Origin of the sequence: Haloferax marinum (assembly GCF_009674625.1) — an archaeon.
Lineage (GTDB): Archaea > Halobacteriota > Halobacteria > Halobacteriales > Haloferacaceae > Haloferax > Haloferax marinum.
This window is the reverse complement of sequence record NZ_WKJQ01000002.1, coordinates 111,236-213,762: the sequence shown is the minus strand read 5'-3', so window position 1 is coordinate 213,762 and position 102,527 is coordinate 111,236. Positions and strand designations below refer to the sequence as shown.

Annotated in this window: 79 protein-coding genes and 1 pseudogene (1 of these 80 cut by a window edge); 45 read left to right on the top strand and 35 right to left on the bottom strand. The window is 58.5% G+C overall.

Annotated elements, in window-relative coordinates; genetic code table 11:
- Positions 1–180: 180 nt before the first annotated feature.
- Complete coding sequence (locus tag GJR99_RS16525; RefSeq protein WP_151114157.1) at positions 181–750, top strand: hypothetical protein; 570 nt, start codon at positions 181–183, stop codon at positions 748–750.
- A gap of 164 nt (positions 751–914) precedes the next feature.
- Here GJR99_RS16525 and GJR99_RS16520 read toward each other — a convergent pair whose 3' ends face one another.
- The 5 genes from GJR99_RS16520 to GJR99_RS16500 all read right to left on the bottom strand — a co-directional run bounded on the left by GJR99_RS16520 (position 915) and on the right by GJR99_RS16500 (position 6,270).
- Positions 915–2,501 carry an ABC1 kinase family protein gene (locus GJR99_RS16520; protein WP_151114156.1) on the bottom strand — a complete coding sequence of 529 codons (1,587 nt, stop codon included), beginning with the start codon at positions 2,499–2,501 and terminating at the stop codon, positions 915–917.
- Positions 2,502–2,564: 63 nt separating this feature from the next.
- Positions 2,565–3,929, bottom strand: coding sequence for a TIGR00341 family protein (locus tag GJR99_RS16515; protein WP_151114155.1), 1,365 nt, complete (start codon positions 3,927–3,929; stop codon positions 2,565–2,567).
- Between the two features lie 260 nt (positions 3,930–4,189).
- Positions 4,190–4,363: a hypothetical protein gene (locus tag GJR99_RS16510; RefSeq protein ID WP_154326127.1), complete on the bottom strand. Its 174-nt coding sequence runs from the start codon at positions 4,361–4,363 to the stop codon at positions 4,190–4,192.
- A gap of 131 nt (positions 4,364–4,494) precedes the next feature.
- The gene (locus GJR99_RS16505; RefSeq protein WP_151114154.1) at positions 4,495–5,736 is read right to left on the bottom strand and encodes an AI-2E family transporter; all 1,242 of its coding nucleotides are present in this window, start codon (positions 5,734–5,736) and stop codon (positions 4,495–4,497) included.
- A 69-nt stretch (positions 5,737–5,805) separates the two neighbouring features.
- Positions 5,806–6,270: a DUF1269 domain-containing protein gene (locus tag GJR99_RS16500; RefSeq protein WP_191967167.1), complete on the bottom strand. Its 465-nt coding sequence runs from the start codon at positions 6,268–6,270 to the stop codon at positions 5,806–5,808.
- A gap of 379 nt (positions 6,271–6,649) precedes the next feature.
- On the opposite strand from GJR99_RS16500, the gene GJR99_RS16495 reads away from it, so the two are divergent.
- A complete protein-coding gene (locus tag GJR99_RS16495; protein WP_225317675.1) occupies positions 6,650–7,273 on the top strand; it encodes an HdeD family acid-resistance protein in 624 nt (207 codons plus the stop codon).
- Positions 7,274–7,390: 117 nt separating this feature from the next.
- Here GJR99_RS16495 and GJR99_RS16490 read toward each other — a convergent pair whose 3' ends face one another.
- Positions 7,391–8,692 carry a prenyltransferase/squalene oxidase repeat-containing protein gene (locus GJR99_RS16490; protein ID WP_151114152.1) on the bottom strand — a complete coding sequence of 434 codons (1,302 nt, stop codon included), beginning with the start codon at positions 8,690–8,692 and terminating at the stop codon, positions 7,391–7,393.
- 270 nt (positions 8,693–8,962) lie between these two features.
- Between GJR99_RS16490 and GJR99_RS16485 the strand changes: the two genes are divergently transcribed.
- Complete coding sequence (locus GJR99_RS16485) at positions 8,963–10,567, top strand: alkaline phosphatase family protein (protein ID WP_225317674.1); 1,605 nt, start codon at positions 8,963–8,965, stop codon at positions 10,565–10,567.
- Positions 10,568–10,896: 329 nt separating this feature from the next.
- Here the strand turns inward: GJR99_RS16485 and GJR99_RS16480 are convergent, their stop codons facing one another.
- A complete protein-coding gene (locus GJR99_RS16480; RefSeq protein WP_151114150.1) occupies positions 10,897–11,832 on the bottom strand; it encodes an alkaline phosphatase family protein in 936 nt (311 codons plus the stop codon).
- A 307-nt stretch (positions 11,833–12,139) separates the two neighbouring features.
- On the opposite strand from GJR99_RS16480, the gene GJR99_RS16475 reads away from it, so the two are divergent.
- Both GJR99_RS16475 and GJR99_RS16470 read left to right on the top strand, forming a co-directional pair.
- Positions 12,140–13,627 carry a right-handed parallel beta-helix repeat-containing protein gene (locus GJR99_RS16475; RefSeq protein ID WP_151114148.1) on the top strand — a complete coding sequence of 496 codons (1,488 nt, stop codon included), beginning with the start codon at positions 12,140–12,142 and terminating at the stop codon, positions 13,625–13,627.
- A gap of 141 nt (positions 13,628–13,768) precedes the next feature.
- Positions 13,769–14,839 (top strand): Gfo/Idh/MocA family protein, encoded by a 1,071-nt coding sequence (locus tag GJR99_RS16470; protein ID WP_151114147.1) that lies wholly within the window; start codon positions 13,769–13,771, stop codon positions 14,837–14,839.
- Positions 14,840–15,113: 274 nt separating this feature from the next.
- Here the strand turns inward: GJR99_RS16470 and GJR99_RS16465 are convergent, their stop codons facing one another.
- The 4 genes from GJR99_RS16465 to GJR99_RS16450 all read right to left on the bottom strand — a co-directional run bounded on the left by GJR99_RS16465 (position 15,114) and on the right by GJR99_RS16450 (position 22,752).
- Positions 15,114–16,580 (bottom strand): flippase, encoded by a 1,467-nt coding sequence (locus GJR99_RS16465; RefSeq protein WP_151114146.1) that lies wholly within the window; start codon positions 16,578–16,580, stop codon positions 15,114–15,116.
- Between the two features lie 288 nt (positions 16,581–16,868).
- Positions 16,869–19,232 (bottom strand): hypothetical protein, encoded by a 2,364-nt coding sequence (locus tag GJR99_RS16460; RefSeq protein ID WP_151114145.1) that lies wholly within the window; start codon positions 19,230–19,232, stop codon positions 16,869–16,871.
- A 461-nt stretch (positions 19,233–19,693) separates the two neighbouring features.
- Complete coding sequence (locus GJR99_RS16455; RefSeq protein WP_151114144.1) at positions 19,694–21,106, bottom strand: sulfatase; 1,413 nt, start codon at positions 21,104–21,106, stop codon at positions 19,694–19,696.
- Between the two features lie 59 nt (positions 21,107–21,165).
- Positions 21,166–22,752, bottom strand: a complete 1,587-nt coding sequence (locus GJR99_RS16450; protein WP_151114143.1) for a hypothetical protein — start codon at positions 22,750–22,752, stop codon at positions 21,166–21,168.
- A 538-nt stretch (positions 22,753–23,290) separates the two neighbouring features.
- Between GJR99_RS16450 and GJR99_RS16445 the strand changes: the two genes are divergently transcribed.
- The gene (locus tag GJR99_RS16445; RefSeq protein WP_151114142.1) at positions 23,291–24,310 is read left to right on the top strand and encodes a lipid II:glycine glycyltransferase FemX; all 1,020 of its coding nucleotides are present in this window, start codon (positions 23,291–23,293) and stop codon (positions 24,308–24,310) included.
- A gap of 205 nt (positions 24,311–24,515) precedes the next feature.
- On the opposite strand, the gene GJR99_RS16440 is transcribed toward GJR99_RS16445, so the two are convergent.
- The 3 genes from GJR99_RS16440 to GJR99_RS16430 all read right to left on the bottom strand — a co-directional run bounded on the left by GJR99_RS16440 (position 24,516) and on the right by GJR99_RS16430 (position 27,680).
- On the bottom strand, positions 24,516–25,487 hold the full coding sequence (locus tag GJR99_RS16440; protein ID WP_191967165.1) for a DUF1616 domain-containing protein: 972 nt from the start codon (positions 25,485–25,487) through the stop codon (positions 24,516–24,518).
- A gap of 182 nt (positions 25,488–25,669) precedes the next feature.
- Positions 25,670–25,981 carry a winged helix-turn-helix domain-containing protein gene (locus GJR99_RS16435; RefSeq protein WP_151114140.1) on the bottom strand — a complete coding sequence of 104 codons (312 nt, stop codon included), beginning with the start codon at positions 25,979–25,981 and terminating at the stop codon, positions 25,670–25,672.
- A gap of 886 nt (positions 25,982–26,867) precedes the next feature.
- On the bottom strand, positions 26,868–27,680 hold the full coding sequence (locus GJR99_RS16430; protein ID WP_151114139.1) for an enoyl-CoA hydratase/isomerase family protein: 813 nt from the start codon (positions 27,678–27,680) through the stop codon (positions 26,868–26,870).
- Positions 27,681–27,866: 186 nt separating this feature from the next.
- On the opposite strand from GJR99_RS16430, the gene GJR99_RS16425 reads away from it, so the two are divergent.
- On the top strand, positions 27,867–28,463 hold the full coding sequence (locus tag GJR99_RS16425; RefSeq protein ID WP_151114138.1) for a SprT-like domain-containing protein: 597 nt from the start codon (positions 27,867–27,869) through the stop codon (positions 28,461–28,463).
- A 354-nt stretch (positions 28,464–28,817) separates the two neighbouring features.
- Positions 28,818–29,507: a DUF1028 domain-containing protein gene (locus GJR99_RS16420; RefSeq protein WP_151114137.1), complete on the top strand. Its 690-nt coding sequence runs from the start codon at positions 28,818–28,820 to the stop codon at positions 29,505–29,507.
- Between the two features lie 60 nt (positions 29,508–29,567).
- On the opposite strand, the gene GJR99_RS16415 is transcribed toward GJR99_RS16420, so the two are convergent.
- From GJR99_RS16415 to GJR99_RS16400, 4 genes are read right to left on the bottom strand one after another with little or no spacing between them, the layout of a single operon-like run.
- Positions 29,568–31,721: an ABC transporter ATP-binding protein gene (locus tag GJR99_RS16415; RefSeq protein ID WP_151114136.1), complete on the bottom strand. Its 2,154-nt coding sequence runs from the start codon at positions 31,719–31,721 to the stop codon at positions 29,568–29,570.
- Positions 31,718–32,617, bottom strand: a complete 900-nt coding sequence (locus tag GJR99_RS16410) for an ABC transporter permease (protein ID WP_151114135.1) — start codon at positions 32,615–32,617, stop codon at positions 31,718–31,720. The genes GJR99_RS16415 and GJR99_RS16410 overlap by 4 nt, the downstream gene beginning before the upstream one ends.
- Complete coding sequence (locus GJR99_RS16405; RefSeq protein ID WP_151114134.1) at positions 32,617–33,576, bottom strand: ABC transporter permease; 960 nt, start codon at positions 33,574–33,576, stop codon at positions 32,617–32,619. Before GJR99_RS16405 ends, GJR99_RS16410 begins: the two co-directional genes overlap by 1 nt.
- 40 nt (positions 33,577–33,616) lie before the next feature.
- Complete coding sequence (locus GJR99_RS16400; protein WP_151114133.1) at positions 33,617–35,308, bottom strand: ABC transporter substrate-binding protein; 1,692 nt, start codon at positions 35,306–35,308, stop codon at positions 33,617–33,619.
- 329 nt (positions 35,309–35,637) lie between these two features.
- On the opposite strand from GJR99_RS16400, the gene GJR99_RS16395 reads away from it, so the two are divergent.
- On the top strand, positions 35,638–36,885 hold the full coding sequence (locus GJR99_RS16395) for a Zn-dependent hydrolase (RefSeq protein WP_151114132.1): 1,248 nt from the start codon (positions 35,638–35,640) through the stop codon (positions 36,883–36,885).
- Positions 36,886–37,211: 326 nt separating this feature from the next.
- Positions 37,212–38,027 carry an IclR family transcriptional regulator gene (locus tag GJR99_RS16390; RefSeq protein WP_151114131.1) on the top strand — a complete coding sequence of 272 codons (816 nt, stop codon included), beginning with the start codon at positions 37,212–37,214 and terminating at the stop codon, positions 38,025–38,027.
- Between the two features lie 367 nt (positions 38,028–38,394).
- Here the strand turns inward: GJR99_RS16390 and GJR99_RS16385 are convergent, their stop codons facing one another.
- A complete protein-coding gene (locus GJR99_RS16385) occupies positions 38,395–40,314 on the bottom strand; it encodes an archaea-specific SMC-related protein (RefSeq protein ID WP_151114130.1) in 1,920 nt (639 codons plus the stop codon).
- Positions 40,315–40,416: 102 nt separating this feature from the next.
- Between GJR99_RS16385 and rdfA the strand changes: the two genes are divergently transcribed.
- The gene (gene rdfA / locus GJR99_RS16380) at positions 40,417–41,010 is read left to right on the top strand and encodes a rod-determining factor RdfA (protein WP_151114129.1); all 594 of its coding nucleotides are present in this window, start codon (positions 40,417–40,419) and stop codon (positions 41,008–41,010) included.
- Between the two features lie 282 nt (positions 41,011–41,292).
- Here rdfA and GJR99_RS16375 read toward each other — a convergent pair whose 3' ends face one another.
- Both GJR99_RS16375 and GJR99_RS16370 read right to left on the bottom strand, forming a co-directional pair.
- Positions 41,293–42,042, bottom strand: a complete 750-nt coding sequence (locus GJR99_RS16375) for a universal stress protein (RefSeq protein WP_151114128.1) — start codon at positions 42,040–42,042, stop codon at positions 41,293–41,295.
- Positions 42,035–43,501: an APC family permease gene (locus GJR99_RS16370; protein WP_151114127.1), complete on the bottom strand. Its 1,467-nt coding sequence runs from the start codon at positions 43,499–43,501 to the stop codon at positions 42,035–42,037. Before GJR99_RS16370 ends, GJR99_RS16375 begins: the two co-directional genes overlap by 8 nt.
- A gap of 1,063 nt (positions 43,502–44,564) precedes the next feature.
- On the opposite strand from GJR99_RS16370, the gene GJR99_RS16365 reads away from it, so the two are divergent.
- The 8 genes from GJR99_RS16365 (at position 44,565) to GJR99_RS16330 (ending at position 55,975) form a co-directional block, all read left to right on the top strand.
- Positions 44,565–45,356 carry an IclR family transcriptional regulator gene (locus GJR99_RS16365; RefSeq protein ID WP_151114126.1) on the top strand — a complete coding sequence of 264 codons (792 nt, stop codon included), beginning with the start codon at positions 44,565–44,567 and terminating at the stop codon, positions 45,354–45,356.
- A gap of 88 nt (positions 45,357–45,444) precedes the next feature.
- Complete coding sequence (locus GJR99_RS16360) at positions 45,445–46,254, top strand: enoyl-CoA hydratase/isomerase family protein (RefSeq protein WP_191967164.1); 810 nt, start codon at positions 45,445–45,447, stop codon at positions 46,252–46,254.
- A 97-nt stretch (positions 46,255–46,351) separates the two neighbouring features.
- Positions 46,352–48,526: an acetate--CoA ligase family protein gene (locus GJR99_RS16355; RefSeq protein WP_151114124.1), complete on the top strand. Its 2,175-nt coding sequence runs from the start codon at positions 46,352–46,354 to the stop codon at positions 48,524–48,526.
- Positions 48,527–48,583: 57 nt separating this feature from the next.
- Complete coding sequence (locus GJR99_RS16350) at positions 48,584–48,994, top strand: EamA family transporter (RefSeq protein ID WP_151114123.1); 411 nt, start codon at positions 48,584–48,586, stop codon at positions 48,992–48,994.
- 53 nt (positions 48,995–49,047) lie between these two features.
- Entirely contained in the window at positions 49,048–50,148 is a 1,101-nt protein-coding gene (locus GJR99_RS16345) for an aromatic ring-hydroxylating oxygenase subunit alpha (RefSeq protein WP_151114122.1), read from the top strand.
- An 89-nt stretch (positions 50,149–50,237) separates the two neighbouring features.
- Positions 50,238–52,142, top strand: coding sequence for a zinc-binding dehydrogenase (locus tag GJR99_RS16340; RefSeq protein WP_151114121.1), 1,905 nt, complete (start codon positions 50,238–50,240; stop codon positions 52,140–52,142).
- Positions 52,143–52,418: 276 nt separating this feature from the next.
- On the top strand, positions 52,419–54,020 hold the full coding sequence (locus GJR99_RS16335) for a BCCT family transporter (RefSeq protein ID WP_151114120.1): 1,602 nt from the start codon (positions 52,419–52,421) through the stop codon (positions 54,018–54,020).
- A 710-nt stretch (positions 54,021–54,730) separates the two neighbouring features.
- Positions 54,731–55,975, top strand: a complete 1,245-nt coding sequence (locus GJR99_RS16330; protein WP_151114119.1) for a tyrosine-type recombinase/integrase — start codon at positions 54,731–54,733, stop codon at positions 55,973–55,975.
- A 52-nt stretch (positions 55,976–56,027) separates the two neighbouring features.
- On the opposite strand, the pseudogene GJR99_RS16325 reads toward GJR99_RS16330, so the two are convergent.
- From GJR99_RS16325 to GJR99_RS16300, 6 genes and pseudogenes are all read right to left on the bottom strand, one after another.
- Positions 56,028–57,615: pseudogene (locus GJR99_RS16325) on the bottom strand (hydantoinase B/oxoprolinase family protein).
- 62 nt (positions 57,616–57,677) lie between these two features.
- Entirely contained in the window at positions 57,678–59,687 is a 2,010-nt protein-coding gene (locus GJR99_RS16320; protein WP_151114118.1) for a hydantoinase/oxoprolinase family protein, read from the bottom strand.
- 276 nt (positions 59,688–59,963) lie between these two features.
- Complete coding sequence (locus tag GJR99_RS16315; protein ID WP_151114117.1) at positions 59,964–61,040, bottom strand: 2,3-butanediol dehydrogenase; 1,077 nt, start codon at positions 61,038–61,040, stop codon at positions 59,964–59,966.
- Between the two features lie 285 nt (positions 61,041–61,325).
- The gene (locus tag GJR99_RS16310) at positions 61,326–62,327 is read right to left on the bottom strand and encodes a hypothetical protein (RefSeq protein WP_151114116.1); all 1,002 of its coding nucleotides are present in this window, start codon (positions 62,325–62,327) and stop codon (positions 61,326–61,328) included.
- A gap of 154 nt (positions 62,328–62,481) precedes the next feature.
- Entirely contained in the window at positions 62,482–63,153 is a 672-nt protein-coding gene (locus tag GJR99_RS16305) for a hypothetical protein (protein ID WP_151114115.1), read from the bottom strand.
- A 72-nt stretch (positions 63,154–63,225) separates the two neighbouring features.
- On the bottom strand, positions 63,226–63,846 hold the full coding sequence (locus GJR99_RS16300; protein ID WP_151114114.1) for a hypothetical protein: 621 nt from the start codon (positions 63,844–63,846) through the stop codon (positions 63,226–63,228).
- A 206-nt stretch (positions 63,847–64,052) separates the two neighbouring features.
- Here GJR99_RS16300 and GJR99_RS16295 point away from each other — a divergent pair, with 206 nt between their 5' ends.
- The 5 genes from GJR99_RS16295 to GJR99_RS17875 all read left to right on the top strand — a co-directional run bounded on the left by GJR99_RS16295 (position 64,053) and on the right by GJR99_RS17875 (position 70,425).
- Entirely contained in the window at positions 64,053–64,292 is a 240-nt protein-coding gene (locus GJR99_RS16295) for a DUF7120 family protein (protein WP_151114113.1), read from the top strand.
- A 363-nt stretch (positions 64,293–64,655) separates the two neighbouring features.
- Positions 64,656–65,915, top strand: a complete 1,260-nt coding sequence (locus tag GJR99_RS16290; protein ID WP_191967163.1) for a carboxylate--amine ligase — start codon at positions 64,656–64,658, stop codon at positions 65,913–65,915.
- A 537-nt stretch (positions 65,916–66,452) separates the two neighbouring features.
- Positions 66,453–67,559, top strand: coding sequence for a glycosyltransferase family 2 protein (locus GJR99_RS16285; protein ID WP_225317672.1), 1,107 nt, complete (start codon positions 66,453–66,455; stop codon positions 67,557–67,559).
- Positions 67,560–67,948: 389 nt separating this feature from the next.
- A complete protein-coding gene (locus GJR99_RS16280) occupies positions 67,949–69,793 on the top strand; it encodes an asparagine synthase-related protein (RefSeq protein WP_151114112.1) in 1,845 nt (614 codons plus the stop codon).
- A gap of 182 nt (positions 69,794–69,975) precedes the next feature.
- Positions 69,976–70,425 carry an ester cyclase gene (locus GJR99_RS17875; RefSeq protein ID WP_154326126.1) on the top strand — a complete coding sequence of 150 codons (450 nt, stop codon included), beginning with the start codon at positions 69,976–69,978 and terminating at the stop codon, positions 70,423–70,425.
- A 272-nt stretch (positions 70,426–70,697) separates the two neighbouring features.
- Here GJR99_RS17875 and GJR99_RS16270 read toward each other — a convergent pair whose 3' ends face one another.
- Together GJR99_RS16270 and GJR99_RS16265 are read right to left on the bottom strand one after the other, a co-directional pair.
- Positions 70,698–71,777, bottom strand: coding sequence for a glycosyltransferase family 4 protein (locus GJR99_RS16270; RefSeq protein WP_151114110.1), 1,080 nt, complete (start codon positions 71,775–71,777; stop codon positions 70,698–70,700).
- 168 nt (positions 71,778–71,945) lie between these two features.
- Entirely contained in the window at positions 71,946–73,025 is a 1,080-nt protein-coding gene (locus tag GJR99_RS16265) for a DUF354 domain-containing protein (RefSeq protein WP_151114109.1), read from the bottom strand.
- Between the two features lie 353 nt (positions 73,026–73,378).
- Between GJR99_RS16265 and GJR99_RS16260 the strand changes: the two genes are divergently transcribed.
- The 10 genes from GJR99_RS16260 to GJR99_RS16215 all read left to right on the top strand — a co-directional run bounded on the left by GJR99_RS16260 (position 73,379) and on the right by GJR99_RS16215 (position 84,286).
- On the top strand, positions 73,379–73,966 hold the full coding sequence (locus GJR99_RS16260) for a metal-dependent hydrolase (protein ID WP_151114108.1): 588 nt from the start codon (positions 73,379–73,381) through the stop codon (positions 73,964–73,966).
- Between the two features lie 183 nt (positions 73,967–74,149).
- Positions 74,150–74,725, top strand: a complete 576-nt coding sequence (locus GJR99_RS16255; protein WP_151114107.1) for an N-acetyltransferase — start codon at positions 74,150–74,152, stop codon at positions 74,723–74,725.
- Positions 74,722–75,825: a DegT/DnrJ/EryC1/StrS family aminotransferase gene (locus tag GJR99_RS16250; RefSeq protein WP_151114106.1), complete on the top strand. Its 1,104-nt coding sequence runs from the start codon at positions 74,722–74,724 to the stop codon at positions 75,823–75,825. Before GJR99_RS16255 ends, GJR99_RS16250 begins: the two co-directional genes overlap by 4 nt.
- Complete coding sequence (locus GJR99_RS16245; RefSeq protein ID WP_225317671.1) at positions 75,822–76,805, top strand: Gfo/Idh/MocA family protein; 984 nt, start codon at positions 75,822–75,824, stop codon at positions 76,803–76,805. The genes GJR99_RS16250 and GJR99_RS16245 overlap by 4 nt, the downstream gene beginning before the upstream one ends.
- Entirely contained in the window at positions 76,802–78,163 is a 1,362-nt protein-coding gene (locus GJR99_RS16240; protein ID WP_151114105.1) for a nucleotide sugar dehydrogenase, read from the top strand. The genes GJR99_RS16245 and GJR99_RS16240 overlap by 4 nt, the downstream gene beginning before the upstream one ends.
- Positions 78,160–79,293, top strand: coding sequence for a non-hydrolyzing UDP-N-acetylglucosamine 2-epimerase (gene wecB / locus GJR99_RS16235; protein WP_151114104.1), 1,134 nt, complete (start codon positions 78,160–78,162; stop codon positions 79,291–79,293). The genes GJR99_RS16240 and wecB overlap by 4 nt, the downstream gene beginning before the upstream one ends.
- Positions 79,286–80,305 (top strand): polysaccharide deacetylase family protein, encoded by a 1,020-nt coding sequence (locus GJR99_RS16230; protein ID WP_151114103.1) that lies wholly within the window; start codon positions 79,286–79,288, stop codon positions 80,303–80,305. Before wecB ends, GJR99_RS16230 begins: the two co-directional genes overlap by 8 nt.
- Positions 80,306–80,550: 245 nt before the next feature.
- Complete coding sequence (locus tag GJR99_RS16225) at positions 80,551–81,849, top strand: antibiotic ABC transporter permease (RefSeq protein WP_151114102.1); 1,299 nt, start codon at positions 80,551–80,553, stop codon at positions 81,847–81,849.
- Between the two features lie 239 nt (positions 81,850–82,088).
- A complete protein-coding gene (locus GJR99_RS16220; protein ID WP_151114101.1) occupies positions 82,089–83,249 on the top strand; it encodes a lipid II:glycine glycyltransferase FemX in 1,161 nt (386 codons plus the stop codon).
- Positions 83,246–84,286 carry a GNAT family N-acetyltransferase gene (locus GJR99_RS16215; RefSeq protein WP_151114100.1) on the top strand — a complete coding sequence of 347 codons (1,041 nt, stop codon included), beginning with the start codon at positions 83,246–83,248 and terminating at the stop codon, positions 84,284–84,286. Before GJR99_RS16220 ends, GJR99_RS16215 begins: the two co-directional genes overlap by 4 nt.
- A 98-nt stretch (positions 84,287–84,384) precedes the next feature.
- Here GJR99_RS16215 and GJR99_RS16210 read toward each other — a convergent pair whose 3' ends face one another.
- Positions 84,385–84,684 carry a winged helix-turn-helix domain-containing protein gene (locus GJR99_RS16210; protein ID WP_151114099.1) on the bottom strand — a complete coding sequence of 100 codons (300 nt, stop codon included), beginning with the start codon at positions 84,682–84,684 and terminating at the stop codon, positions 84,385–84,387.
- Positions 84,685–85,316: 632 nt separating this feature from the next.
- Here GJR99_RS16210 and surE point away from each other — a divergent pair.
- From surE to GJR99_RS16195, 3 genes are all read left to right on the top strand, one after another.
- The gene (surE, locus tag GJR99_RS16205; protein WP_151114098.1) at positions 85,317–86,192 is read left to right on the top strand and encodes a 5'/3'-nucleotidase SurE; all 876 of its coding nucleotides are present in this window, start codon (positions 85,317–85,319) and stop codon (positions 86,190–86,192) included.
- Between the two features lie 134 nt (positions 86,193–86,326).
- Positions 86,327–88,084: a COG1361 family protein gene (locus GJR99_RS16200; protein ID WP_225317670.1), complete on the top strand. Its 1,758-nt coding sequence runs from the start codon at positions 86,327–86,329 to the stop codon at positions 88,082–88,084.
- On the top strand, positions 88,081–89,259 hold the full coding sequence (locus GJR99_RS16195) for an ABC transporter permease (protein ID WP_151114097.1): 1,179 nt from the start codon (positions 88,081–88,083) through the stop codon (positions 89,257–89,259). The genes GJR99_RS16200 and GJR99_RS16195 overlap by 4 nt, the downstream gene beginning before the upstream one ends.
- Positions 89,260–89,330: 71 nt before the next feature.
- On the opposite strand, the gene GJR99_RS16190 is transcribed toward GJR99_RS16195, so the two are convergent.
- On the bottom strand, positions 89,331–89,735 hold the full coding sequence (locus GJR99_RS16190; RefSeq protein WP_151114096.1) for a CBS domain-containing protein: 405 nt from the start codon (positions 89,733–89,735) through the stop codon (positions 89,331–89,333).
- Positions 89,736–89,961: 226 nt separating this feature from the next.
- Here GJR99_RS16190 and msrA point away from each other — a divergent pair, with 226 nt between their 5' ends.
- The 3 genes from msrA (at position 89,962) to GJR99_RS16175 (ending at position 92,676) form a co-directional block, all read left to right on the top strand.
- Entirely contained in the window at positions 89,962–90,495 is a 534-nt protein-coding gene (gene msrA / locus GJR99_RS16185; RefSeq protein WP_151114095.1) for a peptide-methionine (S)-S-oxide reductase MsrA, read from the top strand.
- A gap of 800 nt (positions 90,496–91,295) precedes the next feature.
- Positions 91,296–92,120 (top strand): ParA family protein, encoded by an 825-nt coding sequence (locus GJR99_RS16180; protein ID WP_151114094.1) that lies wholly within the window; start codon positions 91,296–91,298, stop codon positions 92,118–92,120.
- Positions 92,113–92,676 (top strand): hypothetical protein, encoded by a 564-nt coding sequence (locus GJR99_RS16175; RefSeq protein WP_151114093.1) that lies wholly within the window; start codon positions 92,113–92,115, stop codon positions 92,674–92,676. Before GJR99_RS16180 ends, GJR99_RS16175 begins: the two co-directional genes overlap by 8 nt.
- A 176-nt stretch (positions 92,677–92,852) precedes the next feature.
- Here the strand turns inward: GJR99_RS16175 and GJR99_RS16170 are convergent, their stop codons facing one another.
- Positions 92,853–93,116, bottom strand: a complete 264-nt coding sequence (locus GJR99_RS16170) for a hypothetical protein (RefSeq protein ID WP_151114092.1) — start codon at positions 93,114–93,116, stop codon at positions 92,853–92,855.
- A gap of 464 nt (positions 93,117–93,580) precedes the next feature.
- Between GJR99_RS16170 and GJR99_RS16165 the strand changes: the two genes are divergently transcribed.
- From GJR99_RS16165 to GJR99_RS16145, 5 genes are all read left to right on the top strand, one after another.
- Positions 93,581–94,831, top strand: a complete 1,251-nt coding sequence (locus GJR99_RS16165) for an orc1/cdc6 family replication initiation protein (RefSeq protein ID WP_151114091.1) — start codon at positions 93,581–93,583, stop codon at positions 94,829–94,831.
- A 938-nt stretch (positions 94,832–95,769) separates the two neighbouring features.
- Positions 95,770–96,054, top strand: a complete 285-nt coding sequence (gene eif1A / locus GJR99_RS16160) for a translation initiation factor eIF-1A (protein WP_013035036.1) — start codon at positions 95,770–95,772, stop codon at positions 96,052–96,054.
- Positions 96,055–96,453: 399 nt separating this feature from the next.
- Positions 96,454–97,929, top strand: a complete 1,476-nt coding sequence (locus GJR99_RS16155) for an ATPase domain-containing protein (protein WP_151114090.1) — start codon at positions 96,454–96,456, stop codon at positions 97,927–97,929.
- Positions 97,930–98,025: 96 nt separating this feature from the next.
- Positions 98,026–99,030, top strand: a complete 1,005-nt coding sequence (locus GJR99_RS16150; protein WP_151114089.1) for a sensor histidine kinase — start codon at positions 98,026–98,028, stop codon at positions 99,028–99,030.
- An 80-nt stretch (positions 99,031–99,110) separates the two neighbouring features.
- Complete coding sequence (locus GJR99_RS16145; RefSeq protein ID WP_151114088.1) at positions 99,111–100,322, top strand: threonine synthase; 1,212 nt, start codon at positions 99,111–99,113, stop codon at positions 100,320–100,322.
- 97 nt (positions 100,323–100,419) lie between these two features.
- Here the strand turns inward: GJR99_RS16145 and GJR99_RS16140 are convergent, their stop codons facing one another.
- The 3 genes from GJR99_RS16140 to GJR99_RS16130 all read right to left on the bottom strand — a co-directional run.
- Positions 100,420–100,896 carry a YbaK/EbsC family protein gene (locus GJR99_RS16140; RefSeq protein ID WP_151114087.1) on the bottom strand — a complete coding sequence of 159 codons (477 nt, stop codon included), beginning with the start codon at positions 100,894–100,896 and terminating at the stop codon, positions 100,420–100,422.
- Between the two features lie 114 nt (positions 100,897–101,010).
- Entirely contained in the window at positions 101,011–102,126 is a 1,116-nt protein-coding gene (locus GJR99_RS16135; RefSeq protein WP_151114086.1) for an aminotransferase class V-fold PLP-dependent enzyme, read from the bottom strand.
- Positions 102,123–102,527: the final stretch of a M20 family metallopeptidase gene (locus GJR99_RS16130; RefSeq protein WP_151114085.1), read on the bottom strand. The gene runs 939 nt beyond the window's last position; 405 of the gene's 1,344 nt are visible here — the last part of the coding sequence; its start codon lies off the right edge, out of view — the gene reads right to left on this strand; its stop codon occupies positions 102,123–102,125. Before GJR99_RS16130 ends, GJR99_RS16135 begins: the two co-directional genes overlap by 4 nt.

Sequence of the window (102,527 nt, the reverse complement as noted above, 5' to 3'; positions counted from 1 at the left end):
CGGTCGCACCCCAAACACTGACGTCGAGTCGTCGTACGCATTAATACAACTCTAATTTCGCTACCCAAATTTGTGTTGGGTCAGACCGTGTCAGAGTCGCCGGGTGAACGAGACTTCAGCAGCGTTCAGTCTGTCAATATCTTTATCATAGTACTTCGAAAACTAGGCGGAAGAATACGTGTGACTGACTCAACCCAACATCCTGGCGTGAAAAATGTAGAGCACGGAGTTAGAGGTGCTATTGTGCTCGTCTTTCTCGTCGGAATTCGTCGACGGAATCCAGGCGCCGTCGTCAACGCCATCTTCTCACTCGCCGGGACCTACATTCCAGCGACGCTCGAACGAGTACTCGGCGTCGAATTTCACCCGTGGCAGCGTGTCTACATCGAAACCGCGATGCTGACGCATTCAGTGGGGATGCTCGGCCCGTACGACGACGTCTGGTGGTGGGACCACGTCACGCACACGCACTCGGCGTCTGTCCTCGGTGGAATCGTCCACGTCGTCTCACATCGCCGTGGTCACAACCCTCGGTCACGAGTGCTCGGCATAGTTGTCTGCTTCGGCATTCTCTGGGAGCTCATCGAATACGGCATCCACTTCGCCGCAAAACGACTCGGTATCGAACCGATTCTCGTCCAATATGGACGTGAGGATACAGTGTTCGACTTACTGTTCAATCTCGTCGGTGCACTGCTCGTCGTCGTCTTCGGAGACCGACTGTTAGATAACTTCACAGACGAACCCTGACGGGTAACCAGCAACCGCTGTTCTATGCCGACGGTGGGACCAAGCAACCCCTATTCTATCCCGACGGGAGACCACGCAACCGCTGTTCTGTCCAATGTCTTCGACCGTATCGCCCTCACGATGCCAGACTGTTTCACGAGTGGGCCGTCTGCGGACCTGCCCGTCTACTCGTTCGACCTGGCGTTGTGGAGCGCGACCAAGAACAAGAGCGTCATGACTGCCGCGATGCCCCAGCCAATCGCACCGAACGTCGGGCGAATGTTGGTCAATATCGCAGACCCGATGACCCACGATGCCGTTATCAGAGCGTATGCGAGTACTCGACCGATTGCTGTGAGGGGTCGTTCTAACTGCATGCCCTCGATCTGAAGCTGTCCATCGAGAACCATGTCGAGGACCCGTTCGAGTTTCTCAGGAACACGAACTGTCGAGCGAACCGAGGCTGTCGCATCGTCACTCATACCCTTGAACCACGCTTCCGCACCTCGCCGACGGTAGCCGTGTTCGACGAGGAACTCCTGTGCGGCAGTGAGGAAGTCGAAGTTCGGGTCTAACTGTCGGAGGACACCTTCGCTGACGGTCCCTACTCGGATGACGAGCATGAGGTCCGGTGGAATTCGGAACGGGAACGAGTGTAGAATTTCGTTCACCTCGGTGATGAGCGCACGCCAATCGGAGAGTCCAGAGCCCTCTAAGTCCTGAATCGCTAACTCCAGGACTTTGTTCATCGACGTGCGATTGACGTCGCTGTCGAGTACGCCGAGGTCGATGAGAACGTCGATGATATCTTCAGTATCGCGTGCCGCTGCGGCGAGGTACAGACGAACGATCGCGTCCTGCATCTCGGGAGTGAATCGCCCCGACATCCCGAAGTCGTAGAAGACGATTCGTCCCCTATCGTCGACACCGATATTCCCAGGGTGCGGGTCGCCGTGGAAAACTCCATCGACGATGCCCATCTTGTAATACGCGTTAGCGATATCGTGGGCGATTTCGACGGGGTCGAAGCCACTCGCCACCAGTGCGTCCATATCGTTTATCTTTGTACTGTCGACGAACTCCATCGTGAGCACGCGTTCGGAGCAGGCCTCTGGGTACTGTTTGGGAATTATCACATCGTCTTCGTCTGAGAAGTTGTCCCGCGTCTCCGTCATCATTCGACCCTCGCGGACGAAGTCGAGTTCCTGCATGATGACGCGCTCGAAGTCGTCCGCGAGGTTCCGAAGCGAGAAGTGGTGTCGTTTTGGAGCGATAGCGATGACGATTGGGAGAAGTCGACGAACGACTCTGAGGTCGATTTCGATAACATCGACGACGTTCGGTCGGCGGACTTTCACCGCAACTCGGTTGCCTCGGTACCGTGCTTCGTGCACCTGTGCGAGCGACCCACCGGCGAGCGCCTCGGACTCGAACGAGTCGAACACGTCCATTCCCACGTCTGCTTCGACAATCCGCTCGATTTCCACGAACGGACCAGGTGGGACGGTGTCCTGGAGTGTTATCAACTCCTTGGCGTACACTGCAGGGACGATATCAGGCCGTGTCGAGAGCACCTGCCCGATTTTGATGAACGTCGGTCCGAGGTCAACCAGGGTATCTCGTAGCCGCTGGGCGCGCCGTTGATGCACTTCGGTTGAAACGACTCGAGCGCGTCCGAACAGAATGAACCGATGTCGGTCACGAAGACTCGCCAGGAGGAACGGAAGAAACCGGAGTGCAATCTGGACCAGACGACGGGGATACTGTAACATTCGGTTCCTCGTGTCAATTGTACAACTTCAGTGAGCAAAAAGGAGACGTACCGAGTCACCAGGTTAGACGGGAAGTACGTAACGCCCGGAAACCACCTGAGGTGAAACCGATGGCCATCCAAGGGGTGGGTTGGGTTCTTCTCGCTCCGATAGCTGTGCTTCGACAAATCCGACCCGAACGTAGACGTCACGGTCGAACGTGGCAGTGATTTCGTCGTCCCATCGCTGGGCAAGGTCGGGTGGAATCTCTTGATCACGAGGGACTGCGATGAGAACGTTGACCTCAGGCTCGTTCCCAAGAACGATATCGATTGGTTCGTAATCGACGGTTACACTGACGAGTTCGACACCTGGTAGGTTGGCTTCGTCGAACCCCTGTTGGAAATCAGATTGCACTTGCTTCTCGAACGACTCCGTCTGGAAGGTGGTGAGGGTAACCAGACCAAGGACGATGGAAAGGACGGCGATACCGACTGCGATGATGGCGATACGCGAGAACAACGACGATTTGACGCCCTCGTATGTCCCCGCTTCGAGTGGTTTGAACCCGGCCAGGTAGAAGAGGACGAGTGCCGAGAGGTTGATTGCGAGCAGGTTGACGACGACGAGCACTGCAGCTGCAATCGCGACACCGGGCAATCCAAACGCGAGTCCGAGTCCAGACGTTGCTGCTGGAGGAACGAGTGCCACTGCGATGGCGACACCGACGAGTGTCGACCCTGAACCCCGCATGATGCTGATACTCCCTGCGAACCCCGAACCGAGGGCGAGGAAGAGCGACAAAAAGTTCGGACTCGTTCGTTCTGCGACTTGTGGAATGGACGTGATGTCGAGTTGCGGTGGGATGAGAATCGTTTGCTGGAGGAGTACACCCATGATTGCGGCCGTCGCGATGGCAGCGAGGAGGCCAGTCACCTGCAGGATTACCCCACGTCGGGTCATCTTCGGGTCGTCGAGAATCGTCCCAACACTCGCGGAGATAGCTGGACCCATCAGCGGTGCGACGACCATCGCACCGATAATCGTCGCCGCAGAATCGAGCAAGAGACCCGTAGTGGCGATAATCGTGCTTAAAACCAGAAATGCAAAGAACGTCGAGTTCGCGGGAGCCAAGTCTTGTGCGCGAGCGTACAGTTCTTCACGGGCGATTCGAAGACCAGGGAACCGTTCGACCAGGGCGGAGAGTCGTTGAGAGACGACAGTTTCTGTCGGGAGGACTATGGTGTACGAATCCTCTTGGACACCGGCCTCGGTCAGTACATCCATCATTGACTCGACCCCACTGGGAGGCACGGGGAACTGGACCATCGCCTCGAAATCACCGCGACCAACCTCGTCGAAGACGGCGTAATCGATACCTTGTTCGTCGAGAGCGGTGAGAACGCTCTCTCGTGTACCTTCTGGTATCAATACCTGAACTAGACGCATGCAATACATACACTCCCTGAGATATTAAACGTGGGAGCAAGGTGACACTAAACGATATTCTGGCAATCGCTGGGTTCACGTCCGAACGCGTTACGAAGTCGGTCCAGACAGGCGTCTCGGCCCGAATTCGAGACAACGTTCGCTAGTTCGTCACTTACCAATTACAGTGATACACGTGTAATCCTGACTGTCAACTTCGTGTACATTCTGGGTCGAACCATCTCGTCGAGCAGTACGTTCAGTTGCCTACCGCCGGACGCTCAGTTCCGAATCTCGATATGGATTTCGTGGTCCTGGTCTTCGTCGGTCCGGTGACCACAGAAGGGACAGTATTCGTAGTAATGAGCACCCGCTTTGACGTTGTATCCCTCTGTCCGGTCACACTGAATACGCGTCTCGGCACGTGGGGAGTTTGGGGGTGCTTGTCTTGACATAGTAGACCTGTGGCATGGACTCCCACATATACCTATTCATCAGTTGGTCGTATGGCGATTTCGTTGACAAGACCTGTGAATCACGACGGTATCGAAAGACCGGGTCAACGAATTTGAGCCGACAACGTGTCTCAATCGGACGCGACAGACCCATCGTGGTCGTCTTCGGGCGGCCGCTGTCGTGTCGTGTCCACAGTCTCGCCTTCGGTTTTTACTGCATGGTCTTCCCCTGCGGCAGTTGGGTCACTGTCGTCGGGGGGCGGCCCTTCGGTCGGCGGCACCCCACCGACGAGACCGGGAACAACGTGTCTGGCGCACTCGACGACTACCACGAGGAGGAGTGGCCCGAGGAAGACACCGTACCACCCGAAGAGAAGTGGGCCAATCGTATACGCGAGCATGACTGCACCGACGTGGAGTGACCGTCCCGAGACGTACGGCCGAAGGAGTTGGTCAGGAACCGTATCGACGATGACGACAGAGACGATTGCGAACAAGACGACGAACCAGAGTGCCGACGGGTCGGTGATGAGGGCGTCGGCGAGGAGTACCAACGCGAGCGGGACCCAGACGATTTTGATGCCGATGACCGGAATCAGACTCCCGACACCGGTCAAGAGACCGAACAGTGCAGGTTCGGGGATTCGAACAGTTTCCGGTGCAACGAGGTTGAGGAGGGTGTAGGTCACCGCACCCAGAGCGCCAGTGAGCACGGCGTTGAGAATGTTCCCGAAGTAGACCTGATTGAGGTCACGGTCGACAGCCTCGAGGAACGACTCGATGACGCTTCCGTCTCCGATAAAGGTCGAACGGCCCCAGGCAGCGATTCGGTAGTCGTCGCGGAGCAAGAAGAACACCACGATGAGTCCGATAAACAGGTGAATGCCGACATTGACCACCACCGCAAGCGACCCGGAGAGAGCCTCGACGGCAACGACGATACGGTCTCCGAAACCGTCGGCCAGCAATCCTGCGGGGTCGGTAAGGAGTCCGCGTACCGTCGTTTCAGCGAAGACGATGACGTCTGGAGCTTGTGGAATCGCGTCGAGTCCGGGAATCGGTTGGGCCGTGGGGTCGGTTCCGAGGAGGTCACGAAGCCCCCGAATCGCGACGGAAATCGTCCATACGACGAGGAACAACACGGGCAGTGCGACACTCACCAATGCCAACATCACCGACAACGTCCGTGAATGAACGCGCTGACTGATACGGGCGTGAACCGGGCGTGTCACGTAGTAGAGGAACAACCCGAGTACGAACGTTCCGACGTACCGCCACGTGACGTACACGACGAGCGCGAAGAGGACGAGCGTGAGCGACCAGAGCCCTGCCTGTTCACGAGAGAGTCGTAAGTCCACCACTCGTCGAGTCATTGGCCGTTCCACCCAGTGAGTACAGTTGACACAAATATAATTGGGATGTGAAAACGCGCTGTACTACGTTCAGGCAGGAGTACCTTCAGCACCGAACGCTTCGCGAAGGGCGTCTTCCTGTTGTGGCGAGAGGTTCGTCCGAATAACGTTGGGTGCGAACGATTCGAGTTCGTCGATTACACGCTCTGTCTGCACGTCGCGGACGAGTAAGAACAACGCAGAGTGACCGGGTTCGATGGTGTCACCAACCTCTTTGATGAAGTCGTCGTCGATGCCGAAGTCGGCAAACTTCCCAGAGAGGGCACCTGTCACAGCACCGATCGCCATTCCAAGCCACGGTGCGAGGAAGAGAAGTCCGATAAGCATCCCCCAGAACGCGCCACCGAGAGCACCAGTCCCGACGAGACTCACGGCTTGGTCGACTTTCACTTTCCCGTCTTCTTTGCGAACGACAACTGCAGCGTCGTCGAGTGTGAGCAACTCCTGTTTCTGTAGGTCGTACAACTTATCGCGAGCGTCTTTCGCGCCGGTCATTGTTTCGAACGCTAGTACTACCAAACTACTCATTACGAGAGATAGATCAACCTGATTGAATATCAACATTTTTACGCATTTTGTGAAAATCGCCAGGAGAGAACTATCTCGAGGCACGGAACAGTCAGTAATTACAACCCATGTTGTTCCAGGCGGATAGATTGCTCGATGGCTGTTATCGCCCACGACGACTGCTCCCTTCGGTCGAGAGCGTCACGAATACGACCGATTCTGTGCCTGAAACACGTGGGTGATACGCGGCCGATAGCCGTTCATCTGGGCCAGAAATTACACTAGAACCGTACAGTTTCGATACCATGATTATTCGGGAGATAGTGCAAATTGTTTAATCTCTCATACAACCATTCTGTAAGTTGTAATGAGTTCACCATCAACAGACACCGGAATGCCTATCGAAGCAGATTCGATGTCGGATTCCCTACAAGCTAACTGGCGGTGGTTAGCAATCGCAGGCGTCATCATCGGAATCATCGGACTCTTGGCGATCCTCGCTCCGTTCGTCACCGGGTTATCGATATCCCTCCTCGTCGGTCTCTTCCTCATTGCGTCGGGGATACTCAACTTCATAGGGGTCTTCTCAGCGAGAAGTTGGGGCGGCGCAATCTGGCAAATCCTCCTCGGCGGCATCAGCATCGGTGCAGGTGTCATCCTCTTCGTCAACCCAGTGGCCGGGCTCGCGACGCTGACGATTCTCGTCATCGCGTACCTGCTCGTCAGTGGTGTGGTCGAAATCGTGATGGGGCTGAGCCTTCGCGGTGAGCCAAACTGGTTCTTCGCCGTCGTCAGTGGGTCGATCGGTGTCCTCCTGGCCATCATGCTTTGGGCAGGGTTCCCGGCGAGTGCAGCGTGGGCAGTCGGTGTCCTGTTTGGTGCCAACCTCCTCGTGAGTGGAAGCATGATGGTCATTTTCGCCTACAGCGCACGGAGAGTCTCCAAAGCGCTGGAGATGGACCAGGGTGCAGACATCGGTGGCGCTGCCTGAAGATCACCACCCTCCGTTTCAAAATTGGCCAGCGGGTCATCCCCCTGGACGGCAGACGGACGTGACGCACGAAACGGGTGTTACAGGAGACGAGACGTGAAGTCCGGTTTTACCGTGTTATCGAGACGAGTTGGGGTCGACCATCCAATTCTCTAGGTCGTGGTCGATGTCACTTTCGCGCGCAACTGCGAGAAGATACTCAGACATCGCGTAGGCCATCCACGCTTGTGCCCACCGCATCAACGTCGTGCGGACGGTGAAGAACTTGTGCTTTCGGTAGTAGAACCGACCGTTTCCTGCGTAGAGGTTTTCGAGCGTCCAGCGAAGGATTCGTCCGGCCATCTCGAGGTCACCGGCAGCACTGAACACTGCGATTGCCGTCGCTGCTGCGTGAATGTCACGAGGATACGATTTCGACTCGTCCCAGTTGGGCGCACCGTCGGGTTCGAACAGCGTCGAACGGAAGAACGTCAATCCGCGCTCTATCGTGTCGTCGAACCGGTCAGAGCCGGAGACTGCTCTGTATCGAAGGAACGCGTCGAGTATGAACCCGTTGTGGTGGTTATCCATCGACAGATGTGAACTCGACTTCGGAACCCGGTAGGTCCATCCACCGATGTCCGCCTGGTGACTGGCGATGAAGTCGAGAATTGCAGTCGCCCGCTCTAAATCGATATCGTCACCGAAGTGGTCGTAGAGGTCGACGAAGAGCCGAGCGCCGAGCGCACCCGAATTGAGCGTGTAGTACGTATCCGGGTGGTTCATGTGGTAGTTGACTTTCGCTCCACCCTCCACTTCTCGGTAGTCGAGGTCCTCGACGACGAAGTCGGACGCGGTTCGTGCAATTGGTGCGTAGATTGGGTCGTATGGAGACGCTTCGAGAAGTGCTTTCACCGCGAACGACGTCGAAACGACGTCGGGGTCGTTCGGGACACCTTTCTGTTCGAGGTGCTGTATCTCGTGTTTGTGACCGCCACAGAACCCGTGATAGCCGATGCTCCGGTTCTCGACTAGCCAATCAGCGAGTTGTCTGGCTTCCTCGAGGTAATCGACAGTAGTCGGTTCGCCGTTCGCTTCCGCGTAGTGGTGGTAGTTCAGATTCGCTATCGTGAACAGTGCAGTTCCCTTGTAGTTTCGACGTTTCTCGACGAGGAACAGCGGTCGGACGTTTATCGGTGGGCGCTTGACCAACTCCTGTACGACGAGGTTCACCCATTTGTTTTCGAACGGGAGTGTTTTCAACAGGCGACTGCTCATTCCGTCGCCGTAATCCCATCCGATGTAGTCGCGTTCACGTGCGTATTCGAGCGTCTCAGCGAGAATCTCGGAAACGTGTTGGCCGTCGAACTCGAGAGGCGGACGACGCTCACCGTTCGACGCTTGAGCAAGAGTGGAAAGAAGTGGGCCATTCTGCGACATACTACTGCGTGGAAAGACAAACTTCGAGGGCTTTGTTACGAGTGTCCTATGCAGATGAGTTGGCCACTGGGTGACTGTTATTGATATCATACGGCTGGACGACAGGACACAGTACTGCTGTGTCGAAGCAGACAGTCGTTCGAAGTGTAACGGTATCGGAGTCGGTGCTGCGTGACACTGTTAATCTGCTTCGGCGACCCGCTAAGCCCGCGTATAACAAAACGCTCTACTCACGACGTTTGGAGTATGAACAACAGTCGGATAGGGGAGATGAATACACTACTCGTCGGCCTCGATGCGGCATGCTTCCCGGTTTTAGAACCTCTCTTCGACGACGGAGAGCTCCCAACGCTCCACAAGATTTTTTCAGCTGGTGTCGCCGCGCCTCTCGAATCACAGATTCCGCCGTGGACTGCCAGTGCGTGGCCATCACTCTACACGGGGATGAACCCCGGTAAGCACGGTGTGTTCGACTTCCTAACGTTCGATGGCTACGATTGGACCGTCATCAACGGAAGCCACATCCGTGAACGAACGTTGTGGGAACTCCTCGACTATCACGGATACTCGAGTGTCGTCGTCAACACACCGGTAACACACCCCTGCCGAGCATTCGATGGTGCCCTCATTCCGGGATACACGGCACCAGAGAATCCAAAGTGCCACCCGGAGGGAATCTTGGACGACGTCCGTGAGGCAATCGGAGAGTACAGAGTCTACCCACGCGACCCGTCGCCAGACGATTCGGCAGCGAGTGAGACCTACTGTGAGTTGATTCGAATGCGTGGCGAAGCGTTCCGCTATCTCGTCGACCGCTTCGAACCAGACTTCGGGTTTATCCAGTTCCAACAGACAGACACCGTCTTCCACGAACGCCCCGGCGACCTCGACTCGGTCAGAGACATCTACGTCGAAGTCGACAAACAGCTCGAGGCGATTCTCGACGCGTACCAGCCCAAGAACGTCCTGGTCGTGAGCGACCACGGAATCGGTGAATACACGGGATACGATTTCCGAGTCAACGAATATCTCCGTCGGCATGGGTTCGTCAAGAGTGTAAACGGTGGGAAGGGGATGCCGACGTGGGCCTCGGTCCGAGATTCGAAGCTCAGAGCCGGAATCGAGTCGGAGTCGGTCGAACCGACAGTCGGCGTCAAACTGATGCAACTGGTCGCTCGGACTGGCCTCACGAGCCAACGTCTCGGTGCACTTCTTCGCAGGCTCGGACTCGACGAGTTCGTCACGAGTCGAATCAGTTCGGAGATAATCAGTGCAGGGACCCAACAGGTCGACTTCGAGAACTCCCTCGCCTACATGCGCTCGCGCACCGAACTCGGTATCAGAATCAATCTCGAAGGGCGAGAACCACACGGCGTCGTCTCCGAGTCTGAGTACGAGTCGGTTCGTCAGGAACTCATCAAACTGCTCAGTAGTGCCACCGACCCCGACGGAAACCCTGTTTTCGACGAGGTGTCACCACGGGAGACGTACTTCGACGGTCCCAAAGAGAGCGACGCGGTCGATGTCGTGACGATTCCACGAGACTTCGACCAGTTCCTCTCCGCGGTACTCACTGAAACCGTATTCGGAGAACCAACCGAGCCATGGAACCACAAACTTCACGGCATCGTCGCCGCGGTCGGGGAAGACATCGACACTGAGGCTCATCTCGAAGACGCGCACCTCTTCGATATCGCACCGACGGTCCTCGCGACGTTCGGCCTCGAAGCAGACGAGCGAATGGACGGAACGGTCCTCCCAATCGTCGAGTCAGTCGGAACCGCCGCCTATCCCGCACTAGACCCAGCCGAAGTCACCATGACGACAGACAGCAACGTGGAAGAACGCTTAGCGAACCTCGGATACATCGAGTAGCACGGTACCGAATTCGATTTCGTCTCTCCTCAGCGAAGTTCGTCGACTGAAATCGCTTGGCGTTAGTTTGTGTATAACCGAGACAGAATCGGCTCACAGTCGTATTTTCGAGGGACATCGAGACGAGTGTCGACATCGACGACCCGATGCGGAGGTTCGTATTAGTCGAGGAGGGTGTCGGTAGGAATGGGTAGACAGACTGTGAAGCGCCGTGGGAGGAAAGGGTCAGAGAGTCCACGAGATGGGATGGATAATCAGTCAGAGGGTCTACGGGAGGAGAGGGATGGAGGAGTAGGTATTCGGCGGTCGGCGGGGCCGACGTGTTGTGGCTACTCGACGTACCCAAGGTGTTCGAGACGTTCGCTGACAACGTCCGAAGACACGTCGTCTTCCATCGCCACCGACTCACCGGCGACGATCTCCTTTCTGTCACCGTTGTCGTAGACCAACCAGGGTACTGTGACGAGTTCCCGAGTGTAGATACCCGGTGGGTGACCCCACTCTCGTATCGGAATCGGAGCAGAACGTTCGCCAATCATGTTCCCGTGGTCAGACGTGACGACGGTCCGTCCGAGAAGCGTCTGCATCAGTTCCTCGACCGCTGGGAGTGCGATACGCAGATTGTCACTGTACGCCTCCCACACAGTTTCGGGAGCGACAGTTCGCTTTTTCTCCATCAACTCACCCCAGATGTCTGCTTTCGAATGGACGTCCTCGTACGGGTTCCGTGGGTTCAGTTCGGGGGCGTTGATGAACGGATAGTGTGGTTGGAGATAGTGGACGATGAGGCGCTTGTCTGGATACTGCTCGCTGGCTTCGATTGCGCGTCTGGTCATCGTCTCCGGGAGGACCGTCCCCACCGACTCGTCCCACCCGTCTTCTATCCAGACGTTGACGACGTCGAAGAACATCGCGTCGAGTTGCTCGCGCTGAGCGTAGAACTGTGGGCTGGCCGTGATGTACACCGTATCTTGCATGTCGCGGTTCGCGAAATTGCCCTGGAGAAACTCGACCGTATGAGAACCGCGAGAGATGCGTCTTTCTAGCTGCCCAGAGAGCGTGTTGTTCTGTTCGAACAGGTCGTACCGGCAAGCGTCCAAGATGAGCAGGTTGTCCCAGTCTTCTGAGAGAACGTCGATACCGTCGGGGTTGTAACTTCGCCGGTCGAGACGGCTGTAGTAGAGACGATTCAATTCGCGGCCAAAGATAGCAGGATTCGAACGACCAATTTTCAGTCCCTTTCGAACCTGTGACAGAGAGTACATCAGGTATGATGGTGGGTTACAAAATCACATTGTAAATTCGGAACTAACGGAGTCCGACGACGCTAACGGTGGTCTCAGAACACCGAGAATCACGAGAGAGATGGCGTGAATCGCTGGACTAAGCCCCATAATTATATTCCTATGACGCCAACTGAAGACTAGTTTTACAGTGATAGACAGACGGGCATATCTCGGGTTGGTTGGAGTCGCCGCTGCGGCATTAGCTGGCTGTACGACGCGCCAAGAACCCGAACCACCGACGCCCACACCAACTCCCACTCCACCACCAGCACCGACACCGACACCAATGCCAGAACCCACCGAGCTAGTGCAGGTAAACGTCGTCGACGATTTGGGGTGTGACCCAACTGGGAACGACCCCTGCGCTTCGAAACTTCAGGGAGGACTCGAAGACGGAGTCGCACTCGTATTTCCGAGTGGGACCTATCGGGTAGAAGACCGACTCGACATATCCGGATTCGAAGCGATCGGTCTCGTTGGAGACGGGGCCGTGAAACTCGTCCCACCGAACGGCTACAACAACTTCCTCATCGACGTCGGCGAAGTAGGCCAGTTCTTCCTCCGTGGAATCGACATCGACATCACCGCGAACGACACCACCGCCGGTGTGCGAGTCATCTGCCGTGATTCGTTCGAGATAGCCGACGTGGAGTACCTTGGAAGGGGGAATCACCCCGACAACAGGGTCGTTCACTCGATGATTCTCGGGCTCACTACCGAGTCCGGTCGCGGTCTCATCCGGGACTTTCGTGCGCTGCAAGGGTCTGCAATCGGTCACTACAAGAACGGTGACGGGCGAGCTGGCATCTCTATCGGCCCGTGGAACTTCGGGACCGTTCGTATCGAAAATTGCCACCTCGAAGAGTTCGGTAACAACGGAATCTACGCCAGTCGCACCTCGGGAAACGTCGAAGTCGTCGGTGGACTGTTCCGCAATAACAACGTCGCCAGTATCCGAATCTCCGGCAACGGGAGTTTCGTCAGCGGAGCGACTGTCGAGGTCGACATGGGCGAGTACACCGGTCCGTTGACTCAACTCGACTCTCAGTTCAACACACGCGGTATCGCAATCGAGCAAGGGCCTGCCGACAAACAGAACGGTGCACTGGTACGTGACTGCACGATTCGAATCAAAGAGACGCCCCGGTCCAAAGGCGGAATCAACCTTTTTCCAACAGGGCGTACCGTCACGGTACAAAATACGACAATCGAAATAGACGCCGACGGGGTGCCCGCAGTGTACAGAAGTCCACTCGAACCACAGGGACGGTTCGAACCGGCGACTGGACCACACTGGGTCAACTTAGAGAACGTTCGAATCACCGGCAAAGCGGGTGGACTCGCAGGCGTGATGCTGTACGACGCACCGAACTCGGTCGTGAGAAACTGCACTATCGACCAATCTGGCCCCGACCGTGATGGAATCTTCATGGTGAACTCGGTTTCCACACTCATAGACGGTGGCTCTGTCACGACGACACGCTACCCGTTCGTCGTCGGGGTGAACGGGCAAGCAGAGACGAATGCGTGTCTACTGCAGTTCGAATCCAACCCGCAGGTACAACCATCGTCGAGGTCGAGTGGCCCGATTCGTACTGGAAGTACCGTCGTCATCGACGAAAGCGAGTATCGTGTCGACGGTGGGGGCGTACTGGGTATGGATAACTGCGTCGCGACCGCTGACCTCGTTCGACTGGCGAACAAAGAGAACACACTCGCAATCACCGGGACAAACAACGGCCAACTGGAGTGGCTCCGATTCGTCGCACAGTGACATGTCGAACGAGTGAACGCAGCAGAACGTACAGACACTCGATGTTTGGCCCCTCGCTCGACTTCGAACCGTCGTTAGCAACTACACTCCAGCGGTCATTGAGCGTATAACAATACACTTCTCAATCATATCGCCTCACGTATGACACTCAACGCAGCAGTCGTCGGTGCAGGTGTTGTCTCCGGTACTCATCTCTCTGCGCTCGAACGAAACCCCCAAACCAACCTCGTCGCAATCTGTGATATCGACGAAGGCAGAGCGAGCGACGTCGCGACCAAGTACGGCATCACGGCGTACACAGACATCGACGAGATGCTCGAATCAGAGGACCTCGACTGGGTCCACATCTGTACGTCGGTCCAGACCCACGTGGCGCTGGCGAAGAAAGTGATCGACAAGGGAATTCCAGTACAGATAGAAAAGCCGATCACCACGACCCTCGAGGAGTTCCGCGAACTACAGGAGTACGCCGACGAACGTGGAGTTCGTTTCTCCGAAGTCCACCAACACGTGTTCGACCCGGCGATGCGCGCAGTCACCCAGCAGATGAAACGCGGTGACCTCGGCAGAGTCCGCAGCGTCGAAGTCATCTTCACGGGACTGACGCCGCCGGATACCGAACGTCGGGGAGCGTGGGCCTTCGAACTCGAAGGCGGTGAGTTCGAAGAAGGCTTGCCCCACCCACTGTATCTCGCGTTGGCCACAGGTGGCTACCCAGAAGACGAAGAGGCCATCTCTGCGGTTACGAGCCTCGCAAACGAATACGAGATGGATTTCACGTACGACAACGCCGCCGTCCAATACCGGACGAACGGCGGGTGCATGGTTAGTGTGAAGATGATATCGGGGGCAATCTCCCAGCGACTCGTCGTTGTCCACGGAGAAAAGCGGTCGTTGATGGCCGACCTCGTCTCACAGACAGTGATGAAGGTATCTCACGACCCAACGAGCACGTCGCTCTCGAAAGTCCGATACAACGTCGAGCGGTCCGCTGACCTCATCGGTGGTGTCGTCGGAAACGCCAGCACCGTCCTCAAGACGAAGTACGACGACGGGTGGGAGACCGCCAAACAGACCAACCCCCACTACTACCAAATCGACCTCGAAGCCAAGGCAATCGCCACGGGACGCCCGATGCCCGTTCCCGTCGAAGAGTCGATGTGGACGATGGTCCTCCTCGAAGCGGTTCGCGAGGCAGCGCGACAAGCCTGACGGGAAATCTACTTCTCTTTTCTACAGACCGTTCGTGTAACGGTGCCCTCGGAATCACCTGTTTCTGCCAGCTCAGTACTCAGTGACGCAATAGCTTCGACTGGGCAACCTGTCTACGCGAGTACGTATACTGAAGTCGAACGAGCGCACCGCCGTCGAGCGTGTCGTACGCCCGGAGTTCACGGTCCATAGGGTCCATAATCACAGAACGTGTCGACAACGAGTTACCACTGAACGTATGGCACTGAGTTGCCGCTGAACGTGTGGCACTGAGTTACCGAAGCATCCCGACCACACGCCTGAAACTGAGCAGTCCACTCACAGAGACGAGAACAGACCACATCACGATTCCCAGGACGATCGCCGCACCAAGCGTCACGAGACCGGAGATGAACGGTTCGAACGCGAGAACAGGCAGGGCAACACCGAGGGTGACGAGACAGACGATTGCTGTCGTGCGCGCGAGGCGAGTGAGCGAGAGTGAGAACTCGGTGTAGATGAGATACACTTCGAACCCGACGAGGAAGACGTACGTGATGACCGTCGCGAGGGCAGCACCGACGACTCCTAGCGTCGGGATGAGTGCGATGTTGAGCGCAAAGTTCGCGACTGCGGTTGCCGACTTCGCGTAGGCACGTGCACCGGCCCGACCGATGAAGTCCAGGCTGTCGTTGGTTATCTTGTCGATCGCGCGCAGGAGGACGTACAGGCTGAACACCTGCACGACTGGAACCGCACCGAGATACTCCGCTCCAAAGATGAGTCGAACAGTTGGTTCAGCGAGGATGGCCATTCCCACGGCGGCGGGAACGTACAGCGTGACAACGTACTCGAACGTCGTCTCGTAGAGATTCGCCGCGCGCTCGAGTTTGTTCGTCACCTTCTGTTCGCCGTACGTCGGTGAAATCGAAAACCCAATCGTAGTCGCAGGGGCGATGACGAAGTCCGTTATCTGCTTTCCCAACATGTAGTAGCCGACAGCGAGTGGGTTCAGGAAGTATCCGACCAGAATCGCGTCCACACGACTGTCGAGCATCACCGCACCACGTGTCACTGCCAGTGGGATGCTGTACCGGAGGATTCGTTTAGAGAGACCGCTTTCCTGCGGGACTCCCTCGTCGAGCGGTCGGTAGAATTTGACGTACAGAATGACGAAGCCCACGGCGACAGCGAGGGCAAAGCCGACCGTGTATCCAAGAATCGCCCCGAGTGGGCCGAGACCCAACAGGAGGAAACCAACGATGAAGACGATGAGGCTGACGTTGGCGACGATATCGGTCTTCGCGCTCCAGTCGACGCTGTTCAGTCCCTGAAACGAGAGCGAAACGAACGTCTTCAGCGAACTGAACGCGATGTAACCGACACCGCCGACGAGGAGTGGTGCCACACGAGGTTCGTCGAGCAGCTGAGAGACGGGTTCGCTAAACGAGACGACTGCAGCAGAGACCACGAGAATCATCACGAGGTTGTACTTCAGTGTCGACCAGAGGATGTGCGGCACTTGCGCCGGTTCGGTCCGCCGGTATTCGGCCAGATATCTCGCGGCGGACTTCGCGAGTCCGAGGTTCGCAAAGAGGAGTGCGACCGAAAGTATCGAGATCGCGAAGAAGAGCAAGCCGTACTCTTCGGCGGTGAGGAAGTACCGGGTGAGAAGGATGATCAGCAGTCCCTTCGAGAGAAGCGAGATGCTCTGTGCTGCAAACATCGCCTTCAGCCCTCGGATTATCGAACTCGTCACCATGAATTGAACTCCCTGCCGTCGAATCGGACTCGAGTCGCGCGGCGGGTGCGGCACGGACCGGCGGCCGTTCAGTCTCACGATTGGGGACTGCCGTGGCCGTCTCAGTCTGCCGACGTATTCGTGAAAATGAGGGAGTCCTCAGGGCTTTGTTATGGGTGACATACCCACCAGACAGGCCACAGAGACTCCGCTGTCGGTCGGTTTCTATCGTGTGGTGTCGAAAAAAAGTGGTGGAGGGAGGACGTACGGCAGAAGGAGCGGGGGGTTGGTTAGTTCAGTGGGGTCGCGTTACCCGAGCGTGTCGGGGTCGACCTTCGTGTCGTCGAGGTAGACACGGGCCGGACCCTTGAGCGCGAACGAGGTAATCTGACCGGTGAACTCGAACTCGTCGATGCCGCGGCGGGTCGCGCCTCTGACCTTGTTCTTGACGACGGTGTCTTCGCCAGGGTCGTCGACCTGCTTGACAGAGCCACTGACACTGAAGCGGTAGTGAGCCAGGTCGTCGGTGCCCATCCCGTCGATGGTGAGCTTGCTGACCGTTTCGACCGTCTGGTCGGAGTCGCTGGACGAGTCCGTCGAGCCGTCGAGCGTGGCCGGGTCGACTTCCTGCCCGTCGACGGTAACCTTCGCAGGTCCGTCGATGCTGAACGAGGTAATCTCACCCGTGTAGTCGAAGCTGTCGAGGCCACCACCGACTGCACCGGTGACCGAGCTTCCACTGACGTTGTCCTCGCCGGGGTCGTCGGTCTGCTCGACAGAGCCACTGACAGTGAACTCGTAGTTCGTCAGGTCAGAACGGCCCTCACCGTCGATGACGAGTTCGTGCGTCGTGGTCGAGTCGGTAGACGAATCCGTGCTGGAGTCCGTCGTCGAGTCGTCGGTCGAGTCGGTAGACGAGTCCGTGCTGGAGTCCGTCGTCGAGTCGTCGGTCGAATCCGTCGAACCGCCGAGCGAGGCCGGGTCGACCTGCGAGCCGTCGACGTAAATCTTCGCAGGGCCGTCGATGGTGAACGCGGTGATTTCACCCGTGTAGTCGAAGCTGTCGAGGCCGGCGGCGACAGCGCCCGAGACGGTGCTGCCGACGACGTTGTCCTCGCCGGGGTCGTCAGTCTGCTCGACAGAGCCACTGACAGTGAACTCGTAGTTCGTCAGCTGCGAACTGCCATCACCGTCGATGACGAGTTCGTGCGTGTTGGAGTCAGACGTCGAATCCGTCGTCGAGTCGTCCGTCGAGTCGGTGGACGAATCAGTCGTCGAATCCGTCGTCGAGTCGTCCGTCGAATCAGTCGTCGAATCCGTACCCGAGTCGGTGGACGAATCCGTCGTCGAGTCCGTACCCGAGTCGACGGTGAGCGAACAGCTACCGGACGTTTGGATATCGGTGGTCTGAACGTTCACGTCCACTTCGTTGACGGGCTGGCCAGCGACGTTGATGGTCGAGTTACCGACGAAACAGTCAGGCGCGTCGACGACGGTCACACCGTCACGGCCCGACGCAGTCTGCTGGATACAGACGTTCTCGACGGACGAACTTGGACGGCCGACGACCTTGACGCTCTCGCGGTTTGCCGCAGTGCCCTTGACGGTACAGTTCGTGACCTTGAGGTCCCACGGCTTGGGGGCCTTCGGGTAGTTCGACGCCTTGTCCGTCGGTTTGTACCCTGTGATGGCGCGCGAACCGTCGCGGTCGATGATGAAGTCACAGTTTTCGACTTCGAGCCAACCACCGGTCTCGTCGAGGTCGATCGCCTCGATGGTGTTAGGCGAGTCACGAACGATGAGGGTGCTGTTGCGCACGTAGCCACCGTTCTTCGTTCCGTCGAACTTGGACTGCTTCGTCTCTATCCAGACACCACGCATCTTCCGCGGGGTTCCGGGGTTGTTGGCCTTGCTCATGTCGATCTCGATGAGCGCACCGTCGACGTACGAGTTCGGCCCCATGAAGCGGACCTGCGAGACGTCGTTGTTACGGTAGACACCGCCTTCGATCTGGATGTTACCGTCGTTACGCGTGGCGTAGATTGCACTGTTCGACATCTCCTCGATGTGACAGTCGATTATCTTCAGCGTCCCGTGGTGGGCGGGAGTCGCCTGAATGCCACCCGCACTGTTGCGGTACTCGCCGAGGACACCACCGTCTTTCGCCACGAACCGCTCGATGACGGAGGTACCATTGGGGTCGTGGACGTCACAGAGGATGTGCTGGTCGAGGCGGTGGTCTGCCGCAGGTGCGCGTCCGACGATCTCGATGTCGCGAATCTGTGCGTTTCTCTCACACAGGAACTTCATGTTCGCGAATGCGCCACTGGCAGTCTGGTCGATGGTGAATCCCTCGAAGAGGACGTTGCGGCCGCCCTTGTTGAGGAACACCGTCGGTTCCGTGTTTGCCGGAATCTTGAGCGTCGCACCGTCTTCGGCGATCATCCCGACGTTGGATGGACCACCTGGGTAGATGGAGTTCGCAATCTTGTACGTTCCCTTGGGGAACTTGATGAGCGTACCACTGTTCAGACGGCTCTCGATTGCGCCGGAACAGTCGGAGTTACCCGAGGTGTCACAGAAGTCGGCTGCGTTCAGTACTCTATCGAACGTTATTCCACGAACGGTCTGAGCAGCAGCGGCATTCTCGACGACGGCACTGGTTGCACCCACACTGCCGAGTGCAACACCGGCCAATCGCAGATACGATCTGCGGTCGAAGTTTGTAATGCTGGAAGGCTGGTCGTTAGGTTGGTTATTCTGGTCGGGGTCCTTCTGCATACTCGGTCCAAAGAAACTTGGACAAATAACAGATTTGACCACATCTGAAGCAGATATTCCAAATTTATGATTCGCTTAAGTGAATTTAGTGTACGAATGTTCACCAGAAGGCTATAATTAGGATGTGCGATGGTCGCCAGTTAGTTATCAGGTGCTCCGGCTGGCCCCCACAGAAGTATGAATGTTAGTGACTATATGGGTTTCCGACTAGTGAATTGTCGTGAATGTCCGTCTAATCTGGAGATAGTGAAATTATCTCTGATTGACCCAGAAAACCGAACGTCGGGTGTTACAAATTGGAAGAATTAGACGCAAATTAGTTTGAAATACGCACGTTGGCCGAGATAATTCGGTCAGTCGATTAGATAACCGAGGTCAGCGAGCTGTTCGCGCATCTCGTCGGTGAATCGCCCCACCTGCGGTTGTTTTGCCACAGGTGCCCCAATCATCCCCCACCATTTGACGAGTAACGTGTCGAAGTCGGCTGCGACGTCCGGATACAGTTCGGATACGTCGGACGATTCGTCCGGGAGCAAGTAGAGTTCGGCCCCGTCGTCGCTGTGTTGGTACTTGAACTCCGAAGTAAACAGTGCCGTGAGCGTAGACTCCGAGAATCTCGACGTGTCGAAGTTCGGGTTGAGCTCGGTCAGTTTGTCCACGTTCTGCTGATACCGGTCCGCACCGCGCTGGACGACGACGAAGTCACGGTGTTCGGTTCGAAGGTCGATTCCCTGCGTTCCGTCGGTCGGGGCGCCAACCATCGCCAACAGCGTCGTCATGACGTCTGCGTGCTGTACTAGTTCTCCTTCGTACGCGAGCGCGACGTCCAGCCCGTGAGTGACGAGTGGAACGTGAGAGACTGCTTCGTTCGTGACGAGTTGGTGAGCGAGGAGTCCGCTCTCTCCGAACAGTTCTCCGTGGTCCGAAGTGATGACGAAGATGGTGTGGCCGATGTCGAGTGACTGAACCGTGTCGAACAGTTCACCGACGAATTCGTCGACGTGCGCGATTTCACCGTCGTAGAGTGCTGCGAGTGCCTCCCACTCTTCGGCAGTGAACGGGCTACTTTCGGCCATGTGTTCGTAGAGGTTATCGTGGTGGTCTAATCCGATCTCTTTGATCTCGTCCAACGAGAGGTTGCTGTCGCTAGCAAACTCCTCGAGGAAGCGGTCTGGTGGGTGGTACGGGTGGTGTGGTCCACCGTAGTGGAGGTACAGGAACAGCGGAGCCTCCTCCGTCTGTCGGTCTTTGAGCCATCGGAGCGCCAGCTTGTTGAGCATATAATCAGTGCTGTGTCTCCGGGTGTCGAGCGTCAACCCTCCACCGTGGGTCTGGATATTACGAACGTACGAGAGAACGGTCTGGAGACCAACAGACTTCCGAAGCGTCGATTTACTGAGCCAGACGAACTCGTCGAACCCTCTGTCCAGTCCAGTCGCAGAGCTGAGGTGTGAGTTCGGAGAGATGCACGCTGTGTCGTATCCAACCTCTTTGAACCGTTCTGCCACAGTCGGGAGGGCAGCAGGAATGGCGTCGCCGGTCATCCCCGCTCCGTGGTACGAAGGATACGTCGCCGTGAGGATAGAGGCAGAAGAAGCGAGCGTCCAGATTCCATGGGAGTAGCATTCCGAGAAGTACCGACCCGCGTCGCTGTCTGCGATTCTCTGTACGTTCGGCGTCGTCTCGCGGCCGTAGCCACCCATCGTAGTGTGGTCTGCCCTCGTACTTTCAAGCGTAATCCAGACGATATTCGGACGCTCAGTCATAACTCTGAGGCCACATTCGTTCGTTTACTGGATAGTTATAATTCGCATACTGTCTGGCGTCAGCCAGTCTCGTCTACGTCTTCGAAGTTAAGGGCACGTTCTTCGACGAAATAAAGCGTGAACCCACCGTTCGAAACCACTTGGTTGACTCCTGGGCGCGCGTCGAGCGAATCGAACTCTGCTTGGCTGTATCGGAGTTCCTTGTACGCTCGTATCTCACGTTCGCGGTCGTGTTCGGTCACCGCGAGATAGCCTTCGGCCGCGAACGTCGAATTGAGCGTGTCTAGCTCCCGAGTTGGGACCGACCGGTCGTAGGCGTCACGAGGTGTCTCGTCTGTCCCGAAGACGGCGTCGTTGTATCGCCACGGACCTTGCCGAACGGCTGCGACTTCGAGCGCCTCGTCGTGTAGTTCGAACGCCTGCCCGTAGCCGTCGAGTTCCGTCTGAGTGACGTGCTGATTCGGCTGATAGATGTACGGAGAGGGGAATGCTGCAGCCAATGCAGTAGGCAGTAACAACAGCAACAACAACGCGACAGCGACGTGTGTCGTACGAGTTCCGACGCTAGAGGCGAGTCGTGGTAAGCCTAAGACGATGGTCACAGAGCCGACCGCCGTCGCTATCAGCATGAGATAGCCAAGGAGCCTGAAGTGAAGCTCACCGATATCGCCGAGGATGAAGACGACCACGAACGGCAACGTTCCCACAGCACCGAGTGTGAGATACCGAACTTTTGCATCAGTCTCCGGGAGGTCGTCGAGGCGGTGCAGGATTACCGCCAAGACGAGGATTCCCATGAGGCCGACGTAGACGAAGCTCACGAGGAACACCTTCGCAAATATCTCTGGGAGTCCTGCTCCGATTGCCTGCAGGGACGCCCCTTGTGCCACGGTACTCCCTGCTGCAGTCGGGGGCGCCCCACTGAGATAGCCTTCGGCCGCCCTGACAACTGCGTCGAGCGTAATCCAGAACGCGTCACGCCGACTCGTCCACGCGAGGAAAGCGATTCCGAGCACACCGGTCTGTACGTACATCGTCTTGTGGTCTCGAATCGCACTGTCCCAGTCACGCCAGCGCGCCAACACCTGAAGGACCGACGCCGCGAACAACAAGACGAACAAGTTGAGCGCTTGCATCGGGTGATACAACACTGTCGCCACCCCGACGACGACCAACAACGCCCCGAACGACGAGACTCGAAGTCTCGATTTGCCTGGGTCGGCCCGTGTCAGGTAGAGGAGGAACAAGTAAATTCCGAGGGACGAGAAGAGCATCGCTTGACTGAACGTGTGCGGAGCCAGATGCGTGCTGATGGTGTTGATCGGGAGTAAGAGGAACCCCGAAAACGCCGCGATGACGATCGTGTCCTCACGGGGGAGGAGTTCGAACGCGATCAACGGGACGAGTACGAACGCGAGTGCAACGAACGATAGGACCACCAGCATCAACGACCGTTCCGGAGAGTAGCCAGTGACGTCTGAGAGAAGAATCGCGAAGGAGTGTATTCCGGGGTACAACAGTTCGTCGATGACAGTCTCGCCGTCGACGACGTCTCGGACCCACCCGAGGTGCGTGAGTGAGTCACCGGTTCCGATGAAGTAGTACCCCCGAATGACGGGGAGTGCAACGATAGAAAAGACGCTCATCCCGCCGAGGAGAAGTGACAGTGGTCGAAAATCTCTCTCACCGAGGACAGACACGACCAGAGCACAGCCGACAGCAACGGCAACCAAGGCCCAGAAGGCCAGTGGCGTACCTAGATACAAAGAAAGTTCGTAAGAGGTTGCAGGGTTCACGTACGCCGACCCAATCGCTAGGAAGAACGCAGCGAACCCCACGATTAGACCCCACTGACTTCTGGTTCCGGAATTAGAGGCCATAACTGGTGGTTCAAACGGTATCCTGGAGTATTGTTATTGGTTACCAACTCCTCGCTGAACAGCCTGACGAACAGATAATGGAGGCCAACCAGTCGATGTAGTGATTCCGAGTACCGACTGGAAGGGACCCTCGGTCTAAGAGTCGAACATCTCTCGACGTTGTGGCTCCAAGCAGGCTTTTCGAGAGGTTCGACACTCTCGAATTGCGTCCGCTGAGTGGTTCTAACCGGGCGAAAACAGACGTCCAGACGGATAAGAAGATTATAACAAAGCGGCCAGGGTGTGGACTTTAAACCTACTGACAATGAGCATCGAGATTAGGTACGCGACCGATGAGGACATCAACAGTTGGGACGACTACGTCGAGCAGTCGCCACAGGGAAACTTGTTTCACCAGTATGCGGCGCTGGAGATTCAAGCGAAGCACTCCAATTCAGAGCTGTACCCACTTATCGGATTCAAAGGACAGGAAGTGGTCGGCCTCTTTCCAGTGTTCAAAATCACGAAAGGACCGATACCGACCGTCTTCTCACCACCGCCCGAACTTCGGGTCGCCTACCTCGGTCCAGTCCTTCTCAACATGGACCATATGAAACAGCGCAAACGTGAGAGTCGCCAACACGAGTTCATCGACCGCTGTTTCGAGTGGATTCAAAACGAGATTCGACCACAGTATTCACACATTCGTCTAGACGGTTCCCACGGCGATCTTCGACCGTTCACCTGGAACGACTTCTCCATCTCTCCGTCGTACACCTATCACGTCGACCTCACACAGGGTGAAGACGACGTTCTGATGAGTTTCAGTAGCGACGCTCGAGCGAACATTCGAAACGCTCCAGAGGGTTCGTTCACCATCGAAGAAGGCGGTATTCGAGAGATAGAACTCATCATCGAACAGGTGACTGACCGGTACGAAAATCAGGGGATTTCGTTCCGTACCTCGGCCGAGTTCGTCAAAGACCTCTATACGAACCTTCCGGAGGGACAGATTCGTCCGTACGTCCTCCGTATCGACGGCGATTTCATCGGCGGAATCCTGGCGACGGACTACAAAGGGACCGTATCACGATGGCAAGGTGGGGTTCGGACCGATATCGACGTCGACATCGCGGTCAACGACCTCCTCGACTGGCAGTTGATGCGAGACGGCATCGAGCGGGGGAGAACGACGTACGACCTCGTCGGAGCAGACAACCGGCGTATCAACCGGTACAAATCGAAGTTCAATCCAGCGCTGGTCCCCTTCTATAGTCTCGAACGAAGCGAACCGGGGATGGGGAAACTCGCTCACATCTACAAGTCCATCCGTCAACGCGCATAACTCGACTCGATTCTCTCTGCAGTCTCCCTGTTTTTGTGCTGACCGTTCTACGTGCGTGAGTTGTCTCTCACAAGAAGTAGAGTCGTAGAGTTCACAGAAGGGAGATTCGGCAGCGTCGTTCACGTCTGCTCACGTCGAGTGACACCAAACGAGAGAAAGGAAACGGACCGATAGTGACGTTCGAAACCTGTACTGCCCGTCGTAGTTAGCTGTCGACCCAGACGTAGGTCGAACGGTACGCACTGTCGGTATCGGCGTCTTGGGGCGCGTCGCCTTTGTACAGGAGGTAGACGAGACGGAGTTCGGAGCCGGTCATCTCGGGGGCGAGTTCGGGGTTAGTCGTCCAGGTTTCACCGGGAGCGACCTCCTGGGAGACACGCGCCAACTCTTCGTATTCGACGACAGAGACCGTTCCAGACGACGTGTCGACGCGCTGTAGTTGGACGACGAGCGTGTACTGAGTCAGTTCACGTTCCTGGTTGGTCACACTCGCGTACAGGTCTGCGGTTCCGCTCGCCGACAGCGACTCGGGATACCCCGACGCGACGAACTCGCCGTTCGACTGCTGGGTGACCAACGAGAGAGTCGAATATTCCTCTCCGTAGTTCGGAACGGTGAGGGCGAACCCGAGTCCGACCACAGACAGGACGACGACAGCAGCGAGGAGAATGTTCACGACTCGATTCGAATCGTCTTGCTTCGAGAACGAATCGGCCACCGACGTGTACCAGAGCTTGAGCGGAACGTTGTACTGCTCTGACTCCGTGAGTCGTTGGCGGCGGTACTCACCTACCAAGAGGCCAATAGCGATCAGCGTCGCCAAGATACCGACGAGGCTGATGGTACTCAACTGCGGGAATACACTGAGGACAAACACCCCGAGTATCGGAATCAGTGCGAGACTGACACCGAAAGAGAGCGCCATACGCTCGGTGAAGGTCACCCCCACGCCGTTCCGGTTCACCGTCACCGTCGAAGAACGTGAGACTCGTGTATCGGTGTAATCGTGTGGGAACAACACGAGAAGCAAGGTGTACCCAGGAAGAAAGACGAGTAACGGAATTCCAAATACAGCACGGACGACGACAGAGTCGATGTACAACACCGACATGGAAACCCCGATGAGGATGACGAACCCTGCCAACACGTCGGCCTGCATTCCTCCAAGGGTTCGCATCACCCCGTTGTCTTTCACTATCGGTAATTCGACCATGCGTAATGATACTAGAGTATACACTTTGTTGTTGAGTGACTGACGACACCGTTAGTCAGGGTTAAAATCGTATTAACCTAAACAGCGAGCTGAAAATCCGAGAAGAGATAAGGTACAGAGAGAACTGCGTGTGATTCAGACGCTCTTCACACTAGTTCCTGTGATTCGATTACGTGCCACGACTGCTGGCCCTCCTCGGTGAGCCCGTATACACGTCCTTTCTTTCTGTCTTCCGGGACGAGTAGTTCGACCTGCCCACGCTTTCGCAGGCGCTGAATAGAACGAGAGATATTCGCGACGTGACGGTCCGTATCGGCAGCGATGCGGGTCGGCGTCGCCGGCCCTTCCGCGAGTCGCTCTAACACAGTCAGTCGGTACTGAGAACTGATTGCATAGCTGACCATGTCCCAATCGATATTTTCGTTCGTATCAGATTGCTCCTCTTGCGTGCTAGCCATTAATCAGATTAACAGCCAGATAATTACATAAGTACTTCGGTGACAATTTATTCAGAGATTCCTGAACGTCACAAAATCGTATACATCAAGTTACAAATGAGTCACTACTACTAGTTATAAAATTAATAAGCTTAATTATCGGATTATGAGTACAGTTTTGAATTTATATTCACGTTTACATGGATGGTTAGTCGCACAATCACGAGACGAGAGGCGGTGTATTTCATATCTGATTACAAGATTGTACGAATTCGACGAATTATGTTCATTCAAGACGTAAACTGTCGTAATCAAGATGTGTACTAATTAACACACAGTTCTCAGTGCGGTCGATACGAAACGAGCAACGAACCGACATAGGCAGCATCGACGGTAGAGGAGTGTGAACACGTGGCACCGATTAATCTCACCACAAAGAAGAACGTCACAGACGAAGACACAGCAATAGACCAGTTCCAGAACGCTTGGGCTACAGGATATCGAACGAGGGACCCGAATATAGGACGGATGGTGAGTTCTCCCCCGGAGACATCGAGTTTGGTCGGAAGATGGTGTATACGCCTGAAGCTCTCGAACCCCCACTCTACTCGGGTTCGTGACGACACCAGACTTACCTCGCGGCGGTCGGCAATTTCCATATAGCGACATTCAGTTTATTCAAAACGTGGCCAGTAGTAACCAGATTTTACTAATCCTCGTTGTCTCACACAGACAACGATGTTAGCATATTAGTCGATTGTCTGACTTTTCGAGAGACACGACCGATATTCGGGGTTTTTTCCGCGTACGTACCCACGTCGACGGGGTTACTGCAGGCACACGCGCGGTGAATATGGATTTGGTCCCCGAGCCCTCCCTGAACCCGAATCCTCACCCGACCCGAATCCTACTCACCGGGCCACTCGTCCGCACTCAGCGGTTCGCCATCGAGGAACGCGTCTATCCCTTCGTGCGCGTCCCGTGTCGTACAGAGCTCTCCGAACCGTTCGTTCGAGTAATCGAGGGCGCCGTCGTACTCGAGTTCGGCCATCTCGTAGAACGCCTCTTTCCCCATCTGGACGGCCACCGGACTCTTCGACGCGATGGACTCTGCGAGTTCGACTGCCGCAGTCACGTGGTCACCGTCGGGAACGACACGATTGACGAGTCCCCACTCGAAGGCCGTCTCGGCGTCTATCAGGTCACCGGTCAAGAGGAGTTCGAGACACCGTTTCCGCGTCACAGACGACAGCAACGGAACGGCCGGCCCCATACAGAACAGGCCGACCTTGGGAGCAGTCGCGCCCATCCTGGTTCCCTCGGCTACCACAGCCAGGTCACAGGCGGCGAGGAGGCCGATTCCGTTCGCCGCCGCGTGACCGTGGACGGCGGCGATGACCGGGGTGCGCATCTTCGTGAGCGTCCGAAACGGTTCTTCCATCACTGCGACCCACGCTTCGTACTCGTCTTTCGTCTCGTACGCTGCGTGTTCCGTCAAGTCGATACCTGCAGAGAACGCCTTCCCGGCCCCGTCGACGACGACGACCCTGATGTCGTCCGCCTCGTCGAACGCAATGAGTGCGTCGTCGAGTTCGGTCGCGAGGTCGGTACTGAACGTGTTCATCGACTCCGGCCGAGAGAGCGTAATCCGGCCAACGTATCCATCTCGGGCGGTTTCGATAGTCGTCCACTGTGACGCGTCAGCACTATCAGACGTCATGTGTTCACGGTTCGCTGACTCGACTGTTAAGTGTCACCGTGGAACAGTAGGAACGAGAATCGTGAGATTCGCAGGTTCGTCACCGCAGAGACCCCCGGCCAGATAGAGAGACGAGGGTGAGAACGGTGACCCAACCACCGCGAACACAACACACATCAGTCTCTCCGTCGAACCACCGGCCGAACTGTGGCACGCGACGATAGCGGATTTCCGGACGACTACGACGCCGTCGAGACCCACGACGAGTTGATACACTGGTCGCGCGCGTACTGCTCTCGGGCCGTCTCGGAGTACGGGCTCGACGTGGTGTTAGAGCAGGTCGAGTGGGAAGTGTCGACTCGTGCGAAACGACGGGCTGCTGCGGTGAAGACGCCGCAGGTAGATGGCGCGACAGTCGGCGAACGGAGAGACTGGGCCGGCAGTGGGACAGACGTCGACGGCAGCCCAACGTGTACGATGTCACTCTCGTGGCGGGCCTTCGAATCGTTCGGCCGCGACGAGTGGACCGCGACACTTCGCCACGAACTCGTCCACGTCGAACAGTTCCAAGCGTTCGGAACCACCGACCACGGTGCAGCGTTCAAACGACGCGCTGAATCCATCGACGCACCAGTCCACGTTCGACGGTTCTCCGACCCGAAGTACGTCCTCACGTGTACCGATTGCGGTTCCGAAGTCGCCTATCGGTATCGTGAGTGCAAACTCGTTCGGAACTCGTCGGCGTACCGGTCGTCGTGCTGTGGATCGTCGCTGGCGTGTAGCCGTCCACGCGATTCTGAGTAGTCATCAGAGCGACTGTCGTCGGAACGACGTTTTCGGACGGAACTCGCCAGCAAACGAGACGCCACTTGAAATGTATTTGAACGGGGTGGAATCGGGATAGACCATATTTCTATTATTTCTAATCATCTGTCATATTACTCTAAGTCTCGAATAGCCCATCCAAGTTGTATTAATACAGAAATTTATCGGTGATTTCAACTCGTTTGGTGAGAGTAGTATTCTAAAATATATAATAATATTTCTGGTATATTCTCGTGAAAACCGTTTCGATGGTCTCGGGAGAACGCGATTTACCGGTGGGTCAGATACGTATATAGTCACCCGCCGAGAACCGGAGAAACGAGTAGCGTAGCCATGCGACACGTTCCTGGAACATTCTCGATAGCGGCCCACGACCCGACTACGAACACCTTCGGTGCAGCAGTTACGACAGGAACGGTCTCTGTCGGCGCCACGTGTCCATACGTCAGTGCCAACGCCGCCGCAGTCACGCAATCGTACACCAAGACAGAACACGGACGAGACGCCGTCGCTCGCGCCGATGCTGGGGAACGTGTCGACGACGCCATCGAAGACCTCCTCTCGTCGGACGACTACGCCGACTATCGGCAAGTCCACGGCGTCGGCACGGACAGCGAGTCCGCCTTCACTGGCGACGAATGTGTCGAATGGGCCGGCCACCACGTCGGAGATGGGTACACCGTCGCAGGAAACATGCTCGCCGGGAGCGACGTCGTCGACGCGACTGCCGAAGCGTACGAATCAACCGACTGCGACATGGCCGAACGACTCGTCTCCGCCCTCGAAGCAGGTGAGGCAGCCGGTGGAGACGACAGAGGAGAGATGAGCGCAGCGGTTCTCGTCCACGCACCCGGCCCGGAGTTCTACCACAACCTTCGCGTGGACCTCTCGGATGACCCAGTCTCTGACCTTCGGGAGTTACTCACCGAGGCCCGCCGTGCAAAGGCCCAGATTCAGAAGGAGACGGACGACCTGTTCGGGGACTATCCGGACGAGATTCTGAACTTCGGTGTAAAGTACTGAAACGAGGACGTTCGCATCGAAAAAAGGGCGTTCGTGGGTGCCTCTGAAGGCGTGCGTGCCTCAGTCTGAGTCTGCCGCGTTGGTCTCTGTCCGCTTCGGCGGCGTGATGAACGACTCGCGTTCGCTCATCTCTGCTTCCGACAGGTGACACGAGATGAAGTGCCCAGACTGGTCCATCGCTTCGAGTTCCGGGAACTCCGTCTCGCAGACGTCGCCTATCTTCTTGGGACAGCGAGTCTGGAACGGACATCCCGAGGGCGGGTTGATGGGACTCGGGACGCTCCCTTCGAGGAGGATACGGTCCGTCTCTCGGTTCGGGTTCGCGTGCGGCACTGCCGACAGCAGACTCTCGGTGTACGGGTGGAACGGCGGTGAGAACACGTCGTCGATGTTCCCGAACTCCGCTATCTTCCCGAGATACATCACGGCCACGCGGTCACAGATGTGCCGAATGACACCGATGTTGTGCGAGATGAACAGGTACGAGATGTTCTCGTCGGCCTGTATCTCGTTGAGCAGGTTGAGAATCTGCGCTTGCACACTCACGTCGAGCGCCGAGACGGGTTCGTCACAGACGATGAGCTTCGGTTCGACGGCGAGGGCGTGCGCGATGGCGACGCGCTGTTGTTGGCCGCCGGAGAATTCATGAGGGTACTTACTCGCCGCGTTCCGTGAGAGACCCACGCGTTCGAGCAGGTCGCCCACTCGCTCGCGCTTCTCTTCGCCCGTCGCGATGTCGTGTTTCTCCATCGCGCGGCCGACGATTTGGCCGACCGTCTTCCGCGGATTCAGCGAACTCTGCGGGTCCTGGAATATCATCTGCATCTCGCGGCGCAGACTCCGGACCTCGGTCGACCCGAGTTCGTGCAGCGGTTGCCCTTCGAAGAACACCTCGCCTTCGGTCGGTTCGAGGAGACGAAGCGCGGTGCGGGCGACGGTGGACTTCCCACACCCGGACTCACCGACGAGCCCGACGGTCTCGCCGGGGTAGACGTCGAAACTCACGTCGTCGACGGCTTTGACGTACCGGCGTTCGATAGTCGGGAGCCCACCGTCTCCGAACGACAGGTGGACGTTTCCGAAGACGCCATCACCCGCACTGAAGTACTTCTTCAGGTTGTGGACTTCGAACAGCGGTTCTCCGCTGCGGTCGATATCTGACCGTCCGACCCCTACCTCTGGGACTGTACTCTCGGAGAGGTCGAGTGAGTCGGCGTGAATACACGCTGCACGAGACGTGGTATCACCGACCGAGTCCAGCGTCGGGTCGCCACCCGTCCGACACGCTTCGGTCGCGTGTGGGCATCGCGGGGCGAAGTTACACCCACTCGGGAGAGACCCGAGGTCGGGCATCGCACCGTCGAGCGTCGGTAGTTCGTCGTAGTCGGTGTCGACCTCCGGGATGGAGTCGATGAGCGCACGGGTGTAGGGGTGCCTCGGGCGGGCGAACAGGTCACCGAGCTCGGCAGTTTCGACGAGATTTCCGGCGTACATCACACCGACGTGGTCACACGTCTGGGCGACGACGCCGAGGTTGTGGGTAATCATCAAGACGGCCGTGCCCTCGCGTTCTTGCATCTCGTTGAGCAGGTCGAGAATCTTCGCCTGCGTCGTCACGTCGAGTGCAGTCGTGGGTTCGTCGGCGATGATGAGGTCTGGTTCACACGAAAAGCCTATTGCGACGAGGACGCGCTGGCGCATCCCGCCGGAGAACTCGTGTGGGTAGTCGTCGATTCGTTCTGCCGCGTCTGGGATTCCAACGTCGTCCATCGACTCGATGGCGAGTTCACGTGCCTCGCTCTTCGAGACATCCTGGTGACGACGAATCGTCTCGATGATCTGCTCACCGACGGTCATCACTGGGTTGAGTGACGACATCGGGTCCTGCGGAATCATCGCGATACGGTTGCCACGGATGTCGCGCATCTCTGCGTCAGACTTCTGGAGCAGGTCTTCGCCGTTGAAGACGACTTGCCCGCCAGTTATCTCACCTGGCGAGTCGATGAGACGCATAACCGACCGCGCCGTGACGGACTTCCCTGCGCCCGACTCTCCGACGAGACCCATCGTCTCACCGCGGTCCAGCGAGAACGACACCTCATTGGAAGCGACGATCGGACCGCTGTCGGTGCGGAACTCGGTCTTGAGTCCACGCACGTCGAGGAGTGGACCGTCCGACTGTTCCGACTCGGTCGCTGTGGTGTGGGCGCTCATTCTATCGCCTCCACCTTCGGGTCGAGGACGTCGCGGAGGCCGTCACCCAGCATGTTGAATCCGACGACGGCGATGCCGATAGCCAGCGCCGGGAAGATGAGCATCCACGGCGCAGTCTCCATGAACCCACGACCGGTGTTTATCATCAGTCCCCACGACGGTTTCGGTGGTTGTGCACCGAGACCGAGGAACGACAGGCTCGCCTCCGCGAGGATGGCAAACGAGATGTTGAGCGACCCCTGAACGAGCATCGGGGCCGTACAGTTCGGGAACACCTCGCTGAAGACGATACGCGAGTCGCTCTCCCCACGCGCGATGGCGGCCTCGACGTACGCTTCGTTGCGTTCGGCGAGGGCCGCACTTCGCGAGACGCGGGCGATATAGGGCGTGTAGACGAACGCCAACGCGATGATGACGTTACTCAACTCCGGACCCAACACGACGAGGAGCGTCAGTGCGAGGAGCACTGGTGGGAACGCCATCGCGGCGTCCATGACGCGCATCAGAATCTCGTCGGTCAAGCCACCGGCGTATCCGGCGACGACGCCGATGATAGCACCGACGGCGAGCGCACCAGAGATGGCACCGAACCCGACGTAGAGGGAGATTCGACTCCCCATCACGACGCGACTGAAGATGTCGCGGCCCAGGTCGTCAGTCCCGAAGGGATGTTCGACCGAAGGGGCCTGCGAGCGGTCTTCGATGTTCGTCTCTTCGATAGAGTACGGTGCGATGAGTGGTGCGAAGATGGCGACCAGCACGAGCATCACGACGATACTGAAACCGAGCATCGCCTTCGTGTTGCTCCGGAATTTCCGAACAAAGCGAGCCATGCGCTCGCGTTGCGACTGCGAGATGAGTGGCTGGCTCTCGTTTGCCTCTTGTTCGGTCGCCATTAGTCGTCACCTCCGTAGCGGATACGCGGGTCGAAGTACGCGTACAGTAAGTCTGCGGCGAAGTTCGAGAACATGTAGATGAGTGCGACCACGACGATACACCCCTGGATGAGGGGGATGTCGCGGCTCTGGATTGCGGTCAACGTCAACTTGCCGATGCCGGGCCAGAAGAACACCTCTTCGAGCACGACGACCCCGCCGAACGCGTAGCTGAACTGGAACGCGATGACCGTGATGACGGGGATGATAGCGTTCTTGAGCGCGTGCCGAAGGACGATGACGCGTTGGCTCATCCCCTTCGCACGCGCGAGGTTGATGTACTCCTCACTCAGGACCTCCAGCATCGACGACCGGGTCATGCGCATGATGTACGCAGTGAGTGCGAAGCCCATCGCACCTGCGGGCAAGGCGAGTCGGGTGAGTGACCCGACCAAGTCTTCACTCGGTGAGACGTACCCACCGGTCGGAAAGAGGTTGAGCCAAACGGCGAACACTAAGATGAACACCAGGCCCCACAGGAAGATGGGCATCGAGATTCCGACGAACGCGAACATCGACGCCGTCACGTCGGGTGCCTCGTTCTGGTTGATAGCGGCGTAGACGCCGAGTGGCACCGAGAGAACGACGGCGATGAACGTCGCGGCGAACGCGAGCATCAGCGAGCGTGGAAGGCGCTCGGCGATGAGTTGCGCGACCGGTTCACCGAACCGAAGTGATTCGCCCATGTTCCCCTGGATGAGCCCGACCACCCAGTCGATGTACTGCACGTACAGCGGGCGGTTGAGCCCCAGTTGGGATTGGAGCGCTTCGAGCGACTGTTCGGTCGCGTTGGGGCCCAAGATGAGCAGGGCCACGTCACCAGGGAGGATGTTGGTGACGGCAAAGGCGATGAGCGTGACGAAGAACAGCGTCACCGCCATGAAGCCAACGCGCCGAACGACGTAGTTGTACATCGACATTGTATGAATTTATGGATGAAATCTGAGGGTTGGAGCGGGGTTAGCGGTCCAGCCAGTTGTCGTCGAACTGGAGCGTCGACCCGTCGGGTGCACCGATGTTACCCTTGTACTGCGAGGCAGCACCGTACAGACTCGGTTGCCACCACAGGAACATGTGGCCGGCGCGTTCGTCGTGGAGAATCTGCGTGGCCTGGTGGTAGAGTTCGGCGCGCTCGTTTTCGTCGTAGATCGTCCGTGCTTCCTCGACGAGGGAGTTGTACTCGTCGTTCGTCCAGTTGGTGAAGAAGAACGCACCGTCTGGGTGCAGGAACTTGTAGAACGACACGTCGGGGTACCACAGTGCGAGGTAGGAACTCGTGGTGGCCTGGAAGTCACGCTTCGAGTAGACGTCCGAGAGCCACGTACTCCACGTAATCTGCTGGATTTCGAGGTTGATTCCGACTTCGGCGGCGTCGGCCGCGATGACCTCTGCGGCCTGCACCTGCGTCGGGTAGGACTGCGGAATCTTGAACGTCGCCGTGTAGCCGTCGGACATACCGGCGGCGTCGAGGTGTTCTTGCGCCTTCTCGAGGTCGCGCGGGCGCGGTTCGACGTCGGGGTTGACCCACGGACTGCCGGGTGCTGCAGGGGATGCAGTGGTCTGTCCGGTGCCGTAGAGGGCCGCTTCTGCGACCTTCTCTTTGTCGATTGCGTAGTCCAGCGCGAGACGGGCGTCCTTGTTGTCGAACGGTGCCACGTCGCAGTTCATCCCGAGGTAGACTAACGACTTGGGGAACTGCTTCTCGAAGCGGACGTCGGGTGCCTGTTCGACGCGAGAGACGTCCTTCGGCGCGATGCCGTTGATGAAGTCGTACTCGCCGGCGAGGAACGACTGGAGACGGACGCTCGGGTCCGGAATCTCGCTCTTGACGATGGTGTCGATGAACGGCCCGTCTTCGTCGGACGCGCCCCAATAGTCCTCGTTGCGGACCATCGTGAACGACGTCTCGATTTCACGGCTCTCGAACTTGTACGGGCCGGTCCCGATGGGCGTCTCGACCATGTCCTTCGCCGCGTTCTCGGCCGGCATGACCGAGAGTTCGGCCGTCGCCATCTTCGCGAGGAAGGGGGCGAACGGTTCGGTGAGTTGAATCTCGAAGGTGTACTCGTCGGGAGCGCGGAGTTCCTCGACGAACTCGAAGAAGCCAGTGGCGAGGTAGTCCCCGTTCTGGACACGTTCGTAGGTCGCGAGCACGTCTTCGGAGGTCATCTCCTTGCCGTTGTGGAACGTCACACCCTCACGGAGTTCGAACGTCAGGAGCGTGTTGTCGTCCGACTGCTCGAAGGACTTCGCGAGGTGTGGCTTGATGGAGTAGTCGTCCTGTAGTTTGACGACTTCCTCGTAGATGTTCTCCAAGACGCGCTTCGACGCCGCGGAGGTGTCGATGTGTGGGTCGAGACCCTGGACGGGAACTGCGCCGCCCCACTGGAGCGTGCCACCTTGTTTGCCACCACTCGATTCGGTCGTGTCAGTGTCGTCACCGCCGGAATCCCCACCGGAGTCGCCGCCGGAATCCCCACCGGAGTCGCCGCCCGAGTCGCCGCCATCGTCTCCGCCACCCGTACAGCCAGCGAGTGCCGCAGCACCCGTGGTCGCCGCCGCACCGAGGAACGTCCGGCGGTCGAACCGTCCACGGAGCGTGCCGTTGCCGTTGCTATCAGGAGATTCGGACTCCTTGCTACTCTCTTGCATATAGAGCCCCCAATCCGCTACTCTGTGATAAAAATTTTGGTGCTTTAAGTGCATACGACGTTCACACGCCGAATACTGTCAACGAGAATGTTGATTCGGTCGAGTGAACGAGTGGTATAGTTTACAATTCAAATTTTATCTCCCCGGTTGGTGCAGTGATTTGAACGAACGTCCACCGATACGGAAACCATCGAGAGAGACACGTCGCGTCGGCGACTGTCTCGCCGCAGTGTGCACCGAACTGTCTTCGAATCCCTCACCGCCATTGGTGTCATCCAAATGTCTGATTTCCAAACAGGTAAATAGGGTCAATCACGAATCCCGGCAGTATGCGAGTCAATCAGCAGCGACTCCGCAGTGACATCGAGTCGAACGCGGAGTTCGGTGCCGTCCCCACGGACGAGGGTCGTGGGCGGACGGTTCTCACTGGAAGCGAGGCAGACCGACGGGCGAGAGAGTTCTTCTGTGAACGACTTCGAGACGCAGGGCTCTCGATTCACATCGACGAGGTGGGGAACATCGTCGGCCGGTGGGTACCCGAGAGCGCAGACCCCGACGCAGCACCCGTCGCCACCGGGAGCCACCTCGACTCTGTTCCCGAAGGGGGAATCTTCGACGGACCACTCGGTGTGTACGCAGGTCTCGAGAGTATCCGGGCGATGCAGGACGCTGGCGTCGAACCTGTCCGACCAGTCGAAGTCGTCAACTTCACCGAAGAAGAGGGTCAGCGATTCGGTGGCGGTCTCATCGGTTCGGCCGTCGCCACCGACGAGATGGACAGTGACGAGGCGTTAGCTATCGAAGATTCGGACGGGATTCCACTCGGAGACGCGCTCGCGGATATCGGCTACCGTGGTGAAGGCCGACTCGACGCGTCGGAGTGGGATTCGTGGATCGAACTTCACATCGAGCAATCGGAACGACTCGAAGACGCGAACGTCCCTGCCGGTGTCGTCACGAGCATCGTCGGACTCTCTCGATGTTCAGTCGAGATTACCGGCGAAGCAGACCACGCCGGGTCGACGCTCATGGACGACCGGTCTGACGCACTCGCGGCCACCAGCGAGTTTATCCTCGACATCGAACGGGCGACGAACGAGCGAAACGAGGTGTCGGAGACGGCAGTCGGAACAGTCGGGAAACTCGACGTCTCACCGAACGCCCCGAACGTCATCGCGGGGAACACGACGCTGACCGTGGACGTCCGAGACGTCGACTACGACTCCATCGAGTTCATCATCGAAGAAGCGCGACAGAGCCTCGCACGTCTCGAGGACCAACGACCCGTCGAGACGACGCTCGAACATCCCTGGGACCGCCAGCCAGTCGAGATGAGCGACCGATGCCGTCGTGCCCTCCACGACGCTGGGGCGGACGCAAATCTAGAGACACTCGACCTCCACTCCGGTGCCGGGCACGACACGATGCACGTCGCAGAAGTCACAGACGCCGCCCTCCTCTTTGCACCCTCACGAGACGGAATCTCGCACAATCCCCGCGAGTGGACCGATTGGGAAGACTGCGCCGACGCCACACGAGTCCTCGCCGGCGCGCTCGCTCGACTGGCGACCGAGTAACCACGCTAACCACGCCGATACGGCGAAACACCGGCACTCGCGTACGCTGCTGTCCGACACCCTTTTTCCATACGGTAGTTGCTGAGTTCGTCACGCTCCGGAAGTCGAAACCCGTCATCTCCAGTAGAGTTCTACTGTTCACAGTATGTGAACATAATTTTCAGACGTCTATTTTCGGCCCATAGAGGCTTTTTCTGTATGCCACGGGGCTATAGAATCGTCAAATGGGCTGTGGTATATGTTTTCAGCAGGGTTTTGTGGTACCTAGTCGGGAAAGTTGTTTGCGAAATACAAACACATATAGTACCCGAGTGACGATAGCATCCATGTCAAACGAACACACGGGCGGTTCGCCGCGGACCCTGAAGACGGTGTCTCGTGCGTTCGACGTCGTTCGGGCACTAGAGGAGTTAGACGGGGCGAGAGTAACGGAGTTGGCAGACCATCTCGACCTCTCGAAGAGCGTCGTGTACAACTACCTGAGTACACTCCGCGAAGAGAAGTACGTCGTAAAAGACGGAGATACCTACCAGCTCTCACTTCAGTTTCTGCTCGTCGGCGAGTACGTCAGATACCAGAATATCCTCTACCGTATCGGAAAATCTGAAATCGAAGACCTCGCCGAGAAGACTGGTGAGTATGCCCATCTGGCGACCGAACAGCACGGCCTCGGCGTCAATCTCTACAAAGTGAGTGGTGAGACTGCCGTTGGAAGCGACTACCAGGTCAACAAGCTCCAGCGAGCGGACTATCTCCACTTCTCTGCGACGGGGAAAGCCATCTTGGCACACCTCCCACGCGAGCGTGTCGATTGGATAATCGACCGATACGGGCTTCCAGCGAAGACTGAAGCGACCATCACCGACAGAGACGAACTCTTCGAAGAACTGGAGACGGTACGTGAACGCGGATACTCGCTCAACGACGAGGAAGAGATCAAAGGGTTGCAAGCCATCGGTGCCCCGGTGACGAACCGCCACGGCCGCGTCCTCGGTTCCATCAGCGTCTCCGGGCCGGTTCGCCGGATGAAACAGCCAGAGTACCACCAGAACCTCATCGAGAGCGTCATCAACACCGCAAACGTCATTGAGGTGAACGTCAACATGGAAGAGTCCGACGACGAATTCCCGACGTTCAGTTGAGCGCGTCCATTACATAGATACGTTTGTAACGATTTTCCGCCCGGTTCGTTCACACCGCTAGTTCACAAATTGCGAACCCCTACGTGTCGTCCTCATACGAATCTGAGAGCCCCACAAACAGGCAACGAGAGCACTGACGCGCTCAAATCAGGTCGAGAGTGCCAGCGTATTCGGCATCGACCACACGCTGGTGACGATGGAATAAACAGAGGAAATCTGGCCATACACCGTTATCCACCTGTGTGAATCGCACACAATTCGCCAGATGATGACTTTATCGAGTAAACCAACTACAAATGTCCACCAATTCAAAAGGCATTGTCTATATCAGAACAAAGGGGCAAGGGCCGGCGAACTCCGAATCGGGTTAAATCTCGGTGATTCGGGCGTGCTGGTCGTCGAGCGCGGCGGCGTCTTCGGGGAGCAATGCGACGACGACGAACTCGGCGTGTTCGTGGACATACTCGACGAGAGCGGCGATTCGCTCGGAGTCGATAGCCTCCAACGAGTCGAGGAGCATAAACGGAAGTTGCTCGGCGACGTCGTGGACGAGGTAGCCCGCAAGCCCGAACACGAGACCGATGACCTCCCGTTCGCTCTCTGAGAGGTGGTCGACTGTATCCTCGTAGACAGTCCCAGACTCGGTCTGTCGAACGATGTGGAGGTTGAACTCGCTTTGGTCCTTCGACTGGCCGCGTCCGGACGCCTCTTTGCGGATGCGCTCGATCCAGACGCGTTCGATGTTTTCGTACTGGAGGATGTCGAGGACACGCTCCATGTGGTCGTTGAACGCCTCGACGGCCTCGGACTCGATTCGGTCGATTCGGCCCCGAAGCTCACGAATCTCCTCGCCGATTTCTTCTCGTCGCGCTTTGTACTCGGCGAGTTTGTCCTTCTTCGTGCGGGCTTCGTCGAGACGGTCGCGGACGCGCCCTCGTTCGTTTTCGAGGCGTTCACGTTCGAGTTCTGCGCGGTTCGCCTCGGAGTGGAGTTCGACCAACTCGTCGGTCTCGTCGTCGACGTCCTCTGCTTCGGCTTCGACAGTCGTAATCTCCTCGCGCAGTTCCTCCTGTCGCGATTCGAGCTCGTCGATTCGGTCGAGCGTCTCCTCCCGCTCAGCGACCGTCTGTTCTAAGCGGGACGAGAGCTCACGCCGTCGAGTCCGCCGTTCTTCGATGGTGTCGAGTCGCGACGAGAGCTCGTCGATGGCGTTTCGGGCCTCTCGCCGTTCGGACGCGAGCTTCGCACGGTACTCTTCGAGATGTTCGACAGTGGCTTCGATGGTTTCAGACGAGACTTCCGAACCGCACGTCCAACAGACGACGTCGTCGTCACCGAGAAGTTGGTCGGTGACACTCCCACCGTTCGAACCACCGCGAAGGGCGCTCGTCACGCCTCTGTTTTCGCCCGCGAGCATGGACTCGTTGACGCGAACGATGTTCTGAATCTCGTTCATCTGCGATTCGAGTTCACGCACGCGCTCACGGCGGTCCGAGAGTTTCGATTCGAGTTCCGAGGGAGAGTCCGCAGTCTCGTCCGGCAGTTCGTCGAGCGAGTCTCGAATCTCTGTTTCGTCGTCTCGCAGTGCTTCCAGACTCTGTCGCTCCGTCTCGAGACGGAACCGAACGTTCTCGAGCGTCGAACGAAGTTCGTTGAGTCGGTCGAGTGCCTCGTTTTCGCCGTCGTCGGTGCGTTCTGCCGCCTCGATTTCGGCTTCGAGTGATTCGAGACGTTCGCGGGCGTCGTCGATCTTGTTGTCGAGTTCCGCCTCGCGGCGTTCGAGATTTCCAATCGTGCGTTCGAGTGCGTCCGCCTCGTTCAGTTGGGTGTCGATCTGCCGGCGTTCGGCTTCCAACTGCGTGATTTGGGCTTCGATGGCAGTGGTGTCGACGGGGCGCATGATGAGTTCACGTAGGTCGTCACCACGCTCTACGGCCCGCCGTGCCTCGTTCGACTCCAGCAAGAACGCAAAGAGGTCAGCGAGTTCCGGGTCGGAGAGATACGGGTCACCATCTGCGACGGTGTTCGACCCCTTCCGTCGAAGGACGCGAGTAAACGTCTCGTCGCCCAGCGAGAGCGTCACCTCACCCTCGTCTGCGTCTGCCTTCAGCGACGCACGGTCACTCCCGAGCGCCGTCATCAGCGCCTGGAGGAACGACGTCCGGTTGGTCGCGTTTCGGCCGACGAGAATCGTGATTCCGGGTTCGAACTCGACGTGGGTGTGTTCGATTCCACCGATGTTTCGCGCCTCCACAGAGACATTAGCGGCGCGACTAGTAACGGTCATGGATGTTATCTGTGAGTGGTACCAAATAACTATTCGTATTTGATTACATACGTACCGTTGTAATGGAAACCGTTATGTCTCCCGTTCACTTGCCCTATATGTATGGCAGAAAGCCGACCGAATCCGACGAACTCGAAGGTCGGACGTCTCATCGAGTCGTACGGGTTGGATGGACTCGGTGAGGAGTTAGAGCAACGATGGACCGCCGACGAAGACGCAGACAGTCTCCGAACCCTCGCGGACGTGTTCAACCACGAAATCCTCGAGGCGGCCGCGTTAGACGCCGGTCTCGACCTGCTCGATGGTGAAATCAAGACCTTCTACGAAGCGCTGTCGGATACCGACGCGACGGGGGCCGAACGAACACGAGCGCGTGGAAGACTCGAACGGGCAGGTGTCGACGTCGAAGGCCTCCAGCGTGATTTCGTCTCCCATCAAGCGGTCCACACGTATCTCACGTCGTACCGCGGCGCATCGAAAGAACGCAAGCGCAGCGACCCGACAGAGCGAGTCCAGCGACTTCGTGGCCGACTCGCAGCAGTGACCGAGAGTGCCCTCGACTCGGTGGCAAATCAAGAAGACTTCGTAATCGGGTCGCCGGACGTCCTCGTCGACGTGCAGGTTTTCTGTTCGGACTGCGGGAGCCAGTACGGATTCGACGAACTGGTCGAACGCGGTGGTTGTGAGTGCAGATAGTGGTGTATTAAACCCACAATAGTGTAGGCACTTCTGTAATGAGAGAGTGATGTTCGGAGAGTGTGATCGAGTCGAGTGACAAGGCATCGGAGACCGAGGAAAGAGCTGAGTTACAGGATTCAGAGCCGGAATACGACTACAATTTTTACAATTTTTAAAAATTGTATCAGTTTAACTCGCTGAAGTGTCGTGATATTGTCGGCTGTGGGAGGAGTATCTTGTGGGGAATGTTGTATAGGTTCGTCGCCCAGTATTGTCTTAAATCCACAACTATATCGGCCGCTAAAGACCCGTTTCGTCGTCGTCGACCGGGTCGATTGGCCGGCGGACGACGAGCACTGGGCCGACGGTCTGTTCTGCCACTCGCTCAGACGTTTCACCGAACAATCGGCCACGAATCGTCGGTTCCTCCTCGCCGATGACGACGACGTCGTGTGTCGACGCCGCCTCGACGAGTGCTTGGAGTGGGTTTTGAGCGACCACGACGACTCTCGACAGCTGGTCGCTCCGAATACCGAGGGTGGTGAGTTCGTCAGAAACTTCCCCGAGAAGTACCTCGCCGTCAGAGACGTTCGCTTCCTCGGTTGCCGCGTGAAACAGCGTGATTTCGACGTCGTGTTGCCGACTGACGCCAGCGGCGACTTTGGCGATGCTTTCGAGGTTTATTCGTTCTTTTATCGGGACGATGATACGGTCGATAGACGGCGCCGGGTTCGAGAGTAAGACGGCGTCACAGTCGGCCTCTGTCGCGATGCGTTCTATCGTCTGGTCGGAATCGTGTGTGAAGACGAGTCTGGTCTCGACCGTTCCGCCCCACGACTCGAACGCCTCTACGAGGTCAGCGAGTTCGGCCTGTGCTTTTCCTTCGAACTGTTCGCGTGCCTGCTCCGGGGCGGTCTGTTCGGGTATCTCGTGGTATCCGAGAAGGACGACAGCAGAGTGAGACAGGAGGCGAATCATCTGGTCCGGTATCACCTGTCCTTTGAGGATGGCGACCGGGACGAGAACCCGAACCTCGGTCGTGTTACGCATCCGCTTGCACCCCCTTTAGTTCGACACCGCGAGCGTAAATCAAGTACCACACCAGCGCGGCGACGCTGACGACCACGCCAACGGCTTGCGAGAGCGGTTGCATGAAGGCCAAGAGACCAAAGCTCGCTATCGCCCCGAGGATTGGAACGAGAGGATACCCAGGGACGCGAAACGAGGGTTGGTACCACTCGGGGTCAGAGCGCCGGAGGACGACGAGCGCGACACACATGAGTCCGTAGGAGACGAGATGGAGGAACGACGCAACCTCTGCCAGCACCTCCGTTCGACCGACGACGACGAGTACGACCGTCGGTCCCCCGACGAGCATGAGTGCGATGTGCGGCGTCCCGTACCGGAGGTTGATGCGTCCGAACTGCGGAGGGACCAGCGCGTCGCGACTCAGTGCGTAGAGCGCACGCGACGAACTCAAAATCGACGCGTTCGCGCTGGAGACTGTCGCGAGCAGACCTGCGAGTAAGATGGCGATTGCGCCGGAGAGGCCGAGATACGACCGGGCGACTTCGACGATAGCCGTCTCACCGAAGGTGGCGAGTCGGCCGCTCCCGAACGTCCCCGTCGAGACGAGTATCGTCACGACGTAGAGCGTTCCGACGATAGCGACAGAGCCAATCATCGCCAGCGGGAGGTTGCGCCCAGGTTTCGTTATCTCGCCAGCGACAGTCGCAACCTGCGCGAATCCGAGATACGAAGTGAAGACCAGTGCTGCGGTGGTGAGGATACTGAACGTGCCGTAGGGGGCGAACTGCTCTGGGACCGTCTCGCGGCCGAACAGACCGAGCGTGTCGAGCGACCCGTAGACGAGGAAGATGAGTAAGATGCCGAGGAGCAGACTCACGATTCCGTTCTGTAGTTTCGTCGTGTTCTCCGTCCCGAACGTGCTGAGAACCGTCAAGAGGACGCCGAACCCGACGCCGAGCACCGTGAGAAACGGAACTGTCTCGACGACGAGTGCAGACGCGCCGATCTCTTCGAGCACGGCGACGGCGTACTGTGCGAATCCAACGAGATAAAACGCCGACGCGAAGACGAGCCCCAACCACAGGCCGATTCCGACGACGGCCCCGAACGGCGCGCCCATGCCACGCGAGACGAAGTAGTACGCCCCGCCGCTCTTGGGCATCGCCGTCGCCAACTCAGAGGTTGGAAGCGCGACGAGGAGGGCGACGACTGCCCCGATAGCGAACGACACCGCAGCAGCGGGACCAGCGTTGCCCGCTGCGATACCAGGGAAGACGAAGATTCCGGCCCCGACCATCGTCCCGACGCCGATAGCGAGTCCGCCGCGTAAGTCGATCGTGCGTTCGAGTTCCGTCCCACTTTCGAGGACCGTCACTTCGTCGCCAGCTTTCCCGACGTCTATCGAGGGGTCCAGAGAGACGGGTGACTCCTTGTCGGGAGTCCGCGACTCAGATGGGTGACTCCCGTCGTGTTCGGTCATGGCAGTATCTATCACCAGTTGATGCGTCACTGTCATATAATCATGCCCTCGGTCCCAACGCCAACTCGTACACCAGCCCCAACACCGGACCATCGATACCCGAAACGCGCCCCGTCGCTCGGTGTTCACTACCTGATTTTCCATAGAGGTGGGTATCGGTCAAAGCCGTATCGAAAGCACGGGTCCCGAATAGACGAGGGCGAGTGAATCATTTTCAGTAGTTCGACACATATAGAGAAGAGACATATTAGGTAGCAGTACAGGTGAATATTTATAATCTGACACTAGCCCTCTCATCGAGCACAGTATGAGCGTCCACTGAAATCCCACAGGAGTTCACTCACGTGTCTTCAAGCGTCAATACAGCATATACTACCAGTTGAGTAGACAGCACGTAAACGGGATGCTCACTCATACGAGTCTTGTCTGCTGACCCCGTAATGTCACAATATATTCCTGGCTGAGCAGTAGTAGAATAAATATTGGATACCATACACTATCTTATTCCCAACATATCTGAGAGACCATTGGGAGAAGACGCATCTTCTACCCACCCACCACTACAGTGGAAGAGACGATTGCGTTCGCGCTGTCGAAGGGGCAACCAAGACGCCAATCACACTCGGGTTACACCCCGAACGACCGTCGTCTCGAATCCGACACGTTCGAACAGTTTTAATCATGATGTTCGTGACTCCACGGGGGTGGCTCGAACGACCCAGGTTCGACGGTGACGACACTACCCCCTGTCGCGGAGGCATTACAGATGTATGTCTGTAATTATCTCAGGGTGGTCAGTCGAGGTCGGAGGACCAACCACTGTTACGGTGCCTGGGCTGGTCTACACGTCGAAGTTCGCAGGTCACGTCTGCGGAAGACTCGTCTCCCAGTGTCCGAATATTGTGTATGTTCGGTGAGAACTGCCACTCCCCCGATAGCGGGGGACAGTCGGGGACACCGAAGCGTTCGTGGGGTATCAGCTGCCATGACTCACCATAACACAGAGTATATAAAACACTACTATGGCGATATTCTTTTAACATATACTGAGAGATGCTAGCGCATGGCGAACGAGAAGGTGACCACGACCGAACGCTCGCTCGAGATACTAGCGGTCATCAAAGAGCGTGAAGGGGCGTCACTCAGCATGCTCGCGGACGAACTCCCACTGTCTCGTAGCACCATACACAAACACCTGACGACACTGGCAGACCACGGGTTCGTCGACAAGGAGGGCGAACGGTACTCCCTCGGGATGAAATTCCTCAACTTCGGTGTCCACGCCCGGTCACGAAGAGTCGAGCACGTGCTCGCGGCCGAGACGGTGCAACAACTCGCAGCAGAGACGGAAGAGGAGGTCGACCTCGTCGTCGAAAACGACGGCCGAGGTATCGTCGTGCACGAATCGTACCATCCACACAGTCATTACGGGAAGCAAATTTCGGAAGGCCACGGCACGGTGAACACCGGTGCGTACTATCACCTCCACAGCATCGCCGCAGGGAAGGCGATTCTCGCCGAACTCCCCGACGAACGCGTCTCCAGTATCATCGAGAAGTGGGGCCTCCCGAAGCGAACGAGGCGGACGCTGACGACGGAGTCGGCGTTACGCGAGGAACTCGAGACGATTCGAGCAGAAGGGATATCGTTCTCGGACCAGGAGTACGCGGACGGAATGCGTGCAGTGGGTCGCCGTGTTCGGAATCCGAACGGGTCGTTGGTCGGGTCCATCTCCATCACTGCACCCGCGTACCGTATGACCGACGAGGTGTACAACGAACGGATTCCACGCCTCCTCACGGAGTACATAGACGAGCTAGAGTCGAAAATCGAGGACGCCTATCCCTCGGTGTGAAGCAGGACCCCTCTCGGCCGGTCACCGACTCTCGAGACATGTCATGCTACACCAAGGTTTTTACCTCACCGTCGAATTGTCACGAACGATGGTTCGGTACGAGCATCTCGACTACTACGAAGAGGAACGGACTGCCGTCATCACGTTCGACAGGCCCGAGCAGATGAACACCCTCCACAAGCCGATGATTAGCGAACTCGAATCGGCGGTGACGCGTGCAGAATCGAACGAGGAGAACCGCGCTGTCGTTCTGAGAGGGAGCGAAGACGCGTTCTCTGCGGGCTACGACCTGGACGACGACGACACCGACGAACGTGAGTATTCGGTCTCAGAGTGGCTCGATGCGATGGAGTCGTACACACACATCAAGACCATCTACGAACTGGACCTGCCGGTCATCGCGGCTGTCGACGGCTACGCCCTCGCTGGGGGTGCCAACACGGCGTTGATTTGTGACCTCACGATATCGACGAAGCGAGCCAAAATCGGCTATCCAGACGTCAGGATGGGAGGACTGCCTGCGACGTTGGTTCATCCGTTCGTGATGGGGTCCATCAAACACGCACGCGAACTCTTCTACTCGGGGAAGATGGTCTCCGGAGAGGAAGCCGCTCGAATGGGGATGGTCAACCGGTGTGTTCCACACGACGAACTGATCGACGAAGTGTGGACGGAGATAGAGGCGCTTCGGAAGACGCCGAAACCGGTAGTCACCATCCTCAAACATCGGTTGAACGACGTGATGGAAGTACAGGGATACCGTCCTGGGAACAAGAACACGGAATTCCTCGCGAGCCTGACGTCGCTCACAGAGGAAGGACAGCGGTTCTACGAAATTCAGGAGGAAGACGGGTTCGATGCGGCACTGGACTGGATGCACGGGGAGAACAAGCCGTAGGGGAGAATCCTGACCAAGATTTATACACGTCAATCGAGATTGTCATGATACGGACTCGCACGGAGTATGCAAGCAGCGACTACCATTGCAGTCAACGATGACAGGTAACCAACTACAGCAAGGAGAGACGGACAGGCTCTCACAGATTCTCGAAGCCGAGAGCATCGCCGTCGTCGGTGCATCGAAAGAGCCATCGAAACGTGGCCACCAAACACTCGTCGACCTCGAATCCTCGGGATACGACGGAGAAATCTATCCAGTCAACCCGAAGTACGACACCCAGATTCGCGGCCACGAGGTGTACCCCTCGGTCGAGGCGATTCCAGACAAGGTCGACCTCGCGTTCGTCGCGACACCGGCACACATCGTCCCTTCGGTCCTCGAAGATTGCGGAGCGGCGGGAGTCGCCGGTGCCGTCGTCATCGCCGCAGGATTCAGCGAGGTAGGTGAAGACGGCCTCGAAGAACGTGTCCTCGAGACGGCGAGGAATCACGGCGTTCGACTCGTCGGCCCGAACATACAGGGAATCGCAAACTTCCACACCGGGATGAACCTCCTCGGTGGATACGACCTCCCGAAAGGCAACCTCGCACTCCTCTCTCAGAGCGGGAACGTCGCTCTCGAATTCGGGTCACACGCGGCGGGACTCCCGGAGGTGGGCTTCAGCGTCAACGTCGGCATCGGCAACGAGACCGACTTGCAGTTCCACGAGTATCTTCCCTACCTCGACCAGGCAGCGCACACCGACGCAATCGTCCTCTACGTCGATGGAATGTCAGACGGTCGCCGATTCCTTCGCGAGGCCCGAAAACGGGTCGCGGACACACCAATCGTCGCCGTGAAGGGCGGCGTCACGGAGGCAGGCCAGAAGTCCGCCGCCTCGCACACCGGTTCGCTCGCCGGCGAAGGGGCAGTCGTCGACGCCGCCTACAGACAGGCCGGCGTCGTGCGTGCCGAGCGCTCGGACGAAGCGGTCCAGATTGCGAACGCCCTCGGGAAGTTGCCGGCAGCGAGAGGTGAGAACGTCGCCATCCTCACCGACGGTGGTGGAAACGCGACGCTCGGCGCAGACGCCATCGTGGACGCTGGCCTCGAACTCCCTGAACTCACACGGGAGACGCGGGAGCGACTCCGTGAACTCGTCCCAGACGCACCAAACCTCTCGAACCCGGTGGACATCATGGGCCTGCAAGGCGAAGGGGACCTCTCGATATTCTACGAGTGCGCGAAAACGATCGTCAGCGACCCGAACGTCGACTCCCTCCTCCTGACGGGCGCGTTCGGAGCATACGAGACGTACGGCCCCGGCGACGATACCTCGGACCAGGAGCCAGATGTCGCACGAGACATCGCGTCGTTGACCGAAGCGTACGACGTCCCGATTGCTGTCCACTGTATCTACGGCACGCAGGGGTCACCAGCACTGACCGCCTTCGAAGAGGCGGGGGTGCCGACCTACGGGTCTATCGACACCGCCGTGTCCTCACTCGAGAAACTCGTGGAGTACGGAACCCATCTGACGTCGAGCGACCAGAAGTCCACGTTCCGACACGACCGGTCGACCGGAGGGCGCCACTCGGAGAACGTCCTCCAACGGAAAGGCGAAGAGACCGGGACCCTCTCGGAGTTCCACTCCCGACGGTTACTCGCCGACTCGGGTATCGGAAGCGTCCAGTTCGAACTCGCCACGACACCCGGCGAGGCCATCGACCTCGCCAGTGCGTTCGACGGTCCAGTCGCGATGAAAGTCTCCTCACCGGATATCGTCCACAAGACCGACGCGGGGGTCGTCGCACTGAACGTCGAAGGTGACGACGACGTGAAGGCGGCCTACGACAGACTCGTCACGAGCGCGAACGCGTACGACCCTAACGCAGACGTCGAAGGCGTCCTCGTCACTCCCATGGTCGAAGAAGGGACAGAGTTCATCGTCGGTGTCGTCGACGACGACGAAGTCGGACCGACGTTGATGTTCGGCGTCGGTGGCGTGTTCGTCGAGGTGCTGGACGACGTCGCGTTCCGGGCACTACCGGTGACCGAATACGATGCAGAGTGTCTTCTCGACGAAATCGATGGCCAGTCGTTCCTCGACGGCGCGCGCGGTACACCAGGCGTCGACCGTGACGCACTCGTCGACCTTCTGCTTCGTATCTCGGACCTCGTCGAACAGTATCCCGAAATCTCCGAACTCGACTTGAATCCGGTGTTCGCGTACGAAGACGGAACCGCTATCGTCGACGCCAGCATCACCCTGAGGGATACCGAAGAGTGAGCAAAGCACCGTTCGAGTAAGTAGAATTATTTGACAACAGGTCACTGATATCCACTCATGTTTTCGAACTATATCGCCTTCGCACTGGTCGCCATGGTTTCGTGGGGACTGTGGGCGATACTGGCGACTTACGCACTGGACTACGCCAAGGCTGCGCCCGTCGTTCTTCTCACGTACGCCGCGGGTCTGGCTATCGTACTCGTGGTTCGCCACGACACGGCGTCCTCGGTTCACTCAGTCTGGGGTATCGTCTTCGGACTCGCTGGAGGACTCGCCATGGGAATCGGTACGTTGGCGTTCTACCGTTCTCTCTCGATGGGAGGCGGGAGCGTCACCGCGGCAATCGCCGGGTTGTACTTCCTCGTGACCACGGTGTACGACCTGGTCGTGGTCGGCAATCCCGCAAAGCCGACGAAGATTGGCGGCCTTCTCCTCGCTGTCGGGGCGATCGTCCTCCTCGCACAGTGAGCAGTCATTTCGCACCACATTTTTTATGATAGATAGCCGAATTGTGTCAATACATGGCGAAGTGGAACCAGAGTGAGACAGCGAGTCTCTCGGAGAGTTTCGAGGAGATGAACGCGTTGCCGGCATCCGCGTTTACCGACCCGGACGTGTTCGAAGACGAGTTGGAGAACGTCTTCACTGAATCCTGGCAGTACGTCGGGAGTTCGAACCAACTCGAATCGCCGGGGGACTATCTCACCGCCGACGTCGCCGGGCGGTCGGTGGTGGTCATCCGTGACGACGACGGCGAGTTGCAGGCGTACGACAACGTCTGTCCGCACCGCGGGAGTAAACTACTCGAGGGATGCGGAAACGCGACCCGTATCCAGTGTCCGTACCACTCGTGGACGTTCGAGAAAGACGGGGCGCTCTGTAGCACCCCTGCACAGTTCGCGAACGCCGTTCGAAACCCAGCACTCGAAGACGAGGACGTCGACGGATTCGACGCTGAGGAGAACAGTCTCCACGCGGTTCACGCTGAAGCACTCGGCCCGTTCGTCTTCGTGAGCCTCGCTGCCGACCCAGACCCACTCGCGGAGATGGTGACAGGAGTGTCCGATGGGCTCGAATCGTACGACGTCGGAGGACTCACGCTGGCGCACACACGAGAGAAGGAACTCGACTGCAACTGGAAGGTGATGGTCAGCAACTATCTGGAGTGTGACCACTGTCACGCGAACCATCCAGACTTCGTCCGGTCAGTCGATATGCAGGAGTACGACATCGAGTTGGACGAGTACTACTCAACCCAGCGAGCACCGATTCTCGACGACGAGCGACAGGAGGTCGGAGAGACGTGTTTCTACTTCATCTGGCCGAATACGACCATCAACATCTACGAGGCCGGCAACGGGTGTGCGGTCTACAGCATCGACCCACTCAGCACCACACAGACGGTGCTTCGAGCAGACTACTACTTCGAAGACGAGGACATAACGGCTGACCGCGAGGAGATTATCGAGACGAGTTACCAGCTACAAGCCGAGGACTTCGAACTCGTCGAACGCCAGTTCGAGGGCCTCTCTTCGGGCGCACTCGCACAGGGCCGCCTCGGTCCAAACGAACACGCAGTCCACCACTTCCATCGGTTAGTCGAGTCCCATCTGACGGAGTGACGTCTTAGACAGCTGTCGAAACTTACTTTTATAATCATCGAGTGTAAGTTCCGAATCACTATCTGTGGCAGCGACCACAGAGACCGACCATGACAGAGCTGACACCACCAGTCGAAACCAGCGACGCACCGATATCTGAACTCATCGAGAACGGAGAACTGCTCCCTCGAAACGCCGCAATCGAACCCGGAGAGACCGAGATTCCGGACTACCAGTTCGCGTGGGGAATCACCGCTGACGACGAGACTGGCGAACCGGACCATGGCGAACCCGTGGAGGATGGCGCAGAGAAGGAGATCGTCATTCCGGTCGAAGACCCCGGACCAAACGAGGCCTTGCTGTACATGCTCACGTCGGAGGTGAACTACAACGACGCGTGGGCCGTCACCGGAATTCCGGTCTCGACATTCCAACAGCACGACCGAGACTGGCACATCACCGGGTCGGGTGGTCTCGCACTCGTCGTCGAAACCGGCGACGGCCTCGACGAGCAGGGCCGTATCGAAGTCGGAGACATGGTGAACGTGTACGCCGGCCAGTTCGACGCGCTCGACCCGAAGGCTGGTCGAGACCCCATGTATTCGGACTTCACCATCCAGGGATATCAGACGCCGGATGGCTCCCACCAACAGTTCATGGTCGCACAGGGGACACAGCTATTCAAACCCCCGCAGAACCTCGACTTGGCGAAAGCCGGAAGTTACATCCTCACGATGGGGACGATCTACCGAGCACTGTTCAACACGCTCGACGTGGAACCGAGAAGTCGATTGTTCGTCGAAGGTGCATCGACCGGAACCGGTCGCGACGCGGTGCAGATGGCCAAGAGTCGAAACCTCGACATCACCGGACTGGTCTCCAGTGACGAACGAGCAGCGCGGGCGAAAGAAAACGGTGCCGACGCGACGATTAATCGGAAACAGGCGGACCTCGTCGACGCGATGCGGATGGTACCGAACGACCCCGACGAGTGGGACGACTGGGAGGCCGCTGGCGAACCACTCCTCGAAGAGTTCCGCGAGAAGAACGACGGTGAACTCGCGGATTACGTCGTCTCCCACGCCGGGGCCGAGGCGTTCTCTCGCTCGTATCAACTGCTCGGCGAGGGCGGCAGACTCACGTTCTTCGGTGCCTCGACTGGCTACGAGATGGCCTTCATGGGGAAGGGCGAAGCAACCACCCCTGACGACGTCTACTCCCGTGCAGGGCTCAACGCGGGAGATGGCCTCCTCGTTTGGTACGGTACCCCAGAGGACATCGAAGGGACGTACGACGACGTCGGCGAAGATGCCATCGAAGCTGGCCTCGAACGAAACGCACGTGTCGCCGTGTTGACTGACACGGCCGCACAAGCAGAGTACGTCGAATCGGAGTACGACGTCGAAGGGGCGGTGAGCCTCGAAGCCATAGAAGAACAGAGTGACCGCTTCGAGTATCTCGATACACTCCCCGAACTCCCGGCACCATCCCAACCGGACGAACTCGCGTCGGCAGTGGGGTCGTACATGGGGAAGATGTTCAAGCCGCTGGGTATCGCGACGGGTGAGTTCCTCGCGACACCCAACAACCCCCGTGGCAACCCGGACGTCGTCTTCGAGCGCGCCGGACAGAACACACTCACCGTCTCGACGATGCTCTCTGCCCCCTATCAGGGGTCGGTGGTCTTCTCCGAGGAGATGCGAGGCAACCGCTACTCCTTCTACGCACCGCAGGTGTGGATGCGCCAGCGGCGTATCTTCATGCCCACGACGGAGATCTTCGGCACCCACATGAAGAACACCTACGAGGTGTGGAAGATGAACGAGGAGATCGAACTCGACGTGTTCGACGTTCCACAGACGCACCTGACGCCGTGGGAAGACGCTCCCAAAGCCCACCAGGATATGTGGGACAACAACCACGAAGAGGGGTCCTACGTCATCAACCACGCACTCCCGTCTGGTGACGTCGAGACCAAAGAAGAACTGTTCGACCACTGGAACGAAGACGAGTAACCCACTCGTCGAGATTATTTGTCCCTCCTCACACCTGTGAGCGTCAGCGTCGGCCGATGCCACGACGTGAGAGGTGGTCGTCGAACCCGCCAGTAGAGAGTAGCTCTCGTCAGGCACCATCGGTATTTCGACGTGCGCAGATTCGACCGGAGATGAGACAGGAAACCGAGCGCCACCCTGAATTAGGTCCAGAGATCTCCGTCAAAAGTACCCAATCAACAATAGTTATAAATCCCGTAAATTTTAAGGGATATTGAACATATGTCACTATCTGTCATGAGACTCTGGCACACACTAGGGTTGGAAGAGGCGAATCGATCTGAACGGGGGTTGTTTTTCCTCACAATCGGGCTGGTCGTCGGGCTAGCTGGTGTGGGTGCACTCAGGCCAGAACTACTGAGTAACACGATGAACTCCGCGTTCGACTTCGTGCTGTTGAACTTCGGGTGGTGGTTCATCGCACTCGGGTTCATCCTCTCGCTCGTGATGCTGTTCTTCGCGTTCGGACGATACGGGAGGCTTCGAATCGGAGGGAAAAACGCAGAACCCGAATTCGACGTTTACTCGTGGTTCTCGATGGTGTTCACGGTTGGCTTTGCCTCCTCGGTTATCTTCTGGGGAGTCGCAGAGCCGATTTACATCGTCAACAGTCCACCGAACCCAGTTCCAATCGCAGGCGCACCCATCGAGAGCGTGGCTCTCGCCTTCATGTTCCTCCACAACATCATTCCAGGGCTCATCGCGTGGTATATGCCCATCGCCATCGCCTTCGGACTGATAATCTACACCCGAGGAACCGAGGAGTACAAGATCAGTTCGATGCTCGAACCACTCCTCGACCGTGAGAAGTACGGTGCAGTCTACTGGATTACCGACCTGGCCGCGATGGTCGCAATCGTCGGTGGGTTGGCAACCACACTCGGGTTCATCGGGAACCAACTCTCGACCATCATGGGTTCGGTATACGGCGTCGGGTCAGAGGTGGTGACCCTCGGTCTCTTCGGTGCCCTCGGCCTCGTCTTCATCGGCGACGTCTGGCTCGGCCTTCGTAACGGCATCAGGAACATGGCCCGAATCACCGTCAGCCTCATCGTCCTGCTGTTCGCGATGTTGCTCGTCATCGGTCCGACGATGTTCATCCTGAATCTCGGCATCGACGCCGTCGGGGTCTGGCTGAACAATATGCTTCGTATGATGCTGTACACCGGTCCTGTCAGTGAGGGGACCTGGGCACAGGAGTGGACGAGCTTCTGGTGGGCCTGGTGGGCCGCGTGGGGCATCTTCTCCGGGAGTTTCGTCGCCCGTGTCTCCAAGGGGAGGACGATTCGCGAGACGTTCTTCGTACTCGGTGTCGCCCCAGCATTCTTCCTGGTGATTCAACACAGCATCCTCGCCGGGTGGGCACTGGCCCCTGGAAACAAAGGTCCAATCTCGACTGCACTGTCCGAGAACGGTATCCCTGCCGCACTCGCAGAAGCCATCAACATCACGCCGTTGACGCCGATTCTCGGCGTGCTCTTCGTCCTCGTGTTGGCAGGTTACCTCCTCACCTCGCTCGACTCGGCCGTGTTCATGCTGTCGTCCATCAACATCGGCGACGAGGAACCGAACGCTCGCAACCGTGCGTGGTGGGGCCTCGTCCTCGCCTTCCTCGGCGTGATGACGCTCGAACTGCCGGGTGCGCGTGCCATCGAGTCCTTCTCACCCGTGCTGGCACTTCCGTTTACCCTGTTCTTCCTCGTCATCTGCTATACGTCGTACGTCGCCGCGAAGGAGTACTTCCAAAACCGGTACGACGATTCAGCTGAAGAACTGTTCACCACCTACGACGGAGAGTCGAAGGCAGGGAGTGATAACCCGACGCCCACCGACGACTGATCACCGACCGAGTGGTCGATCGGCGAGACTCGGCTGCCTTCGATTGCGTTTCTATTTTCGTCCGTCGGTGCGTCCAGAACAGTGCTAGAGCAACGGGCACTGTTCGTCTCGCACTCGATTAGAACGACTCCCCCAGCCACGCGACTCCCGACCACGAGGGAACGAGCGTCTACACAGGCTGAGAAACAAACGCTATTGTCCAATATTAACAATACCATACTACCAGATAATATAGCATAGCTATTCTATTTACTGACGGTTCCCTTCCCTGTCCAACGCTCATAAACCATCTGGTAGCCAGGAACCTTGTTTCTGCAACGAGGTTACTCAATTCAGATTTTGCGGCCACGGCCCAAAACGACACAGTCACCTTCTGGGCCAGACGGCCACGTGTCTACCTGGGAGAAGGCCGTCGCCAAAGTTTTGGTAGTGGTAAACGGCCCGAGCGAGTTGTTGTCGTGAATCAAATATTTTAAATTGGTATTGTCGTGTTTGTGAACTACAGCCAGGTTCTGAAACCCTCACGTCTGCCCGCACCACTATGGGACGCTATCGGACCGAGAGTGGCCTGTTTCGGCACCACGTCAGCGACTCACGACGGAGGCACCCATCCGTCCAAGAGAAAGTATTAATCCCTCTCCGCGACGCCGTGAAACCATACCGATGGGACCCGAAATCCGATACGTAGCTCACGGCCGAGGTGGTCCCACGTGAACTGGTCGCGGAAGTCGCTCGACGAACTCGAGTCGTTCTACTGGGACACCATCGCACCGGCGATGGACCGCGACGGGATGGACCCAACGCGCGACGTGCCGACGTACGAGTGGTTGACCGACCACGGTTGGTCGGGAATCGCCTACGCGTTACGCGAAAAGCACGACCTCACACCGCGTCAGTTCTTCGTCGACGTCGTCGGCCTCGGTCACGACACGGCCGACGAAGGGTACGACTGGAACCTCGACGACGACACGACCATCGAGGCATTCGAGTCGTACCTCGACGTGCTCGAATCCCGTCGTGGGCTTGCAGACTCGACCATCCCAACCCGGCGAACGCATCTTGCACGGTTCGCTCGCGTTTATCGTGACCTCCACGGAGACGCCGACCTCCTCACGAGCCTCGACGACCGAGACACCGAGCCCGACGAGATTACACGCTGTCTCGAAGTCTTAGACGAGTTCGACGACGAACTCGCGACAGACGGGACGAAGCTCAAATATCTCCAGACAGTTCGTGCCTTTTACGACTACCTCGTCGACTTCCGGCGTGCTCGGTACAACCCCGTCGAAAACGCCGCCAAACAGTTCCGTTGGGAGCAAGGACAACCAGACAACCGTACGATGACCGCCGTGCAAGTCCGAGCGGTGTACACCGCCGCGACAGACCTCGAAGACCGGCTGCTCGTACTCGGACTCGCCGGGTGGGGGCTCCGGCCGAACGAACTCGCGTCGCTCGACGCATCGCAACTCACACTGACGGGTGACGACCCGCACATCTCGTTCGAGGAGCGAAAGAACGGACCAGGGACGGTGGCGCTGCTCTACGGCGTCGACGCCGTCGCCGAGCGCATCGAGTCGCTCTCGAACGACGAGTGGAACGGTGCACTCTTTCCATCGTCTCGCTCCTCGACGGGGCACATCGCCCGCGAGACTGTCAATCGACGGTTCAAGCGCCTCGCGCGTGACGCCAGCGTCACTGTCGACGGCGAGACACCGACTGCAAAACTCTGCCGACGCTTCTGGTACACAGCGTATCAAGAAGCGGTCGAAGAGATGCTCTCACAGTTGGAGGGTGTGGCGGCCGACCAGGGGTCGAAGAGCGCCGACGTCGTCATGTCGAACTATCTCTCGGAGGAGCGACGTCGGTCGTTCCGCAGACGGGCGATGCGTGAGAAGTTGGCCGCCGTGTTCGACGCCGACGGAACAGCGGCGTCCGAGCAGGCGATGGTAAACTGAATACTGCGATACGTAACAGCGGGGAAATCTGACCACCCTTTACTGAAACCGTTCACTCCATCTTTTCGTCTGCTCTGTCGCGTTCGATGGCCTCCCGAGCACGTCTCACTGGGTCACCGTATCCACCACCGCCGGGCGTGTAGATGGTTACAGTCGTGCCGGCGGGCACGTCACGGGTGACCTTCGACCCGACGACGAACGCGTCTTCGTCTCCGACCGACTCGGATTCGTCGCCATCGTCGGACAGGTCGGGAGCCCGGACGACGTTCTTCCCGACTTCCCCGTCTTCGCCGCCGGCGACTCCCTTCGGAGCAACACGCCGGCGTTCGGTCAGAAGTGAGACTGTCGCGTCCGTCTCGACAGTGACCGAACGGACGAGACCTAGTCCGCCGCGGTATCGCCCACGACCTCCGCTGTTCTCGCGAAGACTGTACTCCTCTACGACCATCGGGTACTCGGCTTCGAGCGCTTCGATAGGTGTGTTGAGCGTGTTCGTCATCCCGACCTGGACGCCGTCCATCCCGTCACCGGTCGCTCGCCCGCCGAACCCACCGCCGATGGTCTCGTAGTAGGTGAATCCGCCGTCGCCACCGGTTCGGCTTCCTATCGTGAGGTTGTTCATCGTTCCCTGTCCCTGCGCAGGGACGCGTTCCGGCGCGGCGTCTGCGAGCGCGGTGAGGACCACGTCGGTCACTCGTTGACTCGTCTCGACGTTACCACCGACGACAGCGCCAGGAGGTGACGGGTTGAGGAGCGACCCCTCGGGGACCAACACGTCGATTGGGTCGTAACAGCCCGCATTCGGGGGATTTCGGGGTCGGTGACGCACCGGACGACGAAGTAGACGGCGCTCTTGGCCACTGCGAGCGGTGCGTTGACGTTGCCAGCGACTTGTGGTGCTGTGCCGTCGAAATCGACACTGAGAGAGTCGCCTTCGATGGTGACCGAAACGTGGATAGAGATATCGTCGTCGGTGACGCCGTCGCCTTCGAGAACGTCGCGGGCGTGGTACTCACCGTCTGGCAGTTCACGGAGTTCGGCGGTCACACGTTCTCGCGAGTAATCGAGGACAGCGTCGAAGGCGGCGACAACGCGTTCGACACCGTGTTCGCCCACGAGGTCCGAGAGACGGTCCCCACCTCGTTCGTTCGCGGCTATCTGCGCCTGGATGTCGGCACGGCGCTCACCGGGGTTTCGAACGTTCGCCAAGATGATAGACAGGACGTCGTCGTCGAGTTCGCCCGCCTCGACGAGTCGGACCGGCGGAAGTCGAAGTCCCTCTTGGTAGATTTCGCGCGCTCCAGCGGGCATGCTTCCGGGGGTCATCCCGCCGACGTCGGCGTGGTGAGCACGCGAGACAGCGTATCCCAGTATCTCGCCGTCGATAGCGAGCGGCGACACCATCGTCACGTCTGGAAGGTGTGTCCCCCTTCGAACGGGTCGTTGAGGACGAACACGTCGCCGGGCACAGGGTCGTATTCGAGCACGGTCTCGACGGCCTCCGGCATCGCACCGAGGTGGACTGGGATGTGCTCGGCCTGTGCGACGAGTCTGCCCTCGGCGTCGAACATCGCCGTCGAACAGTCGCGGCGCTCCTTGATGTTCGGAGAGTACGACGAGGTGACGAGGACCTGCCCCATCTCCTCGGCGACGCTCTCGAACTGGTTGCGCATGATTTCGAGTGTGACGGGGTCGATGTCGGTCATTCGCCCTCACCCCTCTGCGTCAAGACCAGGGTTCCGTCGGCCTCGACGATTCCACGCCACTCGGGCGGGACGACGACGGTGCTCTCGTCCTGTTCGAGGATAGCCGGACCAGAGACGTCGGCGCGCGCTGGGAGCGTGTCGCGGTCGAACACCGGTGTCTCGTAGAGACCATCGCCGAAGACGACCTCTCGAGTCGCTTTTCGGACGGTGTCCCCACCTCGGTAGACGACGGGTGGGGCGTCGCGTTCGACGACTGCCGACGCTCTGACGTTGACGAGTTCGACGGGGTCGGACATTCGATACCCGTAGACTCGTTCGTGGGCGTCGTGGAAGCGGCCGGCGACCTCGTCCGCGTCGAACGTCTCCGGCACGGAGACGGTGAGTTCGAAGCTCTGGCCGACGTATCGTACGTCGGCGGTACGTCTGACGACTGCTGCGTCGGTGTCGAATACGTCTTCGAGTACGTCGGAGGCGAGTTCGCCGTAGATACGCTCGATGCCCGCCGTCTCGAGTGAGCCCAGTGGAGTTCGGACCGTCCGCACAGTGTCGTGTCGTTCGTCGGCGGCGAGCAATCCGTACGCCGAAAGGACGCCACAGGCACGAGGGACGACGACGGTTTCGATTCCGAGGCTCTCAGCGAGTGCGGCGGCGTGCATCGGCCCTGCACCGCCGAAGGCGACGAGGCCGAATCCCCGTGGGTCGTGACCGCGTTCGACCGTCACCGACCGTATCGCACGCGCCATGTTGGCGTTGGCGACCCGGTAGACGCCACGCGCGGCGTCGACGGCGCTGTCCAAACCGGTCTCGTCAGCGAGTGACGACAGCGCATCTTCGGCCGCCCGTTCGTCTATCGAGAGTTCGCCACCGAGTGCCGAACTCGCGCCGATGTATCCGAGGACGACGTTCGCGTCGGTGACAGTCGGGGCGGTCCCACCGCGACCGTAACACGCTGGTCCTGGGTCGGCACCGGCGGACTTCGGACCGACGCGAAGCGCAGAACCGGTGTCTACCCACGCGACCGACCCGCCCCCGGCACCGACCGTCTCCACGTCTACCATCGGCGTCTTGACCGGGCGACCGTCGATTTCGGCGTCGGTCGTCTGGGCGATCTCGCCGTCGCGGACGAGACTCACGTCGCTCGACGTGCCGCCCATATCGAACGTCACGAGGCCGTCGACATCGACAGTTCCAGCGACCTCTGCCGCGCCGACGACACCGGCGGCAGGGCCGGACATCGTCGTCGTCACCGCGTGGTCTCGGACCGACCTCACGGGAGCGATACCGCCGTTTGCCTGCATGATTCGGGGTGTGGGGACGCCCAGTTCTGCCGCGCGAGTTTCGAGTCGCTCGAGGTACGCGTCGATGACGGGCGTCACGTACGCATCGACGACGGTCGTCGAGGTTCGTTCGAACTCGCGGAACTCGGCCAACACCTCGTGCGACGCAGAGACCGGAACGTCGAGTTCGTCGCGGAGGACGGCGGCGACGACCTGTTCGTTCTCTGGGTGCTGGTAGGCGTGGAGGAGACCGATAGCGACGCTCTCTGCCCCCGTCGCACGAATCGCGTCTGCGAGGGTGGCGACGTCCCGTTCGTCTACGGGGGTGCGAATGCCATCGATGGTCACCCGTTCTGCCACCTCGAACCGTCGGCGTCTGGGGACGAGTGGTGTGGGCTTTTCGGCCGTGATATCGTAGAGGTTGGGCCGCGCCTGTCGGCCGATTTCGAGAACGTCGCGGAACCCCTCGGTCGTGACGAGTGCCGTCTTCGCACCGTCTTCTTCGAGGAGGGCGTTGACCGAGACAGTCATCGCGTGCTCGAACGTGTCCACGTCGCTCGGGTCGATGCCGGCGTCTCCACAGACCTTCTCGATTCCATCGACGACGCCGACGCTCTGGTCGCCGGTCGTCGGGACTTTGGCAGTCACGAGTTCACCGTCGGAAGTCGACAGTACGACGTCGGTGAACGTACCGCCGACGTCGACGCCGAGTCGGACGGGGTGACTCATTCGTGACCCACCCGAAGCGAGAGACAGTTCGCGGCCATAGAAAGTCTACGCTCGTCCTGTAATATGATACTGTGCCCTGGTGAGGTTGCTGTTCCTCCCAAAAACCGACGAGAGTGAACCGAGCGACTCGTGTTCGACGACGTGGATGACTCGTACGATTCGGCGACGTGGAAGACTCGTGCGATTCGACGACGTGGGTGACTCGTGCGATTCGGCGACGAGGGTGACTCGTGCGATTCGGCGACGAGGGTGACTCGTTCGGTTCGACGACGTGCGTTACTCGTTCGGTTTGACGAGGATTTTCACGTGGTCACTCTCGGGGTCGAGGAGTTGTTCGAAGCCATCTTCGACGAGTTCTTCGAGGCCGATTCGGCCGGTGATAAACGGCTCGGGGTCGATTCGGCCGTTGGCGAGCATCTCTATCACCATTCCGTACTCCTCAGCAGAGCGCGGACCGCCCAGATAGGCGAGTGTTCCCGTAACTGTCCGCTCACCGAGTACGAGGTTGTTCGGGTGAGTACTCACCTCGCCTTCCCAGATACTCACGATCGTCGTCGTCCCGCTCGGTCTCGTGCTCTGAATCGCGTCGTTGAACGAAGCTTCGACACCTGCGACTTCGAACGTCACGTCGGCACCACCACCGGTTGCTTCAGTGATGTACTCGACGGCGTTCGTACTCGACGGGTCGATGAGTTCGTCGGCACCGCAATCCGCTGCGCGCTCACGGCGCGCCTTTCGCGGTTCGGAGACGTATATCGTTCCGGCACCGGCCGCTCGTGCGGCTTGTATCACTGACAGGCCGATTGGTCCGCTTCCGAAGACTGCGACGGAGTCACCGGCTTGTAATCCCGACCGACGAACGGCGTGTAATCCAACGGCCAGTGGTTCGACTAACGCACCGTACTCGAGTGGAACGTCGTCGCCGAGTCGGACGGCGTGGTGTTCGTCGACGACGACACTCTCTGCAAATCCACCGTTCCCGCCGGAGAGACCGAGGAACCCAATCGAGTCACAGATGTGATAGTTCCCTTCCCGGCACTGTCGACACTCACCACAACTAAGAATTGGGTTGATGGCGACTGCGTCGCCAACCTCGAGGCCCGTAACCGATGCACCGACTTCAGAGACAGTGCCACTGAACTCGTGTCCCATTCGAATCGGTGCTGTCTCCCGTGACAGTGGGTGCGGGTCGCCGACAGGGACGAAGATTGGGCCGGCAGTGTACTCGTGGAGGTCTGAACCACAGATTCCACACGAATCGACGTCGACTCGGACTTGTCCGTCTCCGACGGACCCTTCGTCGACGTCTTCGACACGGATATCTTTTCTATCGTGGTATAGCGCTGCTCTCATACCGACAGTTAGACGCTCGCATCGTGGATAAGTGTTCATCTAGATAACACGTTGTGTTCGGCAGCGACTATCAGGCAAGAAATACCATCGCGTCCAGTGTACGGTTCCGACTCCAACCACTTTCGAGTCCGCTCGAACAGAGACTCACGAGCAGACTATTGGAAGCGGCCGATACGTGGTGAGTGTCCGAACACGTGGTGAGAGGTCGCGCCGAGACTGCTTACCCCGAGTCTTGACGCGGAGCGAACTGCGTGGGTCACTAGTCGCGAACGAACCATGTTGGAGTCACTGGTCGCGAACGAACCGTGCTGGGGTCACTGCGACAGCAACGAGAATCACGGTCCCGACGATGAAACCGGCCCACGTCAGAAGCGCGAGGGTGCCGGACACGAGGAGTCCAACACGAGTACCCATGGTCAGGGTGGGTTCGTCACGGAGTGCAAGCCACAGGACCCACCCACCACACAGGAGTGGAACGACGACGAACGCCGCAGTGACGAGTACAGCGGAGGTCGGACCGGTCCGCAACACCGCGAGCACCATCTGAGCGAGCGTATTCACCCCGCTCCCGACGATTACGAGTCCAGCGACAGCGAGAAGGACACGAACAGGAGCGTTGGTCCACGCGCGCTCCCACCGAGCACGAAGGAACCCGAGTCCACCGAGGACGACGAGGAAGAGTGGACCGACTGCGACGAACAGATTCTGCCCCTCCCAGAGATGTGTCCGAACGAGGTCGAACGGGACTGACACGTACTCAACGAGCGAGAACGATTCAGTGTAGCCAAGTGTGACGCCAGCAGGGCCTGACTGGCCCGTTGGTTCGTAGATTGCCACCAGATACGTCGTCTCTTCCTCCACAGGCATGGTGACGCGGGCCGTCTGATAGTTGGCAGACGGTGCAAAGGGCTCGTACGTCGCGCTCGTGGGCCGTTCTCCCTCGACGACAACGGCACCCATTCCGTCGGGGACGGTTACCCCCGCAGGGACGTCGTCGGTGGCATTCAGAGACGGACTCATAACGACGACAGATGGTGTGAACGCGCCCGACTGCGGTGTGAACGTTCCGACTTCCAACCGCTGGCCGGCGTCCAACGACGCTCGGTAGTACTTCACCTCGCCCGCGCCGAGACGGTCGTAGAACGACCACGACTTGACCGGGTCTGGGACGGCTACTGCCCGCTCTGGCGTCGTGTTGTCGACGGGGAAGCTCGGGACGTGTGCGGCCACAGGGACCGCGAGCAACAAGAGTGCAAGCACGGCAACTCCCGTTCGGAAGGCGTTCATTACACTGAGTACAAGGAGTAAATCGATATCACGCTATCCCTCGGGTGAGACAGGGGAGTGTCCGTCCACGAGGGGCGCCCGAACAGGAGGTAGTTACTCAGGGCACCGTCCGAAAACAGCAATCAGCGTCGACACTGTTGCACTCGTCGAGACGTTATTCGAGTGAGAGCGAAAAGCCCCACTGGGCGTCTGTCCGTTCTTCGTCTCCACCAGAGAGGCCGCCGACGGTGTACGTCGTACCGAATCGGAACACACCGACTGGGAGGCAACTGTCTTCTCCGCCGTCTTTGGCCGCCCCGTAGAGGTCGACCAGTTTCGAGCGTGACTCTCCTGGTTCGAACGACTCGATTCGGTACTCTTCGGTGACCGCAATCGGTTCGTCCAGTCGCCAGCACCCCGGTTCGGCGGGATACGTCTCACCGGCGGGCAACAAGATGAGTTCGCGCGAGTCGTCGGAGACGTACTGGAAGAAGATAGCTCGTCCCTCACCGACTTCGACCGTCTCGTCGCCCGTGTTCGTCAACGTAATCTGAAGTTGTGGCGGGTGGTCGTCGGTGGCGACGTCTCGAACGACGTCGACCGTCGGTTCGATTGGGGTGTCGGGAACCGCATCGACCCCGGTGAGCGAGATACCCGGCCCACCAGTCCCAGTCGGACGGGTTCCGCCGGCAGGGTCAGTTCCAGTATCGGTGGTGTCCGGAAAGTCTGGCGTGTCGTCAGTGTCCGACCCTCCGCCGTTCGAACCCCCATCACCCAGGCACCCAGCAACGAACCCGAGTGAGAGGAGGGCAGTTGAACGCACGAGATTCCGACGTGTCAGTGACATAGCCATACGTTGGCCGCTGAGAGAATAACCCTATTCAAGAGTCAAATCGTCGTTTGACTCACCTCTCGGGGCTCAAGGTGTCGCATCCCGGTGGTGTCGCTGCCGGTAGTAATCCCACTCTGTGTCGCTCCCGTAGTGGACGACGAGTTGGTCTGCCATCTGCTGGGCCACGCCGGGGACAGCACGAAGTGCGGTGGTGTCCCGTTCGACGATGGTGGCGGCGACAGCGTCGGCGCTCCCGAAGTGTTCGTAGAGTGCGTCTGCCACCCGACTACCAGCGTTGGGGACGGGGTCACACGCAGAACAGATACGTGCTCGTTCTGCTTGTTCGTCGATGCGGCGGACCCACGTCTGAACCCACGAAGCCACCTGCTTCGTCCGGTCGTGTGACGCCAGTGATTCGAACTCGCGGACTGACTCGTCGACGATACCGCCAAAGCGGGCAGAGAGAGAGAGTCCACCGGGGTGGGGGAGGACGTGGACACTCGGCGGGTCACCAGACTCGGTTCCGACGAGGACAGACGGGACTTCTTTTTCGAAGCGAAGCGCGAAGTTTGCAGGACGTGGCTCTCCCGGTGGATAGATGACCCACTCCTCACTCGGGAGTTCGATTCGCTCGGGAAGCCACCCGAGTCCATCCGTCGTTGGAGGAGTCGAATCGTCGCCTCTCGAGTCGTCCGTGTCACGTGTCACGTCGTGGTCCTCTGTCGATGTCTCCGTGTCCGAGTATCGAATCGCACACAGTCGTCTGCGTTGACAGTCCGAACGAGAGTTGATAATACACGCGGTTACCGCCACGACACCGAGCGTTTCGGGTGTGCAGGCGCGCTCAATGGTGGCCGTGCACACAGCCTCGACACACCCGGTTGCTCAAGTACATTGAGCACGAACCCCGGTGTATGCCCGTCGTTGAGGTCAACCTCCCGGACGAACTGCTCGTCGAATTCGAACAACTCGTCGATGAAGAGTTCATTAGTGAAGAACAGGCCGTCGAAGAGCTCCTTTCCATGGGGATGGACGCCTACGGCGCCCCCATGGACGACGAAGGCGGTGTCCAATCGGACTTCGTCCAGAGTGCCCAGAACAACCTATTCGACACCGCCGGCGACCCCGGTGGTCTGGACGACGACGTACTCTAATCACGGCCTTCACAGGTCCCCGCTAACGGGTTTCGGCAAACATACTCGTTTTCGCTCACGTCTCGGGGCCACCACCGAAACGCGGTCGTCGAACTGTGTCTGTAAGACGAGCTTAACTCCTCTGTTAGCAGTTCTCACCAACAGGAATTCTGAGACGAATCCCCCGATATTACCAGTTTCAGGTGGTCGAGCGGGGTTATAAGGTGAATATCGAACGTGAGTGACTCCAACCGACAGTCTGTGCTGGCGACACGTTAGGGACGCTGACAACCACTGAAAAGAGACAATTCAGTTTGTCGGCACACGACAGACAATCTGGTTAGCTTAGTCATACTAATTCATCCATCACGTGTCGAATTATTCATGTTAAGGCGGAGTGACAACAAAGAATCGGTGCTCATTACGTCGGGTAACTACGCGATTATTCGGTCGTTCGGCAAGAACGGCATCCGGACCGTCGTCGCGTCCGAACACGACGACACCCCAGTCAAGTCGTCGCGGTTCTGTGACGAAGTCGTTCGAATCCCTGCCCCGAGCGACGGACTCGTCAGCTACAAAGACGCACTGGTGGGTATCGCTGCACGGCCCGACGTCGAGGTAATCGTGCCCGCTCGTCCCGAAGACGCGTACATCTTCTCGAAGTACTACGACGAATTCGACGCGTACGCGAGACTCGTCGCTCAACCGTTCGACATGCTCCAGTCGGTCCACGACAGACGGCGCCTCTTCGATGCCGCACAGGCGGCCGGTGTCCCGATGGCGCGAACACGACTCCTCAGTGAGGTCGGCGAGTTCGAGGTCCCCTCGATCGTCAAACCACGGTTCAACATCCTCACTGGAGACTACGTCGAAGGATTCGGTCCGGAAGACTACGATATCATCAAGCGCGTCGTCCACGTCGGGCCCGGTGACGACGTAGACCAGAGTGAGATTCTGGCCGAGATGAAACACGACCCTATCGTCCAAGACTACGTTCCTCCTGCAGACAAGTACATGTTCGGCGCCATCTACGACCACGGAGAGGCAGTTGCAACCTTCCAACACCGCCAGATTCGCGGTGACTCCTACACGGGCGGAGGTGGTGTCTATCGGCGCTCGGTGTACATCCCAGAGCTCGAAGCCGTCGGTCGCGCACTTCTCGACCACCTCCAGTGGCATGGACTGGCGTGTATCGAATACCTCCAAGACGCCGAGACGGGAGAGTTCAAGATAATCGAACTGAATCCCCGGCTCTGGCAGTCGGTTCCATCGGCAATGCGGAGCGGTGCGGACTTTCCCTACTACTACTGGTTGGTGGCGACGGGACAGAAACACCTCGTCACACCAGGCTACAATCTCGGGACCGGAACTCACTACCTGTGGGGTGAACTCAACCATCTCAGGAGTGTCGTGAGCGACGATTCACCACTCGTCGAACGGCCAGCACTCTCGAAGGTACTCTGGGAGGTGGCCTCTTCGATAGCCCTCGAACCACGATTCGACTACCTTCATCTCGACGACCCCGGACCGTTCCTTCACTTCCTCGTCCACGTCGCCTTCCTCAGGCACCCAGAAGACCGACGTGCTGGGGAAGTCGGACACCCACCAGATGAACACCGACTGAGCCAGCGCGTCCCAACCTGACTCGATTCGACTCGACACTCCCCCGACTCTACTTCTCGACGGAGAATCCGTCCTCGTTCAGCGGTAACTAACCGTCTAATCGTGCCGACAGTTCGGAGAGACGGCGTTCAGTAGGCGAGAGAACACCGATACGAACCGAGTCGCTCTGTTCTCGGCATCCTGTCTGAACGGACGCTGTGACGGAGGTCTACAGGATATTTTCACGTCCATGTCCGTGCGCTACTCGGTCGGACCGATTGTCCAGTATTACTGACTGTCAGACGTTGCTGATGTTACAAATACATTTGACAGAGTCGCAGACATTCTTCTCTGAGAGACAATTGATAGACCACTCTTTACATTCAATTTTTTGTGACATTCACTTTTTTCAAGATGATTGTCGCGACTAACAAAGCCACCAACAGTACAAAGAACGGACGTAAGTACCGATGTCACTATCTACTCCGTCCTTCGTTTCGCCCCCGCAGGTACGACTAGCCTCAGTCGTGAGTCCGTACGGTGACCGACGGACGACAATCGACACACGGGAGGTGAACAGTGTACCTCGATAAGACCATCGGGGTCGTCGTCCCTGCGTACAACGAAGAACGATTCGTTGGAACCGTCATCGACACGATTCCCGAGTTCGTCGACCGGACGTACGTCATCGACGACCACTCGACAGATGGGACGTGGCGAGAGATAACTGTCCACGCAGCGCGTGTGAACGACAGCGTGGACCACCGAAGTGAAGCGCGAGAACCCACCCAATTGACGGCTGATGGTGGTGAGTTGACGGCGGGACGGGTCGTCGCTATCAGACACCCAACGAACCGTGGTCGAGGTGCGTCGGTGAAGGCCGGATATCAACGTGCCCTCGAAGACGGCATGGACATCATCGTCGTGATGGACGGCGACGGGCAGATGGACCCAGATATCCTCACGACTATTATCGACCCCGTGGTCGACGGAACAGCAGACTACGCCGTCGGTGACCGACTCGCTGGGCCGTCGTACTGGCATGGAATGCCGCCGTGGAGACTCTTCGGAAACACGCTCCTGTCGGGGTTGACACGTATCGCCAGTGGCTACTGGCACATCCGTGACCCGCAAAACGGGTACACGGCCATCTCGGCCAGCGCACTCGCCGAACTCGATCTCGACCGCCTGTACGACAAGTACGGGTTCCTGAACGACGTCCTCGTTCACCTGAACGTCGCCGAGAAACGGGTCGCGACGGTCCCAATGTACGCCCGATACGGTGACGAAGAAAGTGGCATCAGGTACTCGAGTTTCGTTCCTGGACTCTCGTTCCTCCTCCTCAAGGACTTCGTCTGGAGGCTTCGCGTGAAGTACCTCGACAAGAGAGAGTACGCACCCGTGCTCGCGTACGTTATCGGCGTTCTGAGCGTCCTCGCAGGCGTCGTTCGATTCAGCCGAGGAGTTCTCGAGCAGAGTCGGCCATCTGGGTCGGTCATCCGAATATTCGGCGGCGTCCTCGCGCTCGGGAGTGCGATGCTTCTCGACAAGCGACTGAACGAGCATCTGCAACAGGTAGGGACCACCCCAGACGTGTTCGACAGTTCCGCTCGGCCGACCGACCCAGAGGTGAGAGGAAGCGATGGGTCACACCGAGACGACGAACAAGCTGAGCGAGTCGTATAATCGACACCGGTTCAGTCGGAACGAGGCGAGCGACGAGGTAATCGATTTTATTCGGGTTCAGACGCGACAGCTTACGAGCCATCACCATCACGGCAGAAGCAGTACGAACCACCACGGCAGAAGCAGAGAGCGTCCGACGGGCAGACAGTATCTCGACACAGAGACGCGAGACAGCAGTGTCGGACGACGCCGAAACACAAGCGTTCCGGTGACCCACTACACGTCTCGATTGTTTAGGGATACGCACAATCTAACCTGGATACGATGCCGCTTCGGAGCCGTATAGGTCAGCGATAACAAAGAGAACTACTGTCGATGGTTTGAACATCGATGCCATCCACAACCGCTTCGATCCGTGCTGCAGAACAGACCCACTGTGGTGACCGCCCATGACGGGATTCGTCGGTGGTCACCTCGACGCTCAATCAGTCGATTCGTGCGCTGCCCAACTGCACCACGAAGACTGGTACGAGTCGGAATCATTCGACAAAGACGGAATCGGGCTCTCGGTACTCCACCACGGTGAGAAAGACCCGAACGGGTGTACGACCTGGGAAGACGACGGCCGAGCTGGCTTAATCTTCGGCGTCATCACCAACCTCGACGACCTCGGCCTCAGTGTCGACGACCTGTTCGAACACGTCCTGGACGACCCAGAAGCACTCCTACCCGACGTCGATGGGACGTTCCTCGTCGTCGCCATCGATGGTGACGCAGAGCGAGTCGTCATCGCCAGCGACAAACTGGGAACTCGCCAGTGCTTCTATATCGACGGAGAGCCGTTCGCGTTCGGTACCGAAGTCGGTGTGCTGACGTCCTTACTCGACGACCCACAGATCGACGAGCAATCCGTCAGCGACCTCATGATGATTGGTGAGGTGTGGGGAGACCGAACCCTCGTCGAGGGAATCAACTTCCTCCCCTCTGGGTCCGTCCTCGAGTACGACGGCACGAACGCGCCAGAAGTGACGCAGTACTGGAAACACACGTTCGTCCAGAGTCCCGACGATTCGTACCTCGACGACCTCGTCGACGCGTACCAGAAAGCCATCGCCGACATGGCTGCGACTGTCGACGGTGATATCGGTCTGTTCCTCTCCGGAGGATTGGACAGCAGGTCGCTCTCTGCTGCACTGCGTCAAAACAGAGAGTTCACCACGTTCACCTACGACTCCAACCCCGCCCACGGTCGAAACCTCGAGCACGCCAAGAGCATCGCGGACGTCCTCGGTGTCGAGAACGAACGCGTCCTCATCAGCGCCGAACAACTCGTCGACCGCCTGGACGAATCCGTCCAACTGACGAGTGGTATGCTCGGTCTAACGACCTTCCTCAACCTCTCGTCGGTGTTCGACATCGACCACATGCCCAACGTGCTGATGGAAGCCGCTGGACAGGGTGAACTACTGGGAGAGGGCATGTCTCGACCTGCCATCGAACTGAGTGGTTCTCCAGAGACTGCCCTCTACCGGGCCAAGCACTTCACCGACATCGATACCGCCCGGCGACTGCTCGAAACCGACTTCGACCCGATGACGTCCTTCCGCGAGGAAGTCCGCAAAGCCGGACAACCAGACAAGTACAGTTCCGCGATGGACTGTTACTTCCTGAACTACTACCCGCGGTTCACGTACGCGAGTAACCCGATTCCCGAGAGTCAAGCAGGGGTCCGCGTCCCGTACGCCAACAGAAAGTTCCTCGAAGCAGTTACCAGACTCCCGCTCTCGGACCGCATCGGAGCGATTCCGTTCACGAACGGGAGCATCCCCGCAGGGACGTCGTTCCCGAAACTCGAACTCGTCCGCCGTCTCGACGCCGGTCTCGAGGATATCCCGTACGAACGAACCCGCGTCCCGCCGGAGCGGCCCCTCTGGCAACACGCCGCAGGGTTCGTCGCCAGCACCGGGTTCGACCAGGTTCGTGAGAAGGTCGTCGGAGACATCTACGCACACGGTGGCCGGTCGTTACTCGGAACCTGGTACCGTGAGAACCGCAGATTCCGCGAACGCGTCGACGAACTCCTCGACGCTGCTGCGAAGCGACCCTACTTCGACGCAGACGAGATTCACCGGATACAGCGCGAAGAGCTGACCGGTGTCGCAGAACACATGAGCACTATCTCCGGCATCGTCACCGGTGAACTCTGGCTCCAGAAGTACGTCGACCGGAAAGAAGAGCGTCCCGAGACCGAAATCCCGGTCCAGTCGACTGAAGACTCGACCCCAACTGCCTGAGAACGCCTCCGTTCGGTTCATTTTTTCGACGACTCCGCGTACTCGTCTCGTGTGTTCAGCACAGCGTCGGCCTTTGTTTCAGTGTCCGTTCGTTTCTTCGCCTCTGAAGTGAACTGTGTGCTTTGGGCGTATCGTGAGTAGAGCGCATCACAAATTTCAGTGAGTCAATACCAACGCGACGTGTGTCAACTATATTAGTGAGGAGTTATGACACAAACCGCACTCGAGACCGAACGACTCGTAAGAGAGTACGCGAGCATATCGAACGAACGAGAGTACGTGAAGATACCGGACCTCGTCTCGGAATCGTTCTCGATATACGACCCTGCTGCCCCTGGGGTGTCGTCCATGGCCGTGATGGGCTCGAGCAGTTCATCCGTGCGGCCGTGTCGGGGGGTCCCGACTTTCACGTGACGATTCTCGACATGCTTTCGACCGAAGACAGAGCGATGTACGGTGGACAAATGTCGATGACACACCAGAGGGAGTTCACCGGGATACCGCCGACTGGTCAAGAAGTCGAGGCCCGGTACATGGGGAAAATCGACATCGTAGACGGGAAAGTGCAGGAACACCGTCTCTACTTCAACCAGTTGAAGTTCCTCGAGCAATTCGGACCCACAGACACTTGAATCACGGTCGGCAGCGTCGGTAACCGAGATAGCCGACCAACGACTCAATTTTCGGGGACGTGTTCTCGCCGCTCGTCCGTTCCCACACTCCCGCGGCACTTTCTGAAGAGTACCGTCGCTCTCTCGCAGCCACTGGACAAATGAGGCCGAGAGGAGAGGAGAGGAGAGGAGAGGAGAGGAGAGGAGAGGAGAGGAGAGGAGAGGAGAGGAGAGGAGAGGAGAGGAGAGGAGAGGAGAGGAGAGGAGAGGAGAGGAGAGGAGAGGAGAGGAGGTTAGTTCGCTTGTGCGTACATTGCGACGAGATTGTCTGCGTTCGATTCCCACGAGTACCGAGACTCGATGAGTTCTCTGTTCGCCCGACCCATCCGAACCGCGTCGTCGGGGTTGTCGATGAGGCGCGCGAGTGCCTGGGTCAGGTCTTCGGCGTCGCCGGGCGTGACGAGAATCCCCTGTTCTTCAGTGACGACTTCGGGGATACTCCCGACAGGCGTCGTCACGATGGCGTTTCCACCGGCCATACCCTCGAGCAACGCGATCGGAAGCCCTTCGGCGTACGTCGGGAGGACGAACACCGTTCCGCGACCGAGTAGGTCCTGTTTTTCGGACTCCGAGAGGAAGCCGAGATAGTCGACGTTGTCGTACGCCGCGGCGACGGCTTCGACACGGTCGGCGAATGGGCCACGGCCACCGATACTCACGTGGAACGAGAGATGTGGCATCGTCTCCAGCGCCTCGATGGCGTCGAGTAGTTCACCGATTCCCTTTCGCTCGATGAGATTCGAGACGAAGACGACGTGGACAGGGTCTGTCTGGTAGGTTGGCTCGTACTCCGAGGGCTCGACGGCGTTCGCGAGGACGTGAACTTTATCGTAGTCAGTGCGTCGGGAGACGAACTCTCGCCAGTACTCCGAGAGAACGACCACGTCGTCGACGGCGTCGAAGACGAGTGACTGCAATCGGCGGACGAGAAGTGAGTCCGTTTCGAGGAACTCGTCGAACGAAGACCCGTGGATGTGGAGAATGACGGGGACGCGCCAGACGGAGGCCGAATAGAGGACGAAGAACGCCGAGCGATAAAACGAGTACTTGTGTGAGGAGTGGACGTGGACGATGTCCGGGCGAGATTGGAATGGGAACAAGAAGACGGCCAGAATCGAGAACAGAATCATCCTGACGGCCCGTTCCAGTCCCTCTCCTTTCGGTGCAGTGTACCGTGTGTAGAGACGGACGTCCATCCGGTCTTCCAGATAGCGTTTCTGTTCGGTGATGTACCGGTCGATGCCGCCGGTCCCGCGTGGCCCGACGATGAGGAGCTTCGTGGTGTCGTTGGTAGAGTTGGTGTTGTCGTTCATAGTGAAAGTGTGCCGAGAGGCGTCTCCGCTGTGCGATTCAGTACCGAAATTTGGACTGTCAGGCGGTTAGTTATGGGTCGATTGACGCTCCCAATTCGGGTGGGTGTCACGTCGAAGGGAGTGAAACTGTGGATTCATTCGCGTTCGGGAGTTCCCACGCCGGTATTCTCACGCCGGCACAGTGTGTCTCGAGAGCGACTCGATGGGTTCCACAGACCCGTAGTTCAGTGCGACCTGAACGATGACCTCGGTTAGATTGACTTTGTCTGCGAGGAACGCGTCTCGGCGCGCTCTCCATTCCGCTTTCGTACCGGGGTCTGTGAGCAACGACTCTGCTCGTTCCATCACCTCGTCGAACGACTCGACGTTCGAGATGAGGCCCTGCTGTTCGAGTTCGACGAAGTTCCCCATATCGTTCTCACCGACGAACGAGTTCGAACGGATGGCAGGTGTTCCGAGGAGTGCGGCCTCTGTGACCATCGTTTGTGTGTCTGCGACGAGGAGTTCTGCTTCGGCCAGCACGTCGTGAACGAGTGCCGGGTGGAAGTCGAACGGGCGGGTGTCGACGTCACCGTCACGTCGCTCTTCGCTCTCGTCGAGGACGAACACGGTAGCGTGTTCGCTCAACATCTCGATGAGTTCGGCCCGGCGTTCGGGGGTGAAGCCGCGGTGGCCAACGTCGTGGTGTGACCCAAAGGCGTTGAACCGGACGACGACGAACTTCTCGTCGGGGTCGAGGCCAAGTTCCGCTCGGATATCGACCGACGGTTCGTACACGTCGGGGTGGAGATACGCCGTCTCTTTGAACCCTCTGAACTGGTAGTGGTTCTCCGAGAGGTCTTTTCCGAAGGTGTGTGGCGTCAGAATCGCCTTCGCGAAGGGACGAGAGACGACGTGGTCGAGCGACGTCGGCTCCGAGTCGATGACGAGGACGACAGGTGTCCGTGAGACGGCACCCGCGTGGGCGGCGTACCCACCCATCCCGAAGATGAGGTCCGGTTTGAACCGGCGGACCTCCCGGAAGATGTTCACGTAGTGGAACGGCAAGTTCTTGAAAAGCGAATACTTCGTCGTCCCGCACGAACCGTAGATTATGTGTGGCAGTTCGTAGTATTCGAGTAAGTCTTTGGTACACCCGTAGTCACGTCCGAGGACGAGAACCTCGTGACCCATCTGCTGGAGCTCTCTGACCGCATATTTGTAGAGGTGGACGTGTGCGGGCGTATTTGTGAAGAACAGGTAGCGCATACTCTCTACCCAGAGGGACGACTTCTGCCCGAGTAGTTATTCGTCGTCTACTGGCAGCCCGCACACCGGTTAATCCATCGACGGCCACCCAGTAGGGGGTGCATTTCTGTTACAGTCGCCATAACAAAACGACCATACGCCTTTCTATCGCTGTGACGCGTACGTCGACGCGGGTGGTGTGAGAGGCGTCTGTGAGCCCACAGAGCGGTCGGCAGCGTCCGCACATCACCAGATTCCCCACCCCCAACCCCCACCCCCATCCCCACCAATACACTATGCGAACATCGACTCACAGGTCAGCGAAGCTCCCCTGGTCAAACCACCTGATTGCCGACGACAGAGGTTTCACGTAGATGTGGCCGTGGGAACACCTTGCAGTTGGGTACATTCTCGTCTCACTCTGGGCACGAGCGACGGACAGACGACTCGACAGCGGAGCAGCGCTCGCAGTACTCCTCGGCACGCAGTTCCCTGACCTCGTAGACAAACCCCTCGCGTGGTCGTTGAGTATCTTCCCGAGTGGCATCTCGGTTGCGCACTCGGTGTTCGTCTCTGTCCCATTCGCGATTCTCGTTGCCCTCGTCGCCCGTCAGTTCGGACTGACCACCATCGGCGTCGCGTTCGCAATCGGCTATCTCTCGCACATCCCTGCAGACCTGTTCTACAGTGGGTTCTTCTTCGGGAACTACGGTGCACTCCAGTCGTTCATGTGGCCGATTTCGTACGGACCAGAGTCGACGGGAGTCGGGCTGTTCAACAGGACGTGGTACTTCTTGAGTAGATTCCTCGTCTACCTCCGTCGACCCGAAGCGTGGGTGTTCATCGTCTTCGAACTCCTCTTAGTCGGAAGTGCGTTCTTCCTCTGGGTTCGTGATGGGTCGCCAGGACTAGCCCTCGTAAGGCGCTCTGTAAACGATATTCGTCGGAGCGTTACGAGGTGAACACCCCTCCAAACTCGGCGGCAATCACTCCATAACAAAGCCATTACCGAGACTGATTTTCAGCAAGGCAGGCAGACTCCCCCGCCAAAATACTATGAATACCATGATTTTACCACCGGCTCGGATGACCTCCGAGACGGGACACCCGTTCGAAAGAGACCACCCCACCGGAGGAAACAGCCGATGAGCGTCGAGTTGGGAGTCGAATCCCACGTCGACGACGGTGTCACTATCGGCTACGGTGACGGGAAAACACCCGTCGTCGGGGACAGGGCCCGAATTCGCGCCGGGAGCGTCATCTACGCCGACGTGACCATCGGCGACGACTTCGTCACCGGCCACAACGTCCTCGTCAGAGAAAAGACCGACATCGGGGACCAGGTCCTTCTCGGAACCCAAACCGTCGTCGATGGAACGACGACCATCGGGTCGCGTGTCAGTATCCAAACCAACGTCTACATCCCCACGAACACCCGCATCGGTAACGACGTCTTCGTCGGCCCAGGCGTCGTGATGACGAACGACCCGTACCCGGTTCGCACCGAGTCGGAGCTCGTCGGGCCGACGATCGAAGACCACGCCTCTATCGGTGCGAACGCGACACTTCTCCCCGGCGTGACGATCGGAGAAGGGGCGTTCGTCGCCGCCGGTGCAGTCGTCGTCGAGGACGTACCGCCTCGGACACTCGCAGTCGGTGCCCCCGCTGTGCATCGCGAGTTGCCAGCACCGCTGACGGGAGGAAACAAGATCCGACGATGACCGACGAGATGATTCCAATCGCAGCACCGCAACTCGGGACCGAAGAACTAGACCGAATCGCGACGGTCATGGAAAGCGGCATCATCGCAGACGGACCCGAAGTCCGAGGATTCGAGCGAGCGTTCGCCGACTACTGCGATGCCGACTACGGTGTCGCGACGTCGAACGGAACGACGGCCCTCCACGCCGCGCTCCACGCGCTCGGAATCGGCCCCGGTGACCGAGTGCTGACGACGCCGTTTACGTTCATCGCGACGGCCAACGCCGTCACCTTTACCGGCGCAGACGTCGGGTTCGTCGACATCGACCCGCAGACGTACAACATCGACCCGGACGCCCTCGAAGAACGACTTCGAACCGGAGAGCAGGTCGACGCAGTCATCGCAGTCCACCTGTACGGACTGCCGGCCGACATGACGCGCCTCACGGAACTCGCAGAGACCTACGACTTCCTCCTCGTAGAAGACGCCGCACAGGCCCACGGCGCAGAAGTCGATGGGCAGCGTGTCGGGTCGTTCGGGGACGCAGCGTGCTTCTCGTTCTACCCCACGAAGAACATGACCACGAGTGAGGGTGGGATGATAACCACCGTCCACGAAGACGTCGCAGAACGGGCCGCACGGTTCGTCGACCACGGCCGCATCTCCGGATACGACCACGCAGAGGTTGGTCACAACTTCCGCATGACGAGCATCGCGGCGGCCATCGGGCGCGTGCAACTCGACCGTCTCCCCGAGTTTACGCGGGCGAGACAGGCGAACGCTGCGATGCTCACCGAGTACCTCGAAGACGCTCCAGTCACGACGCCGTACGTTCCGGCGGACCGAACACACGTCTTCCACCAGTACACCGTCCAGTGCGATGGTGTCGAACGCGACGCACTGAAGTCGTATCTCGACTCCAAAGCTATCGGCACGGGCGTCTACTACCCGAAACCGGTCCACGAACAACCACCCTACGCCCACATGATGGTGTCCGCACCGGTTGCCGAACGAGCGGCGTCGAACGTCCTCTCACTCCCAGTGCACCCCGGACTGAGCGAAGACGACGTGACGCGCGTCGGGCGAACAGTCGCCCAGTACGTCGAGGTGGTGACGTGACGACGCCAGTCGCGGCCGGTGTTATCGGTGTCGGGTCGATGGGAACGAACCACGCACGAGTCTACTCCGAACTCAGAGACGTCGAACTGGTCGGCGTCGCCGACGTCGACCTCGACCGCGCAGCAGCAGTTGCTGCTGACTTCGGCACCGAGTCGTTCTCTATCGACGAACTCCTCGACCACGTCGACGTCGTCAGCATCGCCGTCCCGACTCCCTACCACGCGGCAGTCGCACGACAGTGCATCGAAGCAGGCGTTCACGTTCTCGTCGAGAAACCGTTCGTCGACGACATCTCCGATGGTGAAGAGCTCGCCGGACTCGCCACGTGGAACGAGGTGACGCTCCAAATCGGTCACATCGAGCGCTTCAACCCCGCCGTGCACGCACTCGAGAAAATCCTCGAAGACGTCGAACCCATCGCGATTACAGCGAATCGACTGGGACCGCCACTGAACCGTGCTGTCGACGACGGCGTCATCATGGACCTGATGATTCACGACATCGACATCGTCCTCTCGCTCGTCGACGCAGAGATTTCGAGTCTCGCAGCGACGAGTACTGCGGACGAACAGTACGCGACGGCCCAGTTGACCTTCGACAACGGCGTCGTCGGGACGTTGACCGCGAGTCGGCTCACACAACAGAAGACCCGGACGCTCGACATCACGGCGCGTGACCGACTCATCCGCGTCGACTATCTGAACCAGTCGGTCCAGATATTCCGTCAGTCCCGGCCAGATTATCTGCGTGAGAACGGGAACATCCGATACCGACACGAGGTCGTCATAGAGCAACCGATGATAGAGTCCAGCGAGCCACTGAAGCTCGAACTCGAGTCGTTCATCGATGCGGCGATGAACGGCAAGCCGGTCGTCGTTCCCGCAGAAGACGGCCTCCGTGCAATCGCGGTCGCACAGCGAATCAAAGCACAAGCGCACGAGAGTGAACGGCCACTCGAAACGCCAGAGGAGAGACGATGACGAACCTTCGGTCTGGGCTCTACAACGCCAAACTCCCCCCTGCCGGTCAGCGACAGGCCTTCCGGAAGGGGTCCGTTCCGGTCGCCGTCTACGGTCTCGGGAAGATGGGCCTCCCGTTGGCAGCGGTGTACGCGAGCGTGACGGGACACGTCGTCGGCGTCGATATCGACGACGACGTCGTTCGAACGATAAACGACGGCGAGTGTCACGTGGCGAAAGAACCAGGGTTACCAGAACTCGTCTCCGAACAGGTCGAACGCGGTGCGCTACGTGCGACGACCGACAGCGTCGCAGCGGCCCACACAGCGTCGGTTCACGTCATCATCGTCCCGACGCCGCTGACCGACGACCGCGAACCGGACCTTGCGGCTTTCGAGGCTGTTCTCGATAGCATCGCCGCCGGCCTCGCCCCTGGCGACGTGGTCGTCGTCGAGTGCACCGTCCCACCGGGGACGAGCAGTGGACTCGTCGTCCCCCACCTCGAAGCTAACAGCGACGTGTCACGCGGGGAGTTCGGTGTCGCGTTCTGTCCCGAACGAACCTCCTCGGGGCGTGCGCTCCAAGACATCACCGAGTCACACCCAAAAATCGTCGGTGGTGTGGACGCAGAGTCGACCCGCGTCGCCTCGCTCATCTACGGCGAAATCACGTCCAACGAGGTCATCGCCGTGAGCGACGCGACGACGGCGGAGTCAGTGAAGTTGTTCGAAGGCGTCTACCGCGACGTCAACATCGCACTCGCGAACGAACTCGCCAGAGCGCGAGACGACCTCGGTATCGACGTTCGAGAGGCTATCGACGCGGCCAACACGCAACCGTACTGTAACATTCACACACCCGGTCCAGGCGTCGGAGGCCACTGCATCCCGTGGTACCCGTACTTCATCACGAGTCGCGTCTCGGACGACATGCCGTTGCTTCTGACCGCCCGCGAGGTCAACGACAGTATGCCGTCGTTCACCGCAGACACACTCCGTGACGAGATGGCCGACGCGGGGCGAACTCTCGACGGGGCGACAGTCGCTGTCCTCGGGGTCACGTATCGACCCGGCGTCGCCGAAACACGCGCGACACCAGCGGCAGGTGTCATCGACCGATTGAACGAACACGGCGCGACAGTTCTCGCGGTCGACCCGATGCTAGACGACGACGTGGTGGCCTCGTTCGGGGCGACGCCCGTCTCACTCTCCGACCTTTCGAGTCACACGCTCGACGCCGTCGTCGTGGTCACGCCCCACGAGGAGTTCGACCACATCGACTGGGCCGCCTTCGACGACCTGGTCGTGGTCGACGGACGAGGGACACTCGGAGATATCGGCCACTCAGTCTACACCATCGGTGGAGGGCCACGCAGATGACCCGACTAAAAGTCCTCTCCGTGGTCGGCGCACGGCCCCAGTTCATCAAGGCGTTCCCAGTGTCGAACGCACTTCGGCGCGAACACGACGAGGTGCTCGTCCACACCGGCCAACACTACGACGAGTCGATGTCGGGCGTGTTCTTCGACGAACTCGACATCCCGAAACCGGACTACAACCTCGGTGTCGGGTCGGGGACACACGCAGCACAGACCGCAGAGATGATGCAGCGACTCGATACTGTCATCGCCGACGAAGCACCCGACGTCGTCCTCGTCTACGGCGACACGAACTCGACGCTCGCAGCGGCGCTCGTGACGTCGAAGCGCGAACCACGGTTGGCACACGTCGAAGCGGGGCTTCGAAGTCACAACTGGGAGATGCCAGAAGAGGTCAACCGCGTCCTCACCGACCACTGTTCGGACCTCCTGTTTGCACCCTCCGAGTCGGCCGCCCTGACGCTCGAAACCGAAGGAATCCACGACGGCGTCTACGTGACCGGTGACGTGCAGTACGACGCCATCCTCCAGGCTCGAAGCACGGCACGAGAACACTCGACGGTTCTCGACGAGTTAGGACTCCAAGACGGTGAGTACGTCCTCGCGACCGTTCACCGCGCCGGCAACACCGACGACCGAACGAAGTTGGAGTCGATTATGACTGGCCTCGCAGATGCTGGGAAACCGGTCGTCTTCCCGGTCCACCCCCGAACCAAGAACGCGCTCGAAGCGTCCGGTCTCTGGGCGACGGTGACGGACGACGAAAATATCCTGCTCGTCGAACCCGTCGGCTACCTCGATTTCGTCCGCCTCCTCGACGGCGCAGAGCGCGTCGCGACCGACTCCGGTGGTGTGCAAAAAGAGGCGTTCTACCTCGACAAGCGCTGTGTCACCCTCCGCGACGAGACGGAGTGGGTCGAGACAGTCGATGCCGGGTGGAACACCCTCGTCGGTGCCGACGTCGACGCGATTCGAACTGCGTTGCAATCGACCGAACCACTCCCGGAGAAACCATCACTCTACGGTGACGGAACCGCCGCCGAACGTATCGTCGACGCACTCTCGAACGACTTCGGCGGTCGGAGTTCACGAGAGGCTACGACACAGACAGTTCCAACAGACCATGAGTAAGTTCGCCCTCTGCCTGACACACGACGTCGACCGCCCGTACAAGACGTATCAAGGGCTCTACTACGCGGTGACAGACCAATCCCGATACCACCTCCAGACGGTGCTCTCTCGAGAGAACCCGTACTGGCAGTTCGAGGAAATCATGGCTCTCGAACGTGACCTCGGAGTCCGCTCGTCGTTCTACTTCCTCAACGAACCGAGTCTCCTCGAGACAGGTTCGGTGTCGGACTTCTTCGACCTGAAGAACTGGCTCGAACACGCCGGTCGGTACGACATCACTGCCGAGTCGATTACAGACGTGATTCGACGACTCGACGCTGAGGGATGGGAAGTCGGAATGCACGGGTCGTTCCGGTCGTGTGACGATATCGACCGCCTCCGAACCGAGAAAGAAGAACTCGAAGCGGTTCTGGGCCACGAGATACTCGGAGGCCGGCAACATCACCTCCGGCGTGCTGGTCAGACGTGGCAGTATCATCGCGACCTGGGCCTCAAGTACGACGCGAGCCTCGGGATGAGCACCGAGTTCGGCTTCCAATACGGTTACCAACCGTTCTCCCCCTTCGACGACGACTTCGTCGTGTTCCCGCTGACGCTGATGGAAGTCGCACTCCCCGACCCAGGCGTGGATTTCGAAACGGCGTGGGACGAGTGCGAACGGCTACTCGACGAAGCAGAAGATAACAGGGCAGTGATGACGGCACTCTGGCATCCTCGGTACTTCAACGAAGACGAGTTCCCAGGATATCGCCAACTGTACATCAAACTCGTCGAATCGGCGCTCGACCGAGGTGCGTGGGTCGGTTCGCTCGGTGAGTATTATCAAACGTTCCTCGAAGAAAAGTCGGTAACTGGGGATGGGAGTGGGGACCAAAACCGGGAATCGGGGTATCCGATGACTGAACAGGGTTCCGTATCACGTGGTCGACAGAGTTCACCGGCCCAATCGAACCACGAACTGACGGACGAACAGGCAGTACACGGGATGAGCGAACGAGGCGAAGGTGACTGATGGTGACGCATCGACGCGGTGGCGGGACCGTTCGGGACGTTCTGACGGATCGTCGATAGGGGGTCGGCGGTTGATAAACAGCCGATGACGCACAGACCGGACGGTCGAAACAACTGTCTTCGGTGTTCACACCAATAGCGCCGTCGGTCGATATTCGCTGTATAACAAAGCCTCTTGCGACCAACGTTCAACTCAGTCGACCCTCCAAGAGCGGTGTTTCTCGCCACCACGATTTTCTTCCAACTATGAATCAGAACACGACGACACGACAGCGGTACCAGAACGACGCCGACGTCGAGCGACTCCAGCGGTACGTAGACGTCCTCGACGACGTCCTCGAGTACGCCCGAGACCGCGATTACAACGGCTGGGACTACGGTGATGGATTGAGTAGCCGAGTGTTGCAGGCGTTGCCAGACAACTTGGTGTTGAACCTCCTCGTTCAGGAGTTCATCAAACGCGCTCCGGTCAACGTCCGTCCACTGTTCCGGGTCGAGCAACGACGAAATTTCAAAGGAATCGCGTTGTTCGCGATGGCAAACCGAACCCGCGCACAACTCGCGTCTACGTTCGTGGGCGACGAGGATGCCGAACTGTACCGTCGCGAAGCCGAGTCGTTGACGAGATGGCTCGTCGACCATCAGGTGACGGGATTCAGCGGGTTCGGTGGAAGCCACAGACACAGAATTCAGCACCCATCAGGGCGGAGCGGTCCCCGTAGAACCATTCCAAACTCCCCCAACCTCGTCTCGACGTCGTTCGGTGTCAAAGCACTCTTGGCCGGAGCAGAGTTCGACGGTTCGTACCCCGATATCGCCAGAACCGCTGTCGACCTCGCGGTCGAGGACCTCGGCTATCGGCCAAAGGGCGACGGTGCAGTCATCGACTACTACCAATCACACCCCACGGACAGCTACACGCTCAACGCCATGGCGCTGGGTGCACGCTACTTCGTCGAACTCTACGAAGAGTTCGGAGACGACGAGTTACTCGACCGAGCAGAGAAGGTGTTCGACTTCGTCGCATCGACCCAGACCGAACGAGGTGGGTGGTACTACCGAGAACCACCAACTGCGTCGCACCTCTCGATGGACAATCACCACAACGGGTTCATCATCGAGTGTTTCCAGCAGTACGAACGTATCGTCGGAAGCGGCCGGTACGACGACACGGTCCGTCGTGGGTTGACGTTCTACGCGAGGGAGTTGTTCGACGAGAACGGCGCACCGAACTTCGACGAGAACAACGCGTATCCGAGAGATATCCACGCAGCGGCACAGGGAATCCTCGTCTTCACGTACGCCGGCCAGTACGACAGAGCAGAGCGTATCCTCGAGTGGGCACTCGCAAACATGTACGTCCCCGACGAAGGTCGGTTCTACTTCCGAAAACAGCGGTTCTACACCAAGCGAGTGACGCTCATGCGCTGGGCACAGGCGTGGATGGCCTACGCGATAGCCGAGTATGTTGCAACGAGAATCGCTGGGGAACCAACCCATGGATACGGAATCACCTCGTATCGCTCATCGACAGAGACTGCCTGAACACGGTTCGACAGTCCGGAAATCGGTATAGTTGCTTCATAACAATTCACGACCCCATCGTCAACACAAATCGAGAATGTCTCGTGAGGTGATACACGTTGGTACGGTCCGACTCGGACTTCCTGTCGCAACCAGTTTGGTGACAGTTGACGGTCGGCCAGTTTCCCGGACGACCACTGGTCGTACCGGTTCGTCTTCAGCGACATCGACGCCTCAGGACATCCAGTTTCCCTTCAACCATGACAATCGAAATTAGAGAGTTCGACAGAACTCGGCGTGACGAGTGGGACCGGTACGTCGAACGTTCGGAGGACGCGAGTCTCTTTCATCAGTATCGCGCCCTCGAACTCCAGGCAGAGCACTCCGACTCCACACTCCACCCACTCGTCGGCTTCAAAAACGAGCACCCAATCGGTTTGTATCCGGTCTTCGAGATTCGAAAAGGGCCAGTGAGAACGGCGTTTTCGCCGCCGCCCGACATCAGAGTCCCATATCTCGGGCCGGTGATGCTAGATACAGACCCTATCAAACGGAGAAAGCTCGAACGGCGTCGTCACCAGTTCATCGAAGGATGTACAAACTGGGTCGAGCGTGAAATCTCGCCGACGTACAGTCACACCCGCATCGGGGACCACTACTCCGATATGCGGATGTTCCAGTGGGATGGGTTCGTTGTCACACCGAGATACACCTACAACGTCGATTTGACTCCGGACGAAGACGACTTGCTCCTGTCGTTCAGTCGAAACGCGCGACGGAATATCCGGGGGTGTGGCGAAGAGATGGAGAACATCTCTGTCGGAGGGCGGACGGACCTCGAAGAGATTCTCTCGGTAGTCGAAGGCCGATACGAAGAACAAGACATCGCCTTCGGTGTTCCACCCGAGTTCGTCTGTGACCTGTACGACGAACTCCCGGAAGGACAGATACGGCCGTACGTCTACCGCGTCGACGGCGAGTTCGTCAGCGGGATTATCGCCATCCACTACGGAGACACGGTCTCGCGGTGGATGGGCGGTGTGCGGACGAACCAAAGCGACCGAGCGTCCGTCAACGACCTGCTCGACTGGCGGATTATGTGCGACGCAAAGCGCGAAGGCCGCGTTCGGTACGACCTCGTCGGGGCAAACACCCGGCGTCTCAACCGCTACAAAGCGAAGTACAATCCCGAACTCGTCACGGTCTATCAAATCGAACGTGGGTCGCTGCCCGCCAGAACGGCAGCACACCTCTACAAGAGTCGTCTCAGTTCAGGACTCACGATGCTCACGAAACCACACCGAGTGGTCGACCCCGGCCAACGGTTGGCGAGCGTCGTTCCCGCGCTGACGGCAGTATACAAAAACGATACACTCTCTGGAGACCTATTCTCCCGAGACAATTCGCAAGATAACAGATGACACAACTACACCTCGAACAACTGACCCTCGACGAATGGGACGACGTGTTACCAGCGTCGGGCGTCGAAGTATTCCACTCGGCCGCCGTCCTCGGTGCAATCGACCAGCAGTTCGACGGCGAGATGCGCCTCCTCGGAGCGTACAAAGGAGAACAACCAGTCGCGCTGCTTCCGACGTTCGAGCGCAAGAACGCGCTCGGTCGGGTAATCGTCTCTCCGCCGCCGTCGATGGGGATTCCGTACATCGGCCCGGTGATGATGCCGAACAGTCCCAAACAGAGCACCTACGAGATGGTGAACAAAGACTTCTCCTCGCTCGTGATGGACGAACTCGGTGTCCGGTCGAACCGGGCGTTCGTTCGAATCATCTGCTCACCGTCCTACGTCGACCCGAGACCGTTCGACTGGGCAGGGTTCGCAGTCTCACCGTCGTTCACCTATCGCATCGATGTGGCCACACAGTCACTCGACGACGTCCAAGCCCAGTTTAGTTCGAGTCTTCGAAAAGAGATTCGTAAGGCACGGGGGTTCGACGACATCGTCGTCAGAGACGAAGGGCTAGAGGGAGCACGACTCGTGTACGACGACGTCATCTCACGATACAACGAACAAGACGAGGCGTTCGGGATGCCGTGGGAGTTCCTCGAATCGGTCGTTCGCGACCTCGGCGACAACTGCCGAGTGTACGTCGCTCGCGACCCGGATGGAGAGTACCTCAGCGGCATGGTCGTCCCCTTTACCGACGACGTCGCGTACTACTGGCTTGGCGGCGCACGCGCCAGTTACGGTGGCGTGAGCATCAACAATCTCATCCACTGGACAGTTCTCGAAGACATCACACACGACGACAGTCTGGCGTCCATCAAAAGCTACGACCTGGTCGGTGCGAACAACGAACGGCTCTGTGACTACAAGTCGAAGTTCGGTGGTGAGTTGGTTCCCTACTACACCGTCGAGTCGGCAGGGGTCGGGATGAACATCGCGAAACGGACGTACCAACTGCTCAATAGAAACGGGGAGAAAGTCCCCACGAAGTGAGGACGTTCGGTGGACGAATGTCCGTGAGGGTGGTCCGTGAGGGTGTTCAGTGAGGACGGTCGAAGAAGGTGGTCGGTGAGGACGCTCAGTGGGGAGTCTCAGGCCATCTGTTGGCCTTCGATGACCTTCCAGAGGCCTTCGGCGTCGTCCGTGATACCGTAGACGCGGCCTTTTGTCCGGTCTTCAGGGACGAGCAGTTCGACGATGGAACGGTCTCGTAACTCCTGGATTGCCCGTGAGACGTGTGCGACTGGACATTTCGAGTCAGACGCGATTTGTGTGGGAGTCGCGGGGCCGTCGTCGAGTCGTTCGATGACGTCCACGCGGTAGCGTGAACTGATGACGAACCCGATGTCGTCCCACCGTACGTCGTCGGCGTACGCGCTGACAGAGCTCACGTGAGGCTCACCCCGGATGGAAGTGGAGGCGTGGTGGAAGTGGGTGTGACGTTCTGTGCCAGTCGGCAGGGAGGATATTGGTGGTTCATAGTGGGTTCACTCAAAGTCCGGCGCAGGGACCAACTGCAGAGGGACGGTTGCGATTCAAATTCGACTCCGGTGTAGCGCGAGACCGGCTTCGACGCGCGCTTCGTGCCGATTAACGTCAAATTAATGGCCACGGTAGCGGTTGCCAAGAGTGCCGGTCGCACTCGTTTGGAGCTCATTCGTTCGTTAGTACGAACTTAATTACATAAAGTCATCGTTGCGAAAATACTCACGATATCGTGACTATCACGTTCGAACGAATGTTTTGAGAGACAGAATTGTGTGGGTGAAGTCGTCCAATAGTGGTGATGACGTCGTGTTTACGACCGACGTTGTTCGACGGGTGATATTAGTGTATCGACACCTGTCCGAGTCTATCGACACCTGTCCGAGTCGGTGGTACGCGCAGTCGAGAGTTCGTCGCATGACGAATAGGGAATTCTCTCGGACGCCATCGCAAGGGGAGCCATCGTAGGGAAGCAATCGCAGACTCCGAAACCGAGATTCGGAAAGACTACGACTGCGTACTCACACCAGCAACGTAGATGAGCGACTCCGTGTCCCCGGTTCATATTCTCCTCACCAACGACGACGGAATCGATGCACCCGGCATCGCGGCCATGCGCGAAGAACTCACCGCGCTCGGGGAGGTGACTGTTATCGCCCCCGCAGAGAATCAAAGCGGCGTTGGTCGCGCACGCAACGAACTCGCTATCCGCCAAGACCATCCGTGGGGATACGCCCTCGAAGGAACTCCTGCAGACTGCGTCGCCTATGGTCTCCGTGGCCTCGACACCGACTTCGACATCGTCGTCTCCGGCATCAACGACGGACCGAACGCTGGGAACTACATCGTCGGCCGGTCTGGAACGGTCGGCGCAGGCATCGAGGCCGCGTTCCTCGGAACACCCGCAATCGCAGTTTCGAGCTACCACGCCCGTGATTTCTTCTGTCACCCACCGGAAGAGTACGACTTCTCTCGGCCCGCCCGTGTCGCCCGCGCTGTAACCGAACGGGTCTGCAATGCCGGCGTCTTCGACGACGTCGACCTCTTGAACGTCAACGCACCCATCGACGTTCCGAATCCCCGAATGCGCGTGGCCCGACCGCTCGCGGATTACGACCAGCAGGTCGACCACCACGACGACACAGACCTGCTTCCAGACGGTGACCGAGACGGTGGCCTCGACGACGACGAACGTCTCGTCCGCCTCCGCGACGTATCGTGGCCGGATACCGTCGGGTACGAAAATCCCTTCCCGCCTCGAGACGAGTATCGTGACCGATATCCCGTCGGCACTGACCGCCGGGCGATGGTCGACGGCGAGGTGAGTGTCTCGCCCCTCTCGGTCCATCACGGCCACACAGAAGACCCGAAACTCGCGAGCGTCGTCGAGAGCCTCTCAGAACAGGTCGAGTGAACACTCTCTAAGCGTCGGAGGCGATGCGAACTGGCGGGGGGAGTGCGTTCTCACGGCGGTGCTATCTCTCACTGATATTCCGTCACAGAGTGTTCTATCGCCGATATTCCGTCACAGAGTGTTCTATCGCCGGCATGGCTAACCGTTCTGACCACCAACATCTTGCGATGCAGCTCCGCGGTCACACTCTCACCCTCGCCACTGTCGTGATGCTGTTTTTCGCGAGCGTCACGCCAGTTGCGGCCGTCCCCGACGCCCGACTCACCGTGAGCGACGTGACGGTGACGCCAACGACGCCTGTCGTCGGTGAACAGGTCGTCGTCACGGTCACTCTCGCGAACTCTGTCGGAAGTCCGTCGTCTGCCACCATCGACGAGGTCCGACTCACCGACCCGCTCGACGAGACGAGTGTTCGGGCCCGGAGGCTCGGTGGACTCTCTCCCGGTGATTCTGTGACCGTCCCACTCGCCGTGACGTTCGAGACACCAGGTCCACGGACGCTCTCGCTTTCAGTAGAGGGAACTGACGAAGACGGCGACCGAGTCCGAATCGAGCGCCCGGTCCCGATAGCCGTCGAAGACGCGCCGCCGCTCGTCGGAATCCGTATCCAAGACGCTGTCGTCGACGCCGAATCGCGCGTCGAGGTATCTCTCTCTAACCCGACGACCGCAGACATGCGGAATATCGTCGTCTCGGTCGAGCAAGTCGAAGGCGTCGCTCGAGTCAGCGCCGCCTCGGTTGCGAACCTCCCAGCAGGAGCAACCGAACTCCGGAACCTGTCGGTCGTCCCCAGTTCGACGGGTGAGACGACGCTCGAACTTCGAATCGAGTACACCACAGCCTCGGGAACTGAACGGACACGGACCGTCACCGCACCGATGCGTGTGTCCGCGTTCGCCGACGACGTGCAACTCACCCTCAGGCCCGTCCGTGAAGGTGACGAAGAAACGGCCGGACCCGACCTGTTCTCGCTCCTCGGCGGCGGTCCTGGTGCCGCGTTAGGTGGCGGTGTAACCGACGGCGCTGACGACGAAACCGACGACTCCACAGGTCGCTTCGACGTCGTCGTCACCAACTTCGGGTCCACCCCGATATCTGATGTCGTCGTCTCACCAACCGGACCGAGTGGGGCACTTCCGCGTCTCTCGATTCCAGGGCCAATCGAAGCGGGAGCGTCCGACAGCGCGGTACTCGACCTTTCTGAAGTCAGGGACGCAGGGCCGCTCACGTTGCGCGCCACCTATCGTGTCGGCGTCCAATCCGGCGAGTCTACCACCACCGTCGACTACCGCCCTGCAGTCGCCGACCTCGTCTTTACTGACCTCGACGTGACCGTCGTCGACGGTGAACTCAGGGTTCTCGGTAACGTCGCAAACCAGGGCCGTGGTGACGCCGAAGGGGTCGTCGTCGAACTCGTCGATACCGACTCCGTGACGCCCACCTACCCACAACGAGACTACTTCGTCGGACGCGTCACGCCAAGTGATTTCGCTCCGTTCGAGCTCACTGGGGTCGCCGCGGACGACGCACCCGATGCCACGGTCACTGTTCGGTACACCGTCGACGGCGTCGAAGTCGTTCGTGAAGCAGTGGTCGACTTACCGAGCGATGGAGAGTCGGGCGGGTTCGGTATCGGGAGTCTCGGTGGTGGTGGTGGTAGTGGTGATAGTGGACGTAGTGGTGGTGATGGGAGTAGCATTGGTGGTGGTTCTGGGTCAGTCGCAGAATCCGCCGCTGGTGGCGGAGTCGATACTGGAGCGAGCTCCCGTGCCTCAGGCGGTCCACTCTCACAGGTCAGCGACACCACACAGGCCATCGCGCTCGTTGCCCTCCTGACACTCCTCGTGCTCCCAGTTGCAGCGGCGATGCGCATTCGTCGCTACCCGAAATGACGAGTCTCCCTCGCTCTCTCGGACGGATAGCCGCGTTCACGGATGGACTGACAGCAGCGACGTATCTCGCCAGACGAAACCTCGCTCGGAACGGCCTCCGTTCGACACTCGCCATCCTCGGAATCATCATCGGTGTGTTCGCCATCGCCACGCTCGGGATTCTCGGGAGCGTCATCCAACTCACTGCGGCAGACGCGCTCGGTGGACTCGGTGACCAAATCATCGTCTCACCGAACGCCGACGCAGGTGTGGACCGACTGACCGACAGGGACGTTACGACGATCACACGAGTTGTCGGTGACGACGCTTCGGTTATCCCTGTCGTCACGGGCGGTGCGTTAGTAGAGCGGGGTGATGCTCGGACCTTCGCGGCACTCTATGCAGTCGAGCGTCCTAGAGAACTGTTCACCGCAGAGACTGGGGAACTCCCCGAACGCCATCGCCGTGGTGCAATCGTCGGAAGTGGGGTGGCGGCCGAACTCGGCGTCGAAGTCGGGCGGACGATTTCCATCGAAGGGCGAGAGTATCGCGTCGTCGCCGTACTCGCAGAATCGGACGGGTTCAACCTTCTCCAACCGGACGGTGCCGTCTTGATTCCGCGGTCGGCGTTTGCCGACGAGTCGTACACGCAAGTCATCGTTCGTGCCGAGTCGGGGAGCGGCGCAGCGGCGGCGGCAGACGCGATACGCGCTTCACTCAACGCCCGCGAAGAACGAGTCAGCGTACTCGAACTGTCGCGTATCGTCGAACGAATCGACCAGTTCTTCGGACTCTTGAATGCGTTTCTCATCGCCATCGGTGCTGTCTCGCTCATCGTCGCCGGGGTGAGTATCCTGAACGTGATGTTGATGAGCGTCTCTGAGCGCCGCGGGGAGATTGGCGTCCTTCGAGCAGTCGGCATCCAACGAGAAGATATCCTTCGAACGGTCCTCGTCGAGGCGGGGTTACTGGGTTTCGTCGGTGGTGTGGTCGGTGCAACAATCAGCGGGTTAGTCGCACTCGGAATCTTTCTCGCAGTTCCCGAAGTGACGCTTCCGGTCGTCGTCAACCTCAGAACGGCCGGGTACCTCGTTTTTGCCGTGGTCTTCGGCGTCGTCATCAGTCTGGCGAGTGGCCTCTACCCTGCGTGGCAGGCCGCAAACGAACGACCGGTACAAGCACTCCGTGTCAAGTGAGATTCCAGTATGGTTCTCGGAGAAAATACCGAACGTCGAACGTGACGGCCTGACCGACAAACGCGTCGATTCTACGTGTTCGCCATTTGGCCGACCTGCGAGACGTACGCTGCCAGGTCAGACGTCGTGATGATGCCGATGACGCCCTCGTCGTCGTCGACGACCGGCATGTGGTGGAATCCGTGGCTAATCATCGACTCCGCGACGTCGGTGATTGGGTCCTGTGCACTCGCCGTGATGACGTCGGTCGTCATGTAGCGCTCGACGGTGGTCTGTGCTTTCGGTTGGCTCTTTGCGACGATCTCGACGAAGTCGGTCGTCGTCAGGATTCCTACGAGGTTGTTGTCGTCGTCGACGACCACGAGCGAACTGATACTGTTGTCCAGAATCAACTGCGCCGCGTCTTCCACGAGCGTGTCGGCCGTTACCGTAACAAGATCTGTGGACATGAGTCTCGCAACAAATATATCTTCCATAATTATTGCTTATCGAGGCGACGTATAAATGTTAGCTTTCAGTACATCTGAGTAATAATTTCAAAAACCCAAAATATGAAGGGAAATGTTGTCGATTGCAGGAATATCCACGGTTTTCGTCAGTGTGGGCGAGTTCGTGTCGAAACGACGTGCAGAACGTAGGTGGAAACGACTGTGTCGGCATCACCGCCGCGGGGCTTAATTGGTCCGCGACGTAACCAGAGATATGGGAACCACACAGACGGCAACGTTCGGAGGTGGTTGTTTCTGGTGTATCGAAGCAGCGTTCAAAGAGCTCGATGGAATCACCGACGTTACATCTGGGTACGCAGGAGGGTCCGTCGAGAACCCGACGTACAAGCAGGTCTGTTCCGGAGACACCGGCCACGCCGAAGTCGTCCAACTCGAATTCGACCCCGACGTCGTCGCATACGACGAGTTACTCGACGTGTTCTTCGCCGTCCACGACCCGACTCAGCTCAATCGGCAAGGGCCAGACGTCGGCACCCAGTATCGCTCGGTTATTCTCTATCACGACGACGACCAACGCCAGGTCGCAGAGGCGTACATCGAAGCAGTCGACGAATCGTACGACGACGATGTCGTGACCGAACTCACATCCATCGAAACGTTCTACGAAGCCGAAGAATACCACCAAGACTACTTCGAGAAGAATCCGAACGACGCCTACTGTCAGTTCCACGCGAGTCCGAAAGTAGAGAAAGTCCGCGAGAAGTTTGCGGACAAACTCGCTCACTAAACCGGCATCAGCGCCTGAACAGTGGTTCGTTTTCGTGCTGTGAGCGAGCATCTCGAGTTGTACACACTGAACGCAGTTTACAAATTGCAGACTTTGTACAAATTAGAGACATTGTACAAATTGTAGACTGTGAGAACCGTGTCGACACCGCACGAATCTTCTGAAAGTGATTGTACTGCGGTACAGTACAGACCTCAGTTTTCCTCAGTGAACGAGGACAGTGAGTACTCCAACTCCCGGTTCGCGCCAACACCACTTCGTCCGCAGTATCTACCCGTAAGAGTCTGTGAGGTTCACTTTTTCGAGAGTTTAGACCACCCAAGATTTTCGCACTGTTGGGAGCGTCTACACACTGTACAAATTGTGGAAATTTTGAACGCTCTGTACTGCCTACGCTCGGTCGAGCGAAGTCCGACGAGCGAAGTCCGACGAGCCACACAGTAGACAGTTCGAGCAGAGCGAGAGCAGTGTGAGCAGTGGAGACACTAGAGACAGTCGAAACAGTACAGACAGCCCGAGAAGTGCAGACAGGGCGAAATTTCTGCGAAGCCCACCAAGTGTACAACATCTAAAAATTGTACAATTTGTACAATTTGTGCAAATTGTGCAAATTCTCGACTGTCTTAACAGTCTAAAAGTCGTGAGTAGGATTATGTATCAGGAGGAGGAAGGTGATTTCGAACGCCGGCATGCCCATCCAACCCACAATTCGCACGGATTTTGCACTGTCTAAACGGCGAGCACAGCCCACACATTGTACAAATTGTGGAATGTTTCGAACGCGAGCGGAGGACCGATAGATGTCGCGAGCAGTGAGCGTCTCTCTCCAGAAAGGGGGTGTGGGGAAGACGACGATAGCGATCAACCTCGCCGACGCGCTCGCCGCACGAGACAACGACGTGCTCCTGGTCGACCTCGACCAGCAGGGGAACGCGACCGAAGGCGTCGGGATGAAAGAAGCCTACGAGTCGGCAGAGCCGAACATCGGTGACGTGCTGACCGACGACGACCCGGTCGACGTCCGCGAGACGATACATTCACGCGAACACTTCGACGTCCTTCCTGCGCACGTAGACCTAGACGACATCGAAGACCGGGTTCGAAACTCGACGTTCGGCGTCCTCTGGGTACGCCGTCGAATCGTCGACCCACTCCTGGAAGACGAGTACGACTACATCGTCATCGACTCGCCACCGAGTCTCGGACCGTTGTCGGACGCGGCGCTCATCGGGACCGGGTACGTAGTCGTTCCACTGCTGATGAGTGAACCGAGTGTCAGCGGATTCGAGCGCATGTTCGAACAGCAGATTGGCCCAATTCGTCGGGAAGTCGACCTCGACATCTTGGCGATCGTGCCGAACGACCTTACCGGAAACAACGAGGAACGACGAATCATCCGCGACCTCGAAGACTCCCCGTTCGAGAAGTTCATTCCAGCGTTCGCTCGCTCGGACTTGTTCGACGACCCCGGCTCCAAAGGGCCAGGAATCCGTCACCGAATCGCATTCAGTCGGGCGTGGCGAGACGGGAAGACGCTCCGCGAGTACGACCCGTCGAACGACATGCTCGACCGTCTCGACGAACTCGCCGCAATCGTCGAGCGTGGAGGGTCCGAAGATGCCTAAGGAGAATCGGTTCGCCGGGCTCGGAGAAGCGATGGAGTCCGAAGCGAGTGACGACCCTGAGTCGGAGGAGACAGACGACTCCGAACCCGAAGACACCGATTCAGAACGGCAAACGACCCAAAACGGAGCATCGAGTGAAAACGGGAACGATGAGACGAAGTCAGAGCTACCTCCCTCGGAAAACGGTGACCACGAGGCGACCGTGGTTTCAGAAGACGATGTCGACGACGAAGACGACGGCCAAGACGATGCCGACGAAGCAGAGCGCGTGGACAATGGGCAAGAGGCCACACGTGAAGAGTCTACAGTCGACCCTGAAGACGACGATGATGGACCGGCATTCGAGTTCGAAGCGACGACGGCAAAGAGCATCTACGTCCGAGACGAGACACTCGACCGACTGGACGACGCCGAGTTCGAGGTCGAGGCGATTCTTCGCCGCGAGTTCGACATCCGCGACCTAACAGGACGCGAGTTCCACGACGCACTTATCCGTGTGGCAGCGACGTACCCTGACGAAATTGCCCAGACTGTCGTAGAAACTCGAGACGAATAACAACCACTCGAGCGACAAGCAGAGTCAAAACGACACGGAGTACGAAACAGCGGACATTGTGGTGTTAATTCGACCAAAAGATTGCGTCTAAGTGTGCGCCGAGAGGAAGGTCGAGAGTTTTCACGGGTGGTTACGGCTCGAGCCGGCGAGAACAACTGGATAACCAGCACCAACCGTCAACCAGTACCAACCGTCAACCAGTACCAATCGCCAACCAGTACCAATCGCCAACCAGCACCAATCGCCAACCAGTACCAACCGATAGCCAGAACTAACCGATAACCAACACCAGTTCGTCCGCAGTAAACAGGCCAAAGAGCAACCGAAGCACGGTTTCTGAACAGGAAAGGCGATAGTCCGCCACTGGTGGTGAGGATTGATTTCCCGTCGAAGTTCTCGTCGATATCAGACTCGAAGTGATAGTCGTGGATTGCTACCATGGACACCACGATGTCCGCAGTTTTGTCGGAGGAAATAGCGTCTAGACCCGTTCTATCTGGAGAACACGACCCGTTCTTCAGTCGGTTCGACTCGCGATTACTCGAAGGTGAGGGAAAAGAGGAGAACACTCACACCAGTTTGTCCGCTGTTCTCGTCGCGAGAAGGTGACCACCTCTCGGACTGAGGTCGAGAGTTGTTTGTTCCGCGGAGGAACTGTTCGACATCTAGTATTTTGTACCCAACCCAACTACTAGTCTTACTCTACTACGGATATGGTTTAACTGCTACCGACATAAATCTTTCCCGGTGTCAATACTGTCATCGTATCTGCTGGACACGTTCGATTGGAAGAACAGCGGACAAAGTGGAGGGGGTGTGTCCCCGGCAAACTATATAAACAACTGGAACAGCGGACACTGCGGACGCGGTGGTTTTATACCGGAAGTGGTCGATACCTAGGAATATGCCCCTCTTCGAGCGAGATACCGAGATTTATCGGGACCGGGATGCCCTTCGTGAGGATTACCAGCCCGAGGAACTCGTGGGGCGTGACGAGGAACTCCGAACATTTCAAGCGGCGCTTCAACCTGTCATCAACGGCGAACAACCGAACAACATCTTCCTCTACGGCAAGACCGGTGTAGGGAAGACCGCAGCGTCGCGTTACTTACTCAGTCACCTCCGCGAAGACGCGAGCCGATACGACGACATCAATCTCACCGTCGTGTTCTTGAACTGTGACGGACTCACGAGTTCGTACCAAATCGCGACCCGACTCGTCAACGAGTTTCGGTCGGAGTCGAACCAGATCAGTACCACCGGCTATCCACTCGGGTCAGTCTACGAGATGCTCTGGCAAGAACTCGACAACACAGGGGGGTCCATCATCGTCGTGCTCGACGAAATCGACCACGTCAACGACGATAGCATTCTCTATCAACTTCCGCGCGCTCGCGCGAACGGAAACCTAAACGAGGCAAAAGTCGGTCTCATCGGTATCTCGAACGACTTCTCGTTCCGTGACGACCTCTCTCCGAAGGTCAAAAGCTCGCTGTGTGAACAGGAGATTCACTACCCCGCGTACAACGCGAAGAACCTCCAGGCGATCCTCGAACAACGGGCGAAGGTCGCGTTCCGTGAGGGTGTCCTCTCTGACGAGGTGATTCCACTCTGTGCAGCGTACGGCGCGAAGGACGCCGGTGACGCTCGACAGTCTATCGACCTCTTGATGAAGGCGGGCGACTTGGCCCGCGACGACGACACAGACTGCATAACTGAAGAACACGTCAAACGTGGTCGTCGGGCACTCGAACGCGGTCGAATCAAGGAAGGAATCAACGGTCTCACCGAACACGGCCATCTCGTTCTCTACTCTCTGTTGACGCTCGAGCTAGAAGGAGAGACGCCAATCCGGTCTCGCGACGTCCGACCGAGATATACACGGTTCGCTGAACTCGCGAACCGCGACCCACTCGTTCCTCGTCGAATGCGCGACCACCTGAGTGAACTCGCCATGCTCGGTATCGTCTCTGTCACCGAGCGCAACGAGGGACGTCGGGGTGGAACGTATCGTGAGTACGCGCTGGATATGGACGTCGGACTCATCGTCTCCGCGATGCGTGACACTATCGACCTCGTCGGTGTTCACGAGACCGTCGAACCCTACCTAGAGGGTGACCGCGCGAGTACGCTCGACGACTTCGTCGAGCAATAACTTCTGTCGTTGAACTCACTCTTCAGTGAACTCACTCCTCTGTGAACTCACTCTTCAGTGAACTCATTCCGCTGGTCGAATAGCTTGTACGAGACTGTTACCGGTTGATTACTACGGACAGGGTGGTGTACAACTAGAACGTAGCAAGCTGGTTCAGCTACTGTCGCCTCGATTCGACCGAGTATGGAACTGGCTAGTCACCGAAAAGACACTCGTTTCTGTCTCTCGATTACACCACACTCCACCGAATGTTCGAACACCACTGTGTCCGTAGTAACCGCTATAGCTAGTACCTTTATGAGCAATATTCGTCGGATGACGACGTAGGCTGTCGGTGGTGAGAATTGGTACGACAGGTGGTCGATATCGAACGAGAAAACCAACGGATAGCACAGGTCACCCACGGACCAGGGAGTGACCGTTCGGACAACGGACCATCTGAGAACTGTGCTCGCGAGACTCGGTAGAACCCCACGACAGAACTGCGGACACAGTGGTGTTGGGCTTCCAGATTCCGTGACGAAAGCGACCATCCTCGAGAGCGTACCACGTAGAGGATGGCGACGTCACATCGCCCCGATCGTCGCTCAACTGGGTTTCGAGTTCGTCGATTGTCGCTCAACCGAATTTCGAGGTGACTGGTGGCGGTACCGAGCTCGCACCGTCTCGTCGAACTCTCCGAGACAGTCTGAATCTATGACCGGATGGCAAGCAATCAGTTCCTGACGTTGTCAGTGAACTGCCATAGGGCGCACGGTGTGATAGACCTACCTTCCACCGTTCACTAACCTTCTCGATGGGCACGAGAGGAATCGTAACCGAACGTTACTGCGGACATTGTGGTGTCTGACGCTGTCATTTTCACGTAATTGTGCCTCTGTGTTACTTGGTAACTTGTACATCCTATGAGTTATCCGTCTTGGCCTCTGAGTACGTACGTGAGCGAAAATCAAGGGCGCCGAAATCTTCGAATGCCCAACGATAACGAGCTGTTCGCGGTCGTCACCGAGCACAACGGTGGGAACCACGTACGAATCCGCTGCGAAGACGGAAAGAACCGAATGGGCCGTATCCCTGGCCGGATGAAGTACCGAACGTGGATCAACGAGGGCGACGTCGTCCTCGTGGAACCGTGGGACTGGCAGGACGAGAAAGCAAACATCGAGTGGCGCTACACTGGCGAAGACGCGGACCAACTCCGACGCGAAGGCCACATTCAGTAGTCTCTCTTCTCTCGAACGGGTGATTGACCGTTCGTGCATTATCTTACTCGGCCAGTCACGACCTCGCGGCGACCGGCGAGACAAATAGCGTACGGCTTCCAATTTCGAGCTCTGAAGCCGCTGTACCGAGGTCGCCACCAGTCTAACATAACAAATTCTTAATACACCTCTCTAAAATTTCCTGAAATGTCATTATGTATACCTGTATGCCCCCTCAATATATTGGCTCGGCAGTAGATTTATACGGGCAGTCGAACCTATTTATATGATGAACTTCACCCTTCTTGTCGGTAACTCAGATACTATCGGTATCAGAAAACTCGATTTATATTCTCGCTGTCAGTTTATCTATAGTGGAGGGCTGAATTTGTCGACCGGCGCTATTGCCGGGTGGTTTCGATGACTGGGACGGGTCAGCAACCTCGAATCTCGACAGGTGTCGCCGGTCTCGATTCGATTTTACACGGTGGGTTGATTACAGGACGCAGCTATCTGATTCGCGGCCCTCCTGGAACGGGGAAGACGATACTCGGGACACACTTTCTGAAAGCAGGCGTCGAGAACGGAGAGACCTCCCTGTTCATCAACCTCGAAGAGTCTGAAGCGGACGTACGACAAAACGCTTCCTCACTAGGATTCGATTTATCGGATGTCCATTTTCTCGACTTGAGTCCGACCGCCGACGTATTCGCTGAAGACCAGTCGTACGACATCCTCTCGGCAAGTAACGTCGAGAAAAAGCCGTTCACCGACTCTGTAACCGATACGATCTCGGAACTCGAACCAGACCGAGTGTTCGTCGACCCGATTACGCAACTTCGATACCTGACTTCTGACACACACCAGTTTAGGAAGCAGGCGATTGGGTTCATGGAGTATCTGACGTCGCAGGGTGCGACCGTGATGTTCACCTCGCAAAATACTGCTGACTCTCCCGACGACGACCTGCAGTTTATGAGCGACGGGACGATCGAGTTGGACTCTCGAGAGAACGTGTCCACTATCAACGTCCCGAAACTCCGAGGGTCGAGGACTGAAAGCGGGACACACGCGATTACGATTACCGACGATGGGCTCGTGGTTTACCCACAGTTGAAACCGTTAGAACATTCCCAAACGTTCTCTACGGAGTCGATATCCTCGGGCGTATCAGAGATCGACGAACTACTGAACGGTGGATTCGAACGGGGGACTGTGAGCATCATCAGTGGCCCGACTGGTGTTGGAAAGACGACGCTTGGGACACAGTTCATCAACAACGCAGCGGCGCGTGGTGAACGGTCTGTCCTCTACTTGTTCGAAGAGAACTACACGACGTTCCGAAAACGAAACGAGTCTATCGGTGTCCCGGTCTCGGAGATGAGGGAGTCGGGCTCACTCCACATCCAAGAGATGGAACCCTTAGATGTCTCTCCGCAGGAGTTCGCCCAGAACGTCCGTACAGAAGTCGAAGAACACGGGGCCGAGATCGTGATGATAGATGGCATCAACGGGTACCAACTCTCTGTTCAAGGTGGAAGCGACGTCCTCATCAGAAAACTCCACGCACTTGGTCGGTATCTCAAGAACGTGGGAGTCACCGTCATCTTCATCGATGAGCACCAGACTGTAACTGGTGAGTTCAGTGCAACCAACTCGGGCGTCAGCTACCTCGCAGACAACCTCGTGTTCCTGCAGCACGTCGAGTTAGATGGTAAACTCCAGAAGGTCATCGGCGTACTGAAAAAGCGAACGACACAGTTCGAACGGACACTTCGGAAGTTCGAGATAACCGACAGCGGGGTAGTCGTCGGTGAACCGTTGACTGGCCTCCGTGGCATCCTCTCGGGGTCACCTGAGTGGAACACACCGAAGCAGCAGTCGGACGACGAGTAATCGGAACCACCGAACACAGCACCTCACACCACGATGCCCAACAAAACATCCTCAAGACTGTCGTGGGAGAACGAGCGTGAGCATTTGACCGACGATATGCAACTCTTACTCTTGTTATCTCACGACCGAAATCAGGAGGTTCTCTCCGAGAAGTTGACACCGTATTACGACGTGTCGACGTCGGTCGAACTACTCGACAGTGGCGGGTTCGACCTCTGTATCTTCGACGAGGATTCGTTGCACACTCATCGACAGCAACTCGTCGCTCACAAGCACGCCGAGGACCCGGTGTTTTTACCGTATCTCCTCGTCGCAACCCGAGGTGCCGACGAGATCGACACGGCAGTCCTCGAACTAGTCGACGAGCTCATTATGGCGCCGATACTCCTCGAAGAACTTGGCCCTCGGCTGAAGTCCCTTCTGCGAAACCGACGACTAGCACAGGAACTTAGCGAGCGAGAAGAACTCGAGGAGATGGCCGCGATAATCTCTCACGACCTTCGAAACCCGTTGAACATCGCTCGTGGGAATCTCGAACTCGGCCGTGAGACCAAATCCGACGAGTATCTACAGACGACAGAGGACGCGTTGAAGCGGATGAGCTCGTTGATAGACGACCTCCTCTCGTTTGCGAAACAGGAGTACTCGAACCTCGCCCCACAACCAGTCTCACTTCGAGACGTCGCGTCCCGCTCGTGGGACCTCGTCGAGACCGGTGATGTTACACTCGACATCGGACTGCCCGACGACACGGTCGTGATGGCTGACGCGAGTCGAGTTCAGAAGCTGTTTTCCAACCTCTATCGAAACGCGTACGAGCACAACGGTGGCCAGCTGACAGTAACCGTCGGGCGTCTCGCTGACGGATTCTTCGTCGCAGACGACGGAACTGGAATCCCCGAAGAAGACCGCTCGACTGTCTTCGAGAGGGGGTACACGACGAACGACGACGGAACTGGGTTCGGGTTACCCATCGTCAAACGGGTCGGAACCGCACACTCGTGGACCGTCGAAGTGACCGAAAGTGAATCCGGTGGCGCACAGTTCGAATTCACCGGTGTCGAATTTCTCGACGAGCCGGCTGACGACGGAAACGAGTGACGACGACTGCGGTCGAATCACCAAACTGCACCGAACCGAAGCGTTTTGCATCGACTTCTCGTAGGTCGCCTATCTGCCGAATGTCTCTGCAACGAATCTGTTACGACTGCGGTGCCCGAACGACAGCCCCTGTGGCTCGGTGCGACTGTGGCGAACCACTGTGGCTCGACACCGACTACGGACCGTTCGACTGGTCCGATACCACCGACGAACCGGGGATGTGGCGATTCGAAGCGCTCTTGCCGGTCAGTCGACCTGCCGGCCTCGCCGCCGCCGCAGGTGGGACACCACTGCTCTCCGAGACCCCACTCGACACGTTCGCCGGAACGAACGTCCACCTCAAACTGGAAGGTGAACACCCGACTGGGAGTTTCAAAGACCGTGGAAGTGCGTTAGGCCTCGCCGCTGCCGAGGCAGGACTCGCAGGCGACGTCGATGCCGTCGGGACGGTTTCGCACGGAAATATGGCGATGAGTACGGCCGCATACGCCGCTTCGACCGACCTCCCCTGTGTCGTGTTCGTTCCCGACGACATCCCTCCCGAACGACTCGACGTCATCGCTCAGTTCGACCCGACTGTCGTGCGCGTCGCTGGTGATTACGGTCGACTGTACGAACAGACGCTGGAGCAGGGGCCTGACCAGGGTGTCGTCTTCCTCAACTCTGACGTTCCACTCCGTGTCGAGGGGCAAAAGACCACGGCACTCGAAATCTGTGCGTCGTTTGCGCCGGACGTTCCAGACGCGCTCGTGATGCCCGTCAGTAGCGGGGGTCACGCGAGTGGGGCGTGGAAAGCACTGCGTGAACTCGAAGACGCGGGTGCGATAGACGAGATTCCTGCACTCTATTTCGTTCAGGCGGCGGCCTGCTCACCAATCGCCGACGCCTACGACGCAGGGAAAGACGAAGTGACCCGAGTCACCGGTGGAGACACCATCGCGTACTCCATCGCGAACGCCGACCCGCCGAGTGGAACGCGTGCACTTCGGGCCGCACGTGACACGGGCGGTGCTGTCGTCGCCGTGGACGACGACGCGATTCGTGCTGCGCGACGCGCGCTGGCAGTCGAGGCCGGTGTCACGGTCGAACCCGCGTCGGCAACGGCGCTCGCGGGGACGAAACAGCTGGTCGGACGTGGCCTGCTGGACTCGTCTGACGAGGTCGCTGTCGTGTTGACTGGAACCGGTCTGAAAGAGGCGTCGTCGACTGGGACACCAGCCTCGGCGTCGGACGACATCCAACTTGCGTCTGTCGAGGAGTATCTGACCGAGTTCGCAGGCGCTATCGAGTAGCCCGTCTGTCGGATACTTCGGTCGCCACCCCGTTTCGGTAGCTGTGACTGTCGACTCGAACAGCGGACATCGTGGTGTCGAAACTCGCCGACTGCGGTCACTCGAACACGTCTACGACGCGTGGGTCAGCGAGGTGGTGGAGGTCCGCGGGTGTGAGTCGGAATACCGCCTCCGGGGTTCCCGCTGCTGCCCAGATATCATCGAACGTCTCGAACGTGGGGTCTGCGAGAACTGGGCAGGTTGTGGCGTGACACGTCGGTGGAACGCCGCCGATGCTCCACCCGGTCGCGCGCTTTACTTCCGAGGCGTTCGCACTCCGGACCGTACTCGGGTCGCTGTCGAACTCGGCCGCTAACTTCGTCTCGTCGACACGGTTCGACCCACTCGTGAGGACGACGACCGTCTCGTCACCGACGCGCATCACGATGCTCTTGACAATCTGTGCCACGTCACAGCCGATCGCTGCTGCTGCATCTGCTGCCGTCTTCGTTCCCTCGGGAAACTCTTCGACGGCCGCTTCGAACCCGTGGGTCTCACGCATCTGTTCGGTGAACTCCTGTGCCGTGGGGTGCATACCCACGGGTTCTGCGTCTTCTATTAAGAACGTTCGCCGCCTCGGTAGGGTGCTGGGAACTGCCACCGCTGTGTTTCGCTCGGTTCGGTTGGTCTCGTCTACCTGTCTCGGTGGTTACCAACTGCCTTCTAGCCCCGACAGCAGCGCCTCGACGTCGGAGGAGTCGTTGAACGCGTGGAACGACGCGCGGACGGCCGTGGGTTCTGGAATCGTTCGCACGACGATTCCATCGGCTGCGAGTCGCTCGACGGTTCGTTCTGGGTCGTCGACGCGGAACGACACGAGTCCCGACTCCGGTTCGGCCGGACTGACGAGTTTCTCGGGGGGAACGCGCTCGACGAACTGCGTAGCGAGGTCGGCAATACGTCGTTCCGTCCGGTCGATGCCGACGTCGTCGGAAATTTCGAGTGCTTCGCGGAGTGCGACGTGTGGTGCCGGGTTCGTGGTTCCGATTTCGAACCGTTTGGCACCTGGTTCGAACTCTGTCGTTTCGCTGGTTGGTTCTTTGACGCCACGATACCCCACTGCGCGTGGCTGGAGTGACTCGGCGACGCTCTCTTTCACGTAGAGGAATCCCGCTCCCCACGGGCCGAGAAGCCATTTGTGGCCTGCCCCTGCGACGACGTCTGCGCCCCACTCGTCTACGTCGACGGGGAACTGGCCGATCGCCTGTACTGCATCGACGACCGACAGTGCGCCGGCCTCCCGAGCGATATCCGTGAGTTCGCGGACGGGGAGTCGCGTCCCGTAGTTCCACGTCACGGCGCTGAAACAGACGAGGTCGGCACCGTCGACTGCGTCGGCGTACTGGTCCATATCGAGTCGACCGTCGTCGCTCTCGACGACACGGACTTCGACGCCGTCGCGTTCGAGACGGCGCCACGGCAGGATTCCCGCGGGGTGTTCGAGGTCCGTTCTGACGACGACATCACCGGGTGACCAGTCGAGTGTCGTCCCGATTCGGTTGATACCGTCTGTGGTGCTTTGGGTCAGCGCAACCTCGTTGGTGTCTGCGCCGAGGAACGCGGCGATATCCGCTCGGACCTCCTCGTACGCGTCGAACGCCGTGGGGTAGGGACCGTCTGCCGCTGGTGAGTCGAACTCGTGATGTTCGAGAAACTGCGTCGCCCTCTCGACGACCCGTCTCGGACTTGGGCCGTGTGCGCCGGTGTTCAGATAGACGACGTCGTCGAGTGCGGGGAGAGACGCACGGAGGTCGGTGGGAGTCATCGGGAGTCCTCCGAACCTTCGGAACTGAGCGGTATAATAGTGCCCAAAATTCCCACATCTGTGGAATCGAACGTCTCGTTGCCAGCGTCGAGTTCTCGCACGAGTTCGGACGGCAGTCGGGCGTACACTTCGGCGTTGTGTGCGAGTGCGTCGTCGGTGGTGAACTCGTCGACAGCGTGGACCCTATCCGTCCCGAGACCGAACTCGACTGTCGGGATACCTGTGTTCCGCAATCGCTTCGCGTCGCCGCCACCAGTGGCACTCCGTCGGTACACACGTGCCCCTGTAACCTCACTGGCGACGCCCGAGACGGCGTTCGCAAGTGGACCGTCTGGGTCTTCGTAGGTGCCGATAGACCAACTGACGTCACTGATTTCGACGGCGTCGAGCCCGTCGAGTAC

Bases quoted from the DNA above. Each gene is read 5' to 3' on its own strand.
- GJR99_RS16395 (WP_151114132.1), top strand. From the start codon at position 35,638: ATGCGAGTCAATCAGCAGCGACTCCGCAGTGACATCGAGTCGAACGCG.
- GJR99_RS16520 (WP_151114156.1), bottom strand. From the start codon at position 2,501: ATGTTACAGTATCCCCGTCGTCTGGTCCAGATTGCACTCCGGTTTCTT.
- GJR99_RS16480 (WP_151114150.1), bottom strand. From the start codon at position 11,832: ATGTACTCTCTGTCACAGGTTCGAAAGGGACTGAAAATTGGTCGTTCG.
- GJR99_RS16405 (WP_151114134.1), bottom strand. From the start codon at position 33,576: ATGTCGATGTACAACTACGTCGTTCGGCGCGTTGGCTTCATGGCGGTG.
- GJR99_RS16170 (WP_151114092.1), bottom strand. From the start codon at position 93,116: ATGGTAGCAATCCACGACTATCACTTCGAGTCTGATATCGACGAGAAC.
- GJR99_RS16435 (WP_151114140.1), bottom strand. From the start codon at position 25,981: ATGGCTAGCACGCAAGAGGAGCAATCTGATACGAACGAAAATATCGAT.
- GJR99_RS16195 (WP_151114097.1), top strand. From the start codon at position 88,081: ATGACGAGTCTCCCTCGCTCTCTCGGACGGATAGCCGCGTTCACGGAT.
- rdfA (WP_151114129.1), top strand. From the start codon at position 40,417: ATGGCAGAAAGCCGACCGAATCCGACGAACTCGAAGGTCGGACGTCTC.
- GJR99_RS16290 (WP_191967163.1), top strand. From the start codon at position 64,656: ATGTTAAGGCGGAGTGACAACAAAGAATCGGTGCTCATTACGTCGGGT.
- GJR99_RS16470 (WP_151114147.1), top strand. From the start codon at position 13,769: ATGACACTCAACGCAGCAGTCGTCGGTGCAGGTGTTGTCTCCGGTACT.
- GJR99_RS16345 (WP_151114122.1), top strand. From the start codon at position 49,048: ATGGCGAAGTGGAACCAGAGTGAGACAGCGAGTCTCTCGGAGAGTTTC.
- GJR99_RS16190 (WP_151114096.1), bottom strand. From the start codon at position 89,735: ATGGAAGATATATTTGTTGCGAGACTCATGTCCACAGATCTTGTTACG.
- GJR99_RS16335 (WP_151114120.1), top strand. From the start codon at position 52,419: ATGAGACTCTGGCACACACTAGGGTTGGAAGAGGCGAATCGATCTGAA.
- GJR99_RS16155 (WP_151114090.1), top strand. From the start codon at position 96,454: ATGACTGGGACGGGTCAGCAACCTCGAATCTCGACAGGTGTCGCCGGT.
- GJR99_RS16360 (WP_191967164.1), top strand. From the start codon at position 45,445: ATGGTTCGGTACGAGCATCTCGACTACTACGAAGAGGAACGGACTGCC.
- GJR99_RS16495 (WP_225317675.1), top strand. From the start codon at position 6,650: ATGAGTTCACCATCAACAGACACCGGAATGCCTATCGAAGCAGATTCG.
- GJR99_RS16150 (WP_151114089.1), top strand. From the start codon at position 98,026: ATGCAACTCTTACTCTTGTTATCTCACGACCGAAATCAGGAGGTTCTC.
- GJR99_RS16310 (WP_151114116.1), bottom strand. From the start codon at position 62,327: ATGAACGCCTTCCGAACGGGAGTTGCCGTGCTTGCACTCTTGTTGCTC.
- GJR99_RS16370 (WP_151114127.1), bottom strand. From the start codon at position 43,501: ATGACCGAACACGACGGGAGTCACCCATCTGAGTCGCGGACTCCCGAC.
- GJR99_RS16465 (WP_151114146.1), bottom strand. From the start codon at position 16,580: ATGGTGACGAGTTCGATAATCCGAGGGCTGAAGGCGATGTTTGCAGCA.
- GJR99_RS16200 (WP_225317670.1), top strand. From the start codon at position 86,327: ATGGCTAACCGTTCTGACCACCAACATCTTGCGATGCAGCTCCGCGGT.
- GJR99_RS16410 (WP_151114135.1), bottom strand. From the start codon at position 32,617: ATGGCGACCGAACAAGAGGCAAACGAGAGCCAGCCACTCATCTCGCAG.
- GJR99_RS16240 (WP_151114105.1), top strand. From the start codon at position 76,802: ATGACGAACCTTCGGTCTGGGCTCTACAACGCCAAACTCCCCCCTGCC.
- GJR99_RS16500 (WP_191967167.1), bottom strand. From the start codon at position 6,270: ATGACCGGCGCGAAAGACGCTCGCGATAAGTTGTACGACCTACAGAAA.
- GJR99_RS16340 (WP_151114121.1), top strand. From the start codon at position 50,238: ATGACAGAGCTGACACCACCAGTCGAAACCAGCGACGCACCGATATCT.
- GJR99_RS16390 (WP_151114131.1), top strand. From the start codon at position 37,212: ATGTCAAACGAACACACGGGCGGTTCGCCGCGGACCCTGAAGACGGTG.
- GJR99_RS16225 (WP_151114102.1), top strand. From the start codon at position 80,551: ATGAATCAGAACACGACGACACGACAGCGGTACCAGAACGACGCCGAC.
- GJR99_RS16270 (WP_151114110.1), bottom strand. From the start codon at position 71,777: ATGAACGACAACACCAACTCTACCAACGACACCACGAAGCTCCTCATC.
- GJR99_RS16505 (WP_151114154.1), bottom strand. From the start codon at position 5,736: ATGACTCGACGAGTGGTGGACTTACGACTCTCTCGTGAACAGGCAGGG.
- GJR99_RS16515 (WP_151114155.1), bottom strand. From the start codon at position 3,929: ATGCGTCTAGTTCAGGTATTGATACCAGAAGGTACACGAGAGAGCGTT.
- GJR99_RS16320 (WP_151114118.1), bottom strand. From the start codon at position 59,687: ATGAGTCACCCCGTCCGACTCGGCGTCGACGTCGGCGGTACGTTCACC.
- GJR99_RS16490 (WP_151114152.1), bottom strand. From the start codon at position 8,692: ATGTCGCAGAATGGCCCACTTCTTTCCACTCTTGCTCAAGCGTCGAAC.
- GJR99_RS16445 (WP_151114142.1), top strand. From the start codon at position 23,291: ATGAGCATCGAGATTAGGTACGCGACCGATGAGGACATCAACAGTTGG.
- GJR99_RS16510 (WP_154326127.1), bottom strand. From the start codon at position 4,363: ATGTCAAGACAAGCACCCCCAAACTCCCCACGTGCCGAGACGCGTATT.
- GJR99_RS16135 (WP_151114086.1), bottom strand. From the start codon at position 102,126: ATGACTCCCACCGACCTCCGTGCGTCTCTCCCCGCACTCGACGACGTC.
- GJR99_RS16455 (WP_151114144.1), bottom strand. From the start codon at position 21,106: ATGACTGAGCGTCCGAATATCGTCTGGATTACGCTTGAAAGTACGAGG.
- GJR99_RS16375 (WP_151114128.1), bottom strand. From the start codon at position 42,042: ATGCGTAACACGACCGAGGTTCGGGTTCTCGTCCCGGTCGCCATCCTC.
- GJR99_RS16140 (WP_151114087.1), bottom strand. From the start codon at position 100,896: ATGCACCCCACGGCACAGGAGTTCACCGAACAGATGCGTGAGACCCAC.
- GJR99_RS16250 (WP_151114106.1), top strand. From the start codon at position 74,722: ATGACCGACGAGATGATTCCAATCGCAGCACCGCAACTCGGGACCGAA.
- GJR99_RS16265 (WP_151114109.1), bottom strand. From the start codon at position 73,025: ATGCGCTACCTGTTCTTCACAAATACGCCCGCACACGTCCACCTCTAC.
- GJR99_RS16280 (WP_151114112.1), top strand. From the start codon at position 67,949: ATGACGGGATTCGTCGGTGGTCACCTCGACGCTCAATCAGTCGATTCG.
- GJR99_RS16295 (WP_151114113.1), top strand. From the start codon at position 64,053: ATGCCCGTCGTTGAGGTCAACCTCCCGGACGAACTGCTCGTCGAATTC.
- GJR99_RS16305 (WP_151114115.1), bottom strand. From the start codon at position 63,153: ATGTCACTGACACGTCGGAATCTCGTGCGTTCAACTGCCCTCCTCTCA.
- GJR99_RS16255 (WP_151114107.1), top strand. From the start codon at position 74,150: ATGAGCGTCGAGTTGGGAGTCGAATCCCACGTCGACGACGGTGTCACT.
- GJR99_RS16215 (WP_151114100.1), top strand. From the start codon at position 83,246: ATGACACAACTACACCTCGAACAACTGACCCTCGACGAATGGGACGAC.
- surE (WP_151114098.1), top strand. From the start codon at position 85,317: ATGAGCGACTCCGTGTCCCCGGTTCATATTCTCCTCACCAACGACGAC.
- GJR99_RS16350 (WP_151114123.1), top strand. From the start codon at position 48,584: ATGTTTTCGAACTATATCGCCTTCGCACTGGTCGCCATGGTTTCGTGG.
- GJR99_RS16145 (WP_151114088.1), top strand. From the start codon at position 99,111: ATGTCTCTGCAACGAATCTGTTACGACTGCGGTGCCCGAACGACAGCC.
- GJR99_RS16230 (WP_151114103.1), top strand. From the start codon at position 79,286: ATGAGTAAGTTCGCCCTCTGCCTGACACACGACGTCGACCGCCCGTAC.
- GJR99_RS16475 (WP_151114148.1), top strand. From the start codon at position 12,140: ATGCCAGAACCCACCGAGCTAGTGCAGGTAAACGTCGTCGACGATTTG.
- GJR99_RS16400 (WP_151114133.1), bottom strand. From the start codon at position 35,308: ATGCAAGAGAGTAGCAAGGAGTCCGAATCTCCTGATAGCAACGGCAAC.
- GJR99_RS16365 (WP_151114126.1), top strand. From the start codon at position 44,565: ATGGCGAACGAGAAGGTGACCACGACCGAACGCTCGCTCGAGATACTA.
- GJR99_RS16450 (WP_151114143.1), bottom strand. From the start codon at position 22,752: ATGAGCGTCTTTTCTATCGTTGCACTCCCCGTCATTCGGGGGTACTAC.
- GJR99_RS16220 (WP_151114101.1), top strand. From the start codon at position 82,089: ATGACAATCGAAATTAGAGAGTTCGACAGAACTCGGCGTGACGAGTGG.
- msrA (WP_151114095.1), top strand. From the start codon at position 89,962: ATGGGAACCACACAGACGGCAACGTTCGGAGGTGGTTGTTTCTGGTGT.
- GJR99_RS16260 (WP_151114108.1), top strand. From the start codon at position 73,379: ATGTGGCCGTGGGAACACCTTGCAGTTGGGTACATTCTCGTCTCACTC.
- GJR99_RS16485 (WP_225317674.1), top strand. From the start codon at position 8,963: ATGAATACACTACTCGTCGGCCTCGATGCGGCATGCTTCCCGGTTTTA.
- GJR99_RS16355 (WP_151114124.1), top strand. From the start codon at position 46,352: ATGACAGGTAACCAACTACAGCAAGGAGAGACGGACAGGCTCTCACAG.
- GJR99_RS16180 (WP_151114094.1), top strand. From the start codon at position 91,296: ATGTCGCGAGCAGTGAGCGTCTCTCTCCAGAAAGGGGGTGTGGGGAAG.
- GJR99_RS16430 (WP_151114139.1), bottom strand. From the start codon at position 27,680: ATGACGTCTGATAGTGCTGACGCGTCACAGTGGACGACTATCGAAACC.
- GJR99_RS16175 (WP_151114093.1), top strand. From the start codon at position 92,113: ATGCCTAAGGAGAATCGGTTCGCCGGGCTCGGAGAAGCGATGGAGTCC.
- GJR99_RS16415 (WP_151114136.1), bottom strand. From the start codon at position 31,721: ATGAGCGCCCACACCACAGCGACCGAGTCGGAACAGTCGGACGGTCCA.
- GJR99_RS16315 (WP_151114117.1), bottom strand. From the start codon at position 61,040: ATGAGAGCAGCGCTATACCACGATAGAAAAGATATCCGTGTCGAAGAC.
- GJR99_RS16165 (WP_151114091.1), top strand. From the start codon at position 93,581: ATGCCCCTCTTCGAGCGAGATACCGAGATTTATCGGGACCGGGATGCC.
- GJR99_RS16420 (WP_151114137.1), top strand. From the start codon at position 28,818: ATGCGACACGTTCCTGGAACATTCTCGATAGCGGCCCACGACCCGACT.
- GJR99_RS16385 (WP_151114130.1), bottom strand. From the start codon at position 40,314: ATGACCGTTACTAGTCGCGCCGCTAATGTCTCTGTGGAGGCGCGAAAC.
- wecB (WP_151114104.1), top strand. From the start codon at position 78,160: ATGACCCGACTAAAAGTCCTCTCCGTGGTCGGCGCACGGCCCCAGTTC.
- GJR99_RS16440 (WP_191967165.1), bottom strand. From the start codon at position 25,487: ATGCGAACCCTTGGAGGAATGCAGGCCGACGTGTTGGCAGGGTTCGTC.